We start from the raw sequence: 115,343 nt of genomic DNA, 5'->3' as shown, positions 1-115,343 counted from the left end.
CATGTAAAGCAAGCTCAAGCAAAACTGCTGTAATGTTGTCTTCCCCGCCATTCTGATTGGCTTTGTCCACAAGCAGGTTTACTTTTTCCTGAGGAGCTGAATCGCTTTGCAGGATGTCTTTTAACTCAGTGCCTTCCACTTTATTGGTCAGTCCGTCAGAACATAGAAGCAGTTTGTCCCCGGCTTCAATGTCAAAGGAACGTGTGTCAATGCTGACTGACTGGTCTGTTCCAAGTGCTTTCGTCAACACATTTTTACGCGGATGATGTTCAGCGTCTTCTCTGGAAATCTCCCCAGTGCGAACCAGTTCATTTACAAGCGAATGATCTTCTGTCACTTGGATAAAATCATCGTCCTGAAGCAAATAGCATCTGCTGTCACCTATATGAGCAACAGAAACCGTTTTCCCCGTATAAAGCGCACAGACAATCGTCGTCCCCATGCCTTGGCATTCCTCGTGGGCTTGGGCATGATCGTATATTTTGCTGTTTACCGCAAGAATCTGTTCAATGAGCCAGTTTTCACATTCCGAAGGCGCAACTGGAATCGCCTCTGCTTCATTCCATTTCTCCCCCATGGCTTTCACAGCCATCTTGCTTGCAACATCTCCAGCAAGATGGCCGCCCATGCCATCAGCGACAACCGCTAATACAAATTCATCTTTCCCCTTGAATATCCCCGCATCATCTTCATTATGCTGGCGGATTTTTCCTGTATCTGTTTTTAAGGCTGTTAACAACCCTCATCACCTCGTCTCGTCTTGACGCTCCTTCGCGCGAAGCTGACCGCAGGCTGCGTCAATGTCATGTCCTTGCTCTCTTCGGATTGTGACATTTACTCCGCGGGATTTCAGCGTTTTCTCAAAAGCAAAAATCTGATCACGCGGTGTGCGCACATAATCCCGTTCAGGCACATAGTTTACCGGAATCAAGTTCACGTGGCATTTGACTCCTTCCAGCAAGTCGGCAAGTTCTTCAGCGTGCTCGACCTGATCGTTTACACCCCCGAACAGCCCGTATTCAAAGCTGATACGGCGTCCCGTTTTATTAATATAATATTTAACGGCTTCCATTAAGTCAGGCAGCTTGTACGCTCTGTTAATCGGCATTAAACGGCTTCTGATTTCTGTGTTCGGCGCGTGCAGAGAAATCGCAAAGTTAATCTGCATTTGCTGATCAGCGAATTCGTAAATTTTCGGGATGATTCCGCTTGTAGAAACCGTAATATGGCGAGCACCAATATTCAGGCCCTTGTCATGGTTAATGATTTTCAAGAAGGCGAGCATTTCATTAAAGTTATCAAAAGGTTCACCGATTCCCATGATCACCACGGAGCTGACGCGTTCATCCGTTTCATCTAATGCTTTTTGAACTTTGAGTACTTGAGCGACAATTTCACCCGCTTCAAGGTTTCGTTTTAAACCTCCGAGCGTTGACGCGCAGAATGTACAGCCAATACGGCAGCCTACTTGAGTCGTTACACATACAGAATTGCCATACTCGTGTCTCATTAAAACGGTTTCGATTGTATAACCGTCATGAAGCTCGAACAAAAATTTCATCGTACCGTCTTGAGAGGTTTGCTTAACAGCCGTTTTCAGCGTTGTTAGCACAAAATGAGTGCTTAATTTCTCACGCAGATCCTTTGACAGGTTTGTCATTTCTTCAAAAGAAGATACGCGTTTTTCATATAGCCATTCAAAGATCTGTGCCGCTCGGAACGGCTTCTCTCCGTTGTCTGTCAGCCATTGTTTGATTTCATCTAATTCAAAAGAATAAATAGACGGACGCTCTGTCCGCAATTCTTTTCTAGCTTTTGTTTTTTTAAGTTCTGCCATTATTATCCCTTCTTTCTCATGCTGCAAATAAAGAAACCATCTGTTCCGAAATAATGAGGAAGGATTTGCACCCTTCCATCCCGAACAAAGGGTCTCGCCTTTTCGGGCAGCCGCTTTTCAAGAGACAAATCGGGTTCAAAATCAGGATGTTCTTGTATAAACGCATGTATTACTTCTTCATTTTCTGTCCGGTCCATTGTACACGTACTGTAGACAAGAGTGCCACCTTTTTTTACTAATGGTGCGATTTCCCTCAAGATCGACAGCTGGATTTCAGCAAGCCGTGCGCTGTCGTCAGGCTTTTTCGTGTATTTCATGTCCGGCTTTCTTCGGATCACGCCAAAACCTGAGCACGGCGCATCGACCAATATCCGGTCAAACTGTCCATTTTCAAACGTTTCTCCTGCTTTTCTCGCATCCATTGATTTCGCGTCAATGATTGTAAGGCCAAGCCGGTCTGCAGCTTCTTTGATCAGCTTCACTTTATGCTTGTGAAGGTCAAGCGACGTAATGCTTCCCTTGTTCTCCATCAATTCTCCGATATGAGCTGACTTTCCGCCAGGCGCAGCACACGCGTCAAGCACCGTTTCACCGGGCCTAGGATCAAGAGCGCGGGCAACGAGCATGGAGCTCTCATCCTGAATGGAAACTTCACCGTTTTGGAAGAAATGAGTTCCAGCGATTGATCCCTTTAAAAGCTTCACCGCGTCTTCTGCGAGGTCGCCTTTTTCAACTTCGATTCCCTCAGCAGCCATTTGATCAAGCAAATCCGCTCTATCTGCTTTCATTTGATTGATACGCAGTGTCTGCTTCGGCGGAATAAGGTGGATGCGGCAAATCTTTTCAGCCGCATCAAATCCATACGCATCCGCCCACTCTTTCACGAGCCATTCCGGATGGCTTGTTTCTGTCGCCAACCGGCGGACAGGATCTTCGATGCCGTCAAAGGATGGAACTCCTTCACGCTGTATGGAACGCAGCACACCGTTGACAAATGAAGCAATGCCCTTGTGTCCGCGGATTTTAGCAATCTCGACCGCTTCATGAATGGCGGCCCTGTCTGGAATCTTCTCCAGATACTCCATTTGATATAAAGAGAGGCGAAGAAGCTGAATCACCCACGGCTTTACTTTTTGAGGCTTATTAATAAACGGTTTGAGCATATAATCAAGCGCGATCTTATTTTGCAATGTCCCGTAGACAAGTTCAGTCAAAAGCCCTCTGTCCTGATCACTCAGTTCATTTGATTTAATGACCGATTTCAGGAGCAGGTTGCTGTATGCCTGGTTTTGTTCTAGTTTGATCAGCGCCTCAAGGGCGATATCACGAACACTATTTTTTTTCATTGTTTACTCCTAACTTTTCACCAGCTTCAACATGAGCGCCGCGCACAAAATCCTCGCCTTTCATGCGCTTTTTTCCGGCTGGCTGAAGTTCGGTTAATAACAGGGCCGTATCGTTACCTGTGGCAACAATAATCCCTTCCTTTTCAACCGCAACGACTGTGCCGGGCTCTGCTTTTGTTGGTGTGGATGTTTTTTTCGACGCCCACACTTTTAAGTTTTGTCCATTTAGAGTCGTATAGGCAACAGGCCAAGGGTTTAAGCCGCGGACCTGGTTGTAAAGCTCTTCACCCGTTCTTGACCAGTCGAGCAGCTCTTGCTCCCTTTTGATGTTAGGCGCATATGTCGCTTTCTCTTCATCCTGTTTTTCAGGTGATATGCTCCCTGCTATGACGTTTGGAACCGTTTCAGATAATAGCTTCGCGCCAGCTACGCTTAATTTATCGTGCAGTGTTCCGACATTGTCGGTTTCTTCAATGTCCACTTCCACTTTTGAGATCATATCGCCTGCATCCAATTTTTCTACCATATACATAATGGTAACACCGGTTTTTTTCTTCCCCTGCAGAATGGAGTAATGGATCGGAGCCCCTCCGCGCAATTCCGGCAAAAGAGACGCGTGAACGTTAATGCAGCCGTATTTCGGGCTGTCGAGAAGCTCCTTAGGCAAAATTTGCCCAAATGCTGCTGTTACAATAAGGTCAGGCTTTAATGCCAGCACTTTCTCAATTTCTTCTTTCAATCTGACTTTTTCCGGCTGAAGAACCGGGATGCCGTGACGCACTGCTTCTTCCTTTACCGGAGGCGGTGTCAATACTTTTTTTCTGCCCTTCGGACGGTCCGGCTGTGTGACGACCCCCACTACTTCATAACCATCCTCGATCAGGGTTCTTAAAACAGGAACTGAAAAATCCGGCGTCCCCATAAATACGATTCTCGTCATCCAATCATCCTTCCATATCCGCTAGTTCATCTTCTGTATAGTATTTACTAATTTTAGATGTAAACAGCACACCGTCTAAGTGGTCCATTTCGTGCTGCACGGCTCTTGCTAAAAAGCCTCGCGCTTCCAGAATGAATGGTTTTCCCTGACGGTTAAATGCACGCACTTTGACATAATCGGCACGTGTGACATCACCATAGATGCCAGGAAAGCTCAGGCATCCTTCAATTCCGGTTTGCTCACCGCTTTTTTCTACAATCTCGGGATTAACGAGATCGATTCTGCCGCTGTTATCCCCGGTATCTACGACAGCTACCCTTTTTAAAATGCCGATCTGCGGCGCTGCCAGTCCGACTCCATCCATTTCAAGCATGGTGTCGTACATATCATCAAGCAGTTTTTTTAGCTTCTTATCAAAAACAGTCACGCTTTCCGTCGGTGTTTCCAAAACCTCCGCTGGATGTGTGACGACCTTTTTTACTGCCAATTTGTTACCCTCCAAGACGTGAGATCTTACATCATCATATAAGGATTCATATCAATTGAAATCATTACATGCTTTTGTTCAATTTCTCGTTTATAATGTTCCAGTATTTTCTTCAATAAAGCGGATAACTGGTTTTCCTGTTTGTATTTTATCACGCATTGATAGCGATATCTATCTTTGATCCTGGCTATCGGCGACGCGCTCGGCCCAAGAATTTTCGTGTCAGCTCCGCAGTTCGCTTTCAAGAAATGAGCGATTTTTTCAGCCGTAACAGCTGCTTTCGCTACTTCCTCATGAGAAACAGTCACAAGAGCCAAATAGTAATAAGGCGGATAGGATTGCTCTCTCCTGTGCGCCATTTCATGCTGATAGAACGTTTCATAATCGTGCGTCTTCGTCAGCTGGATGCTGTAATGGGACGGTGTGTATGTTTGAATGATCACATGGCCGGGTTTTTCATGCCTTCCTGCCCGGCCGCTGACTTGTGTTAACAGTTGAAATGTTTTTTCGGCCGATCTGAAATCAGGAATATGGAGTGTTGTATCAGCGCTTAACACTCCGACAAGGGTGACATTCGGAAAATCAAGCCCTTTCGCGATCATTTGCGTTCCGAGAAGAATATCTGCTTTTCCTTCTCCGAAAGCTGACAATAATTTTTCATGGGCGCCTTTCCGCGAGGTCGTGTCAACATCCATCCGAATCACTCTCGCATTTGGCAGAACTTTCGTCAGCTCTTCCTCCACTCGTTGTGTACCCGTTCCGAAAAAGCGGATATGCTCACTTGCGCATTCGGGACAATTATGCGGGACAGGCTCTTCATGCCCGCAATAATGGCATTTAAGTCTCTGGCCATAACGATGATACGTCATGGAAATGTCACAATGCGGGCATTGTGGGACATATCCGCAATCCCTGCACATCACAAACGAAGAATAGCCTCTTTTATTTAAAAACAGCACTGCCTGCTCGCCCTTGGCAATCGTTTCTTCAAGCTTCTCCTTCAATTCAACTGAAAACATCGAGCGATTGCCGTTTCTGAGCTCCTCTCTCATATCGACAAGCGAAACCTCAGGCATTACCTGATGGTTAACGCGGTGCTTCAAGGAAAGAAGCTCGTACACACCCTTTTGAGCCCGTGCATATGACTCTAATGTCGGCGTAGCACTTCCCAGCACAACCGGACAGCTATGATGCTCAGCCCGTTTGATCGCCACCTCTTTTGCATGATAGCGCGGCATTTCTTCTTGTTTATAAGAGGATTCATGCTCTTCATCGATGATAATCATTCCGAGATTTTCAAACGGTGCAAAAATAGCCGATCTGGCGCCGACGACAAGCCGCACTTCCTTCCGGTGGATTTTACGCCACTCATCATATTTTTCCCCTGTGGATAATCCGCTGTGCATGACTGCTACCTGAGAGCCAAAACGCCCCTTGAAGCGATTGACCATCTGCGGTGTCAGCGATATTTCCGGTACGAGGACGATGGCTTCTTTTCCTTTCGCTAGTACTTTCTCAATCGATTGCAGATAAATTTCTGTTTTTCCGCTTCCTGTTACGCCGTGAAGAAGGAACACTTTATGCTCATCGTTGTCCAACGTCTGGCGTATTGGCTGAAAGGCAGCGCTCTGTTCGTCTGTCAGCGGGAGCGGCTCTGTTTTTTTGAACATTTTGTCCTGATAGGGATCTCTGTAAACCTCTTCATAGCTTTCCTGCAATAGCCCTTTTTGGATAAGGGTTTTGATGGTCGCAGAGCTCGCGTCCGTTTTTTTGCACAAATCCGCCGCAGGGATTTTCACCCCTTCCGGCTCAGTGATGAAAAAGTGAAGAAGCGCCTGCTGCTTGGCCGCTTGGCGGGATAATCCCTCAGCTTGCTTGCTAAGCTCTTCTTTACTGGCATTTGCCTGAATATGCCTGACCATTTTTTTATTGGTTTTTTGCGCAACTTTATACGTCACATCAATGCTGCCTTTTTGAACATGCTTTTGAATCAGTTTCAGCGTATCGTGATCGGGTATATCCGAATACAGAAGAGTCTTTGTTTCAGAAAACAGCCGTTCAACTTGAGGCGGAAGATCAGCGCCGTGTACGATTTTTAACTCTTTTTCATATTTCGCCTTTAATGCGGCAGGCAGCATCGCTTGTAGCGCCGTTATTTTAAAAGACAGTGTTTTGTCGGACAGCCATGATGACAGATTCATAAGCTCCTCTGTCAAAACAGGTGTAAGGTCTAATAAATCCTCTACTTCCTTGACAGATTTCCCCGAGAGATCGGATGCTTCTTTCACAGCTGTCACAAACCCTTGAATTTTACGGGGGCCAAACGGTACAATGACTCGCATGCCCGTTTTGATCATGCCTTTGAGATGGTCTGGGATTTTGTAATCAAAAGGCCTGTCTATATTTTTGGTGCTGACATCAACGATGACTTCGGCAAAATTCATGAGCGCTCTCCGGTTTGTTTTGAGAGCGCTGCGATTTCCTGAAGAATTTCAAAAGAAACATCAAGCTTAGACATGATCGGAAGCTCGCGTTTGCGCCCGTCTTTGAAGAAGATTGTTACGATATTCGTATCAGCACCAAAACCGGCCCCATTTGCTTTTACATCATTTGCCACAATCATATCAAGATTTTTGGCAGCGAGCTTTTTACGCGCATAGTGTTCAATGTCTTGTGTTTCAGCTGCAAATCCGACCAACAGCTGCTCCTGCTTTCTCTCGCCTAATTCTTTTAAAATATCGGCCGTTCTTTTCAGTTCAAGGGTCATACCGCCGTCTTGTTTTTTCATTTTATGGTCAAATACTGTTTTCGGCGTAAAATCGGCTACCGCAGCTGTTTTGATGACAATATCACTCGAGCCATACACAGAGAGGACTGCATCGCGCATATCCGCGGCAGATTGAACAGGGATAAACTGAGCAAGGCCTTTCGGCTGTTCCAACGAAACAGGGCCAGAGATTAAAGTTACCTGTGCGCCGAGCTGGACAGCCGCCTCCGCTAATGCGTATCCCATCTTGCCCGTTGATTTATTGGTGAAAAATCGGACAGGATCAATGGCTTCCCGTGTCGGGCCAGCTGTAATGACCACATGTTTGCCTTCTAAAGGAGCGATTTTTTCCTCAGCAAAATGCTTTTCGGCTAGCTTCACAATATTTTCAGGCTCTTCCAATCTGCCTTTTCCTACATAACCGCACGCTAAATAACCCTCGCTCGGCTCAATAAAACGATAGCCATCCTGATAAAGAACAGAAATATTTCGTTTGACTGCCGGGTGGTCATACATGTGAACGTTCATCGCCGGCGCGATCCATACGGGAGCCGTTGCTGCTAACAATGTTGTTGTCAGCATATCATCAGCGATACCGTTTGCCAGTTTTCCAATCACATTAGCCGTAGCAGGCGCAACGATAATCAAGTCAGCCCAGTCTGCGGCATCAATATGAGAAATGACGCTTGGATTTTGTTCTTTAAATGTATCTGTATATACTTCGTGGCGGCTCAATGCCTGAAATGTCAGCGGTGAGACGAAACGGCATGCTGATTCAGTCATAATCACTTTGACATTTGCTCCTGCCTGAACCAGCTTGCTCGTTAACGCACAGGCTTTATAAACAGCGATGCCTCCGCTCACGCAAAGTAACACATTTCGATTGTTAAGCAATGACTTCTCCCCCTCTGCACTTTACAAAAACCGCACGGAAAAAAATAACAACCTACATGATATAGGTTGCTACTTGTGCTACTATTCGCGGTCTTCCTTTTCAAACGAAAGCAGGCCTGCATCAATTTCTTCTAAAGCTTTGCCTACATATTTGTGTGAAATCGTATGTTCAATCATTTGGTCTTTTTTGATTTGCATTTCACGGGCACGTCTCGCAGAAACAGTCACGAGCGTGTATTTAGAATCTAATTTATTCATTAAAGAGTCAATTGACGGATCTAACATTTGTTATTCAACCTCCAGCATTTTCTTATATCTCGGTGCAACGCGCTCGCGCTTTAAGTGTTCAGCGAGAACGATTGCTTTGATTTTATCGCAAGCCTTTTCAACATTATCGTTTTCAACGACATAATCATAAGCATCCATCATTTCGATCTCAGCTTTTGCGGCTTTCATTCGATTTTCAATCAGAGCGTCTGTTTCTGTTCCTCGTGTCACGATTCTGTTCTTCAGTTCAGAAAGGCTTGGAGGCGCAAGGAAAATAAACAGGCCTTCCGGGAAAGCATTTCTGACTTGAAGAGCGCCTTGAACTTCAATTTCTAAAAAAACGTCTTTTCCATCTTGAAGCGTCTGTTCAACATAATCGACAGGCGTGCCGTAATAATTGCCGACATACTCTGCCCACTCAAGCAGCTTATTGTCTGCAATCATTTGCTCGAATTCTTCTCTCGTTTTGAAAAAATAATCGACTCCGTTCACTTCGCCCTCTCGCGGACTTCTTGTGGTTACTGAAATCGAATATTCAAATTTTGTGTCTTCCTGCGAAAAGATCGCTTGCCGAACCGTTCCTTTACCAACTCCTGAGGGACCTGAGAGAACGATTAATAACCCTCTTTCTTTCATGCGGCAATTATCCCTGCCCTTCATCCATAATTTCTTCTTTAACAGAAAGTCTGTGTGCAACTGTCTCAGGCTGGACGGCAGATAAGATAATGTGATCACTATCCATGACGACAACTGCACGGGTTCTTCGTCCGTATGTAGCGTCAATTAGCATTCCGCGGTCTCTTGCATCCTGAATCATCCGTTTGATTGGCGCAGACTCCGGGCTGACAATCGAAATCATCCGATTAGCGGAGATAATATTGCCAAATCCGATATTAATCAGTTTTATCGTCATCTTCTACGTTCCCCCTGTAAAATAGACGTCTCTAGTTTAGCCTAGTGAGACCGTCTGTAAACAATACGCACAGTCACTATTCTATATTTTGCACTTGTTCTTTTATTTTTTCAATAGAACTTTTCATTTCGACGACAAGCTTTGTGATCTGATGATCATTTGCTTTTGAGCCAATTGTATTTGCTTCCCGGTTCAGCTCCTGAACGAGAAAGTCGAGTTTGCGCCCGACAGCTCCACCATCAGCTAATATATCACGAAACTGGGCGAAGTGGCTCCTCAGCCTGGTAATCTCTTCAGTAATATCGGAGCGGTCTGCAAAAATGGCGCATTCTGTTACAAGCCGGCTCTCGTCTAATACATCTTCAGTCCATTCTTTTATTCTGGCGTAAAGCCGTTCCCGGTAACGAGATACGACGTCTGCTGCCAGCAATTCAGTTTCTTTCACCAGCTCTTCAAGCTGATCAATATGCGTCAGGCAGTCTTTCGCTAAAAGCAGCCCCTCTTTTTCACGCATTTCACAGAGACCTTTTACCGCTTCCTCTGCAGCAGCGGTGATTAACGCCTCCAGCTTGTCATTTTGCGTCTGTTCTTCATGAATCTGGACGACATGGTCAAGCTTGAAGAAATCCATTACATCAGGCTCTGCAGACAATTGATACCGCTTCTTCATATCTCCCGCAGCTGCGACAAATTCATCGAGCAGCGGCCAATCAATTTCAAGCCTTTTCTCTACAAGCATATCGCTGTCAACGGATACGAAAAGCTCAATTCGTCCGCGCTGGATATGCTGCAGAATGGTCTGTTTCAGCTTATCTTCAAAATATAGCAAAGGCCTTGGCAAACGAGCGTTCACTTCTTTAAACCTGTAGTTCACAGATTTAAGTTCAACGCTTACAGAGAGATCATCTTGTGTTTTGCTTGCACTGCCGAAGCCTGTCATACTTCGTATCATTTTAAAACACCCAATTCTTCCCTGTTCTCATATTAAAAGGGCAATAGACATGCTATTACCCCTAAGATTATATCATATGAATTTATTTTTTTCTTGTCAAAAGTGACCCAGCCAGCAAAAAAGTAGGAATGGCGGACATGCCGATGACGAGCATCCAGTCTCCTGGCGTGATGGCAACGGTATGGAAAATCGGCTGAAGCGGCGGATAGTAGATCACAACAAGCATCAGTAAAATTGATGACAATACTGCACCGATTAAGTACAGATTTTGAAACGGATTTCTGGAAAAAACAGAGGTCTCGCTGCGGCAGTCAAAAACGTGAATAAGCTGAGCCAGCACCAATGTGGCAAATGCGATTGTCTGGGCATAAGCCAAATTCTCCGGATTACGGTGATACACAATGATAAACGCTAAAATAGTGGCAGCTCCGATTAAAAACCCTCTGGAGACGACCTTCCATCCAAGCTTGCGGGCAAACACCCCTTCTTTCGGGTGACGAGGCTTCCGCTTCATCACATCACCTTCCGGCTGATCCATGCCGAGCGCCATTGCCGGCAATCCGTCCGTCACCAAGTTGACCCACAAAATCTGAATCGGCACGAGCGGCAAAGGAAGGGCAAGGAGCATCGCAAACAGCATGACAAGAATTTCTCCGACGTTAGAAGCCAACAGATATCTGATAAACTTTCTGATATTTTCATAGATGTTTCTGCCCTCTTTTATCGCAGATTTGATCGTCGCAAAATTATCATCCACGAGAACAAGGGATGACGCTTCTTTTGCCACATCTGTCCCGGTAACGCCCATAGCGACTCCGATGTCAGCTTGTTTAATAGCTGGGGCGTCATTGACGCCGTCTCCCGTCATCGCCACAATATGCCCGTTTTCCTGATAGGCTTTCACGATCTTCAGTTTATGCTCAGGAGAAACGCGGGCAAATACATACACGTTCTCCACCACATCAGAAAGCTCTTCTTGGGAAAGTTCATTCAGCATCTTGCCGTCCATGATTTTGCCGTTTTTCGGAAGGAGACGCAAGTCTTTCGCTATCGCTTTTGCGGTCTCCACATGATCGCCGGTAATCATGACGGTCTTAATTCCCGCTTCACGGCATTCTTTAATCGCCTGTCTGACTTCGGGCCGCGGCGGATCAATGATGCCCGAAAGACCGAGCATCGTCAGATCTTTTTCCGCCTGCTCCATAGACGGTGTTTCACCTGCTTTTATCTGCCTGTAGGCGACCGCTATCGTTCTGAACGCCTGTGATGCCAAATGTCTTAATACCGCCTCTGTTTCTGCTTTTCTCTCATTTGAGAAAAGAGCTGCTGAGCCGTCATAAAAAATACGGGAAGAGCGCTGCATCAGCACATCTGGTGCGCCTTTTGTAATGATATACCGCTTTCTGTCCTGATCCTCAACAATGACAGTCATCATTTTCCGTGCAGAATCAAAGGGAAATTCTTCAATTACCCGGTAATGAGATTCAACAAACTCCTTCGAAAAACCGCCTTTTCTTGCTGCGGTGAGCAGCGCTCCCTCAGTTGGATCTCCGTCAAGCACATATTCTCCGTCTCTTTTTTCAATATTAGAGTTGTTACAAAGCGCTCCAAACAGGAGCATTTGCTGAAGCGGCATATGCTCATTCACGCTGATCTCTTTTTCGTTCAGTGTGAAGCTTCCTTTCGGTTCATAGCCTGCCCCTGTCACTCTCCATGTTTTCCCTCCGGACCAGACATGTGTCACCGTCATTTTGTTTTGCGTCATTGTCCCTGTTTTATCAGAACAAATGATAGACGCACACCCAAGCGTTTCAACCGCAGGGAGCTTTCTTACGATTGATTTTTGCTTAATCATCCGCTGTACACCAAGCGACAGCGCCACTGTGACAATCGCCGGGAGCCCCTCCGGAATCGCGGCTACCGCTAACGACACACCCGCTAAAAACATGCTGTACAGATCGTGACCCTGGATGACACCGACAGCAACGACAAGTACGGTCAGAAGCAGTGCAACAACAATTAAAATCTTCCCGAGCTGCTCCAGTCTTCTTTGCAGCGGGGTTGACAGTGTCCCTGCCGATTCAAGCATATCAGCAATTTTCCCCATTGCCGTATTCATTCCTGTGCCAACCACGACCCCGACACCGCTGCCGCGGGTCACAATCGTTCCCATAAATGCCATATTCGTAATATCGCCGAGCGAAACATCCGGTTTTTTCAATTTATCGGCATGCTTCACAACCGGGATTGATTCCCCGGTCAGCGCTGATTCTTCTATTTCAAGGCTTCTCGCTTCGACAATTCGAACGTCCGCGCCAATCCTGTCTCCGCTCGTAAATTTTACAATATCACCCGGCACAAGTTCTTTAGAAGGAATCTTTATCCAACTACCTTCCCTGAGCGCCATGACATGCGGTGTTGAAAGCTCTTTTAAAGCCTGTAGAGATTGCTCAGCACGCCTTTCTTGAAAGAAACCGAGTATGCCATTCACAAACACAATCGCAATAATCGCAACCGCGTCTACGTATTCACCAAGAAATCCTGAGATTAACGTTGCTGCCAGAAGCACAAGCACCATAAAATCTTTGAACTGCGCGAAAAACAAGAGAAGCGCTGATGTTTTTTTCCCTTCTTGCAGCTCGTTTGGCCCATGCTTATCGAGGCGTTTTTTCACCTCTTTTTCTGTTAATCCTTGTTTCATGGACGTATTGGTTGCCTCTAGTAAATCTGTTTGTCCCATTTCATGAAACTTCATTCCGCTCGTCCACTCCCCTGCTCTCTTATAGAGATATCACTCTATAAGCATGCTTATTCTGACTCGTCCCATTTCATGCTATAATTATCGAATGCAGGAAGAATGAGAGGGTGTATTGCATATGTCGTTTGATGGCATGTTTACATACGGAATGACACACGAACTTAACGAGAAAATGACGGGCGGACGAATTACGAAAGTCCATCAGCCATATAAGTACGATGTGATTTTTCACATCCGCGCCAATGGAAAAAACCAAAAACTACTATTATCGGCACACCCGAGCTATTCACGGGTGCACATCACGACACAAGCTTATGAAAACCCAAGCGAACCGCCAATGTTTTGCATGCTGCTGAGAAAGCATATTGAAGGCGGATTTATTGAGAAAATTGAACAAGCGGGCTTAGACCGCATTATGATTTTTCATATCAAAAGCCGGAACGAAATTGGTGATGAAACCGTCCGAAAGCTTTATGTAGAAATTATGGGACGCCACAGCAATATCATTCTGACCGATGGAGCAGAAAATGTGATCATCGACGGGCTTAAGCATTTATCGCCGTCAATGAACAGCTACCGTACAGTACTGCCCGGCCAAGATTATAAACTTCCGCCGGCGCAGAACAAAATCTCGCCGCTTGAGGCGACAGAAGACGATATTTTACGTCATCTCAGTTTTCAAGAAGGACGGCTGGATAAACAAATTGTCGAGCACTTTTCAGGTGTGTCTCCGCTCTTTGCCAAAGAAGCGGTTCATAGAGCCGGTCTTGCCAACCAAGTCACACTGCCAAAAGCATTGCTGGAGCTTTTTGCCGAAGTGAAAGAGCACCGTTTCATTCCCAACATTACGACCGTAAACGGAAAAGAATATTTTTACCTGCTGGAGCTGACTCATCTAAAAGGAGAATCGCGCCGTTTTGATTCATTAAGCGAGCTGCTCGACCGTTTTTATTTCGGAAAAGCTGAACGAGACCGGGTCAAACAGCAGGCCCAGGATCTTGAACGGTTTGTTGTCAATGAACGGAAGAAGAATGCAAACAAAATCAAAAAATTAGAAAAAACACTGGAGTATTCGGAAAACGCGAAGGAATTTCAGCTATACGGGGAGCTTTTAACTGCTAACTTATATATGCTGAAAAAAGGCGATAAACAGGCTGAGGTCATCAACTATTACGATGAAGAAAGTCCGACAATCACGATTCCTTTAAACCCGAACAAAACGCCTTCTGAAAACGCGCAGGCCTACTTCACGAAGTATCAGAAAGCGAAAAATTCGGTCGCGGTTGTCGAAGAGCAAATCAGGCTGGCACAGGAAGAGATCGAATACTTTGATCAGTTGATTCAGCAACTCTCGTCCGCTTCTCCTCGAGATATCAGCGAAATCAGGGAGGAGCTTGTGGAGGGCAAATATTTACGGCCTAAGCAGCAAAAAGGACAGAAAAAGCAAAAACCGCACAACCCAGTATTACAAACTTATGAATCCTCTTCAGGCTTAACGATTTTAGTAGGTAAAAACAACCGCCAAAATGAATATTTAACGACAAGAGCGGCAGCCAGAGACGATATTTGGCTTCACACGAAGGATATTCCAGGCTCCCACGTTGTAATCAGAAGCAGCGAACCGGATGAGCAAACAATTATTGAAGCCGCAACAATTGCAGCTTATTTTTCAAAAGCTAAAGATTCAAGTTCAGTGCCTGTAGATTATACAAAAATCAGGCATGTCAAAAAACCGAACGGCGCGAAGCCCGGCTTCGTCACTTATGACAGCCAGCATACCGTCTTTGTCACACCTGATGCAGATACTGTCATCAAACTGAAAAAAAGCTGAGTCGCATAAAGAAATAAGCCAGAGCATTGTATGCTCTGGCTTATTTCTTTCTTCTAACCTGATAAAGCCTGTCAACTTCAGCGACAAAATCACTGTCAATCTGCTCATCCACTTTTTCAGCCAGCTCCTTTGTGTGCTTTGGACTGGCGCCGTTTGTAGAAACAGACACCGTGACATGCCCTTTTTTTACGATTTTCGGTATGTACACGTTGCCAAGCTCAGCTTCACTGACACAATTGACAAGCTGAAAAGGTGAAGCTGTTTGAGCAATTTCTTTGTTCACTGCAGCATGATCCGTCGCGGCAATAATCAAAAAAGCATCGAGATAATCTTCTTTTTCAATTGTGCGGCTGACCCATTTGATGCGGCGATTGTCTGCCAACTGCTTGATTTCCGGTTCAACATCCGGACTGACAAGTGTAATATCAGCTCCCTCAGAAAGCACCGTTTTCAGCCTTCTGAGAGCGATGCTGCCGCCGCCCGCAATGACAACCTTTTTCTTTTCCAGGCTAATGTGCAGCGGGAGCATATGAACCTCCGTCAAAATCAAATTGTCCCTCAGGATTTTCGGCAGTTTCTCTCACACGGTTCAAAAATGCGTTTTTCACATGAGGGTGGAAACCGATATAGGAAGAGAGGTAGACATTCGGATTATCAGCCTTTAATGTCTGAACTTCTCGTTCGATTTCATTCATCAGCATGCCGGTAAAGAGCAGATATGGAACGATAAAGGTTGTCACGCCGTCATCTTTTTTAAGTTCTGAAAAAACCTCTTTGTAATTCGGGCCGCATGCTGTCAAAAAGCACGGGATGACTTCCTTGACCGGAATCATATTTTGAAGAAGATTGGCAATACCGGTTACGTCTCTTTTTACATCAGGATCTGAACTTCCCCTTCCGATGAGCACGACTCTGGCATTTTCATACGGAACACCGATGTCCTTCATTCGGTGATATACAGCCTTGACAACTTCTTCGTCAATCCCGATCGGCTTTCCATATGAAACGCGGACCGAAGGATATAGGGATGCAGCACATGCAATTTCTTCGGGAATATCATGTTTTGCATGCGCAGCTGTTAAAAGAAGCAGAGGCACCACTGCGATATGAGTAGCGCCTTGCTTCACACATGCTTCAAACCCTGTCTCAATTGTCGGCTCCTGAAGCTCTAAAAAGCTGATTTCCTGTATAGGCGCAGAGACGTGCGCCTTGCATCCTTCCAAAAAGGCTGCGGCTTCTTGCTGCGCCTTTTTTACCCGGCTGCCGTGACCGACATATAAAATTGCTTGCTTCATTTTTACAACGCCTCGCTTAAATCTTGTTTTTTCAGCTCAGATTCAAACCATTCCAGCTTATAGTGATAATTTACAACATTTCCAATGACAATTAAACTCGGATTTTTAATGTCTTCTTTTATCACCGTTTCTGAAAGGGTGTCAACTGTACAAAAAACAGATTTTTGCTTGTCCGTTGTTCCCCAGTGAATAAAGGCTGCCGGCGTAGAACCGTCCCGGCCGTTTTCAAGGAGTTTTCTTTCAATCTGCTGCACGTTTTTGATACCCATATAGATGACAAGTGTATCAATTCCTGTAGCCAGCGCTTTCCACTTTTCATCAAAATCTTCGTCTTTTTTGTAATGACCCGTTACAAAAGCGACGTTAGAGCCCGCATCCCGGTGAGTAACAGGAATTCCGGCATAAGCAGCTGCCGCAATTCCTGACGTAATGCCAGGGATGATTTCAAACGGTATTCCGTTTTCAGAGAGGCATTCCGCTTCTTCCCCTCCTCTGCCGAACACAAAAGGGTCTCCGCCTTTCAGTCTGACAACGTTTTTCCCTTTTTGCGCATACTTCACAAGAAAGCGATTGATGGTTTCCTGCTTCATCGTATGAAAATCTGGAAGCTTCCCGCAGTAGATCAGGTCTGCTTGCTCTTTGGCATATTCTAAAATCTCTTTATTTACTAATCTGTCATATAGGATGACATCAGCTTTTTCAATGGCTTTCAGCGCTTTAATTGTCAGCAGATCAGGGTCACCGGGACCCGCTCCTACAATATATACTTTCCCCATCGTATTTCCCCCGATCTATTCGAGTTCTTCCAGAACATTCGCTGTGGTGTTGTTCTCGCTTGCATTCCGCCTTCTGAGAAGAACACAGCAGATCATATTCAGCTCAATTTTTGTTTGACAAACTCGATCAGCTGGCTCTTGCACGCTTCACGGTCATGCTGTCCTGAATCAAGAACGAGCTCTGGTGCTTCAGGCTCTTCATAAGGAGAATCAATTCCTGTAAAGAACGGAATTTCCCCGTTTCTTGCTTTTTTATAGAGCCCTTTCGGATCTCTTTGTTCACAAATATCGAGGTCGCATTTAATGTATACTTCATTGAATTCGCCTGCTTCCACAAGCTGGCGAACTTGCTCTCTGTCCTCGCGGAAAGGAGAGATAAAAGCAGTAATCACAATGGTGCCCTGCTGAACAAAAAGCTTTGCCACCTCTCCAATTCGGCGGATGTTTTCTTTTCGGTCTTCATCAGAAAAGCCAAGATCCTTATTTAAGCCGTGACGAATATTATCTCCATCCAGCACAATGACTTGGTAGCCCAGCTCAAACAATTCTCTCGCAGCGGCATTGGCAATCGTTGATTTGCCTGAACCGCTCAACCCTGTCAGCCAGAGAATGGAGCTTTTGTGCTTGTTTTTTTGCTGGTACTCTTCTTTTGTAATAGAGGCTTCATGCCATACGATATCGCGATTTGTCACTGCCAGTCCTCCTTAAGATACGCCTGCTTCTTCTTTTTTCTTCATCCCTCTGATTAACACTTCTACGACTTCTGCGCGGCTGAATTCTGCAGGTGGCAGTACACCGTCTCTCAGCATGCCTCTTACCTTAGTGCCTGATAAAATAACGTGATGCTCTCTGCCGTGAGGGCACGTTTTCGCTGTTCCCATATTTCCGCATTTTTCACAGAAGAAGCTGTGCTCGAATTTTAGCGGTGTAATCCCGAGCTCTTCAGGTTTAAATGTGTCAAACAGCTCTTGTGCCTCATATGTTCCGTAATAGTCACCTACACCTGCGTGATCGCGGCCGACAATGAAATGCGTGCAGCCATAGTTCTTTCTGACAAGCGCGTGGAAAATCGCTTCTCTCGGTCCTGCGTAACGCATCGCCGCTAAGAAAACGCCGAGGAACACGCGGTCTTTCGGATAGTAATTGTCTAGAAGCACTTGGTAGCTTTCCATCCGCACATCAGCTGGGATGTCATCAGATTTTGTTTCGCCTACCAGAGGGTTCAAGAACAAGCCGTCTACTGTTTCAAGAGCCGTTTTTTGAATGTATTCATGCGCTCTGTGAACAGGATTTCTTGTTTGGAAACCGACAATGGTTTCCCAGCCTTTTTCCCCAAACTGGCGTCTTGTTTCCGCTGGTTCAAACGTAAACTCTGGGAACTGTTTTGAAGCTTTTTTAATCAATGTGATTGGCCCGCCGACGTATGTATCGCCGCGGCTGAACAGCTTTTTAACACCCGGGTGCTCCTGCTCATCCGTTTTGTACACATTGACAGCTTCTTTTTGTTTGTCAGGAACATACAGGTCTTCAATTTGGATAACGCCGTATGTTTCTCCTTCATACGTTAATTTAACCGTTTCACCGATTGACAGTTCCTCTGCTTTTTGCGCATCAACCGGAAGCGTGATCGGAAGAGACCAGACAATACCAGAAGATAGACGCAGGTTTTCGACAACAGATACGTAATCTTTTTCATTGAAGAAGCCTTCGATCGGGCTGTATGCGCCGATTCCGATTAATTCCAAATCTGCAAAAGAAATTAAATCAAGTTCAATTTCTTTTTGAATGCTGCTCACATCATATGATTCATTTACTCTGTTTACTAATGTTCCTCCGTGTGGTGCTAAGCTCATAATATCGATTTCCTCCTAGTTAACATATAAAATAACTCAGATTAATAATCAGATTCCCCCGCCTTGTTCGTGGACAGAGCGTCTCTCTTTACGAATGGCCTTCGTCAGGCTGACGGCACCGCCCGTCGCTAAAAGCACACTTACCATGATAAAGATTGAATAATAATCCGCTTTTAAAAACAAGGATACAAGCAGATAAGAAATTGATAGAGATAAAAACGGCGATACGATCCATACCTTCAGCATCGTTTGCACAACTTGTTTATGAAACACGTTCGGACCGTTTTTCGCCATGCCTATTCCGATAATAGACGATGACGTGACTTGCGCCAAGGGCACCGGCATCCCAAATACAGAACTGATGATCACCAGTCCGGCTCCTGTACCGGATAAGAGAATGCCTTCTCCTTTTGAGAATCTCGTAATTTTCTTCCCGTTTGTTTCTAACACCCGCCGGCCTAATAACAGCGCGCCTAGAGCCACAAAAGCTCCCCCATACAAGGTTCCTTTCGCTACATCCAGCACACCGGCCGCTACTAACGGGCCAACGGCATTCGCCACGTTGTTCATGCCGGCAGAGAATGCTTCAAAAAATCCGGCACCTAACAAAACAATGCCAAGAATTTTTTGCTTTTTAGAAGATTTAATTTCAATCTTAAAATAACGAAACAGCTTAGATACGAAATATGTGAAACCGAAAGCGAACAGCGGTACAAAAACCCAAAACGACACAATGACCAGAAGGTTGTTCACAAACAATACTTTGTAAGCCACTCCCACGCCGACAACTGCGCCGACTGTTACTTCACTTGTCGACAAAGGAATGCCGAGGAGATTAGCCGTAAAAAGCGAAAGCGCCGCTGCTCCAATAATAATGCAAACAATCGTCAGTGTAATCGTCTGCTCGGGGATAATCCCGGAGCTGATGGTTTTTACAACCTCGCCCCCGCCAATGACCGCCCCGGCCAGCACACCGACTGCGCATAGGATCAAAGCGTAGGTTTTCTTTTTGATGGCTCCAGAGCCGTAAGCAACTCCCATCGAAGCTGCAGCGCCGCTAGCACCAATATTCATCGCGAAAAACAAGCTAAATAAAATAGCGGCTAGTTCCATTTTGCAGCTCCTTATTCATGCAGTCCGCATTCTGTTTTCGCCATACCATTCCATCTGCCTGAACGTAAATCCTCTGCAGTAAAAGCAGGAGCCGTACAAGGCGCGCAGCCAATACTAGGATATCCTTGGTCATGAAGCGGATTGTAGTCAAGCTCATTCCGGGATGTGTATCTCCAAATGTCTTTCCAAGTCCAATGGATAAGCGGGCATACTTTTACTGATTTGAATTTTTCATCTTTGTTTAAGAAATTCGTATTGGCACGGCTTGGCCCTTGATCGCGGCGCAGACCAGAAAGCCAGGCTGGATGTCCTGAAAGCGCCTCTCTTAAAGGAACGATCTTTCTAAGATAGCAGCACTGATTCGGCTCTCTTTCCCACAGTTTGTCACCATGTTCTGCGGCTTGCTCCTCAAGGGTAAGGTCTGGTTTTTTCAGGATGATATTTAGACCCGGATAACGTTCCTTCACTCGTTCAATCGTTTCATAGGTTTCTTTAAAATGAAGTCCTGTATCAAGAAACACAATCTCTGCGTCTTTTTTCACTTTATAAATTAAGTCAATCAGAACGATTCCCTCAATTCCGAAACTGCAGGCATAAACAAGCTGGTCGCCGTAATGACCGTATGCCCACTTTAAAACTGACAACGCTCCTTTATAAGGATCGTCTTCCGGAAATGTAATCGTTGGCTCTTCCCAATTATCGTACGTTAACATTTCTTCTTTCCTCCTTTCGGAGACAAACAAACAGTAGCTTTCTGCCGGTTGTCTTTTCCCAATTGTAATGTGATGCGCGGCTGCTGTTATCACAGACAGCCTTTTTTCCTCTTAAAATAAAAAACTTTCAATCCGGCGGAAAGAAAGACAGGAACAGCATGTAGCCCTTATCTTTCAAAATGGAATTCATTTTGCTGGAAGTAGCACCTTACAAACTATGCAGGTTGCCGGGCTTCATAGGTCCAGTCCCTCAGCCGCTCTTGATAAGTTTTTAGATTTGTAGTAAATTTTAGCACAATTCTAACATAAGTCAACCCGACTTTTTTTATAGGAATAATAAAAAAACAGGCCGCGAGGCCTGTTTTCAAGTACAGAAAGGCTTTGAAGCCTCTATACATCACCGAAATTTATTTTTTATTTTTTAAACCAATCTTTTGACTCGGGATTTTGTTTCCACGTTTTCAGTTTTTCTAGATCGTCTGAATGAATATTCCCGTTTTCAAGCGCGACCTCTGTGAGCGTATCATAATCAGTTAATGAGTAGTATGGCAGTTCTGCTTTCGTGAACGCTTCCTGCGCTTTAGGGAGCCCGTACGTAAAGATTGAGACGACACCGAGCACTTCGCAGCCAGCCGCTTGTAAAGCTGCCGCAGCTTCAAGTACGCTTCCTCCTGTTGAGATTAAGTCTTCAATGACGACAGTTTTTTGCCCCTTTTGCACAGCTCCCTCAATCTGATTGCCTTTTCCATGCGCTTTTGGTTTACTTCTCACATAACACATCGGAAGGTTCAAACGGTCAGCCGCCAGAGCAGCATGAGGAATACCGGCTGTTGCTGTGCCCGCAATCATTTCAGCATCAGGAAAATGCTCTTCGACAAGCTTACTGATGCCTGAGGCTACATCATTTCTGACCCCAGGGAAAGATAGCGTAAGGCGGTTGTCACAGTAGATTGGCGATAAAATGCCGCTTGCCCATGTAAATGGCTCGTTCGGGCGTAAAAATACAGCTTGGATGTCTAATAGATGTTTTGCAATGATTTGTTTCATGATTTGATTCCCTCCCATTCGAGTCTGACAGCTTCATAGGCTTTTACCGGGTCTTTCGCTTTTGTAATCGAGCGTCCTACTACAATTGCTGATGAACCTTTCTCTCTTGCAATCGCGGGTGTCGCTACGCGGATTTGGTCATTCGCAGCGTCCTCTGACAATCTGATCCCCGGAGTGACAGTGAGAAATGAAGGCGACACCGCTTGGTAAATGGCTTTTGCTTCATGAACAGAGCAGACCACTCCATCGAGCCCGCTTTCTTCTGCCAGTTTGCTGTAATGTACAACCGTGTCGATCAGAGGCTTTTCGATCAGCAGTTCATTATTCATAATTTGTTCAGATGTGCTTGTCAGCTGGGTTACCGCGATAAGTGACGGGCGTTTTTTTCCGGACGGCGTTCCTTCTTCTAAGCCTTCCAGAGCTGCTTGCATCATTTTTTTGCCTCCGGCCGCATGAACATTGACGAGATCCACTCCGAGACCGGCAAGGCGCTTCATCGCTTTGTTTACAGTGGTCGGGATGTCATGAAGCTTTAAATCTAAAAACAGCTCGCAATTTCTTTCTTTTAATTGTTTGACTATTGATGGCCCTTCTTGATAAAAAAGTTCCATTCCAACCTTTACAAATAACGGTTCTTGCTGAAAGAGCGCTAAGAACGCTAGCGTTTCTTCAGCTGATGCAAAATCAAGCGCGATGATGGGCAGGTTGTTTTTCATGGTTCCAGCTCCTTCCGATGCACTCTTCAATTGATTGATAGCCGTATTGACTCAAAACAGCTGGAAGCTGTTCAATAATGTCCGGGCATGCAAAAGGATTCACAAAGTTTGCTGTTCCGACAGCGACCGCGCTTGCTCCCGCGAGAAGAAATTCTAAGGCATCTTCGGCCGTCTGCACGCCTCCCATTCCAATAATCGGGATATTGACCGCTTGGCTGACTTCATACACCATGCGAATGGCAACCGGCTTTATGGCAGGACCGGAAAGTCCGCCTGTTTTATTAGCTAATATCGGCTTGCCTGATTTTAAATCGAGCCTCATGCCGATTAATGTGTTAATCATCGTAAGACCGTCCGCTCCCGCCTCTTCGATCGCTGACGCAATTTCTGTGATGTTTGCCACGTTCGGGGAAAGCTTTACATAAACAGGTACATCTGAAACCTCTTTAACCGCTTTCGTCAAATCAGCAGCCATTTCAGGGTTCGTGCCAAAAGCGATCCCGCCTGTCTTCACATTCGGACAGGAAATGTTCAATTCAAGTGCATGAACATTAGGCGCTTTACTGATATGCTCTGCGACTTCAACGTAATCCTCGACTTGAGAACCTGCGACATTGGCAATAATCGGCGTATCAAACTGTTCAAGCCACGGTAGCTCATTTTGCAAAACGCGTTCAAGGCCCGGATTTTGGAGACCGATCGCATTTAGCATTCCAGCGCCAGTCTCAGCTACCCTAGGCGTCGGGTTCCCGAAGCGGGGCTCCTTTGTCGTAGCTTTGATCATGATTGCTCCGAGACAAGATAAATCATAAAAACGTGCAAACTCTTTTCCAAAACCGAAGCAGCCTGATGCAGGGATGATCGGATTTTTCAATTCAAGTCCAGGCAGTTTGACCTCTAGCATTACAGTGCCACCTCCTGAGCTTTAAATACAGGTCCGTCGAGACATACTTTTACGTAGGATGTCTCACTTTCGTTTGTATGGCACACACACGCGAAGCATGCGCCGATTCCGCAACCCATTCGTTCCTCCATGGAAAGGTAAACTTCTTTATGGGCATATTCCTGTTTTAACGCCTTCAGCATCGGTGTCGGCCCGCAGCTGAGGAGAATGTCAAACTCTAGATTTTTCTGTTTTATTACATCTGTGACAAATCCGGTTTCCCCGTAGCTTCCGTCAGCTGTTGCCACATACGTGTCTCCATACTGCCGGCACTCTTCTTCGTAAAAAACATCCTTTGCCGATTGGAAGCCTAACACATGTATAACCTTTACCCCTTTTTCGTTCAAGCGTTTCGACAGCTCTTGGAGAGGCGGCACACCTACACCGCCTCCTACCAGCAAAGCCGTCTTTCCAGGTTGGATTTCATTAACAGGAAAGCCATTACCCAAGGGTCCGAGGACATCCACAAGCTCCCCCTGCTGCTTGAGCGACAAGAGTCTTGTGCCTTCCCCATCTACTCGATAAATGATAGTGACTTCATTTTTTTCAAAGTTGACGTCGGCAATGCTGATTGGCCTTCTTAAAAGAGGCGTAACCGCTTCGCTCACTTTAAGATGGAGGAACTGTCCCGGGGTTGTAAACCCTTGGACAAGCTCCCCTTTCAGAACCATTTGATACACCCGGTCTGCAATTTGCTGGTTAGAACATACTGTCAAATACGCTTTTTTCATATAGTGACTGCCGCCTCCTGATTTGTGTTGACTGCCGGCATTTGATCAGCACGGAATGTCATGCTTTCCAGTACTCGCAAGATTGCTTCAGCCGTATCTAAAGATGTTAAGCAGGCAACACCGTTTTCTACTGATTCACGTCTGATTCTAAATCCGTCTCTTGCCGGCTGCTTTCCTTTTGTCAGCGTATTGATAACAAACTGTGCTTCTCCGTTTCTGATCACATCAAGCAAGTTCGGGCCGTCCTGGCCGATTTTTCCGACGACCTTCGCCGGAATTGAAGCTTCTTTCAGGTAACCTGCCGTTCCTTCCGTGGCTAAAATGTTGTAGCCGATCGCATGGAACCGCTTAGCGATGGCAAGCCCTTCTTCTTTGTCCTTATCAGCCACTGTTAAAAGCACGGAACCGTAGTTAGGGATTTGAATGCCTGAAGCAATCAGAGCTTTGTAGAGTGCTTTTTCAAGGGTGGAATCTTTCCCCATGACCTCACCTGTTGATTTCATTTCAGGCCCTAACGTAATATCCACTCTTCTCAGCTTAGCGAAGGAGAAGACCGGCGCTTTTACAAATACACCCTGCTGTTCAGGCTGAAGGCCCTCTGTATAGCCAAACACAGCCAGCTTTTGACCGAGAATAACTTTTGTGGCGAGATTTGCCATTGGGATACCCGTAATTTTACTTAAGAACGGTACGGTTCTGCTTGATCTCGGATTTACTTCGAGCACGTACACTTCGCCTTGTGATAAGACGAATTGAATATTGAGCAAACCGACAATGTTCAGCCCTTTAGCAAGTGCGATCGTGTGTTGTTCAATTTTTTTCTTGATGTCCTCTGTAAGTGACTGAGGCGGATAAACAGCGATTGAGTCTCCGGAGTGAACCCCCGCACGTTCAATGTGCTCCATAATTCCCGGAATGACGACTGTTTCACCGTCAGATACTGCATCCACTTCGATTTCTTTTCCTGTTAAATATCTGTCAATTAATACAGGGTGCTGCGGATTGATTTTGACTGCGTTTTTCATGTAATGAAGCAGTTCTTCTTCATGATAAACAATCTCCATCGCCCGGCCGCCAAGTACATAGGAAGGGCGCACCAGTACCGGGTAGCCGATATCACTCGCGATGCTTATCGCCTGATCAACTGATGTCGCTGTTTTGCCAAGCGGCTGCGGAACACCAAGTTCTCCAAGCGCTTGTTCAAATTTATCCCGATCTTCCGCACGATCTAAATCTTCTAATGAAGTCCCAAGGATTTTCACTCCGCGTGCAGAAAGCTCGTCAGCAAGGTTAATGGCAGTTTGTCCGCCGAATTGTACGACAACGCCCATTGGCTGTTCGAGATCAATGATGTGCATGACATCTTCAATCGTAAGCGGTTCAAAGTACAGCTTATCTGAAATACTGAAATCAGTTGAAACGGTTTCCGGATTATTATTGACAATAATGGCTTCATAGCCTGCTTGTTTAATTGCCCACACAGAGTGAACAGTAGCGTAGTCAAACTCAACACCCTGACCGATTCGAATCGGACCGGAGCCAAGCACGATCACACTTTTCTTATCCGTAACGACAGACTCATTTTCTTCTTCGTATGTGCTGTAGAAGTATGGCGTTTCTGATTCAAATTCCGCCGCGCATGTATCTACCATTTTGAAAACCGGCGCAATTCCCGCTTGTTTTCTCAAGCTGTAAAGCTTCGATTCTTTCATTTTCCACTCACGGCTGATGTACTTATCAGAGAATCCTAGTTCTTTTGCCCGCCTCAGCACGTCAGTATCACCCGCATTTGCCTTCAGTTCTTTTTCAAACTGTACGATTCCGAACAGCTTATGCAGGAAGAAGACATCGATCGCGGAAAATTCATGTAGGTCTTCTACCGTGTAGCCTCTTCTGTACGCTTCAGCTAAGTAGAATAAGCGTTCATCACCGGCCTTTTTAATTCTTTTTTCAAGAAGCTCATCGGAAATGTCAGCAGCGTCTTTCAATTCAAGATGATACACATCCGCTTCCAGGGAACGAACAGCCTTCAGCAATGATTCTTCAAGCGTGCGGCCGATTGCCATGACCTCTCCTGTCGCTTTCATTTGCGTGCCGAGCTTTCTGTTCGCTGATTCAAACTTATCAAACGGCCAGCGCGGAATTTTGGATACGACATAGTCAAGAGCCGGTTCAAATGCTGCATATGTTTTTCCTGTCACCGGGTTCATCATTTCATCTAATGAAAGACCGACAGCGATTTTAGCAGCGAGCTTTGCAATCGGGTAACCCGTCGCTTTTGATGCAAGGGCAGATGAACGACTGACCCGTGGGTTTACTTCAATAATGTAGTATTGGAAGCTGTCTGGGTCTAAAGCGAGCTGTACGTTACATCCGCCTTCGATTCCAAGTGCGCGAATCAGTTTTAACGATACATTCCGCAACAGCTGATATTCACGGTCGCTAAGCGTTTGGCTTGGCGCAACAACAATACTGTCTCCAGTGTGGATTCCGACTGGATCAATGTTCTCCATATTACAAACGACAATGGCGTGGTCCTGGCTGTCTCTCATGACTTCATATTCAATTTCTTTATAGCCGGCGATGCTTTTTTCAAGCAGACATTGGTGCACTGGGCTTAATTTTAAGCCGTTCTCAACAATTTCTTTCAGTTCGGTTTCATTCGAGCAGATGCCTCCGCCTGTTCCGCCTAATGTATATGCTGGGCGGACAATGACAGGGAAACCAATTTGACTGACGAAGTTTTCAGCTTCTTCCAGAGAGTGGATGATCTCACTTTCAGGCACCGGTTCATTCAGCTCATTCATTAATGTTCTGAACAAGTCGCGGTCTTCAGCCTGCTGAATCGCAGTCAGCTTCGTGCCAAGCACTTCGACGCCACACTCTTCCAGCACGCCTCTTTCAGAAAGCTCAACCGCAAGATTCAAACCGGTTTGGCCTCCGAGAGTAGGAAGAATGGCATCCGGGCGTTCTTTTCTGATGATTCTCGTCAGGAATTCAGGAGTGAGCGGTTCGATGTAAACCCGGTCAGCCATTTCTGTATCTGTCATAATAGTGGCAGGGTTTGAGTTGACAAGGATGACTTCATAGCCTTCTTCTTTCAAAGCAAGGCAGGCTTGCGTTCCCGCATAGTCAAATTCTGCTGCTTGGCCGATGATGATCGGTCCAGATCCGATCACTAAAATTTTGTTAATGTCTACGCGTTTTGGCATACCGCTTCCCCTTCTTTCTCTGTTGTTTCGATCATTTCGATGAATCTGTCAAATAGATGGTTGGCATCCTCAGGACCAGGTGAGGCTTCAGGATGATATTGAACCGTAAATGCCGGCAGTGTTTTATGCTTCAGCCCTTCAATCGTATCATCGTTAATGGCGATATGTGTCACGTCCAATTCTGTTTCGCTGATGGATGACACTGTATAGCCATGGTTTTGAGATGTTAAGGCGACTTTTCCAGTAGCCAGCTCTTTTACCGGGTGGTTTGAGCCCCTGTGGCCGAATTTCATTTTTTCAGTATTCGCTCCGCATGCCAGCGCAAATAATTGGTGGCCGAGACATATTCCGAATAACGGCACTTTTCCGAGAACACCTTTAATCATTTCAATCGCTTCAGGCACATCTTTCGGGTCCCCAGGTCCGTTAGAAAGCATGATGCCGTCCGGTTTCAGCTGAAGCACTTCTTCCGCTGTAATGTTGTAAGGCACAACGATAACGTCACATTTCCGTTTGTTCAGCTCTCTAAGAATGCCGTGCTTCATGCCAAAGTCAACCAAGACAATGCGTTTGCCCCTTCCCGGGCTCGGATATGCTGTTTTGGCAGATACTTGGGATACTTGATTTCTCGGCAGTTCTGTTTCGTTCAGCCTTTTCAGCACCGCCTCGATATCTTCATCAGGTGAAGCGAATGTTCCTTTTAGGGCGCCTGCCGTGCGGATCATTCTTGTCAGCTTTCTTGTATCAATTCCCTGCAGGCCCGGAATGTTTTTCATTTTTAAATACTCGTCTAATGTGTATGCTGAACGCCAGTTGGAAGGCAGTTCACATAATTCTTTGATGATCAGCCCTTTCACAAAAGGGGTAATAGATTCAAAATCATCGCGGTTAATGCCGTAATTTCCGATAAGCGGGTACGTTAATGTTACGATCTGCCCGCAGTAAGAAGGATCAGATAAAATTTCCTGATAGCCTGTCATCCCAGTGTTAAAAACGACTTCTCCCATGCTGTGTTCTAAGCTTCCGAAGGCTTTCCCCTCGAATACCGCTCCGTTTTCCAGTACTAATCGTCTCTTCATTTGACAAGTCTCCCTTCTTCATAAGCAAGCTTCCCTGCCGCCATTGTAGCGACCGGCCAGCCGGTGCAGCTGATGCCGTTGAATGGCGTATTTTTTCCTTTTGATAAAAATGTTTCATTGTCTATAACTGCTTCTTTTTCCAAATCGATTAACGTAATGTCAGCAACTTGCCCCGTTTGTAATGCTCCGTATGGGAGACCGAATGCTTCGCATGGTTTGATTGTCATATAGTCAATGAGCTGTTTCAGCGACCAGCTGCCATTTTCGACAAAATGTGTGTATAGGAGCGGGAACGCCGTTTCTAAGCCGACAATTCCGAATGGCGCCAGCTTCATTTCTGTGTTTTTCTCTTCTTCTGTATGCGGGGCATGGTCTGTTGCGATAAAATCAATTGTTCCGTCTAAAAGACCTTCGATTAAAGCCGCTCTGTCTTCCGCACTGCGGAGAGGAGGGTTCATTTTATAATTTGTGTCAAGCCCCGGAATGTCCTCATCACAAAGCAGCAAATGGTGTGGCGACACTTCTGCTGTCACTCTGATTCCTGCTTTTTTCGCATCACGTACGACTCTGACAGATTCTTTCGTACTGATATGGCATACATGGTAATGGCAGTTTGTCGCCTCTGCCAGCAACACATCGCGGGCAATATGAACCGATTCACACACAGAAGGAATGCCATTGAGCCCATTCGCTTTAGAGAATGTTCCCTCATGAACGCTTCCTCCGTAAATTAAGGAGTTGTCTTCGCAATGTGCAACAATCGCTTTGTCGATCGCGGCTGCCCGTTTCATCGCTTCATACATCATTCCTGCTGTCTGTATACCGACGCCGTCATCTGTAAAAGCAAATGCCCCTGCTTCTTTTAAAGCTTCAAAATTTGTCATCTCATCACCGATTTGTCTGATCGTAATGGATGCATATGGAAGAACTCTGATGCATGATGTTTCTTTAATACGGTTTTGCACCCATTCCATCTGCTCCTTCGTATCAGGAACCGGCCGCGTATTCGGCATTGCAGCTACTGTTGTATAGCCGCCGCGTGCCGCGGCTTTTGCACCGGTTTCAATGGTTTCTTTTTTCTCTCCGCCCGGCTCTCTGAAGTGTACGTGGAGATCGACAAATCCAGGTGAAACAAGCAAGCCTTTTGCATCAATTACCGTTTCTTCACCCGCTGCATCAAGCTTGCCAATTTCGGAAATGATTTCTCCCGTCACTCGAATATCCGTTTCTGTTTTTTCACCATTTTCGTTAAGTATCCAGCCGTTTTTAATGAGATATGACATACGCTGCTTCTCCTCTTTTCACATTTGTTTGTAAGGCACGCTGTATCACTGCCATTCTGATAAATACGCCATTTTGCATTTGCTTGAAGATTCTTGATTTTTCGCTTTCGACTAAGCTGTCATCAATCTCCACTCCTCTGTTTACCGGAGCTGGATGCATAATGATCGCATGCTGCTTCATACGCTCAGCCCGTTCTACGGTCAGGCCGTATTTGTTTAAATAGCCGTCCTGACTGACAGCAGACTGATGTCTTTCATTTTGAATGCGCAGCAGCATAACGACATCGGAAGACTCAACTGCTTCATCCATTGTGACATACGTGCCGAATAGATTTTCTTCATCCTGCCATTCCGAAGGACCTGAAAACAGGACACGGGCACCCAATCTTGTCAAAACTTCCGCATTTGATCTAGCCACTCTGCTATGTTTGATATCGCCGTGAATGGAGACGGTGAGCCCTTTGAACGTATTGAACTCTTCATAAATCGTCATTACATCAAGCAGTGATTGTGTCGGATGCTGGCCGCATCCGTCTCCCGCGTTCAGAATCGGGATATTCACCTTGCTGACAAGCTCTTCATAGTACTCATCCTCACTGTGCCTGATGACGCACACGTCCACACCGATTGACTCGAGCGTCCGAATGGTGTCATATAAGGTTTCGCCTTTTTGCACGCTTGTGCTTGTTCCATCAAGATTCAGGACATTCATACCCAGCTTTTTTTCTGCGACCTCAAAGCTGAATCGCGTTCTCGTGCTTGGTTCAAAAAACAGGTTTGCTGCAAACTTTCCCGTAAGCTGATTGTCTATTTTTCCGCTTTTGAGGTCTTGTGCTGTTAGAAGCAAATCTTTGATTTCCTCAGTGCTGAGTTCACTCATCGTCGTTAAATGCTTCATGTTTTTTCCCCTCTCATTTCAACTTTAAGGCTGAAAAAACCCCGGTCTAAGATAGACTCGGGGTACGGTTAAATAGAGGGCAGCATTGAAGCTTCCTTCTCTTCATAACCCTTCCAAGCCTCTCTGGACTTTCTTTAAAAGGTTTTAAATATGATGTTGTTCAGATGTGTCCGCCTGCTCTTCCTTTGCCTGCGGAAGAATCAGGTTTAAGATGACACCGACAATTGCGGCAAGCGCCATTCCTGACACTTGGAATCCTCCTTGAGACACTTGGATAAACGCGCCGCCTACACCGATCACAAGGATAACTGACGTAATAATGAGGTTTCTGTTGTTTTCATAATCAATTTTGTTGTCAATCAGCATTCTGAGACCGCTCGATGCGATGATTCCGAACAGCAGGAAGGAGACGCCTCCCATGACCGCTGACGGCACTGAACTGATCAGCGCTGAGATTTTGCCGATAAAGCCGAAGCAAAGGGCAATCACCGCCGCGCCTCCGATGACAAAGACGCTGAATACTCTTGTAATGGCCAGCACGCCAATGTTTTCCCCATAAGTCGTTGTCGGCGGACCGCCGATCAGGGAAGCAAGGATTGTGGCCACGCTGTCACCCATGATGGAGCGATGCAGCCCCGGCTTTTTAATGAAATCTTGTCCAACAACTTTGCTTAGCACCATTTGGTGGCCGATATGCTCCGACATTGTCACAAACGCGACAGGAACCATTGCCGCTGCGATGCCGAGTGTTACTGACGGTGAATAGTCTTTGAACGGGATGATAAATTCAGGCACTGCAAACCATTTCGCGTCAAGCACCGGCTGGAAGTTGACGATCCCTTGAGTAAGGGCAAACAGGTATCCGCCGATGATTCCGATCAGAACCGGAATCAGGCTTAAAAATCCTCGTAAGAAAATCGCGCAAATAATCGTGATCGCCAGTGTAACTCCTGCGACACTGAAGTGCTTTAAGCTGTAGACCAATTCACTCGCGTTTGGATCAGCGTACATCGCCATGTTTACCGCAGTGCTTGCCAGCCCCAGTCCGATGACGATAATTACGGGGCCTACGACTACAGGCGGGAGAATCTTCATTAGCCACCCGGTTCCAAGCTGCCTGATCAATAAGGCAATCAGCCCGTACACTAGCCCTGCAAGAAACGCCCCGACCATTGCCGATCCCGGACCGCCGGTCGCTTTTACTAGTATGATCGGAGAAATAAAGGCAAAGGATGAACCAAGATACGCGGGAATTTGCCCTTTCGTAATCAGAAGGTAAGCAAGTGTCCCGATGCCACTTGTCACCAATGCCACAGCAGGACTCATTCCGACCAGCTTCGGAACCAAAATCGTTGAGCCAAACATGGCAAACAAATGCTGCAGGCTGAATGAAACCCAAGAGAAAGGTGTCGGGACATCCCTGACTCCTAAATTTACTTTTTTCTTACTCATGATGATTTTCCCCCTGATTGTTAACGTTCATTTTAGGATGACTCAATGACTGTATAAAAAAACCTCTTTGCTATTTTTACGCAAAGAGGCATACAAAGACCTGCCGAATACTTTCGGGACTTTGTTGTGCACCTCTTTGCAACCTCTCTGGATTGCCTTTAAAAAGGTAATCTATTATTCATTTTCATAAATGGCGACGAGATCGTTTTGATCTACTTCATCAAGCTGAACCATAACCTTTTCAGCTTTTGATGTCGGGATGTTTTTCCCGATATAATCCGCGCGGATCGGAAGCTCCCGGTGTCCTCTGTCAACTAGCACTGCCAGCTGAATGGAGGAAGGTCTGCCTACATCAACAAGCGCATCCATACCTGCTCTGACCGTTCTGCCTGTGTACAGGACATCGTCTACGAGGATCACTTTTTGATCTGTAATGTCAACCGGAATATCTGCACCTTTTACAAGCGGCTCTTCGTTGCTCGTTTTTTTGGAAAGATCGTCTCTGTAAAGAGTAATATCAATTTCACCGACTGTTACAGGACTCCCTTCAATCTGTTCGATTCGTTCCGCAAGACGTTTTGCCAAGTAAATCCCTCTTGTCTTAATGCCAACAAGGATGCAGTTATTCATTCCTTTATTACGTTCGATCATTTCGTGGGCAATCCTGGTCAGCGCCCGTCTGATTGCCTGTTCATCGAGAATGACAGCTTTTTGATTCAATGTATGACACCTCACAGTTCATATAGAAGAAAAAACCCCTCTTGCCAGAGCATAGAGGGGTTTCAGGACAAGGTGCGCACATATACACGCATCCCGTCTATCCGTTATCCTTCTCAGCCTCTCTGGACTGTTTTAAAGAATCTATTCAGCTTCGTTTATTATTTCAGAAAAGAAACAGTCTGTCAATCGTTTTTTCTGAGGTTTTCGATTAATTCTGCCATATCCTCCGGAAGCGGTGCTTCAAATTCGACATATTCACCTGTGCGAGGATGATCAAAACCTAAAATTCCGGCGTGAAGGGCTTGTCCGTTAAAATCAATCGTTTTTCTCGGTCCGTATTTTGGATCGCCCGCTAATGGAAATCCGATATATTTCATATGAACACGAATTTGATGCGTTCTTCCTGTTTCAAGCTGGCATTCCACCAACGTAAAATCCTGAAAACGCTCAAGCACATGAAAATGAGTGACCGCATTTTTGCCATCACGCGTCACAGTCATGCTTTGACGGTCTTTCTTGTCCCGTCCGATCGGCGCGTCAATTGTGCCATCATCGTGAGAGATAAGCCCGTGGACAACCGCCGTATATTTACGCGTGACCGTTTTGTTGACCAATTGGTTTACAAGTGACTCATGAGCCATATCATTTTTCGCCACCATTAATAAGCCGGACGTGTCCTTATCGATTCTGTGAACGATCCCCGGACGCATCACGCCATTTATCCCGGAAAGATCCGTGCAATGAGCCATAAGGCCGTTTACAAGTGTGCCCGTAAGATGCCCGGGAGCTGGGTGCACAACCATTCCGCGAGGTTTATTGACGACAAGCACATCCTGATCTTCATAGTAAATATCCAGATCCATAGGTTCTGCCAGCACGTCGAGCGCTTCTGGCTCAGGTACAGTGACTGTCACCTGATCACCTGGCTGAATTTTATAATTTGATTTTACAGGGCTTCCGTTCACGACAATTTGTCCATCTTTCACCCATTGCTGTACCTGGGTTCTCGACCAATCATTCTCAGTCGATGCCAGAAATTTATCAATCCGCTCACTTTTTTGTTCTTCTGAAGCGGTTATATCAAATTGATTCATGCTATTGCTCCTTTTTCTTTTTCCCGCTGTCCAACAGCATTTGTATAAATAAAAGCATTACGCCGACACATAGTGAAGAGTCAGCGATGTTAAAAATCGGGTAATTGTAATTCACAATAATGACATGGATAAAATCCACAACTTCCTGTCTGACAGCCCGATCGATGAAGTTGCCAATGGCACCGCCAAGCATCAGTCCGAGGGCCACTCCAAGAAGCCTTTGTCCTTTTGTATAACGCTGTATGTAATAAACAATGCCAATAATAACAGCGGTTGTAATGAGGTAGAAAAACCACATCTGACCGGCTAATATCCCCCATGCAGCACCCGTATTGCGATGGGAGGTGATATAGAATACCTGATCAATGATCGGAATGCTTTGGCCAAGCTCCATGTTCTTAACGACAAGCCATTTTGTCAATTGATCGGCTGCAATAATAAGTAGTGCAATTACATAATACAGCACAAACGTTCCTCCAGTTTACGGTTACTTTAATCCATTATGCATTTTATCAATAAAAAGCACTGGAGTAAAGAAATATCAGGCATATTAACCGGCCAGACAATGTTATTCATACAGTGCCTGACCATATTCGATATCCGTTGATTTCCACAGCGGGAGCGTTTTTTTTTCAAATTGGACAGAGTAAAGAAAATCGTTTGCTGTGCGGGCAGTCGGCAGCACAGCCAGCTTTGAAAGAGGAATGAGATCCCCGGTTTCTTCACAGTATCCAAATGTGCCGTTTTCGATTTTGGACAATGCGAGGAGAACGTCTTGTAGCTCTTCTTTAATGTGATAGATCAGAGTTGCTTTTTGTTTATGATTGATTGCTGCTTGTGGGCTTGTTGAAGCCTGAAAGCAAGAATACTCAAATAATCTCGACTGTAATTCTTCTTTCGTCAGAAGAAGTTCCGTATATATTGCGGTCAGTTGATCATTCATTCATCACAACTCCTGCTCTTAACGTAGTACCTATATTGTTGCCTGTGAACGATGATCTAAAGCACATAAGATTTTTCCTGCCGTTCTAAAGGATGTCACTCTTGGCACAAAAAAAGCCCGGCTTTTACGCCGGGCTCTTTTCCATTATTTTTGATAGTATTTTTCAACGATTTCAGCGTTTCGCAGTGAGAGTGTAGGATATTTCGGATTTGCACCTACATCTTTTGAAATTACACGGGATCTCTCACACATTTCGCCTTCGGCTTTCTCGACAGCGATTTTCCCTGTCGCAAAGCTTTGCGCATCGTTCGGCGCTTCATTTTCTTCGCTGATTGTCAGTTCAGAAACAATAAACAGCTGAGAAAGATTTTCTTTAATGGAAGCCAAGAGCTCTTGGTTTTCTTTGTTTGGATACAATTTCAGGTTCGCTTCCAATGATTTACCGATAATTTTTTCATTCCGCGCAGTTTCTAACGCTTTTAGCACATCGTCACGGAAAGCCATAAAGCGGTCAAATTTATCTTCTGTCGCTTCGCTGTTTGGAACCGTGATTGTTTCCGGCATATCTGTCAACTGAACGCTCTGCTCTTCAACAAATGTTAAATGAGACCATAATTCGTCAGCCGTATGAGGAAGGATAGGCGCTGAAAGCTTCACTAATGCAAGAAGCGTTTCATAGAATACTGTCTGCATACTGCGTCTATCCGGATGATCCGCATGCTCGATGTACACAATATCTTTTGCGAAATCAAGATAGAATGAGCTCAATTCGATCGTGCAGAAATTATGGATGCTGTGATATACAACTGCAAATTCATACTCATCATACGCTTTTTTCACTTTATCAATCAGTTTGTTCAGTTTAATCAGCATATATTGGTCCACTTCGCGAAGATCTTCGACAGCCACCGCATTCGTTTTCGGATCAAAATCGAATAGGTTACCATGAAGGAAACGGAACGTATTGCGGATTTTACGGTATACTTCAGCAACCTGCTTCAAAATGGCGTCAGACACGCGAACGTCCGCCTGATAATCAACTGAGGACACCCATAATCTCAAGATGTCGGCACCAAGCTGTTTCATCACTTTAGCTGGAACAACGACGTTACCGATTGATTTACTCATCTTGCGTCCTTCTCCATCCAGTGCAAATCCATGGCTGAGCACACCTTTATATGGCGCTTTTCCTGTTACGGCTACTGCTGTAGAAAGAGATGAGTTAAACCAGCCGCGGTATTGGTCTGATCCTTCTAGATATAAATCAGCCGGGCGAACGAGGTCTTCACGTTCTTCAAGCACCGCTTGATGGGAAGAGCCTGAATCAAACCAAACATCCATGATGTCCTGTTCTTTTGTAAATGTGCCGTTAGGGCTGCCAGGATGCGTAAAGCCTTCCGGAAGAAGATCCTTCGCTTCTTTTTCAAACCAAATGTTTGAGCCATGCTGTCTGAACAATTCAGAAACATGTTCAATGGTTTCATCTGTAATAATCGGTTCTCCGTTTTCAGCATAAAATACCGGGATCGGCACACCCCATGCACGCTGTCTGGAAATACACCAGTCTCCGCGGTCACGAACCATGTTGTGTAAACGCTGCTCGCCCCATTCAGGAACCCATTTGGTTTCTTTAATGGCATCAAGCAGGTCTGATCTGAAATCTTTAATAGACGCAAACCATTGCGCTGTCGCTCTGAAAATGGTTGGTTTCTTTGTTCTCCAATCATGCGGATAAGAGTGGGTAATGAATTCAAGCTTCACAAGCGCGCCTTTTTCATCAAGCTGCTCTGTGATCGCTTTGTTCGCATCATCATAGAACATGCCTTCAAAGCCTGGAGCTTCGCTTGTCATTACACCTTTTGCATCAACTGGGCATAACACATCTAAACCGTATTTTTGGCCGATGATAAAGTCATCTTCCCCGTGTCCCGGCGCTGTATGAACGCAGCCTGTCCCGGCATCAGTTGTTACGTGTTCACCAAGCATAACGAGAGAATCTCTTCCATATAGCGGGTGTTCCGCGACAATGTTCTCAAGGTCTTTCCCTTTGATCGTTCTTGTCACTTCATATTGATCAAATCCGCATGCAGATGCTACATTTTCGACTAAAGCACTAGCTACGACAAAGCGGTCTTCACCTACTGCAATCACGCTGTACTCAAGATCAGGGTGCACTGAAATTCCGAGGTTCGCCGGAATTGTCCATGGCGTTGTTGTCCAAATGATGATGCGCTCGCCGTTTTCAAGAACGCCTTTTCCGTCTTTTACACCGAAAGCAACATAAATAGATGCTGAACGTTTGTCTTGATATTCGATCTCAGCTTCCGCCAAAGCAGACTCACTTGAAGGTGACCAGTTAACCGGTTTAAGACCCTTATAGATGTAGCCTCGTTTTGCCATCTCACCAAATACGCGGATTTGTTGCGCTTCGTATTCCGGTTTTAATGTGACATAAGGGTTTTCCCAATCACCGCGGACACCAAGGCGTTTAAACTGCTCACGCTGTCCCTCGATTTGCTTCCAAGCGTACTCTTCGCACAGTTTGCGGAAATCCGCTACTGACATTTCTTTGCGGTTTACTTTTTTGTTTTTTGTGAGAGCCGTTTCAATCGGCAATCCGTGTGTATCCCAGCCCGGTACATATGGCGCATTGTAGCCGCTCATTGATTTGTAGCGGACAATGAAGTCCTTCAAAATCTTGTTAAGCGCGTGTCCCATATGGATATCGCCGTTTGCATACGGAGGTCCGTCATGTAAAACAAATTTCGGGCGGTCTTTCGTCCGTTCCTGCACAAGACGGTAGATATCCTCTTCCTCCCAAGTCTTCTGAATGTCAGGCTCACGGTTTGGCAAATTTCCACGCATCGGGAAATCTGTTTTCGGCATTAAGAGTGTATCTTTAAAATCCATTTTCATTCCTCCACTGCATTTTTTCAGAAAATAAAAAAAGCCCTCTCATCCCATAAGGGACGAGAAAGCTTATCTCGCGGTACCACCCTTTTAGAAAAAGCCTGCATATGCTTTTTCCTCTCGAGCATCGTAACGTGATGAACGTCCTAACCTACTGTGAGTTCAGAAAGGAAACTTAAGGGCTGATCTACATGATTCCGGCCATCCCGGACTCTCACCATCTCCGGGTCGCTATGAAGGCCTGAAGGAAACATGACTGTCCCTTTCAACCGTTTTTTCATCTGAATTTATGAACGTATTATATTCGACAAGCTAAGAAAATGTCAAGGTAATCAGAGAATTTATTCCTTTTCCTCAAATACTGCGTCGACTTCATACTCAAGCAGATGATCCCAATCGTCATTTTTCAGAAGATCGAGCTGGGCTTCAATCAGCATTTGGAAACGTGTTCTGAAAACTTTAGATTGTTTTTTCAGTTCTTCAATTTCCATGGCAATTTTTCTTGATTTTGATAAAGATTCGTTGATAATGCGATCAGCGTTTTTCTCCGCCTCCCGAACAATCAGCTTTGCTTCTTTTTGAGAATTGCGTTTTACGTCTTCAGCTGCTTCTTGAGCAACTAAAATCGATTTATTCAGCGTTTCTTCAATATTAGCAAAGTGTCCGATTCTTTCATCAAGTTCATTGACTTTCGCTTCAAGCTCAGTTTTCTTACGGAGAACAATTTCGTAATCTTTTCTGACTTGCGCTAAGAATTCATTTACTTCATCTTCATCATATCCGCGAAAACTTTTTGTAAACGTCTTGTTGTGAATATCATTTGGCGTTAATGGCATGATGCCACCTCCATTTTTACATTTCAGTACGGTTATCTAGTTCACATTATAAAACAAATTTCGCACAGATGGAGAAAAAAACTGAAAAACCGACTATTTTTGTCGTTCAAACGTGACTCTCCATTTGTCTTTCTTGGTTTTTCCTTCGATTTTTGTTAAGCTGCATCGGCCAAAGCCTCTGATAGACAGCATGTCCCCTTCTGCCACCATGTATGAAGGATCTTCAACTACCTTCCAGTTCACTTTCACGAGTCCGTTTTTCACAAGCGTCTGTGATTTCTGGCGGGATTGTCTGCTCATAGAGGCACAGACGGCGTCAAGCCTTAAAGAAGAAACCGTGTCATCTCTTATTTCGACATCAACTGCTGGAATGTTAAGGTCTGACAAGTCAATTTTCTCTAGGCTGACCGCAGCTTTGCCTGCTTGGGTAAGCTGTGCAGCCACAAAATCAGCGGTATCGGCTGAGACAATCAATTGCACTGATGTCTCAGAAAACACGATGTCACCAAACTTTTGCCGCTTTAAGCCTATGCCCATTAATGCACCAAGCAGAGAACGGTGATCTACTGAGACAAACTTTTCAGCATAACGGACGTTAAACGCCTGCAGTTCAAAATCCGATTCTTCCGGAGTGATGTACTCTGGATACAGAATCGCCCGTTTTCGTTCCGCTCTGTCATAGCCGCCGGAAAAAGCAAGCCCGACGTCTGCCTGTCCGGTAACAGCTGAGAGAATAACCTGCTCTCTGGGATCTAAAAAGTCAGTCAGCTTCATCCGGTACTGCTCCTGGACAATACTTTTCCATTCGAGCGCCTGGTCAATAAAGGCCCGCTCGTCTTTTCTGAAGTGCTGATATATATCGCTCATCGTCTTTCCCTTCTATGTAAAGAGGCTTGGCTGCTGCCAAGCCCCTATCAAACTGTCACATTAAAACGCAATCATGCGATAAAGCCCCCACAAGCCGGTTGTCGCAAACCGAAGCACAAGAATGGCTACGATCGGTGAAATATCCAGCATTGCGATCGGAGGGATGATTTTTCTGAATGGTTCGAGATATGGTTCACAAATCGAAGCTAAAAAACGCCCGACTGCCGTTTCCCTTGTACTCGGCACCCATGACATAAAAATATATATGATCAGGGCAAATGAGTATATTGTGATTAATAAGCTTAAAACCGAAAAAACTTGATAAAGGATCATCTCGCTTTACCACCTCTGATGTTCGTCTTCAGATATGAGCTCAGAAATTGTGCCTGATACATCTACGTTGTCAGGCGTGCAGAGGAAAATATCCGAGCCGATTCTTTGAATATCGCCGCCGATGGCATAAACAGTTCCGCTTAAAAAGTCAACAATCCTCTTGGCCTGGTCATGCTGTATACGCTGAAGATTGACGACAACTGCCCGCCGGTTCTTCAAATGGTCGGCTATTTCCTGCGCCTCCGCATAAACGCGCGGCTCACTCAACACCACTTTAGAGGATTTCTGAACACTTTGCAAGCTCACTACATTCTGTTTGCCCGCCGGTTTGTTTGCGGCATAAGCAGGTTTTTCTTTTTGCTCATGCTCTTCATGAGATTCTTGCTCTGTCTCAATATATTCATATTCGTATTCTTCATCTTCCATTGAGAAAAAGTTTTTCAGTTTATTTTTCATACTCATTGCTGTACACCCCCTGTTTCATTTCCGACTAACGATGAGCCGATTCTAATATAAGTAGCCCCTTCTTCAATTGCAATTTCAAAATCATTTGACATGCCCATCGACAGTTCAGTACACGGAGCGTTCGGCTGTTTCAGCTCCTGAACCTGATCACGGAGTTCTCTCAGCGCCCTGAAACAGCCTCTGATCTGATCTTGATCATCAGTCAGCGGAGCCATTGTCATCAATCCGGCCACAACGATGTGTTCGAAACCGGAAAGCTCCTGTATGAATGGAATGACTTCTTCTTTTTTCATGCCGTGTTTAGAAGGCTCAAGAGAGGTATTGACCTGCACAAAGCATTGGACAGTACCTTCAGCCCGTTTTTCGATTTCTTTCGCTAATGAGAGCCGGTCTAAGGAATGGATATAGGAAACAGAATTGACGACAGTTTTTGCTTTTCTTGATTGCAGACTGCCGATAAAATGCCATTCCGGATTCCCTTTCATCACTTCCTGTTTGCGGAGCAGTTCCGCATCCCGATTCTCTCCGAGGCAGGTAATGCCCGCATCCACTGCCTCTTGTGCTCTTTCAGGCGATACATATTTTGTGACTGCAATAACCGTAACTTCATCGGAGCTTCGGCCCGATCTGTTACATGCTTCGTTTATTCGTTCGTTTATATGTCGTAAATTATCAACAACACGCAAGATCTTTTATGCCTCCTTCATTCCGATAAAGGACATCATCCGTCCAGTTTTCCCCTGATCGCGGCGGTGAGAATAGAAAAGAGACGGCTCACTTTCCGTGCATAAACCGCTGACAGAAATCTGTTCATTTGCCAAACCGCTGTCGATCAATATAAGGCGGTTCAGCTCTTTCAGGTCAAGCTGATATTGCGCCTGTGCCGTTTGATTTACGGCACGTTCTCCCGACACCGGCAATGCCCGGACAGCATCCATGACACGATCGTCTACCGTATAGCATGTTCCGCTGATAGATGGTCCAATAACAGCATAAATATCTGAGAGATTAGAACCTTCCTGCTCGGTCCATTGCTTCACCATTTCTCTGCCAATCTGTTTGACAGTGCCTTTCCACCCGGCATGGGCGACCCCGACAAGCGATTTAACCGGATCATAAAAGTAAAGAGGCACACAATCAGCAAAGCATAATGCCAAAAACACATTCTTTTCATTTGTATAGAGCCCGTCCGTTGCTTTTAAAGCCGTATGATACTCTCGGGCGCCTTTTCCCCTATCCCTCTGCGTCACTTTTTGAACGCGATTATCATGTGTCTGATCAGCAAATACCCAAGACTGCAAATCAATATTAAACATATCGGCAATATATTCACGATTTTTAACTACATCTGCATCTTTGTCATGAACGTGCAATCCTGTATTTAACGATTCAAAAGGCTTTTGGCTGACACCGCCGTTTTTCGTAGTAAATCCGGCAATGACTTCTCTGTTGTTTTGATTCGTTTGTGTCCAGTCTTGTATCATGAGTGTCGAGGGTGTGGTAAGACTGAATGGGTGATATGTATTCATGATGATCCAACCTTTCGACAAACATTTAAAAAAGCGGAATTTCCCACTTATTTTACCACATCTTTCTGCATTCGTTGAGCGCCGATTTGCATATTTCTAAATGAAATGTGCCGGAAGAATCGAGACTTCCGGCATTTGCCAATCCGCGGCAGACAAAGCAGGTTATGCATGCGGTTCACTTAATCGGACCAAGATTACATCTTCTCCGATTTTTACTATATTTCGCCATGGAATGACCAATTCCTCTTCTTTTCCAAAAAATCCGAGAACTTTCCCATTCCCCCCCAGTATGATCGCCTGAATTTTTCCAGTGGTCACATTGATATCTATATCACCAATGCTCCCCAGCTTTTTTCCATTTGAGACATTGACGACATCCTTCACCTGAAATTCTGAAATGCTGATCATTCCATCACGTCCTTTTTCCGTCCTTTTTTCAAGTATATGAACGGGCGGGCTGAACCTTGTCAGCAAGAAGAAATTTTCATGGTCACTGTTCTTTTTTACGGCTGCACCAGCCGATGATAAAATTGAGCATAATTTTCGTATAATCTACCAGTTGCTCAATCGATACCTCCTCGTTCACAGAGTGTGCATTATGCAGATCACCAGGACCGTAAATCACGCTTGGTATGCCGGCATTATACAGCCAGCCTCCGTCTGTAACGGATTGAGAAACGTCAACAACCGGACACTCCCGTTTCACTTTCTCGTGAGAAGCTGTAAGCACTGAGACGCCTGGGTGGCAAGGGTCAACTTCCAGAGCCGGAAAAATTTCTCCTCTGTCTTCAATCATAGATGAGCCTCCCCACTTGAAAACAGGGCGGTTTTCCCTAAGCCAAATATCACTGTCACTCAGCCGGTTAATGTAATCTTCTATTTCCGCTGCCACTTGTTCATGAGTTTCATTCGGGTAAAAATGGACTGTGATCCACAGCCGGCACTCGTCCGCTATAAAAGCCGCATGTCTGCCGCCTTCTATGACAGCCGGGTTAATCGTATTTGTGCCTGGTTTAAAACCGGGATAACTTTTCATAATGGACCAGTGGCGTTCAAGTTCACCGAGGCCTGCAATGATTTTTGCCATCTTTTCAATTGCGCTTGCTCCAAATGTTCCTCCGCCTGCGTGAATCATATTCCGCCTCGTCCCATCATGAAACGTTTGACTGCTTTTGATTTCGATCCAGCCTGTAATGACACCGCCTTGGCCTTGAATATGCATATCGCTCGTATCCGCAACAACTGCAAAATCAGCATGATAGCCCCTCTTGCAGCATTCAAGCGTACCGGCTTCTCCGACTTCCTCCCCGATAACCGATTGCAGAATCAAATCACCGGGAAGTTCAATGCCGGCTTCACGAATCAATTTGACAGCAAACAGCACACACGCCATTCCGCCTTTCATATCAGAAGCGCCTCGCCCGATTAAGAGACCGTTTTTTTCGATTGGATGAAACGGATCATGCTCCCAATCCTCATCCTCTTTTACCTCTGCCACATCTACATGACCATTGATGATCAAGCTATGATAATCTGCTGAATCTGTTCCCTTTAGCAGGCCTACAACATTGGGATCTCCCGGGTACACATTCCATTTGTCAATCGTGAATCCCATTTCATTTAAAAATCCGGCAATCCATGATTGAATGCCGTCTGTATTTCTTGCAGGCGGAGCAGGTGTTTGATAAGAAATCAGCGTTTTTGCAAGCTGAATAAGCTCCTCCTTTTGGTCTTCCACTTTTTTTATCAGAGAGTCTATTTGTTGATTCAATGTGATCCGCTCCTTTACTTAAAATCAAAAAGCCGTTTCATATGTTATGAAACGGCTCAATAAAAACAAACAGAGTCCTACGTACTCTGAATTTTTCACCGCTTCCCTCCGCTGGCATGATCCAGATCAGGTCAAAAGGGTTGAGACAAATATCTCTCTCAGCTTCGAAAAGCACCCCTAGGATGAATCGATATGTGTTTGTCAGGCATTCGTTATCGGCTCTGCTCTTGTTAAAAACGGCCGATCCTGATTCCATAATACATGGATTGGCGTATCAAAAAAAGCAGAAAGTATTTGATCAGTCAGCATTTCCTTTATTTCCCCCGATTTAAAGACCTCTCCCTTTTTTAACAAAAGGGCTTTGTCAAACACCGGCAAAATTTCTTCCGCATGATGCGTCACATAAAGGATCGATGGCGCGTTTTCTTTATTTGCAATGTATGTAATCGTATCTAACAGCTTTTCCCGGGCAATAAAATCCAGCCCTGTGACTGGTTCGTCCAATATCAGCAGCTCTGGATCGGCCATTAGCGCTCTTGCAATCAAAGCTCTTTGTTTTTCTCCTTGAGAAAGGGTTTCATAGCGACGGTCGGCATATTCAATTGCTCCCAAGTCCTCTAACAAGCCAATTGCTTTTTCCCTGATTTCTGCACTTGGTGTTTCATATAAGCCAATCGAAGCGTAAGCTCCGCTTAAAGCAATTTCAAATGCTGAATCTGCAGGATAAAACTTTTGCTGAAGAGCCGCTGAGACGAGGCCAATTTTCCTTCTGAGCTTCTCCCCAAGCTCCGTTTTACCAAATTCATGGCCAAGCACCTGCATCTCGCCCGATGTTGGAAAATAATATGAGCAAAGCATATTTAACAGCGCTGTCTTTCCGGCGCCATTCAGTCCGTAAAGCACCCAATTTTCCTTTTCTTCTACTTTCCAATGAATATCTCTCAGTATCCATTTTCCATTCCGTTTTAGTGAGACATTGTCAAGCTGCAAAATCATTGTGGTCCTCCTCTTTACTGCTCTTTATAATTATTTAAATTTTCATAAAACTTTGCACGGACTAGGATACCTTATTTTTTCCAAAACGTAAACCGCCCGCAATTAATAGAAAAGCCTTTAAAACAAAAATTGTTTTAAAGGCTTTCCATTTCATTATTGATGAATATTCTTATTCATTTGTTTGATAGCCGCTTTTTCAAGCCTGGACACCTGCGCTTGGGAAATCCCGATTTCTTCGGCTACTTCCATTTGTGTTTTTCCTTGGAAGAATCGCTTTCTTAAAATCATTTTTTCCCTATCATTCAGTCTTCTCATGCCCTCTTTTAAAGCCAGCTCTTCAATCCATTGTGAATCTTTATTGCGCTCATCACTGATTTGGTCCATCACATAAATCGGGTCTCCGCCGTCGTTATAGATCGGTTCAAATAGAGAAACCGGATCCTGGATGGCATCAAGCGCAAATACAATTTCCTCATGCGGTACTTCAAGAACTTTTGCGATGTCTTCTGCAGTCGGCTCCTTGCTTGTCTCACTGATTAACCGCTCTCTGACCTGAAGTGCCTTGTATGCGATATCCCGGAGTGATCTTGAGACACGGATCGGGTTATTATCGCGTAAGTACCTGCGGATCTCTCCGATAATCATAGGTACAGCGTATGTTGAAAACTTAACATTGTGGCTTAGGTCAAAATTATCAATGGATTTCATTAGTCCGATGCAGCCGACTTGAAATAAGTCATCAACATACTCTCCTCTGTTATTAAATCTTTGAATGACACTTAAGACAAGACGCAAGTTCCCGTTTACAAGCTTTTCTCTTGCTGAATCATCGCCTTCATCCTGCAGCTGTCTAAACAGCTTTCTCATCTCTTCATTCTTGAGTACTGGTAATTTGGAGGTATCCACCCCGCAGATTTCGACTTTATTTCTCGACACTTTTTTCCCTCCCTACAGGAGCTGCTGTACAACGTTAAGTATCTCCTTGGGTGGGAAAAATATGCACTGCACTCAGACCGAAAAATAGTCATAATTGGGAAATCCTTGTAGAATCAAGGGATTACCCGCAAAAAATTTTTTACACCATTTTGTTGAATTCCTTTCGCAATCTTTTAATGATTCGTTTCTCCAGACGAGAAATATAGGACTGGGAAATCCCCATCATATCCGCTACATCCTTTTGGGTCTTTTCTTCTTCGCCGACAAGACCAAAACGGAGTTCCATGATTTGTTTTTCTCTTTCATTGAGCTGTTCAAGGGCTTTTTTCAAAAGCTTTTTATCTACGTTAGCTTCTATGTCCTTTGTGATGATGTCATCGTCAGTGCCGAGCACATCAGAAAGCAAAAGCTCATTGCCGTCCCAATCAATATTAAGCGGCTCATCAAAGGAAACCTCTGAACGGATTTTGTTGTTTCTCCTTAAATACATCAGGATTTCGTTTTCTATACAGCGGGAGGCATAGGTCGCCAGCTTGATTTTCTTTTCTGGATTGAACGTATTCACAGCTTTGATTAATCCGATGGTGCCGATGCTGATTAAATCCTCTATATTAATTCCCGTATTTTCAAATTTACGGGCGATATAGACGACCAGTCGCAAATTTCGTTCGATCAAAATGGCGCGAGCCGCCTGATCGCCGTTTGGGAGCTTCATTAATAGAACCTGCTCCTCATCTTTAGATAATGGAGGCGGCAGGGCTTCACTCCCGCCTATGTAATAGACTTCATCACTTTTCAGCCCAAGTTTCATCAGCAGCTTATACCAGAGGTGCGTCAATCGCAATTTCAGTTTTTTCATCTTCCTCTCCCTTCTAAATGTCACGTCGTTTGAGTATGATAAGTAACGGACATTTGCGAACATTATGAAACGTGTTTGATGGCCTTGCCCGAAAGCATTTTCGGATGAATAATTGCGTCAAACTCTCCATCTGCCGATAGCTTTGTTGTGCTGATGCCGATGAAGCATTTATCCGCAGAAATCATTTCTTCTTTTGTTATAATCGTTACATGATCCGGTTTAACGCATAGTAAAAATTGATTTTGCTGACCTACTCCTCTGTATGGAATCAGCCTCATTTTATCCAAAAAGCGAAATGAATCATCGAGCCGCTGGGTGGCTTCCAATGGATCTGTGTTTCGAATGATCATCGTTTCGGCTGCTCCGAATATCGGTTCCAGTTTATCAATGTACATAATCATGACCGGCGTTTTAGTAAGCGGATCATACAGCTGATTACCGGAATCAACCAGCCCTCTGACATGAAGCGTTTGCCCGCCCAAATCCGCCTGTACGCTGACTCGTTCCTCATACTGAATGTTTTTTGTTTCAATATCTTCAATTCTTCTCTTAGAAAAAAACCATAATGCTGGAAAGCCAGCAACAATAAACAACCAGCTGATTGGGTCTCCAAACCCAGTTTGATTGGTGATCATAACCCCGTTTCGAACAACAGAGTTTGACTGCAGCAAGGAATGGGCCCCGATAATTCCTCCCCCCATTAAAAAAGTGGCAAAATAAAAGGAAAACAAATTTTGAAAGAAATAGCGGAATCTCTTAAAGCCAAATGTCACCATCACAATAACAACTGAAAAAGCAAGCTTGCCTGCCGGATGTTCAACGATCGGCGAAAAAGGTGTAAACATCAATAGGACAATACTGGAACCGATGAACGCTCCGCCTATCAGTCTTCTTTTTTTCACATGCCGTTTTAAAATAAATGCCGTGAGCAAAAGCAAAAGTGCATCAAAACAAAAGTTTAACAGCCAAATGACATCTAAATAGATTTTCACATCTGACTCCTTTCTATCTTGCATCACGCTGTTTCCCTTCTTGTTACATAAGTATAAAGCAAGCTCCGTGGGAAAGTCTGTCAATTAATGTTGAGAGGAAAATACAATTTTTCAGGGATATCTGCTTAATTTGTCGAGGAAATGAATGAGAGGATATATAAAAAAAGCTGCCTGTAGAGGCAGCTTTTTTACACTTAATTTTCAGTATTGATATAAAGTTTTCCGTTCGCTGTTTTTCTTGTTTCATTTCCATAAGCATCTCGTACAATCACTTCTACTTTTGCTCCGTTTGCTTTAATAGAAGAAGTGGCTGTCCAATAGCCTTCATATCTCCCCGGAGAAATTTCTCTCAGCGGGAGCTCTGTGGCGTTTTGCACACTCGCTCTTGCATTTGTCAGCGGCAGCCGAATGACAAACGTTGCATCCAAATCTTCAGCGCTTGAGAAAGCAATTTTCACAGATTCACCGGCTTTTAAAACTTTGTCCTCTCCCGGAATCAAACCGGAAATGACAGGCTGGTCAAAGTTGACATCAATGACAGCCTTTTTCGTCGTTTTGTTGCCTGCTAAGTCTGTAGCAGTTACCTTGATTTCATTGCTTCCGTTCTCCAACAGAATACGGGCTGAGTATGAACCATCAGTTACGGTTGCTTTTTTGCCATTCACCTTGACTTCTTTCAGATTGTCATCAGATACAGATCCTTTGACAGTCAGGGTTTCTTTATTTGTTTTCTCGCCATCCTTTGGATTGTCCAGCGTCAGTTCAGGCTTGTCTTGATCAAGCGTGACTGTGACCGGGCTGGAGGCATCCGTAGTTCCGTTTTCTGTTGATGCAGTGGCCGTCAGCTTATTTTCACCCTCGCTGAGTGTGATTCCCGCCTGGAACGTGCCATCCGCAGCAGCTTTCGTTTCTCCTGCTTCTTTCTCGCCATTATAAATGTGTACCGTTGTACCAGGAGAGGCTTTTCCTTTTACGGTGACGTTCTCCTTATTTGTGTATGATTTGTCTGTCGGTGAAGTAATAACAGGTACAGCAGCTTCATAATCAACTAATGCGCGGATCATATAGTTGCCGTCTGCTTTGTCACCTGGCTGCCATTCTCCGTCTATATACTGCCAGTTGCGGCCGGAATTCGGACCGGTTTCATCCATTGCAAGTCCAGGTGTATACGGGTCAGGTTTCGACTGGATATACACAAGATAAAAGTCTTTATCGACCATAATCCCTTTTGAACTGAGATCTACCTTGGTCCACTCGCCATTGCGAAGGGCTTCAGCGTTAAATGGCCCGGCAATTTTCTTGCCCGGTGCTCCGTCTTCTCCTGTAGCATCGTATACCTCAACCTTAAACTCTGTGCCGCCAGGGTCAGGGAACTCTGTATCCCAAAATCTGAACAGCCCTCCTGTAAGCATGCCTTTGTCCTTGCCGTCAGCCAGCGTCATTTTGACCGCCCATCCGTTACCGGCCGCAAAATAGGAATTGGCATTCTCCGCCGTTCCGTCATCATATGCAATCTCACCCGGATAGCCGACGAAAGGCTTCAGTACAATTTCTTTTGTCATATCACCTTTTAAATCAACGGAAAATTCATCGCTGTAATAACCCGGTGCAGCGACTTTAATCGTATAAGCGCCCTCATAGGCCTCAAGCGAATATTCGCCTTTGTTGTTTGTCGTAGCCGGTTCAACCGCAGCATCCTCTACAACATAAACGGAGGCGCCTTTTACCGGATCTCCTGTCGTTTTATTGATGACTGTTCCTTTTAATGTGCCCTTCTTCATTTCCTCTAACGAAAAATTAGCTTGTGTCGTCTGATCTGCCTGCAGAGAAACTTTCTGTGTTTTCGATTGATAGCCGTATGCTTCTGCCATAAGCGTATAGTCTCCCGCTTTGTGCGTAAGCGTGTACTGCCCTGTGGATTGATCTGAATATGTTGATTTTCCTGTTTCTACCACGCTGACTTGTGCCCTGAGCGGCAAAACTTGAGGCTGTATATCTTTACTCTGATGTTTTACCGTTATGTTTGCAGATGGCTTAGCTTTTTTCGGATTTACTGGCTTTTTCTTTTGCTTTCCAGACGGCTTTTCGACACCCAGCTTATTCTTTTTGGCTGTTTTTCCGGCTGATTTGTCAGAAAGCACTACATCATCAATGTACCAGCCCTCTTTTGAAATACTTTCATCAGATTGGAGATTAAACATCACTTGAATGTTTTGACCTTGATAAGCGGATAAATCAATTTCTTCGTCCGTCCACCTTGATGTCTTTCCATTATAGACACCAGCCTGCTGCCAATTCTTTTCACCTTCAGGCAAAACAAAAACGTAGCCGTAGTCAAAATCATCCTCTAAATTGTGCCAGCTTTTAAATTGAAGAAACAAGTTTCCTGAATCCGGCACTTTAACAGGAGGCATCACGAGATTCATGTTGGCTGAGCTGGCATAGTTTCCTGCCAGATTTGTTCCGTATACTTTTTCTCCGGATGCTGCAGTATTTGGGCCTGACGATGGAACGCCCCATTCCCAGCTATTATTTGTTCCGCTCGCAATCCAGCCGCCGGGTACAGTTTCAAAGTCCTGCTTATATCCCGCTGTGATGCTTGGCTTCACTGGTACATCGTATGTGTCAGACTCAACGACATGGCCTCCAAAATCCTGAATAATCCACTTATAGCTTAGTGCAGTTCCTTTTATGTTTGGGATCTCTGCCTGATAGGTCCCTTTCAAATGATCGCCGCTGATTCGCTTAGCCGTTACTTCTGTCCAATCACCTTGGTCCAGCTTATAGGACAGTTTTACAGATGTCACACTTACATTGTCTTCAGCTGTCAAAGTAAGCGGCAGGCTCGCGCCCTCATAAGCTTCTGTTACTTTCTCATGCTGATAGACAGGAGGCTCTTGATCATCTCCCTCTACAGAAACTTGTCCTTCTGCTTTTCCTAAACCATCTGTAACAGCTGATACAGCATCAAAAGCGTTCACCAAACCATGACCGTATCCGTTATTCGGAGAATCAGGGAATGTTGAATCCGTCAGCGGTTCAGCCGTGCTGGTTAATATATTTTCCATCTCATCGACAGAAAGTGAGGCATCCGCCTGTTTCAGCAGTGCGGCAACAGCGGACACATGCGGCCCTGCCATTGATGTGCCGTCCCATCCGTCCTCATATGTCTGACCCGGAACAGAAGAACGAATATTTACGCCAGGTGCAGATATTTCCGGCTTTATTTCATCATATGGAGATGGTCCTTGAAGAGAAAAGTCAGCAAGCTTTTTGTTTATATCAGTCGCTCCAGTTGCAAACGATTCGGGATAGTTTGCCGGGTTTGCAATAGAACCAGGGCCGCCTGGAATAAAAAGATCCGTATTCCCCGCTGAAAACTCAGGGAAAATATCGGCCGCACGCCAGGCATTAACCATGTCTCTGTACCACTCATCGAGTCCTGAGCCCCCGCCCCATGAATTATTGACAACATCAGGAGCCATTTCCGGGTGAGGATTGCCCTCTGCGTCCTTTGGAGCTAAAACCCATTCACCGGCATCTAAAATGTCAGCATCAGTGCCGCCATCTTCGGAGAACGCTTTAACAGCAATCCATTTAGCGCCTGGCGCTACACCGATTTGATTTTTCCCATCGGGTTCAGATCCCACCATCGTACCTGTCACGTGGGTTCCATGAGCCAAATCATCATAAGGACTTGCTTCGCCTGCGACGGCATCATACCAGTTCATTTCATTATCCGGCTCATCAGGACTTTCCGGATTATATCCGCGATATTTCTCTTTTAAAGCCGGGTGGTTCCATTCCACACCGGTATCAATGGACGCGACAACCGTACCAGTTCCGTCATATCCAAGTGCCCAAGCTTTCGGGGCGTCGATTTGGTCTACATTCCATTCCACACCGTCAGTTGCTTTGATAGCTTTTTGCGCTTTTTTCATGTTAAATGGAGAGGATGATTTAAACAGCTGCCGTTTCTCATTTGGAAGCACTTTTTCCACTTCAGGGAACTGCGCCACTTTTTCCATCACCTCTTTTGAGGCATGGACAGCGATCCCATTCACCACATAATAAGAGTGAATCTGGTCTGCATTTCCCTTATTTTTCTGGCTGTTCAAGTATGTTAAGACATCTCTTTGGGATTCATCGGCTGTGACTTTTAAAGATGACACAACGGCAGAGCGCTTTTGATATTCCGTCTTAGCAGCAGTCAGCTTCTTCGATTTCGCTTTTTTAACAGCCGCTTTTGCCGCTTTTTCTGTGTCAGCTTGATCTTTAAATTTAATCAGGAAGGTCATTTTTTCTTTCTTTTTAAAGCTTTTCTTTAATGAACTCGAGATCTTGTTCTGAATGGATTCAGCAGATTGAAGCTCCTGTTTCACAGATGTTGAGGCACCTTTGCTGCTTGCCCCGGCTGTACCCGGAAACAGCAGTGAACCGATGACAACCGTACTTAAAACAGAACTGATGAGTCTGTTTTTCGTTCTTTTCCTCATTTTTATCCCCCTTTTTCAAAATGCTTTGTAAAAAAATGTCGTCCCTCCTTTTAAAAATGAATTGTTTGTCAGAACATCGCTGTACGTTAACTGTAGACAATCCGCATTACAGATATTGTCGTTTCATGTCAGTTAATTTCCATATATATGAAAATGATAAAATCGTCATGAAATAAGAATAGGTCTAATAGTCCGATTTGCTGCTATGTGAAGGAAGACATAGGGAAAAAGACTTTACAAGAAGAAAAGTTATGGAGGAAAAACAAAAAGGACAAAATCGAAAACGATTTTGTCCTTTACATTAGCCGCGTTTATTACGGTTTCTTAAGAATGTCGGGATGTCAAGCGTATCATCAGCCGGCTGTGAGGTATGACGGCTTACTGTATTTTGTTGCTGCTGCTGAGGCTCCTCACGTTTTGGCTCACGCTTTGGAACACTTTGATTATGTGTTTTGATGCTTTGGTTTAAGCTTGGACGCTGAGGTTTCGTCACGTCCTTCTCTTGTTCGATAAAACCAGTCGCAATCACTGTCACCACAATTTCGTCTTTTAGATTTTCATTTATAACAGAACCGAAAATCATGTTTACGTCTTGGTCTGATGCAGAAGCGACAATGTCTGCTGCTTCCTGAACTTCATATAGGCTGAGGTTTGTTCCCCCAGTGATGTTCATGAGGACGCCTTGCGCACCGTCAATGGCCGCTTCAAGAAGCGGACTGGAAATTGCTTTTTTCGCTGCTTCTGCCGCGCGGTTTTCTCCAGTCGCAATACCGATACCCATCAAAGCAGATCCTTTGTTTGACATGATTGTTTTCACATCAGCGAAGTCAAGGTTGATAAGACCAGGTGTAGCAATCAAATCTGAAATACCTTGAACCCCTTGGCGGAGTACGTTATCCGCTTCACGGAATGCTTCAAGCATCGGCGTGTTTTTATCAACAATTTCAAGGATTCGGTCGTTCGGGATCACGATCAGTGTATCCACCGCTTCTTTCATAGCTGAGATTCCGCCTGCAGCCTGCAGTTGTCTTTTACGTCCTTCGAATGTAAACGGTCTTGTGACGACTCCGACTGTTAATGCGCCTAAGTCTTTCGCAATTTGTGCGATAACCGGTGCGGCACCTGTTCCTGTTCCGCCTCCCATACCAGCTGTCACGAATACCATGTCAGCGCCTTTTAACGCTTCTTCAATCTGCTCTTTGCTTTCTTCAGCGGCTTTTTTTCCGACTTCCGGATTCGCACCTGCTCCCAATCCTCTAGTCAGTTTTGCGCCGATTTGCATTTTTACTTCTGCTTTTGACAGGTTAAGAGCTTGAGCGTCCGTATTTACCGCGATGTACTCTACTCCTTGCACTTCATTTTCAATCATTCGGTTAACGGCGTTGTTACCGCCGCCTCCTACTCCGATTACTTTAATTGATGCTAAGCCGTCTATGTTTGTTTCGAACTCCAACATGCTAAATCCTCCTAATCTGCCGAATGACTATCTATCTATTCCCAAAACATGCTTAATAGTTTTTTCATTTTGCTCTGTTTATTATGTTCGGCTTGTGTTTTTTGTTTTCCTTTTGGCCGCTGCTGCACCTCATTTTGGTGATGATGCTGCTCTTGTTCCTCTGATGATGAGACTGCAATTTCCTGTATCGCTTCTTCAGGCATCTTGAAGCCTATTTTTCTGCCTTGGATTCTTGCATTTCGGCAGGCGAATTGGATCAAGCCTACTCCCGTCATATATTGAGGATCTCTTACACCGATATAATTCGGGCTTGCCACTCTGACATTGTTTTGCAGCACATCCTGCGCCAATGACATGACACCCGGCATTGCTGCTTGTCCTCCTGTCAGCACGAAGCCTCCCGGCAGATCGGTAATTCCCATACTGCTAATCTCTTCTGAAACAATTTCAAGAATTTCTTCTACTCTTGCTTCAATGATATTCGCTACTTCCTGCTGTGTAAATGTTTGTTTTTGATTGGTGCCTATAACGGTTACCTCAAATACTTCATCTTCCGAGGCTTCGTCATAGTAGGCATGTCCAAATTGCTTTTTCACGCGTTCTGCTTCTTCTGTTGACGTTCTCAATCCGATGGAGATATCTTTGGTGATATTTTCGCCTCCGAGAGGAATGACACGGGTAGAAGTGAGATGTCCGTTCTGGAATACGGCAATGGTTGTTGACCCTCCCCCTATATCAATGAGAGCCACACCAAGGTTTTTCTCGTCCTTTGATAATGCAGCAGAACCGGCTGCCAGCGGCTGAAGACAAATATCAGTTATTTCAATACCGGCTCTTTCAACACAGCGGAGTAAGTTATGTAAGATTGTTTTTGAACCGGTGATCAAGGTGCCCTCTACTTCTAAACGCACACCCAACATTTTTTTTGGATCGGTGATTTCATCTCTTCCATCAACGATAAACTGTTTAGGAATGACGTCCACAATCAGCTGTTCGTGGGGTATTGAAACAACCTGTGCCGCCTCCATGACACGGCGTACATCTTCAACTTGAATTTCTTTATTTTCACTGGAAACTGCTACAACACCGTTTGTATCTTGAATATTGATATAATTTCCATTAACGCCGACAATAGCTTTTCTAAGCGGAAAACCTACCATTCTTTCAGCTTGGTCAAACGCTTTTCTTATAGAATGAACGGTCTCATCTATATCAACGATTGAGCCTTTTTTCAACCCTTCAGACGGTACATTTCCCACACCGATAATATTAAGGGAATCATCTGTCATTTCTCCGACGATCACTTTTGTATTGGACGTACCGATGTCAAGACTGACGTAAAGTTCATTGTTGTTCATTCTATGGCACCTCCTCACATTTCGATCATTTCTATTCTATTATTTGCGGAACAACAATACAATGAATGTGGCTTTACAAGTGTGTAACAAAAAATAACAACGGAATATTCCTTATGTGCTCTTCACATTTTATGTTTATTGAAAATATTCGTTATATCCTATGTATATCCTCTTTTATATCACATTTTTTTTATTTTTTTTAGAAAGAGTCCACTTTGTTAGTAGATTTCTTCTGATAACGGCTATATTCTGAAATAATCTGACTCCAAATGCGAATATACCCGCTAAATACAAGTCTACACCAAGATGGACTCCCAGAAAAGCTAAACTTATCGCCAATATAATATTAAAAAAGAAACCGGAAACAAATACCATTTCATCATATGTACCTTGTAAATGCGCCCTGATTCCGCCGATTAATGTATCAAGTGCGGCAAGCACCGCAAGCGATAAATAGTTTGAGTATTCACTCGGTATCGTTAAGTTTGTCATCAGTCCAATCGCTATTCCGAGCACCAGTCCCAGCACGGGCAGCCACATGACAATTCTCCTCCTTTTCAGTCTTTAAGCGGTTTCAGCTGTTGTACGTCCAATGGTCTGTCATATGCTTTTAATGTCAGTTTGCTTTCCGATTTACCGGCTCTTAATGCTAAATTTTCAGATGCAAAAAGGTCCTCAAGTCCTGACCCCTTCACTCTGCTGTACAGCATGTCCGGATCTTTGGCAAGCACTTTTACTGTTAAAGGATAATCGTCAAGGCCGTATCCGTCTATTTTCGTTGTGCCGTTTATATCCCTTATGACTGTATGATTCACAACTCTTCGCCCGTTAATCGAGATATGCTCTGCACCGAAGGAGTTAAGTTCATTGATCAGCTTCTTCAGCAAATCCGGAGGCGGATTTCCGATCGGCTCTCCTGTTAAGCTTTCAGAAAAAAGCGGGGAAATGGTGATGACAATTCCGCTACCTGTTATATCGGTCATGCCGGCTGTTTTTTTTAAGGTTTGCAAGGTATTATTGAGCGCAGTTTCTTTTGTCATTTCTTTCGTTTGCGAATAGCTATTCAGCAGTTTGTCATATTTGTTTATTTCAGCCAGCAGCTTTTCCTGTTTCTTCTGCTCTGCTGTCAGCTCTTCCCTTATATCCCACATATCTCTTGTGTCTCGGACTTGAGGGTGCTTTAATGAGTTAAACTGAACAGCTATCATGAGGCCGAAGATGACCATAAGCACACTGATGCTTATGAAGGAACGCTTTATTTTCAATCTGTTTCACCCGCTTTTTCAGTCATTCCTTCGTTTTCAGAATCGGTTTCATTTGTATGTTTTTCTCTTTTTCTGCGGAAACAGAAATATGATCCATTGACAGCTGATCGATCAGGCCTCCTGCTATATTTAACGAAGGCAGCAGGACATCTGGATCTCCAATAGCGGATATCGTAAACGGGGCAGGATGCTGCACCCCGTCTACCGTTACAACAGGACCGTTGCACTTGATATAGGAATCATGTGTCAATCGCTGGCCATTAACGGCGACGGCTGCCGCACCCGAGATATACAGTTCGTTTACCACTTGAAAGATATGGCTTTCGTGAACGATGTAACTATTCACATTTTCCCCTTCCGGTATGTACGACGCATCTTCCAAGGTCACCTCAACGCCCTCTCCCTGCACACCGACTTCCCCAATATACATTCTGTATTTTTCAGTATCCTCGAGGACGTTATAGTATTCCGTCTTTTCTTTCTTCAGTTTATTTTCTGCCTGACGGACTGTGTTTTGCTTTTGATATAATTCTTTTTCAAGTTTCTTATTTTCTTTCTCCTGTTTCAGGAGTTCATCTCTCAGCGCATATTCTTTTTTCCACTCTTCCGTCTCAGCCGCGCTTTTGTTGTTTTCTTTTGTCATTTGAAAAGAAAATGAAATCAAAAAGCCTGCGATAAGCATGATCAAAGAAAGAAGGACTGCTGATTTGCCCCTCAATTTTCTTCTTCCTTTTTAGCAACTTTATCGTTTTTTCCAAACTCTTCAAAATAGGTAGCAACTTCTAAATGAATAATTCCTTTTTTATTGCTGCTAAGCTGCGAAATGATAGAAGGATACGTTTTCATTCGGTCTGCAAAGGTTTTAATAGACGCAGTGACAACATAACCGTCGTTCATATACAATTTAATACGGTTTTCATCCATTTTTACAGGCGTATAATAAACTTCTGAAATCGACTGTTTTAACGAATTTGACAAAGCATCGAGCTGCTTGGCCATTTGAGACCGTTTCTTCGCGTTTGTCCAATTTACCAAAATCGGTCCGGCATCATCCGGCGTTACTTCGTTTGGCAGAACTGAACCGTTTTCAAGCACTTCGTAGTACACATCGTTTTTTTCTAAATAAGCAATTGCTTTATATTCTTCGATCGCAATGTTGATTTTATTAGGAAGCGATTTGCTGATCTCAGCTTTTTTTACTAATTTATTTTGCTGTATCTGCTTTTCTGTTTTTTTCTTGTCCAAACTCCAAAACTCAGTATCTCCGCTGTTAATATCGGAAAGTTCGATAATTTCCTTTTTGGATACATTCTCATTCCCTGTAACAGAGATTGTTGATACTTTACTGATTGGCGTCTGCAGATACACGATGATCAGCACCATAATAAAAAACAGCATAATAAATGAAATGAGACGACGGTTTGCCTTCTGTTTCCGCTGCTCTTTAATTTTAGGAATCCGTTCTTCAATGTTTACGATTTTTTCTCTGTCATGACCCGGGTTCATTGCCTGTTCACCTCATTCAAATGAAACAGCTGTTAAAGTCTGTCTATTCCAAAACAAACGGCATACTATAGATGCCGTTTGCGTTTGCTTACAGTATATCATATGAACAGCTTCAGTCAGAACTTGAATCAGCGATTTTCGCCGATGATTTCAACCTCTGTGTGCATATCAATCTCGTATTTTTCACGGATGGTCTTTTTCACATGATCAATGAGATCAAGCACATCTTTTGCTGATGCTCCGCCTGCATTGACGATGAAGTTTCCGTGCAACTCCGATATCTTTGCACCGCCGATTTGATATCCTTTCAAGCCTGCTTTTTCTACAAGATTTCCGGCATGATTCGGAAGCGGATTTCTGAATATGCTTCCCGCACAAGGGCTTGAATACGGCTGTGTATTTTTTCTGTAGTCTTTATTGCTTTGCATTTGCTGAACGATTGATTCCTTATCCTTCTGTTCCAGCTGCAGAACAGCTTCAAGACAAACGCCCGGGCGTTTCTTTTGCAATACAGATGTTCTGTAGCTGAAATCCAGCTGTTCATTTGTCAGCCACTCAATCGTGCCGTCTTCAAATAAAATATGTGCTTTGACGAGGATTTCGCTCATATCAGAACCGTGAGCGCCGGCATTCATATAAACCGCTCCACCGACTGATCCTGGTATACCCGCAGCAAATTCCAAACCGGACAGGCCTTTTTTACTCAATGATGTAGCAAGACGGACCACTGAATAACCGCCTCCGACCGTCACTTTTTCCCCTTCAAGCTCCAAATGGTCAAGGCCTGCGCCCAGCTTAATCACTACGCCTCTGATTCCCTCATCTAAAACAAGAAGATTTGATCCGCGGCCGATGACTGTCCACTTTACATCATATTTTTTAATCACGTCCATGATATCTTTGACAGCATCTACACTGCTTGGAATGACCAATACATCCGCAGGTCCGCCGATTTTCATCGTTGTATGATTCGCGAGCGGTTCATTTGCAAGAACCTTGCCGACTTCGCGTTCTTTTAATTCCTGTATCACTTTCTCCATCGTAAACCTCCGCATTCCATTTGCTTTTCTATTATTTTTTCAATTCTTCGAGTACGCTGTATAAACGGGCAGCCGCGTCAGGAACACCGAGTGACTTTGTCCGTTCGCTCATTTCCTTTAACGTTTGCTCATTCAATACAATCCGGTCAAGCGCATCAATCAGCTTTTCACCGCTGAGCTCTGTTTCTTTCAGAACAATCGCCGCATCATGCTGGCCGAGAGATCTCGCATTAACCTCCTGGTGATTCGCTGTTACATATGGGCTTGGGATCAAAACACTTGGGATTCCGAGAGCAGTAATTTCGGCAATCGTCGTCGCACCGGCTCTGGCCACAATGACATCAATGACCTTTAAATACTCTGGCATTTGATGAAGAAACGGCTTTGTGACCATATTATCAGCGGCACCCTTGCTTTTCAGCTCATTCATCACTTTTTCATAGTGAACTTCACCGGTGATATACAGCACTTGATAGTCTCTTGTTTTCAGCGCATCCTGCATGTCAATGACAGCACGGTTAATCGGTGCAGCGCCTCGGCTTCCGCCAAAGATTAAGACCGTTTTTTTCTCTTCAGAAAGCCCAAATTCGGCCATTGATCTGCCCGTCTTTATTGAGACGACTTCAGAAGCTCTCGGGTTTCCCGTAAATACAACTTTCTCGCTAGGAAAATGTGATTTTGCTTCTTCAAAACAAATCGCTACTTTATTAACATATTTTGAAAGAAACTTATTCGTGATGCCCGGCAGGCTGTTTTGTTCATGGACAATAGTCGGAATTCCCATTTTCGCAGCGGCATAGACAACCGGTCCGCATACGTAACCGCCCGTTCCAATCACGGCATCGGGCTTAAATTCCGCTAAATACGATTTGCTCTTTTTTACGCCTTTCAGAAAACGCATCACAGTTTTGACGTTTTCAAATGATAGCTTTCGTTTAAATCCTGTAATTTCAATTGAACGAAATGGTATATTCTCCCGCTCAACAATTTTTTTCTCCAGTCCGTTTTCTGTTCCGATATATAAAAATTCCACATCAGGATGACGGCGCTGCACTTCTTTAATAAAAGCAAGCGCAGGGTAAATATGTCCCCCTGTACCGCCTCCGCTTATTGCAATTCGCATATCTCTTCCCCCAGTCTAAGTTTCTTTATAACATAACGATAACCCTGTTTTGTTGGACAGGGTTATCGCATCAATTGTTTGCAGCTTCCTGTTTATAGGACGCCTGGCAATACATTCATTAATACCTCGAGTAGCGGCTCACGTTCAGCAGCACGCCGACAGCCATCAGCATCAGGGTCAATGAAGAGCCTCCGTAGCTCAGAAATGGGAGCGTGATGCCTGTTACCGGAATAAGTCCCGTTACTACACCGATATTAATCATGACTTGAATGGCAATCATTGAAATAATGCCGACTGCAACAAAGCTTCCGTACAGATCAGGCGCACCAAGCGCAATTCTGATCCCTCTCCACAGCAAAACGCTGAAGAGAAGCAAAATAAGCGTTCCCCCGATAAAACCAAGCTCCTCTGACAAGATGGCGAAAATAAAGTCTGTTTGAGGCTCAGGCAGATAAAAGAACTTCTGTCTGCTTTGTCCAAGTCCCATTCCGAACAATCCGCCGGGCCCTACTGCATAAAGCGATTGAATGATTTGAAAACCGCTTCCGAGCGGGTCTTCCCACGGATTTAAATAGGAGGTAATCCGCTTAATCCGATAAGGAGCCGATAGTACAAGTCCAACAAACCCGCTGAGGCCGATTAGTCCGAGAAAGACAAAATGGGCGATTCGCGCGCCGGCTACAAAAATCATGACAATGCAAGTTCCGACCATTACTGTCCCCGTTCCGAGATCAGGCTGGCACATGATAATCAAAAATGCTGAAAACACGATGCCAAGTGCCGGGACGAACCCCCGTCTGAACGATGTTATGTTTTTTTGTTTTTCAGAGAGAAATTTAGCTAGGAATGCAATCATCGCAAGCTTCATAAACTCTGAAGGCTGTATGCTGAATGCCCCGACTCCGATCCAGCTTCTTGAACCGTTCCGCACCATGCCGACGCCTGGTATCAAAACAAGCACCAGAAGAAAAAAACAGATAACCATCAGCAACTTGGACCATGTTCTCCAAGTCCAATAATCAACATTCATGATAAAAAACATGGCAATGACGCCGATTCCCGCAAACAGCAGCTGCCGTTTCGCGAAAAAGAATGAGTCGTCAAATTTATAATCCGCCCAAACAGCACTCGCACTGTACACCATAATTAATCCGATTGTTAATAATAATAACGTAATGATGACCAATAACAAATCAGGCGATGTTTTTTTAGTAGTCAAAGCAATCGACACCCCAAGCTTAAAATCATTAGGGCTGTCGATTTACTTCAAGACAAGCCCTTACTTAAGCATATGCACGGCATCTATAAACATGTCACCGCGTTCTTCAAATGTTTTGAATTGATCCCAGCTCGCACACGCAGGTGACAGCAGGATGACATCTCCTTCATTTGAGAGCGCAAACGCCGCAGATACTGCTTGTTCAACATTATCGACACGTTTGACATGTTGTATTCCCATCTCATTGCCGAGCTTCTCGAGTTTCGGCGCTGTCTGGCCAAATGTAAGCACTGCTTTGACATGCTTCATATACGGTTTTAAGTCGTCGAAACCATTTCCGCGATCCAGTCCGCCCGCAAGCAGAATGACCGGTTTGTCAAAAGCTGAAAGCGCCTTGCTTGTCGCCAAAATGTTTGTTGCTTTACTGTCATTATAAAACTTGCGGTTTTTCACTGTTGTGACATATTGGAGACGGTGCTTCACGCCAGTAAAGCTTGTCAGCACCTTTTTGACTGCTTCGTTGGATACTCCTGCCGTTTTCACAACTGCAACGGCAGCTAGAATGTTTTCCAGGTTATGAGCGCCGGGCAGCACAACCTCTTCCAGAGGAAGAATGGCTTCGCCGTTGAACATAATCATACCGTCTTTTACATAAGCGCCCTTTTCAAGCGTTTTGCTGACTGAAAAAGGGACGATACCGGCTTTTCCAGCTTCAGCCAGACGCAAGACGGTTTCATCATCCTGGTTGACAATGGCTTTATCTGAGGCAGTCTGATGAAGGTACACTTTCTGTTTCGCTTTTTCATAGTTTTCTCGTGTATGGTGATAATCCAAATGAGCGTCGAACACGTTTAAAATCAGGCTGATTTCCGGTCTGAAAGCGTGTGTTCCCATCAGCTGAAACGATGACAGTTCAGTAACGATCCATTCATCCCCATCAGCATGATAGGCAACCTCACTTGCGACTGTGCCGATGTTTCCGGCAATCAGTGCTTTTTGCGAGTCAGCTTTGAGCATTTCATAAATCAGCGTTGTCGTGGTCGTTTTTCCGTTCGATCCGGTAATCCCGATAAACTTGGCGTTTGTCAGGTAGTAAGCGAGCTCAATTTCCGTCCAAACCGGGATGCCTCTTTTTTCCGCTTCCTGAACCATAATATTTTCATAAGGAATTCCCGGGTTTTTGATCAAAACCGTGATTTGATGCTGATCAAACAGAGAAACTGGATGCTCTCCGCAAACAACCTCGATTCCTTTTTCAGCAAGCTTTTGCGCTGGCTCGTTTTCTTCAAAAGGCTTTTGGTCGTTGACTGCAACATAAATGCCTTTGTCATGAAGAATGGATGCAGCCGCATACCCGCTTTTCGCGAGCCCAAGAATTAAAAAATGCTGATTCTGTAAAAATTGATCGTTTTCCACTTATAACCACACCTCGATGTAAATTCCTAAAACGGCAAGCAAAAGTCCTGCAGCCCAAAACGTCACGACTACTCTCCATTCAGACCAGCCGACAAGCTCATAATGGTGGTGAAGCGGACTCATTTTAAAGATTCGTTTACCTGTCGTTTTAAAGCTGATAACCTGCAGAATAACGGATAATGTCTCGATAACGAATACACCGCCGATGATAACCAGCAGGATCTCTAATTTCGTTAAAATGGCAATGGTAACGATAGCTCCTCCCAATGCAAGCGATCCCGTATCTCCCATAAAGACTTTGGCCGGATGAGCATTAAATACGAGGAAGCCCAGCACTGCACCGACAACGGCAACTGAGAAAATCGCTACGTCATATTGAGACTGATTCCATGCCAGGATGGCAAAAGCGCCAAAAGCAATCGCAGCTGTGCCGGATAACAAACCGTCAAGACCGTCAGTCAGGTTAACCGCATTTGATCCGCCGACAAGCATAAAGAGCACTAGGATAAAGTAAGCCCAGCCAAGATCAAATGATAAGTCAGTTCCAGGCACGCGAATGTCCGTCGCAAAATTGTAGTAATGGTACACGGCATAAAATACAACCGCAATGATAATTTGTCCGATCAGCTTTTGCTTTGATGTCAATCCAAGGTTGCGCTTCATGACGACCTTTATGTAATCATCTAAAAAGCCAAGCAAACCGTAACCGAGCGTAACAAACAGAAGCAACACCATTTCCGGGCTTATTTCCGAAAATTTCTGTGTCATAACAATTGTTGTCACAATAATAGAAAGTATGATCATGACCCCGCCCATTGTCGGCGTCCCTGATTTTTTCTGATGTGATTTCGGTCCTTCTTCTCTAATACTCTGGCCGAATTTTAATCTTCTTAAAAACGGTATAAGAATCGGAGAGAGCAGAACACTAATTAAAAACCCCATTAAAATTGTAAACAGAATGACTTGCTCAAGCATTGTCCTTTTCTCCTCCTGTTTCTTTCAAACGACATACGTAGTTATCATATTCATGATTTTTTTCCATATGAAAAATCTTTTCATGCTCCATTATTCAATAACATCTCTTTCCTATGAATTCGTCTTATTTTTATTGAGTTCGACAATGGCTCTCGCCGCCACTTCAGCATCATCAAAATCGAAAGTTTCGCTTCCAATCTGCTGATAGGTTTCATGCCCTTTTCCGGCAATGAGAACAACGTCGCCTTTTTTGGCATTGGCTATCGCGAAAAAGATGGCCTGCTCGCGGTTTGCAATGCTGTGGTAGTATTCGTTCTCTACTCCAGCTTCCATATCTCTTAAAATCGCTCGGGGATCTTCGCTTCTCGGATTATCTGAAGTGAAAATCGGTTCGTCAGCCAGCTCCACAGCGATTTTAGCCATTTTCGGGCGTTTCGTCTTATCTCTGTCTCCCCCGCAGCCGACAACAACAAAAAGCTTTCCTTCCGTCATGTCTCTGCAAGTCTTCAGCACATTTTCAAGGCTGTCCGGCGTGTGCGCGTAATCTACAATGACCGGAAACTCCTGCTGCTGATTAACCAATTCAAATCGGCCTCTTACGCCATGCAATTCTTCAACAGCTGCAGTGATCGTTTCAAACGGTATGCCTGCTGCGATACATGTTGCAACAGCTGCCAGCACGTTATACACGTTAAATTGTCCGACGAGCGACATCGTGATATGTTTAGTGCCTTTGCCTGTCACAAGATCAAAGCTTGTGCCCTGTGCAGTAATCGTGATGTTCTTCGCCATCACATCAGCGTTGTTTTTAATGCCGTATGTAGAGATATGCGCTGCAGTCACCTTTTCAAAATAAGCGCTCGCCTCATCGTCAGCATTCAGTACGGCACACTTTGGATGTTCATGATTGAAAGCCCCGCCAAGCTGAGAAAAGAGCAGGCTTTTTGCCTGTCGGTACTCATCCATCGTTTTATGATAGTCCAGATGGTCCTGCGTTAAATTTGTAAACACGGCAATATCATAATCACAGCCATGAACACGACCTAAAGACAAAGCATGAGAAGAAACTTCCATGATGGCAGTGTCAACTTGCTTGTCATTCATTTTCTTAAACGTTTTCTGCAGCGTGACGCTTTCCGGAGTCGTGTTTTTAACGGGGAGTGTTTCGTCACCGATTTTCATGTACATGGTGCCGATCAAGCCTGTGCGTTTTCCCGCTTTTTTCATAATCTCATCGACCATATGGGTCGTTGATGTTTTGCCGTTTGTGCCTGTAATCCCGATCAGCTGAAGCTTCTTTGTCGGCTGTCCGTAAAACGCATCAGACAAAACGCTTAGCGCACGCAGTGACCGCCGGACAATAATGACAGGCACATCCACATCGAGCTCTCTTTCTGCCACAATAGCCACTGCGCCGCTTTCTACTGCTTTTTGCGCAAAGTCATGACCATCCACCGTATACCCTTTTACACATACAAAAAGACTCCCTTTCTTTACTTCTCTGGAGTCCATCTCAATTGAAGTTATTTCAGGGTCTTGTGAGTCGTTTACAGAAGGTTCGGTTGTTAAGTATGTAAGCAGCTTTGTAAGTTTCATCGTATCAAACCTCTCAACATTCTAATTCGTTCTTTTATCATTGAAGTCACATCAAATAATGTGATAATGATTTTAAGCATACAGTTCATATTTTAGCGTAAATAAAAGGATACATCCAGCTAATCTTGAAAGATATCAGCATTTTTTCTGCAATAAAAGAATAGGCAGCCCGAATTAATCGGCTGCCTCCTTTTCATCTTCTTCAGTCAAATAAACGCGTATCTTTGAGCCCTCTTTTACTTTCGTTCCGGCAGCTGGCGATTGTTTAACGATTTTGCTTCCTTTTCCGGAAGCATCTACATTGAGATTCACCAAAAGTGACTCAAGATCTGAGACAGACATCCCTACAACATTCGGAACTTCTACTGTTTTTGTGTCGTTCCATTGGTATTTTTTCTCGATTTGATTTTTCCGAGGCTTCACACCAAGCTCCGGCAGGCTGTCTCTCATAATATTACCGACAATTGGCGCTGCAACCGTTCCGCCAAACTGAATCGTACCTTTCGGGTTATCCACCGCGACATAGACGACAAGACTCGGATCGTCAGCCGGCGCGAAACCGATAAATGATACAATATGGTTGTTTTCAAGGTATTTTCCATCTTTAACCTTTTGTGCAGTTCCCGTTTTTCCGCCGACACGATATCCTTCAACAAATGCGTTGCGGCCCGTGCCTTCTGCGACGACGCTCTCTAGTGCATAGCGGATTTGTTTTGATGTTCCCTCAGAGATAACTTGTTTCTTTGCGATTGGTGATTGTTTTTTAACCGTTTTTTTCGTTACAGGGTCGATCCATTCCTTTGCGATATAAGGCGTGTAGAGCGTTCCTCCGTTTACAGCGGCAGATACGGCTGCAACCTGCTGAATCGGCGTGACAGATACCCCCTGTCCGAAAGCCGTAGTCGCTTGTTCTACCGGACCTACTCTATCAAGCGGGAATAAGATTCCTGTTCCCTCGCCTTGAAGATCAATTCCCGTTTTTTGGCCGAAACCAAAGTCTTTGATATATTTGAAAAGCTTCTTCTTTCCTAGACGCTCGCCTAATTCAACAAACCCCGGGTTGCAGGAGTTCTGTACAACTTCTAGATACGTCTGCAGCCCGTGCCCGCCTCTTTTCCAGCACCGCAGTCTCGCTCCGTCCACTTCAGCATGCCCTTTATCAAAAAATTGATCACGTTTTAAATTCACTTTTTGCTCCTCTAGTGCTGCTGCAAGTGTAATAATTTTAAAGGTAGATCCCGGCTCATACGTGCTCCATACCGGCAGATTCCGATTGTAGACGGATGGATCGACAGATTGATAATCAGCCGGGTCAAAGTCAGGCCTGCTAGCCATTCCCAATATTTCTCCGTTTTTCGGATTCATAGCCACGGCAATCATACCGTCCGGATGATATTTGGCCTCAGCGTTATCAAGCTCTCTTTCCATTATCGTCTGAACCTTTGAATCAACTGTCAGCTTCATATCAAGCCCATCCTTAGGCGGCGTGTAGTCATCCGCTTCATCAGGCATTTTTTTCCCCTTGGCATCTGTATAAAACTTAACAGAACCTTTTTCCCCTTTTAGATCATCGTCGTAATAGGCTTCAAGTCCAAGGAGCCCTTGGTTGTCGATGCCTGCAAATCCAAGCACATGAGATAAAAAGCTGCCGAACGGGTAATGGCGGATACTGTCCTCCGCAACATACACTCCCTTTAAATCAAGCGCTTTGATTTCTTTCGCCTTTTCATTTGAAATCTTTCTCCCTTCAGGAGTGATCTTTTCGATTGACGCTTTTTTTGTCACATGCTTATATACTTTTTCCTCTGACATGTTTAAAACCGCCGCAAGCTGCTTGCTCGTTTTCATCGGATTCTGAACTTGGCGCGGCACGACGAATACGGTCGGCGCACTTTTGTTTGTTGCGAGTTTCACACCGTTCCGATCCAGAATCTCGCCTCTCTCCGGTTCAAACGGCAAGTTCCTGCTCCAGGAATCTTTCGCCAGCGAAGTCAGTTTCTCGCCCATCACAAACTGAACATACCCCAGCCTTGTATCAATGATCAGAAACACGATCACGCCAAAAAGCAAAACAAATAATAAACGTTTTCTAACCGTTACATTCGAGACGCGCAAGAGACCGTTCACTCCTTATTTAGGCTTGTTTCATTTTATGTCTGTAATTGGACAGGTAGAACGATGCTCCTCTGAAGGTATAAAAAAAGAAAGCCTGCATAAAGGGGAGAATCCCCGGCAAGCTTTCTTTCTTTTTAATCAGGGTTTTTAAACTTAACCTTGATTACGGTTTTGTCTTTTATTTCTTTGTCCTTCTTGACACTTTGGCTGACAGCGTAGCCTTGGCCGCTTACTTCAATATGAATTCCCGCCAGCTCGCCGTACTGAAGAACCTCTCTTCTCGACCAGCCTGTCATATCTGGCATTTTGATTTTGCCGCCCGTTTTCAGAAAGACCTTCTGATTGGTGAGAACTTCCTCATCAGCTATCGGATATTGTTCTTTTACAGCGACATCACTGCCGATGACAATCGGTGTGAGATTCTCTTCTTTTGCTTTCTTTTGAGCAGCAGTTACCGTATGATCTGTTAAATCAGGCATGGTCTGCGCTTTTGTTTCTTCCTTATCTGAATTAGATTTCACAGTTGGTTCGATGTTCAGGTAGTGCAAGCTGTTTTTCATTGTTGGGTTGAAGATTTCTGATACTGGATTTGAGCCCGTTTCATCATTCTCTAATTGCGGCTGCTGTACTGCAACATAGATCAACAGCTCAGGGTCATCTTTAGGCGCCATCCCCATTACAGAAAATACGTAATTATCGCGGCCAGACAGATAACCGTTTTGTCCGGCAATTTGTGCTGTTCCAGTTTTAACAGCCACATCAAAACCTTCAATTTTATAAGGCCGTCCAGTACCGATATCAGATGTTACAACATCACCTAAAATATTACGAACCTCTTTAGCGGTGTCTGCAGAGATTGGCGTACCAGCTGACTGAGGTTTATTTTGGTAAATGGTTTTCTTCGTATCAGGATCAACAATATGGTCTATGACGTAAGGTTGCATCATTTTACCGTCATTTGCTATTGCAGTCGCAGCCTGCAGCTGTTGAATTGGTGTAACAGCAGAGGCTTGACCATATGCAGTCGACGCTTTATCAAATTCATATTTAAAGTTAATTTTACTTGATACTTCATTCGGCAAGTCAATACCCGTTTTTTGATAGAAATTGAATTTATGAAGATATTCATTTAGACGGGTATAGCCTAGCTTTTCATTAGCCAGTTTGGCAAAAGCCACATTAGAAGACCTCACTACACCATCATGGTATGTTGTTGGCCCCCAGCCTACCCCTTCATTATGGTCTCTTACTATTCCTCCGCCTACTTTGTATGTTCCGGACTTGTACTTTTCATTGCCGTTATACACATTCTCCTGTATCGCAGCAGCAAGTGTAAAAATCTTCATCGTTGATCCAGGTTCATACGCATATGAAATTAAATCATTATAGTAGTTCGTCACATCGCGTGTGTTCGGGTCAAAGCTTGGACGCTGTCCCATGGCAAGCACTTTGCCCGTTTTCGGATCGACGACTGCGGCCATGATTTTTTTCGGATTATACTTTTTTGCCACTTTTGTCATGCTGTCTTCCAAAAAGGTTTGAATTTTCTGGTCAATGGTTAAATAAACATTGTCCCCATTTTTTGGTGCTGTAATTTTATTTTTGCTGTTCGGGAGCTCCCAGCCGGATTTGTCACTTTCATATGTCACATATCCGTCCCGCTCCTTCAAATACTTATCCAGCACTTTTTCTAATCCCATCGCGCCGGAAATTTCATTTGTTTTTTGATCAACCTCGGCATAGCCGATTAAATTGGATGCAAAAACGCCGTTTGGATAATAGCGTTTTGTATCCCGTAAGAATGAAATGCCCGGGAGGTTCAGCTTTTCGATTTTTTGCTTTTGCGAATACGTAATATCACGGCCCGCTGAGCCAAATTCAACTTGTTTCGCACCCTCCTTATTTAAGATATCAAGGATATCAGCCTTATCCATTTTTATCACTTTAGATAGCGCTTCTGCCGTTTTTTCTTTGTTTTGGACATGCTGAGGATGCTTAACATCAGTCGTCATTTTTTTATCGAGGATGGCAATCAGCTTATACGTCGCTGTGTCCTCTGCAATCACTTTTCCGTTTCGGTCTAAAATCGAGCCGCGGCTTGCTTCGATGGTCCGTTTCTTTTCATGCTGCTCTGTCGCTTTTGTCGCAAGCACTTCACCGTCCGCTTTTCCGGTTATTTGAATATATGCCATTCTACCCAGGATGACAAAGAAAAAGAGAGCGAAACAAATACTTAGAATCGCTGCTCCCCTATTCATAAATTTATTCTTTTTTGGCATTTGAATCATTCCTGTATGTTTTTCACTTTTTTATCTTTTAAATCCAAGCCGTTCTTTTTCGCAATGTCCATAATGCGCTGCGGTTTGCTTAAGTCAGCAACATTTTTTTCGAGGTCACCAATTTGCTTGTTTTCGGCTGAAATTTGCTCCTCAAGTTTTTGCACCTCAATATTGGTTTGATATGCCGCATACGCTTTCGATACAATCAAAAGCGATACGCTAAGCACCGCCGCAGCAAAGAGGACAAGGAGCACTTTTTCTCCGAGAGTAATGGAAGCCCTTTTTTTAACAATCACTTTTTTCTCAGGACTGACCGCATGCCGCTGCTGTTTCTCTGGTTGGTAAGCTAAATTGCCCATAGGCTGATGACCTCCTTTTAATTTTGCTTTCGCGTTTCGTTATTTTCTTTTTTCGGCAATCCGAAGCTTCGCAGAACGGGCCCGGTTGTTTTCTTCAAGCTCTTCTTGAGATGCCGTAATCGGTTTTCGTGTGATGAGCTTCAGCTCCGGTTCAAACTCTTCCGGTATGACAGGAAGACCCGGAGGAAGTTCCGGAAGTGACGACTTTTCTTTAAAAGTGGATTTGCAAATTCTGTCTTCAAGCGAGTGGAAGGTAATGACTGATACCCTTCCCCCTGGCTTCAGAACCTCAATTGCCTGCTCCAAAGCCTCTTCAAACACCTTAAGTTCATCGTTCACAGCAATTCTGATTGCCTGAAACACGCGTTTAGCAGGATGTCCTCCGCTCCTTCTCGCTGGAGCGGGAATCGCGTCTTTTATTAGATCGACCAGTTGGCCCGTAGTTTGAATAGGAGATTTGATTCTTGCCTCCTCAATTTTTCTGGCGATCTGTTTACTGAACTTCTCTTCGCCGTATTTAAAGAAGATACGGACAAGATCCTCATAGCGCCACTCATTAACGACTTCTTTCGCCGTAAGTGTGGCCGACTGGTCCATCCTCATGTCCAACGGTGCGTCATGATGATAACTGAATCCGCGTTCCGGTGTATCCAGCTGCGGAGAAGACACCCCTAAATCAAATAAAATACCGTCTACTTCTGTAATGCCACGTTCATTCAAACATTCTTTTAAATACCTGAAATTGCTTTTAATCAGAATGAGCTGCCCTTTATAATCGGACAACGCTTCTTTCGCATGCTGTAATGCCGTATCGTCTTGGTCAAAAGCGATTAAACGCCCCTTCTCGGATAACTGCTGCAATAAATATGTACTGTGCCCAGCTCCGCCGAGTGTGCAGTCTACATATGTACCGTCCGGTTTAATATTGAGCCCGTCTACGGTTTCACGAAGAAGTACTGTCTTGTGTTGAAACATAATGTGTTGGTCCCACCTTTTATCAGGATGAATTGTAATTGTTTTTAGAGTGTTATACACGAAGAATCATTATATATCAAACCCAATCATGTTTTCAGCAATTTCAGCAAATGAATCTTCTTGCTCTTCTGTGTATTGTTCCCAAATTACTTTACTCCACAATTCAATTCGATTAGAAACCCCGATAACAACACATTCTTTTTCCAGTTTGGCGTAATTCAATAGAGAAGATGCGATATTTACCCTGCCTTGCTTGTCCAGTTCGCATTCGGTCGCCCCTGAAAAGAAGAAACGGGTAAATGCACGGGCATCTTTTTTTGTGAGAGGAAGGGCTTTTAGTTTTTCTTCAATTTGTTTCCACTCGTGCATAGGGTAGCCGAAGAGACATTGATCAAGCCCTCTTGTCAGCACAAACTGCTCACCGAGACCTTCTCTGAATTTAGCGGGTACGATCATGCGGCCTTTTGCATCGATTGTATGCTGATATTCACCCATAAACATGATCTCTTGCCCCACTTTCTCTCCTTAACTCACCACTATCCACCACTTCTCTCCACAACTTCATTTTACACTGTTTACCCATAAAAAAAAACCCTGAACTATTCAGGGTTCTTTAAAACTTTATTTCAAAGTTTGACAACTTGATGTTGATTTTGAAAAGAAAATGGCAGATTCTTGAATGATGTGAAGAATTTTGGACCGTACCTATTTAAATAATACATAATATTCCAAATTCGTTCTTGGGGTGCAAGCAGCGGTTTAATGCTATTTTGGATTCTCTCATAATCCTTCAGGACGTAGCCTTCTTTTTCTTCAATTCGCTTCGTCACAGTACGCTCTAAGAATTGAAGCTGATCCTGAATAAAAGCGGCATTCTTCATGAGTAAAGGTTCCATGCTTTGATCAACCTTTAACGCCTCCTGCCGGACTGTTTTATGAATCGCTTCAATTTGGGTTTTCGCCTGATCCATCACTGCGGTAAACTCATCCGGAATCTGGCGCTCAAAGTATGTCTCTCTTTGATTCTCAGTTCCGCGTTCAATCGCGTCTTGTAATGAGATATTCCGTTCAACCAGTTTTTTCTCAATATGCCGTTCAAGTATCGTAATGTTCAGCCTCGGCATAACAGGAGGCATTTTAAAGCCCATCACCGCAAAGGCCCGTTTGAGCTCACCCCAATAGTTGATTTCTCCAGGCCCTGCAATAAATGCTAATGTCGGAATGAGGTATTCCTGCATTAAGGGCCTCGTCACAACATTATTGCTGAAGCGCTCGGGATGTTCTTCCATATGTGTATAAAGTTCATCCATCGTCCATCCGAGATCAAGCTCTTTGATGACAAAACGGCCGTTATCTTTTTCAATTAAAAAACGTTCTTCTTCATATTCATAAAACAGATTCGCCTGCTCTTTTCCGGACTCGATAATCGGTTTGTAGCCTGCTTTACGCATGAAGGCCTGCTGATCTGAAACCGCGCGGGCGAGTTCATCATTTTCCCGAAGAATCTTTTGGAACATGGCCGTTTCCAGCTTTTTAATCCCCGGATCTCCAGAATTCAATAAAACTAAACCTTCCTCTTGGAACAGATCCGCGATTAACAGTTCAAAGAAGTCAGTGAACGTACCAGATTCCCTTAAACATCGTTTTACATTGTCGAGAAGTGCATTCGTGTGGTCAGTTTCCTCAAAAGCGGCAAATACATCATCTATCCACGCGGCACATTTTTCTTGATCAAGCGATGTGCTCGCTGCCGAAGACTTCTTCCAGTAAGACTGAGGCAGCTTTTTTTTCACAGGCCCACTCTCTTCTGACGTATGGACAAAATTAATCTCATCCAAATCATGGTCTTCTCCAGCCACCCAGAAGATCGGTATGACAGGCACCTGCAGTTGCTTTTCTTGTTCCTTTGCTAACACAATGATTGAAATGATTTTATGTATCGTGTAAAGCGGTCCTGTTAAAAGTCCGGCCTGCTGTCCGCCGACAACAGCGGCACTTGTCGGGTCCTTCAGCTTCTCAATAGCAGACTGCATGGCATTTGAACCGAATTTGTTATGGTAAGAGGATAAGTACGCCGCCAATTCCTCTCTTGCGAAAAAACGGGAGGATAAGTCTTTCAGTCTTTCGCGCCACATGTCAGTATTATGAATGCTGTAATCAAAAAAAGAAGACATTTCTTCTTTGCCATCTATATAGTGCTGTACAAACACATTCTGATTTTTGATGGAAAGTTCAGTTAGCTGCATCTTCTAGAACTTCCTTTCTCCAATAAATAGTTAGTTATCCGAAATGAGTATAGCATGTTATAGAAAAAGCTCAAAAGACTTTGTTTGTATTTCGCTCCAAAGCTTTTATGCCACCGTATAAAAACTCCAGGTGGACGGCATCAAGGCTGTGAAGGCTTGCTTCCTTCAATAAATATCCGATAATGGCGTCAGCTTCTGTCTGTCTGCCTTCGATGACGTCAACAAGCATTGAAGAGCGATTTTCTTTCGTTTGCCCGCACACGGCCCGCACCCGCTCCCAAGCCTCTGCTTCGTCCTCAAGCCTTAAAATAAGGCAAGCCTCTTGAAAAACCAGCTTCATAAAAGCCAGATAAGCTGGCGTTGCCAGCAGTTCTCCATTTTTCACCCGCAATAAAGCGGTTAACGGATTGATACAAGCATTTACAATCAGCTTGCCCGTCAGCAGACGGTACCAATCCGTCTCATAACGAATTGGAAAGTCCGAGTGATTATGCTGAAGCAAGGTGTTCAACCGCTCTGGTTCTGCATCGTCGAACGCGCTCCATTTTATCGCACCTAAGCCTGTATGATCAACAGCTGTATCTGATTTTCTTACAGCTCCGTGTTCAACGATTCCAACATAAATGGAATGGCCTACGCGCCAGTCTTTTAGGTCGTGGATATGCCCCATGCCGTTTTGCAAAAATAATATGTTCGTTCTCCCGATCCGTTCAAGCAACGGATAAACAGACTGAAGCTGATGCTGCTTCACTGTCACGACAAGAAGATCAAAATCCGACTTGATACTCGTGTCCGCACTGCAATCAGCGCTGAATTCTTCTCCGCCTTTATAAAGCCGGATCCCTTCAGACTGAATGGCCGCAGCCTGTTCTTTCCGCCTTGTCACAACAGTCACCTCGTGATGAAGTGACAAATAATAGGCGCATAAAAGACCGACGGAACCTCCGCCGATAATTCCAATTTTCATGATGTCACACCCAATTTAGCATTTACGTATTATCATAGCAGAAGTATGAAGAAATTACTTCTCAAAGATTCCGTGTGCTTAAAATTAAAGTTTAAATATTTGGATTTTTTAAATAAAGCGTTTACAATATATGTAGAAACAACAAAGGGGGAGATTGGTTTGGTAAAGGTAGAACGTCTGCTAATCAACTATAAAACACTTGAAGAATTCAAGAAATTCAAAGAATACGGCATTCAGGAGCTTTCAATGCTTGAAGATCTTCAGGATAATATTATTGAAAATGACAGCACCTCACCTTTTTACGGTATTTATTTTGGGGATAAACTTGTAGCGCGAATGAGTCTATATCAAGTTAACGGCAAATCGAATCCTTATTTTGACAACCGCCAGGATTATTTAGAGCTGTGGAAGCTTGAGGTTCTTCCAGGCTACCAGAACAGGGGATACGGGACAGCGTTGGTTGAATTCGCTAAATCATTCAAAATGCCGATTCGGACAAATCCGCGAATGAAATCAGCAGAGTTTTGGAATAAAATGAATTTTGAAACTGTTAAATACGATATGGCGCGGGACAAAGGGGAAAACCCGCTCATCTGGCACCCTGATATGGATCATGAGATGACACCGGGAGAGTCTGCATAGAAATAAAACAACCGGCCTATTTTTACTCTAGGGCCGGTTCATTTCAAGCGTTTCATTACGTTTCTTGAGCCTTTTTCATTCTTCCATCTTCTTTTGAAACAACCATTTTTCTGGCCCGATCCATGATATCGATCAGTGCCTTGTAATCCTCTTCTGTCATCTCTAGCTGGTTCCTCAATGTTTGATTTTCACTCCGTAAATCCTCAAGCTCGTTTTGCAGCGATTGGATTTGCTCCTTCAATTTTTCCCTTTCGAGCTGAAATTCTTGTGCAGACGGCGCTTCTTTGAATTGTTCAAGAAATTGAATGACATCCTGTATGGACAAATCTCGTTTTCCTTCTGACGCTGCCGCGGCAGTCTGCTTAACGGAATTCGGCATATTAACCGAATGTACGCCGATTTGTTTTCTCAGTTCTTTCCTCTGCTTTTTCGCAAGCTCTATACCTGACTGGTATTGTTTTCTCACATACGAGTTCCACCTGAAACCACAGGCTGCCGCGGTTCTGGTCAGCGCCCTTCCAACCTCCTCAAAGGCGGAAAGCTGTGTTCCTCCCTCTCGAATATGACGAAGCACCACTTCTGCCAGCAGCAAATCCTCATCCTGAGTCCAAGCATCTTGTCTTGTAATGGTCAAATTCAATCTCCCTCCATGTCAGCTTATTTATCTCATACATATGCCGGTAATAGATTAGATAGACTATTTGCACTCACAAATTTTCCGCAAGCTGACAGGAAGAGAAAAAGAAAAAGCGCAGGGCTTTCACCCTGCGCTTTTCTTATTAGTTACTTTTTACATTTATGTCTTTGCCGTTGTATGATCCGCATGCTTTGCATACACGGTGAGACAATTTCATCTCTCCGCATGACGGACATTCTGTCATACCAGGTACATTAAGTTTGAAATGTGTACGGCGCAATCTTTTCTTCATTTTAGAAGTTCTTCTAAAAGGTACAGCCATTATTCCCACCTCCTTAAAGAGTTAAGATTCATCATCTTGTTTTAAGAGCTTTTCAAGGGCTGCGAGTCTCGGATCAACTTGCTTCTTCTTGTCTTCCTCCGAAATGACTTGCCAGTCCTTTCCTTCTTGAGGAGCAGCTCCTTTTTCTTGTTCAGATTCACAAAAGATTTGCATAGGGATTTCTAAAAGAATTTCTTCTTTCACGATCGGAGTTAAGTCGACAGTATCGTCCTCAACAATGTGAACGTCATCATCTTCTATATCATCCGTCTGATGAAATATAAACAGTTCTTTTGTTGAAATTTCAAATGGATACGGAACATCAACGAGTGTTCTTGAGCATGGCAAAATCATTTCGCCTGAAATTGCAAAATCAAACGAAACCTGTTTGGATTTGATATCCGCTCTGCCCTTCACCCGAACGGGAGAAATGCGGCGAATGTCAGAATTCAGCTTTGTCAGCTCATTTAACTCAACTGTTTCATCAAACTCAAAACTTTGTTTTGGCATTTGATGCAGCTGATAAATCGTCCATTTCATTTGTATCACCTCATGAAAGCAACAAACATGATTATAGCTTTTAAGATTGTTTTTGTCAATATTTTTTCTTTACAGCATAATGCTGCCATTCAAGTATCATTGACAGCGGAATAGGCGATGCATACACTTAAAATAAAAATAAGACGTAAAAGTTTTCATTTGCAAATGTACCATACGTTTTTAAACATAGCAAGAAAGGCGGAAAAAATATGAAAGCTGTCGGATTGGTGGTTGAATATAATCCCTTTCATAACGGTCACCTTTATCATGCCCAAACAGCAAAGCGGCAAACCGGTTGCGACACGGCTGTCGCGGTAATGAGCGGACATTTTTTACAGCGCGGAGAACCGGCTGTAGTATCAAAATGGGCCCGAACAAAAATGGCGCTGCAAAGCGGAGTCGATCTTGTCATTGAGCTGCCATATCTTTATGCGGTGCAAAAAGCGGAGATTTTTGCACGCGGCAGTGTTTCCATCCTGAACAAACTTGGATGCGAGGCGCTGTTTTTCGGTAGTGAAAATGGCGATATTGGGCCTTTTTTAGAAACAGCAAAGCTTATTGATGAGCATAAACATACATTTGATCAGCGTATTAAAGAAGAACTTAAAAAGGGTGTCAGTTATCCAGCCGCGGCAGCTATCGCCTACAGCTCCATTTTACATACCGAAAGTACACTTGATTTATCAAAACCAAATAACATTCTGGGATACCATTATGTGACTTCCATTCTTTCCGGGGGATATCCGATGAAACCTTGTACCACAGCGCGCATCTCCTCGGACTATCATGATGCCGACCTTCCTGGAGGCGAAAACCATATCGCAAGCGCCACGAGCATCAGAAAAGCAATGGTTGAACAGAATCTTGAAGCCTGCCTTCGTTTTCTCCCTGCTGTATCTGCACGTGAATTAGCATATTACCGCAAATCTTTTGGACTGTGGCATACACCTGAAAGCTATTTTTCTTACTTAAAATACAGCCTATCAACTGTAACAGCACAGGAATTACAGCAAGTATACGAGGTGGAGGAGGGCTTAGAGCACAGAATTCTCCGTTCGATCAGAAAAGCCTGCTCCTACCAGGAATTTATGGAGCTGCTGAAAACAAAACGTTATACGTGGACAAGGCTCCAGCGGATGAACACGCACATTCTAACCAGAACGAATAAACAAGATATGCACAAGCTGCTTAACGACGAAAAGGTGCCTTATATCAGGCTTCTCGGCATGACGAAAAAAGGACAGGCTTATTTATCGGAAAATAAAAAAGTGCTGTCTGTTCCGCTTGTAAGCAAATTGTCCTCTTTCTCCCATCCAGCTCTCGATCTGGATATAAAAGCAAGCAGAATCTACAGCCTGCCGATAGAAGAACCGCTGAGAACTGAGTTTGACCTGCAGGAATACGGACATGCACCAATTCGATATGACGAGGATGAACAACGTTTTTTAAATATATAGAAAAAGCACCTGAATATCAGGTGCTTTTTGCTTTCAGCTTATTCAAATAATCAATCGCATCCTGCATCGTATCAACAGGCACAATCTTCATATCTGAATCAATATCTTTTGCTGTTTTTACAGCATTTTTATAATCGGAATTATTGGCGCCGTTTTGATTTGGCGCAAAGAAAATGTCTTTTCCGGCTTTGTCTGCGGCAACGACTTTTTGATCTATGCCGCCGATCGGGCCTACTGTTCCGTCAACATCAATTGTACCTGTTCCCGCAATATCGTAGCCTTTTGTTTCGTCTGGTTTTGTCAGCTGATTATAGATTTCAAGAGACATCATTAACCCTGCTGACGGGCCGCCGATATTTTCAATTTCAAAATCAATATCAGGCTCCACTTTGACGTTTCTGTCTGTATAGAGCGAAACTCCGATTCCTGCCCGATCCGGCTCATCAGGGAATTGTTTTAACGTAAGAGTGACACGCTTTTCTTTTTCTTCTCTTTCGATTTTTAACGTGACTCTATCTCCCGCTTTTTTGCTGCTGATATAATCAATCAGCTTTTCAGCAGACTGATAGTTTTTTCCGTCTGCACTGATGATTTTATCACCGACTTCTATTTTCCCTTTTGCAGGCATGTTTTCTACAACTGAGCTAGCGTATATGCCGTTAAACGAATAGCTGACTTTTTTTCCTGCCTTTTGATAGGCGGCTATAACCGCGTTTTCTTGCGAGCTTTGCATCATTTGGAGCTGCCTTTTCATATACTCCTTATCTGATTCACCTTCTTCCTTGATGCTCTCATCAGGAACAATTTCATAATAAGGGTGCATCTTTGCCCACACATATGTAAACGGATTAGCCGGCCCCACTTTGACAGTCATTAAGGACAGGCTCCCTGTTTCCGGGTAGCCTCCCTCCACTTTTATCAGTGAAGCAAGCTCTGTCGCTTCTCCCGGTTTTGTAATATAGTATGGAAGTTTTATAAATGATAAAACGGCAATCAGAATGAGGATGACAAGCATCCAGCTAAAATGTTTTTTACGCAGCAAATTATGAGCCCTCCCAATTCTCTATTTCTTTTCTTATCTTGCTGATCATGCGGTTTGTCGCCTCCTCGCCTGCCGATATCATTGCTTCAATATTGGCAAACGAGCTTGAGCTGTATGTTTCAAGAGAAGGGCGAATCATGATATCTGCGGCGATCGTTTGATGTCGCACCAATTCATTTTGCAGTATATCCATACTTTGCATAATCACATCAAAAATATGCGCCGCCGTTTCAGTTTTTCGAACCCTGGAGACATCCGATGCGATGATGATATCAGCCCCCATGTCTTTTACAACCGAAACCGGAATTCGATCGACAACCGCGCCGTCTACAAGAAGCCGTCCGTCCAGCTTCTGCGGAATAAAAATACCCGGTATGCTGATGCTGGCCCGCACCGCATCTGACACTGAGCCTTTGCGAAACACAATCTTTTCTCCCGTCTGTAAATCACACGCCACAATGCCCAGCGGGATTTGAAGCTCTTCGATCGGTTTTCCGAATGTATAAGCATGCACAAGCTGCCTGACGCGGTCACCTTTTAAAAAACCAAGCCTGGGCACCGTATAATCAGCATAAAGCCGCCGTTTAAAGGCTTTGGCGACTTTTTTCATGGTTGCCACATCATGGCCGGCTGCATAGAAACTGCCCACCAAAGCGCCCATGCTGCTCCCCGCAATCATATCTACTTCAATTTGGTGCTTATGTAAACTGGAAAGTACACCGAGATGAGCAATCCCTCTGGCCCCTCCCGATCCTAACGCTAACCCGATTTTAGGTTTGGCCAACGCGTTAACCTCCTGCCTGAATTCCCTGTATACCGAATTCTATGGTCTAAACTGAACCCCTATGCTCGTATATTAGTACAAAGAATCAAGAGGACAGGTACTGCTTGGCCGTTTCGTGTCATACATTATTTTATCATGATATATATGTCATTGGGCATTTTTAGCATCGGGGAGGTAAGAATGAACTTGTCGAAGATTAACACACTTTTGATTGCTTCGTTTTTTCTTTTTTTAACAGCGACTGTCATCTCACATCCGCAGGCCTCATTCGAAGCCTCTAAAACCGGGCTTTCTATGTGGTGGGAGGTTGTGTTTCCGTCATTGCTGCCATTTTTTATTCTGTCAGAACTTCTAATCGGTTTTGGCATTGTGCGGTTTGTCGGTGTTTTGCTTGAGCCTTTTATGCGGCCGATCTTTCGCGTGCCCGGTGTCGGCGGCTTCGTTCTTGCTATGGGAATGGCATCAGGAAACCCAGCGGGAGCAAAACTCACTGCCCGTCTGCGGCAGGAAAAACAAATTTCAAGAGTAGAAGCAGAACGGCTTGCGTCGTTTACCAATTCTTCAAACCCGCTCTTTATCTTCGGCGCTGTTGCCGTCGGTTTCTTCCAAAACGCGTCATTGGGCATTTTATTGGCTTCTGCACACTATTTGGGGAATCTGGCTGTCGGTTTAACGATGCGTTCCTACGGCCGCAAGGAAGAGCAGCATCTTAGAGGGAAGAAAACAATACCTTTTCCTTCGATTAAAGATGCTCTACACGCTCTGCATACCGCCAGACTTGCGGAAAAACGGCCCCTGGGTAAAATTTTAGGCGACGCCGTGACCTCTTCTGTTCAAACGCTTCTTATGGTCGGCGGATTTATTATTTTATTTTCTGTCTTTAACCGGCTGTTGTCCGTCGTGCAGCTGACTGATGTTCTGTCTATTTTCACAAAAGGTGTACTGGCCTTGTTTCAGCTGCCGGCTCAATTGGACATTCCCCTTTTATCAGGGATGTTTGAAATCACGTTAGGAAGCAAGCTTGTCAGTGAGACAGATGTTTCTCTTCTGCAAAAAGCCATTGTCGTCAGCTTTATTCTCGGGTTTAGCGGCTTTTCCGTTCAAGCTCAGGTGGCAGGTATTTTATCGGAAACCGATATCAGATTTAAACCATTCTTTATCGCACGTTTACTGCAGGGCGTTTATGCCGCCGTTTTCGTCATGCTTTTATGGAAACCGCTTTACACGGCATGGCATGATCCGTATCAGTATGTATTCAAATCTCTTAATATCAGCGAGATGCCAACTGCATTTATAAACGGCTGGAATCTGCTTGTGCAGATTGGACCTGCTGTCACATTATGCGCACTGTTTACGTACATTATCATTTTTTCTTACAGACTGACAAACGGAACAAAAAAAGGATGAGTCAAAACCCTCATCCTTGTCTGAATTTTTGCTGAAGCGCCAGCTCTACTTCCGGCGGCACAAACTCTGATACCGATCCATTGTATCTTGCCACTTCTTTTACGATGCTTGAACTTAAAAACGAATATTGGTTATTTGTCATCATAAAAAACGTCTCAATGGATTCATCAAGCACACGGTTTACGGATGTCCCCTGCATCTCGTATTCAAAATCAGATACCGCTCTCAAGCCTCTTAAAATCGCTTTCGCATTTTTTCTTTTTGCATAATCAATTAACAGTCCTTGCGACGTTTCAACTGTTATGTTCGGAATGTCTTTTGTCACTTCTCTCAGAAGCTCACACCGTTCTTCCACACTAAACAAAGGCTTTTTTGAAGAATTATTCAGCACACATACATACACTTGTTCAAAAATATGCGCCCCGCGTCTGATGATGTCCAGGTGCCCGTAGGTCACCGGATCAAAACTGCCGGGACAGACAGCTATACTCGCCACATCACTACCCCCTCTTTTTATAAATCGCCACACCTGTAAGTCCATAGGTTTCTTTTCTTGTCATCACAAGGTCTCCTACGGTTTCGGGAAGCTCGACCTCTCTGTCATGCTCAGCAACGATAAAGCCATCTTCTTCCAGCATTTGATATTCATCAATCATAGTTAAAAGCGCTTTTAGTTTTTGTTCCTTATACGGCGGATCAAGAAAAATGCCGCGAAAGCCTGTTTCTCTTTTTGCAGCAGCATGCAAAGCCCGTTCCGCATCATTCCGGTATACCTGGGCATTTTTTGTAAGCTCCAGCGTTTTCAAATTTGATTTTACCGTTTGAATCGCTTTAAAATCACGGTCAACGAATATACAATGCTCAAACCCGCGTGAAAGCGCTTCGATTCCAAGGCCCCCGCTCCCCGCGAATAAGTCAAGTCCCCTGCCCCCGTCAAAATAAGGGCCGATCATATTGAAAATGGATTCCTTCACTTTGTCGGTTGTCGGTCTTGTTGATGTTCCCGGCACAGCCTTCAGTGAACGGCCTTTTTTTGATCCAGAAATTACTCTCATGTTCCACACCACTTTTTCTAAAAGCTATTTTGTTTCTTTGTTCGGCCGGACGCCGCTATGTACATCGAAAAAAATCAATCCTATCTTAACATAAAGCATTCTTTCAAACAATGAACGCTAATCTTAATAAACAGGTGTATAGGCAGAATGATCCTTGTCCATACTATTAGCAACAGCATCTAGAGGATGTTGTTGCCAACCGCGGAGAAGACTTACGTTTCCCCATAAGTTCTTCCTCCGGTTTCTCCTCTCCCTTTGCCTTCTCCTTAACATGTTAAGGAATAGAAGGACCCCGCAGAAGCCTGCGGGGATTTTTTTATACAGCTATATGCCGATTTTATAATCGTATTCTTTTGCTTTATCAAGCTTTGACTCGAATTCCAATTTTAAAAACGGTTTATAAGAAGGCTCCACTTTTTTCACAAAAGAGTAAGACGCAATCTTGTCCATCGTTTTTTCAATATGGTCCATATCGCAATACAGCACGACATATTTCAAACGTTTTGATACATAGTGCACATTTCCGAACTTCCTCAGCATTTTGCTTTGCTTTAGGGAATGCAGATACACTATCATGCCCTGGCGCCTATTCTCCAATACAATCACCTGCCTGATTTCTCTTATATGTAAAAGACGAGACGGCCAGTCTCGTCAGGACACTTTGCATCCGCAGCTTCCGCCTGAACCGCAGCCGCCTCCGCATGAAGACAAACCGTCAAAATAAGGGTTCCCAGTCGGAACTTTCACATGCTCAGAAACAGCTGTCCCAATCTCGACGCTAACCTCATCAAGAATAGACTGGAGCTCATTTTCAGCTCTCTTGAAGTCAGCCACCTTATCGTTCAGGTCCAGCTCCCGCTTGATCTCCCTCATTTTCCGGGATATTTCTCTATAGTCAGGATGATATTTGCCAAAACGCTGTACATCCTCATACTGCTCTTTTATTTTGATAAAAGAACGAATAATCCGCCCTGCCTCTTCATCTTCTTGGAGACGCTTGTAACAATTGCGGTAGTTCTCAGCCGTCTCCGACTGCAGAATCATCTCGGCAAGCTGCTGAGCTTCACTTTGAAGCCGCACGGATTCCATCGTCGCATACATAACATGCACCTCCAGTTGTTAGTTTACCATGAAACCAGCCAATTGGAAAATGCTTAGCCGAAGCCTGAAAAACAATCTCCCTATAACAGCATGAAAAAAGACCCTCTATCGGGCCTTTTAATCTTTTGTCCGCATCGCTTGAAACATTTGCATCATCATTTGCGCCATTTGGATCCCGTTCGTAAATTGGTTCACCCGGTGCGGTATGGTTTTTTCATAAAAGTTCATCATCTCAAGCTGAAAGGCGGACAGATCATCCGGTTTTCTCGAAAGCCTGCGATACCATATCGGCTGTTCTCTGATGAATCGTTTCCGTTCTTCGTTTGCTGAAATAAATTCCTGAACCTCTTTGCGCATATGAGCTCCCCTTTTTTAATCCTTTCGAAAAGAAAAAGGATGCTGTCCAGAGCCTGGCTGAGATTGCTTATGGCCGCTCCCGGAAAATGTATTAAGAAGATTTTGCAACGATGAGATCGACTGGCTCATTTTATTGATTTGTTCGTTCATTTGATTGACATCCATCTTTTTCACCGCTGTCACCATTTTAGAGACAAAATCGTTTTTTTGCTCTGTTTCAGGCACAGCTTCCGCAGCCTCTTCCGGTTCCCGATACGGATCCCAAATCGGGTCGTTCTCCCCGAAGAGGACCCAATTTTCATATACGTCCTGCCAGCTTCTTTGTTCTTTGCGCACTTCTTTTATCAGCTTGGGATGCTTTTTGACGAATTGTTTAAAGTCATTGATTGAATGATTGGCATGTTGATTCGCCACAATCCTCACCCCCTCCGAAAATCGTACCTACTACAATGTATCGTTTTGTGAGGCATTGTGTTCGCCTATATTCATTCACGAATGAGAATTTTTAGCTTTTTCCGTCACTCGTGAAAAGCCTTATTGAAGGAATGGGAATCGGCCTCCCCTATTACTATCAGCACATGTATTCAAACCATCAAGCTTTTGCAAAATTAGAAAAGCCGCGGAACCATTCGCCCGCGGCTTTTCATTACCATCGCTTAATAAAATTTTGGGTGTAATATTTTCGGTCTACTCCGACCCCGAGATGCGTATAATCTGAGTTCAGGAGGGCTTTTCGATGCCCTTCGCTATTTAGCCAGCCTTCTACAGCAGCCGGACCGTCTACATAATTGTATGCAATATTTTCTCCCGCTTGCTGAAAGTCAACATCCCCTTCTTCTAAGCGGTCTTTCAGCGTGCCGTATTTTTTAGAGACATGGGAGAAATAATTATTTTCCTTCATATCCTGGCTATGCCCAAAGGCAACTTCCGCCGTCGGCTGATCCCACTCAAGCTTCGCAAGCCCATGTTTGACGCGTATGACGTTCGTCAAATCAAGTATTTGCTTTTCGCTCGTCGTTTGGATCTTTTTCCACTTATCATCTGAAACAGCTTCCGGTTTCATTAACTCACCACGGTACACAACCTCATAAGGTCTTTGCTTTACAAAGGTTTGTGCATCAAACGCCCTGATGCTGGATAGTTTCCCCTCAAATTTGTCCATATACAGCTGGACATACATCTTTCCTACCTTAACAGTCGGCCTGGTATTGATATCCTCTTCAGAAAACTCAAACCGATAGGAATTTCCTTTATAATCTACATTCACAAACGGTGCCACCTGGGTCGTCTTGAATACTTCTCCGGTTGATTCACCAATTTTGAAAGGCTTTGCGTTAATATCATTCCCAGTAGCAAATAATGTGACCACTTTATGGTTTAATACCCCGATTTGGACATACTGGTCCTTTCCTTGATTGTATACCCACCAGTCGTAATCATAAGCTGAAGGGTCAATGCGTTCTGGTTCCCCAAGCTTTTTCGTTACTTTATCGGAGGACTTGCCCATAAAGGACAATAATCCAGAAGTCGGCATATGTATTCGTTTGCCGCTTTGCGCTTCCTCGTTAGACACTTGAGGCTCGCTATCATTTGATTTTTGTTCAGGAACAGATCCATATTGAATAAACAGAACATAAGTTCCGCAGATAATCAAGAGGATAACAATTGCTCTCAATATATTTTTCAATCTATCACCCCCGTGGCGAATTACATTGTCTTACCTTACATCTCATTACAATACAGCCTATTTAACATGTCAAAGATTTATGTGTTAATGAAAAAAGCCTTCTTCTCTATTATCACCTTCGGAAATATCCGATAAGGCGCTGCCGGCACGTTCATTCGTTTGTTCAGATAAAGAAAGGTCACCAAGCGTGACAATTCCAGTCAACTTTTTGTTTTTTGTAACAGGTATCCTTCTGAGCTGATGGGATGCCATCAAATGAAGAACCTCATCGACTGAAGCATCTTCCTCTACACTGACAGGTTTTTCGGTCATCGCGTCAGTGATTTTTTGCGAGTTTGGTTTTTTTATGGCGATTCCTCTTAACACGAGATCACGGTCGGTCACGATGCCGACCAGTGTTTCTCCATCCTCATCAACTACCGGAATTGCACCTACATTCGCGTCTTTCATCTTTACCGCAGCTTCATATACATTATCTAATACCGTGCAATATTGCAAGTCGGCTGTCATCAGATCTTTTATTTTTGTCATCCGTATAACCTCCTTTAGTCTAGTGCTATTGTCGTCAAAATTTAATTTTTGCATACTTGCAAAAGAAGAAGATTCATTGAAAGTTTAACGCTTTCATACTATGATTGTCAGGAAAGGTAATTTTTATAAGGAGGGGTCAGTGTTGAAGTTTACTGAAAGCGGACTTGAAGGGGTAAAGGCTGAGCTCAGCTGGCTAGACGACTTGATGGAAAGCAAAGGTCTCGTCAGAGCGGGGCAATGGGATTACGAAAGAGTCACCTATGACAAGAAGTTTTCGACGATTGAGGGTACGTTTTACCTGCGGATACAAGGCATTGCGACAGAGGGCGATGTTGGAAGCGGCCGCGCCGTGATTCAATTAATGTCCCCTCTCTTAGGCAAGCATTACTACCCGCACGGAGTAGAATATGGAGAAACTGAAGAGTTTCCCGTACAGGTTGTGACAAAAAGCAAGGCACTGATTCAGGACATATCCGACATGCTAAAAACAGTTCAAATGTAATGAAAAGGTACAGCATTTTTCGCTGTACCTTTTATGATATCGTTTGCTGAATATACGGCGGCTCCTCCTGCCCGTCCTTTTCCCTTTCTTTCTTCACCCATTGGAAAAAGACAATCGCTAAAAAAGTGCCGTACACAATTTCCTGAATGATTTTCATCATAACTGCTCCGAGCTGCTGATCCTCTAACAAAGGCAGTGTATTTAACATCTCCGGTCCTGTTAATGGGACCTGCCCCATCATATCCGCGGGCACACATAGCTTCATCGCCTCAGCCCACGCAGACGGATCTGTATAGGTGGCATATAACGGCGCGCCACTGAACATGATCAGCGCACAAGCAGGTGTGAGCAGCATACCGTCCGCCATAATATATCCCAGCTTCATCAAGCCGCTGAGCTGCCGAAGACGCTTGACCTTATGAACAAGCGGCCACCACATCAAAAACGCAAGTACAAAGATAAGCCAAGTCGTTAATGTATGGTAAAACGGATCCGTTTTGACAGTATCAAATATAAATGGAACGTGATATAAAGAAAAAATGCCGTTAAACAAAAGCAAAGCAATTAAAGGTGTCGTAAAAAATGAAAAAACCGGTTTAATAGCAGGCCTGAAAATGATTTTCTCCCAGAGCCATGCAGGAATTCCCGCGATCAATAACGGCGGGACGACCAAATACAGGACAGCCATTTGCACCATATGCGCGCTGAACATAATATGTCCAAGTAAATCTACCGGACTCCCCTCGGCTGCATACAAAAACAGCATCGCCGATAGAAAGCACACCATTTCTTTACCCGTTATTCGATTTGGTTTTGAAGACATTCGCCTGTAAAAATAGAGATAAAGCACTGTAATGCCCAACAGGATACAAAAAAGATAAGGGCTCCACATCGCGCGAAACCCAAACACGTCTAACTGATTCATCTTTTCACCTCCGGCAGCTGTTCAAATTACCACCATATAATTGTGACAAACGCAAGCACAGTGATGAAAGCGACAAACATGCCTGAATACAAAAACATTGCCGGTGCCTCATGCCCTTTTTGGTTCATATGCATAAAATAATACAGCTGGAAAATGACTTGAATTGCTGCAAGCAAAATAATGAAAGGAATCGTAAACCAGCTGCCTACACCGTCCGTTGCCACTGTCAGGAATGCAACAATCGTAAGACCGATCATTAAACCAAATGACAGAACCTGATATTTCATCTCCTGAGCGTGCTTCTTTTTCTTAAATTCAAGGTCGCTGTTGATATGCCCTTTGTTTTTTTTACCGACCATGTTTATCCCACCATCCCCATTAAATATACAACGGTAAAGATGAAGACCCACACTACATCAATAAAGTGCCAATAAAGACTGGCAACATAAAACTTAGGCGCCGTATACAGGTTCAGCCCTCTCTTGGCATTGCGAATCATCAGCGTGCTGATCCACATAAGCCCAAATGCCACGTGGGCGCCATGTGTACCGACAAGCGTGTAAAACGCGGAACCGAGCGCAGAGCTTGTGATCGTAAAGCCAAACTCATGGGTATAATGCTTAAACTCATAGATTTCCAGCCCTAAAAAGCCAGCTCCCAACAAGATCGTAATTCCCAGCCAAAGCTGCATTTTGCCGAAAGAAAAGTTCTTCATATGGTACATCGCGTATACACTCGTTAAACTGCTCGTTAGTAGCAGCATTGTGGCGATAAACACAAGTGTTACATCGAACATTTCCGTCGTAGGCGGGTCACCTGCGTTTGAATTCCGGAGTGCAAGAAACGTTGCGAAGAGAGACGCGAACAAAACTGTCTCTCCCCCAAGAAAAAGCCAAAAGCCTAAAAATTTATTTTTCCCTTCCAGTGTTACTTTTTCGGGAGAAGCTGGAAAGGTTTCTGCGGTGAATTTTTCTTCAATTTGCATTATGCCTTCACCCCTTTATCATCGTTCGGCAGTTCCTCTTTATGAATATGATAGCCGTGGTCATCAATTACTGAGCGAAGCAGCATCGTAATAAATGTGATGCCGAGTCCGATAAAGATCACCGGCAGCCCCCAAGCGTGATCGCTTCTGTACAGCAGCCCGAACGCTGCGACAAAGAGGCCGAAGGAAATGATAAACGGTAGGATTGAGCCGTTTGGCATATGAATATCATCAACCGGTTCAGCCGGTGTCATTGATTTGTGTCCTGCCTGCTTCTCGATCCAAAACGGATCAAGCCCTCTGACAAAAGGAAGCTGTTTAAAGTTATACTCAGGCGGCGGTGAAGAAACGGTCCATTCAAGGGTACGTCCGTCCTGCCATGGATCAGCTCCGACATATTCGCCTTTTACTGACGTCCAAATGACATTGACCAGCAGAAGAATAACAGCTGCCGCCATAAAAAACGCCCCGATTGTACTGATCAGATTGCCGGTTTCAAGACCCTGGCCTGGCAAAAACGTATAAACCCGGCGCGGCATCCCCATTAAACCGACAAAATGCTGAATGAAAAACGTGAGGTGAAAGCCGATAAAAAACAATACAAATGAAATTTTCCCCATCGTCTCATGCAGAATTTTACCGAACATTTTCGGCCACCAGAAATGAACACCGGCTAAAAGGCCGAATACCACGCCGCCAATAATGACATAGTGGAAGTGTGCCACCACAAAATACGTATCATGGAACTGATAATCAGCTGCTGCTGCTGCCAGCATGACTCCCGTCACACCGCCGAGCACGAAGGACGGAATAAATGAGACGGCATACAGCATTGCTGTCGTATACTTTACATTTCCTCCCCAGATCGTCAAAAGCCAGTTAAAAATCTTAATCCCGGTCGGTATCGCGATAGCCATTGTGGCAACCGCAAAAATCGCATTTGCAATCGGGCCGAGTCCTGTCGTAAACATGTGATGCACCCAAACCATAAAGCCCAGAAAGCCAATGAGCACGATGGCAAAAACCATTGATGAGTACCCAAACAAACGCTTTCTGGCAAACACAGGGATGACCTCTGAAAAAATACCGAATGCAGGCAAAATTAAGATATAAACCTCCGGATGGCCAAAGATCCAAAATAAATGCTCCCAAATGACCGTATTCCCGCCAAGCTCCGGATTAAAGAAATTGGTGCCGAACAGCCGATCCAGCATCATCAGTGCCAATCCGACCGTAAGCGGCGGAAATGCAAACAAAATCAATGCCGAAGCCACAAATGTCGTCCATGTAAACAAAGGCAGCCTCATGTATGTCATGCCCGGAGCCCTCATGTTGATAATCGTGGCCAAAAAGTTAATCCCGGCTATCAGCGTCCCGAGCCCCGATATTTGCAGTCCGAGGACGAAAAAGTCTATGCCGTGCCCTTCAGAATGAAGCGAAAGTGAGGCGTATGACGTCCAGCCCGCGTCTGGCGCCCCTCCCAAAAACCAGCTTAGATTTAAGAAAATGCCCCCGAAAAAGAAGAGCCAAAAACCGAGCGAGTTTAAAAATGGAAACGAAACGTCGCGAGCCCCAATCTGCAAAGGCACGACCGCATTCATCAAGGCAAATAAGAGCGGCATCGCAGCCAGAAAGATCATTGTCGTCCCATGCATTGTCATTACTTCATTGTACGCTTGGGCACTGAGAAAAGCATTTTCAGGTTTTGCAAGCTGAATTCTGATAAACATCGCTTCAATTCCCCCGACAAGAAAGAAGAATCCCCCGGCGATTAAGTAAAGAATTGCGATTTTTTTATGGTCCACCGTCGTCAAATAATCCCAAAGTATAGATCCGCGCGTCCGTTTTTCTGTAAGCGCATTCAACATATGTGACCTCCCCCAATATCTCCCTTTCTTCCCTACTTGCTTTCCGTTTTTAAGCCTTTTAAGTATTCATAAAGCGCATCTGTTTCACTGTCTGAGAGCTTCGGATATGTTCCTGTCATTTTGTTACCCGGTTTTATGCTCTCAGGATCCTTCAGCCAAGCCTTCACATTTTCTTCATTGGCGTCTTTCACCCCTGCCACTTTCGCCCTTTCACCGAAGGTCGCTAAGTTAGGTGCCGTTCTTGCTGCTTCTGCACGTTTATCATTCGGCTCTACCGCATGGCAGCTCAGACAGTTCTTCTCTTTAAACAGTTCTTCGCCCTGCTTAGCCAAATCACTCTCTGTTGTAGACTTATAGTTTTTCATTTCTTTTGTCCAGCCCTGGAATTCTTTTGCAGACATCGTCTTTACCTTAAAATCCATCAGCGCGTGTGAAGGGCCGCAAAGCTCTGCACACTTCCCAAAAAACATATCTCCTGCCTCTTTGCTTCGTTTTGAATCAAATGTCAGGAAAAACTTATTTTCATTATCCGTATTCGTATCTAGTTTTCCTCCAACCGAAGGAATCCAGAAGGAATGTTTTACATCTGAAGCTTTTAAATTAAAATATACCCGCTGGTCTGTCGGCACAATCAGCTCCTGGCTTGTGATAATGCCGTAATCAGGATATTCAAACTCCCACCAATATAAATTTGCCCGGACATTGACTACAAGCGTATCCTCAGCTTTGCGGCTTTTCTTATCCATTGGTGATGTATCTGCTAGCTCAAGCGTATATAATACGACAGGGATCACAAGAATAATGAGCAGCAAAATCGGGATCACGGTCCATGTGATTTCTAAAAATTTGTTCCCCTCTACCTGTTTCGGTATCGTGTTCTCACCGACCCGTGATCTTCTGAATCTCACAATCACATAAAAGAAGATAACAGATACTACTGCAACAACAACCACCATAATCAATGTGCTGAGCACTGTCAGGTCATACTGTTTATCAGCCACCTCGCCAGCAGGCTTGAGCGTGGATAAAAAAGGTTTTCCACATCCGCTTAATAGAAGCGGCACTAAGGCTAATAATAAAATAAGACGCCAATGCTTTACCATTTCACCCAACCCCTTTTCTGGTCAATACAAAGGCGGAAAGCAGATTCGAAATCCATCGCAATCCAGCCTATCGACAATAAAGCACTTACATTTCCTCTTCTCTTAAATTATGAGTATTTTTACTCAAAATGCCATCTATGTATAAAAGTAAAGCCGCCTGATTAAACAAGAGGTCAAGGCGGCATTTACTAGTTGTCATCGTTTATTTTGAAGTAATAAAACAAGCAACGTATCTATTTTTTAGAAAAGAGTTAAGACAACCATGGCAACGAAATAGATTGTCATGTAGTTAAGCGAGTAAACGAACATCTGCGTTGCCCACTTCATGATATTCTTGGAGCGGAAACCCATCAAGCCGAGAATCAGCCAGCCAATATTTAACAGCAAGCCGAGGATGACAATCGGAAGGCCAAGGCTTCCAAGGAAAAACGGAAGCGGCATCAGGCACGCAACCCACACAATAATTTGTCTTTTTGTCACTTCAAACCCGTATACAACAGGAAGCATCGGAATATTTGCAGCTCTGTAATCCTCCGTTTTCTTAATAGCCAATGCTAAGAAATGAGGAATCTGCCAAATAAATAAAATCATGAATAATACCCATGCTACGACACCGATATTTCCTTCCACTGCCGTCCATCCAATAAGCGGCGGCACTGCACCGGAAACACTTCCTACTACTGTGTTAATCGTATAGCGGCGTTTCGTCCACATCGTGTACAGTACAACATACGTAAAGACTCCGATAAAACCGATAACAGCAGCCATTACAGTTGTCATTAGCAGCATGATCAATCCTAAAGCAACCAGCAAAATTCCAGACCATAACGCCTGATTCGGCTGAATTTTACCTGTAACCGTCGGTCTTACTTTCGTGCGCTCCATAAGATGGTCAATGTCCCGGTCATACCAGTTATTGATCGCGCAGGAGCCCGCAATAATCAGAGAAGACCCGATTAATGTAAGAAGAACGGTGTTTATATTGCCTAAAAAACTCAAACCGGAAATATGCAGTGCAAGCCACATTCCAGTAAAAGTCGTGATGAGATTAGAATTGACGATCCCTATTTTAATAAGGGACAGAAAATCTTTCCATGCCGTTGTTTCTTCAATTTGTCCGTCTATAGCTGTATCATTTAAGATTCTGGAGTTAGCCATAACGTAAACCTCCCTTACAAACCTAACGCAGGAGAATAAAAAAACCTGCAACTCTATCATACAAGATAACATCTTGTAAAAAAACATCCTATTAAATATTAAACGACAAACCGGAATTTATTTGTGAACTTTTTATGAATTTTACCAAAGATGAAGGCAATCACCAAATCGGCAGTGCGTTTACCTTATTTCTATCAGACCCGGCATGAATAATCAAGTGTACATTTTACGGAAGCCGTCATTCTATTATATTTTTGTGAACAAAAGGCTCTAAGAATTGCCACAAAACACATATTCGCTTACACTTGGAACGTATATAAAATCGCAGCAGTATGTTAAGAAGGTGAATATTGTATGAATAAAGCATTAAAAGCTCTCGGTGTTCTGACAACATTTGTCATGCTTATTGTTTTAATCGGGGGAGCTCTCGTTACAAAAACAGGTTCCGGCCAAGGGTGCGGAAGACAATGGCCTTTGTGTCACGGCCGTTTTTTCCCTGAAATGAATCCGGCTTCAATTATTGAATGGAGCCACCGATTCGCAAGCGGGATCTCTATTATCCTAGTGTTAAGCCTTGCGTTTTGGTCATGGAGAAAAATCACGCCGATTTTCCGTGAAACAACGTTTCTCGCGATCATGTCTATTATCTTTTTATTTTTACAGGCACTGCTTGGCGCATTGGCTGTCGTATTCGGTTCAAACGCGCTGATTATGGCGCTTCACTTTGGCATCTCACTGATTTCTTTTGCTTCAGTGCTCATTTTGACATTGCTCATATTTGAAGCGGATAAATCAGTTAGAAAACTGGTTAAACCGCTTCAAATCGGCAAAAAAATGCAGTTTCACATGATAGGAATTTTAATATATTCCTATATCGTTGTGTATACAGGCGCATATGTAAGACATACTGAATCAAGTCTGGCATGTCCTGATGTGCCGCTATGCAGTCCGCTGAACAATGGACTTCCGACTCAATTCCATGAATGGGTGCAAATGGGCCACAGAACAGCAGCATTGCTCTTGTTTGTATGGGTTATTGTGGCCGCTGTTCACGCTATTACTTCCTATAAAGATCAAAAGCAGATCTTTTGGGGATGGATCTCATGTCTTATTTTTATCACATTACAGGCGCTTTCCGGTATTATGATCGTTTACTCTGAACTGGCTCTGGGCTTTGCACTTGCCCACTCGTTCTTTATTGCTTGCCTGTTTGGCGTTCTGTGCTACTTCTTGTTATTAATTGCACGCTTCCGTTATGAATCAAGACAATCATAATAACTTTAGACCAAAGCTACCTGCGCTTTGGTCTTTTTTTATGTCATGTTTTTTGCAGTTTCATACGTTTCAAAGGCCACCCTTCGCTGAACTTAATGATCAATGAGCGGCTCGCTGCGCTCCGTATTTTTGGTCATCATGATTAAATTCATATGAATCCATCACAGCCTGCGAAACATAAGTATTGCTTCATGATAAAAAGGTACAGATAGAGCCTTTTGCCATGCTTCATACAAAAAACAGATAGGCCTTAAAAAAATATTTATGGCTCATATCATACTACAAAACATCTGAAAGATCGGCAGCAGATCAGCCTGTTTTTGTTTTGAATACGAAATGGTTGTTATAGTGCTGTATTGTCTTAAAGCCTTAGATCTCTTCTAGACCATACAATCACAAATTTCATTTACCTTCCTTTCGCATAAAAAACAAGAGTGTATATCAAATGATATACACTCCGGTTTATTATGCTTTTTCAATTTCGAGAAGCAGATCACCCGTTTGGATCGGCTCGCCATTTTTCACATGAACCTGCTTGATTGTTCCTGAGAAAGGCGCCTGAACCGTTGTTTCCATTTTCATCGCTTCATTGATCATCAAATGATCACCTTTATTGACTTTTGTACCTGCTTCAGTCAATACCTTAATAACCGTTCCCGGCATGGAGGCTGCAATGTGGCTTGGATTTGTCCGATCCGCTTTTAGCCTTTCCTGAACAGAAGACTTAATGCTTTCATCTTTGATGACGACCTCACGTGGCTGCCCGTTCAGTTCGAAATAAATGACGCGAGTGGCATCAGGCTGAGGCTCACCGATTGAAATCAGCTTAACGATCAGCGTTTTTCCGCGCTCAATTTCCATTTCTATTTCTTCACCTAATGTCATGCCATAGAAGAATGTCGGCGTATCTAATACCGAAATGTCTCCATAGCTTTCTGCCGTTTTCACATAATCAGAGAAGACTTTAGGATAAAGGGCATACGCCACAGCATCTTGATCTGAAATCTCCAAGTTATGCTGCTCTTTAAATTCCTGTTTGATCGCTTCAAAGGATACTGGCTCAAGCAGTTCTCCCGGTCTGACCGTAATCGGCTCCTGTCCTTTTAAGATCAGCTTTTGTAATTTTTCCGGGAATCCGCCATGAGCCTGGCCGATGTTTCCTTTGAAAAGCTCGACGACAGAATCAGGGAAATCTAATTGTTCGCCTTTTTCGTAAACGTCCTTTTCAGTCAGATTGTTTTGCACCATGTAGAGCGCCATATCTCCGACTACTTTAGAGGAAGGCGTGACCTTCACGATGTCGCCGAACATATCGTTGACGCGTCTGTACATTTCTTTGACTTCATTCCAGCGGTCGCCTAGGCCTACTCCCTTCGCCTGCTGCTGCAGGTTGCTGTATTGGCCTCCAGGCATTTCATGCTCATAAATTTCAGTATGCGGAGACTTCATTCCGCTTTCAAATTCGTTATAGTATTTACGAACTGACTCCCAATATTGGGACAGCATTTCAACGTTTTGGACATTCATTTCCGGACGGCGGGCGTTCCCTTCCATCGCATGATAAAAACCGCTCGCGCTTGGCTGAGACGTTAATCCCGCCATTGAGCTGACCGCCACGTCTATGATATCAACGCCAGCTTCAACTGCCTTCGCATACATATAAATACCGTTGCCGCTCGTATCATGCGTATGAAGGTGAACCGGAATGTCGATCGTCTCTTTCAAAGCAGAAACGAGTTCATATGCAGCCTGCGGTTTTAACAGCCCTGCCATATCTTTAATTCCAAGAATATGGGCTCCGGCAGCCTCAAGCTCCTTCGCCATCGACGTATAATAAGCAAGATCATATTTCGTGCGGTTCTTGTCAAGGATATCTCCTGTATAACAAATCGCAGCTTCAGCCACTTTGCCGGTATCCCGAACGGCATCAATGGCTAATGTCATCCCTTTTACCCAGTTTAAGCTGTCGAAAATACGGAACACATCAATACCGGATTGAGCAGATTGCTTCACAAATTCTTTAATCACATTATCCGGATAATTCGTATAGCCGACCGCGTTTGATGAGCGAAGCAGCATTTGGAATAAGGTATTCGGCACTTCTTTGCGAAGGTCCTCCAAACGCTTCCACGGATCTTCTTTCAGGAATCGGTAGGCTACATCGAAGGTCGCGCCTCCCCACATTTCCATACTGAATAGCTCAGGCCATAACACAGCCGTCGGATTCGCGATTTTTTTCAAATCATGTGATCTGAATCTCGTCGCCAATAGTGATTGGTGAGCGTCTCTGAATGTTGTATCAGTTAAAAGGACAGATTTCTGCTCCTTAACCCAATTTGCAAGCCCTTCAGCACCTTTTTCATCGAGAATTTGCTTTGTTCCTATGGCAGGCTGCTGATCTATGTCTACTTTTACGTTTAACGGTTTGTCAAACGCCGGTTTTTCTTTTTTTCCGATCCCTGGGAAACCGTTCACTGTCACATTGCCGATGTATGTGAGCATTTTTGTTCCGCGGTCTTTCTGTTTAGGAAAAATAAATAATTCAGGTGTTGTATCAATAAAAGACGTATCATATTGCCCTGTCAGGAACTTCTCATGCTTTGCAACGTTCTCAAGGAACGGAATGTTTGTTTTAATGCCTCTGATTCTAAACTCCTGAAGGTTTCGGACCATTTTGGCCGCCGCCTGTTCAAACGTTAAAGCCCAAGTTGAAAGCTTAACGAGAAGTGAATCATAATATGGCGTAATCACGGCGCCTTGAAAGCTGTTTCCGGTATCAAGACGAACTCCAAAACCGCCGCCTGAGCGATATGCCATGATTTTTCCTGTATCAGGCATGAAATCATTTTGCGGATCCTCAGTCGTAACCCGTGACTGAATAGCATAGCCGATTGTAGAGATGTCCTTTTGCTCAGGAATATTTACTTTTTTGCTGTGAAGGCTGTGCCCCTGAGCAACAAGGATCTGTGTTTGAACGATATCGACACCTGTAATCATTTCTGTAATCGTGTGTTCAACTTGTACGCGAGGGTTTACTTCAATAAAGTAGAATTCGTTGTTTGCAACAAGGAATTCTACCGTACCCGCGTTTATATAGTTTACATTTTTTGCAAGCGCAACTGCCGCTTCACAAATTTGGTCTCTTAATTCAGGTGACAGCGAGACACTCGGCGCCACTTCGATGACTTTTTGGTGGCGCCTTTGAACAGAACAGTCCCTCTCAAAAAGGTGGACGACATTGCCCTGCTTGTCCCCAATCACCTGAACCTCAATATGTTTCGGATTTTCAATCAATTTTTCTACATAAACTTCATCATTGCCAAAGGCTGCTTTCGCCTCTGATTTTGCACGCTCATATGCTTCTTTGACTTCGTTTTCAGATCTGACAATCCGCATACCGCGGCCGCCGCCGCCCAGTGAAGCTTTAATGATAATCGGATAACCGTTAGTCTGTCCAAATTGTTCGACTGCTTCAAGCGTTTCTGCAGGTCCGTCGCTTCCTGGAATCACAGGGATTCCAGCTTTTTCTGCCTGCTCACGCGCTTTTACTTTGTCACCAAACATATCTAGATGTTCGGACTTCGGGCCAATGAACACGATACCTTCTTCTTCACATCTTTTCGCGAAATGGATATTTTCAGATAAGAAACCATATCCCGGATGAATCGCATCGACTTTGTTTCTTTTCGCAATATCAATGATACCCTCAATATCCAGGTAAGCATCAATCGGTTTTTTCCCTTCACCGACCAGATATGCTTCATCCGCTTTGTACCGATGGTAGGAACCGGAATCTTCTTTTGAATAGACCGCAACTGTACGAATATTCAACTCGGTGCACGCCCGGAATATTCGGATTGCAATTTCTCCCCTGTTTGCTACTAATACTTTCTGTATCGATTGCTGTGACAAACTTTTCTCCCCCTTACCCGAATGGAATATAATCTATCATAGCGGAATATCCTTCCCCTGTACACACTTGTTTTTTACTGATAAACAGTTTTTTTGAGCTGTTTCTTTTTCATACCCTTCGGCGCCAAGGGCTCTCTCTTTTTCTTATTCTCTGAATATTTCACAAACATGCTGATATTTGCTAATATCCCCATACTCGCCAAGAGCAGCACTAAAGAAGAGCCCCCGTAACTGATAAATGGCAGCGTAACCCCTGTAATCGGAATTAATCCGCTGACACCGCCAAGATTAATAAACGATTGTATGGCAATCATGCTCGAAATGCCGATTGCTAGTAGACTTCCAAACGGGTCCTCGCATTTTCTGGCTATATAAAACCCTTTTATTACGACAAAGCCCAGTAGGAAAATCACAAACAATACCCCAAATATACCAAGTTCTTCGGCTATAACAGCCATAATAAAGTCAGTGTGTGATTCAGGCAGATATCCGTATTTTTGGATACTTTCACCTAGCCCTAGGCCGAAAATACCACCTGAGCCGATCGCATAATAAGAATTGATCACTTGCAAACCTGATGAATTTGCATACTTAAATGGGTCTTCAAGACTCTCAAAACGCGCTAAACGGCCTTCAGTTAAAATCTTGTCCTGATTTAAATAGATAATCGGGCTGACTAAAATGAAAACAATTCCGCCCAGCAAAACAAGCCTCGCCAGCGTCTTTCCGCTGAAGCCTGAGCACAAGATCATGCACGTCGCAATTAGGCCGATAATCATGGCTGTACCGAAATCTGGCTGCATCGCAATTAACCCGCAAATCACAAGCGTCATGACTACCGGAGGTGCTACTCCAGTTAACAGATGGTCGATATAGCTTTGTTTCTTGGCATATACAGCTGCAAGATATAAAATCACTACCAGTTTAACAAATTCCCCCGGCTGGATACTCATTCCGCCGATTTTAAACCAGCTTTGCGCGTTTCCGGCTACATGCCCGAATATAAACAGCGAGATAAGCGCAAGAACAGAAACTAGCAGTATCGCCTTCTGAAACTTTTGGTGGGCCAGTGCTTTATAAGGAAACAAAGCCATGAGAATAAAAAGAGCGCCACCTGCAATTAAAGCAAACAGCTGCCGCATGAAGAAAAAATTACTGCTTACTCCGTATCGAGAGACAGCGGTAATCATGCTTGAGCTGTATACCATCACTAAACCGAATCCGCATAGTAAAACAATTGCGAATATCAGTGAGTAATCATAAGATTTTAGCATTTTTTTTAACATAACATCCTCTTCCCTGCTTCTAACTTCCATTACCTATGGTTTTTATGTATTTATCTTTTTTATTTTACTACAATTTATCAAATGAGACGAAGAATCTCTATACGATTCGGAAGGAATGTGTAAAAAAAGACCGTCTTTAATATGAGAAAATTAGCGGTTATAAAAAAACCCAAACTGTTAATAAGTTTGAGTTTTATCATTTATTTACCTGTAAACGCGTCATGCAAAGCAGACAATTCGCGCTCCAATGTGTATAAAAGGTCTTTACCGTCTTTTTCATCAACCAATCCCAGGCGGACAGCGAAATCGATTTCCCTCGAAAGCCCGAACATTTGAGTATCTAAAACCTCTTCATATAGAGGACATTGAGGCATCGTTAAGTTATCCATTTGTACTCGGATCAGCTTCAAAATCTTCTCAGCGTCTACTTTTAAAAGTTCAAAAGCTTTTTGCCGATGGTCAACTATCATCTCTGAAGCCAAAAGTATCCCTCCGTTCCCCAGGCGAGTACCTAATTCTTCTATTTATCATAAAGGGTATCAGCAGAAAATGCAAGAGGATTTAAGCAGATGACATAAATTAAAAAATACTCAGCCTGTACATCTCAGACATTATTTCCAAAAGCTTTACACCTGCAATGCTGTTCCCTTTTTCGTCCAATGCCGGGCCAAAAATGCCGATTCCGAAATCATAGGGTGAAATGCCCATAATCCCTCCGGATACGCCGCTTTTTGCAGGAATTCCGACCTTAATTGCAAATTCCCCGCTTGCATTGTACATTCCGCACGTCACCATAAATGTTTTGCAAATTCTCGCGACATCTTTTGAGATGACTTGCTCCCCAGTCTCAGGGTGCCTGCCATTCAGCGCAAATACAGATCCGATTTTCGCCAAGTCCAGACTGTTCATCTCAATCGCGCATTGCTTCGTGTATAAATCCATTACCGCTTCTACATCATCCTCAAAAATGCCGTACTGCTTCATATAATAACACATTGCCCGATTAATCATTGATGTGCTGTATTCGGATTCAGCCACTTCCCGGCAGTAAGACATCTCTTGGTTGTTTGTCAGCCTTCTGATAAAAGAAAGTAAATAATCAAGTCTCTCTTTCACCGTTTTCCCTCTAATCAAGCTTGTCACTACCAAAGCCCCTGCATTGATCATTGGGTTTAACGGCTTGCTAGGATTCACTGTTTCCAGCTTGATTATTGAATTAAACGGATCACCGGTCGGCTCCTGTCCGACATAGCTGAAGACCTTATCTTTGCCGTAATCCATTAACACCAAAGCAAGCGACAGGACTTTCGATATACTTTGGAGCGTAAATGTTTTTTCTACGTCACCTGCTGACAGACAAATATTATTGGAATAATAAATTGCCACTGACAGATCGTGTTTATCGGCTTTTGCCAATGCGGGAATATAGCTGGCTACCTCCCCCTTGTCCGTCACCTTTTTCGCTTCTCTCACTAAGGTTTCAAGCTCGTCATTATGCCGGCATACCATACAACCACCCTCGCTCCCTGAGCATTTCAATACACATAATTTGTACACAAAGTGACAATTCATGCGAAAACTTTTATAATTTTGAGAGAAGGGGGTTATATCATGAGCGTTATACAAGTAAAAGGCAATGTTACATATCCGATCACCATTGATCCAAGCGTATGGATTTTTGATGATCGCAAATTTTCGTTTGACCGCAAAGGGGACAGTCAAGACACACATTTACAGTCAGCCGGGGATGAATCCGATCTTGATCCTGAACGTGTCATCAGAGAGGGCCAAATTGCGCCGCCGACATTAAAGACAGAAAAACAATACGAGAAGCAAAAACTGATGAACGGCAGTTTTGCAATGAAACTTGGGAATGTGCTGAAAAATGCCGAGCCGCTCAGCTCTGCGACACAATGCGTATTTGTCACAAGTTCGGGAAAGGCCGCCGTTCCTCTTGAAACCGCTCTGAACGGTATTGTCCATTTCAGTGAGGCAGGCAAGCCGATTCAAGAAGGCGGCCCCGTTCATATTTACTTTGAAGATCCAGTTGATTACGAACAGCCGATCACCGATATAAAAGAAATCGAAATCATTTAGTTTTACAGCAAGTCAGCGGCAAGCTGGGCGAGACCTGATCTCTCACCTTTTAACAGCTTCACGCTGCCTGAGATGGGTTGTCCTTTAAACCGCTCAACCACATAGGCCAAACCATTGTTCAGACTGTCTAAATATGGGTGATCAATTTGTTCAGGATCGCCCATTAAGACAATTTTACTCCCCTCACCGACTCTCGTCAGCAGTGTTTTCACCTCATGCCTGGTCAAATTTTGCGCTTCATCAATAATAATAAATTGATCTGGAATGCTTCTCCCCCTGATATAAGTCAGCGCCTCTACCTGAATTGAGCCAATACCCGCCAGAATGGCCTCAAGCTCCCCCGGTTTTTTCGCATTAAACAGAAACTCCAAGTTGTCAAAAATCGGCTGCATCCAAGGCTTTAGCTTTTCCTCTTTTTCGCCCGGCAAGTACCCGATGTCTTTGCCAACAGGAACAATCGGTCTCGCCACGACCAGTTTTTTGTATATTCCTAAGTCTTCTGTCTGTAAAAGTCCCGCCGCCAATGCTAAAAGCGTCTTGCCGGTTCCCGCTTTTCCGATCAGGGTAACAAGCGGAATATCTTCACGCAGCAAAAGCTCTAATGCCATTGTCTGCTGTACATTTTTCGGTCTGATTCCCCATATATGTTCATCATCAAATACGAGTCTTTTTAATACCGTTCCGGTTTTATCTGCAATTCCGACTGCCGAGGAGGATCCTCCCAGCTCATCCTTCATTAATGCGAATTGATTGGGATAAAACGCATGCTGTTTTATATCATTTACTGAAATTTGTTTTTTCCCATAAAAAGAGCTGAACAGCTGCTGGCTGATATATAAATCCTTATAGCCGCTGTACATTTCATCATTGTCCACAACCCGGTCATTTAAGAAATCTTCGGCAAGCAGTCCGATTGCGTCCGCTTTAACTCTGACAAGCACGTCCTTGCTGACGAGGATAACCGGCCTGCCATTTTCCTTTGTTTCTTCCTCGAGGCTTAAGTTTTTTGCAACGGCTAATATGCGATTATCGTTCGTCTTCTCAATAAAGATCTCTTGCAGCTGGTGAAACGAACGGTGATTCAGTTCAATTCTCAGTGTGCCGCCAGTGTGGAGCGGTACATGCTCATGCAGCCTGCCCTTTTGCCTTAGCGCATCGATCAGCTTAGATACGTGCCTTGCATTCCTCCCAACTTCGTCCATATACCGTTTTTTTGAGTCAACCTCTTCTAATACGACAGCAGGGATGACAACCTCATTTTCTTCAAAAGAAAATATCGCGTTAGGATCCTGTAATAACACATTCGTATCTAACACATAAATTTTACTCAAGTCTCAGCCTCCTGATATAAGGGTCAAAGTTCTTCCTGCTTCTCTTACGATGAAAAAGGTGAATGCCTGCTAAAATATATGTTTTTGTGCATAAAGATAGAAGGTTAATTCAACAATAAAATTAATGACTGCATTTCAAGGAGGGAACCCGCAAGTGCGAATTCTTTTCATTCTTATACAGCTGACGCTTATCCTGTCCGCATGTGCCTACCAACAAGGAAAACAGGATCAGAATGTTGAAAAAGAATCAACAAGACAGCAGGAAAGCAAACCGATTCACGTAAAGGACACAACTCAGGAAACAAAAGACAATGGAACAAGAACGGATATTGCCAAGCATCTAGTCAGCGTTGCTGAAAAAATTCCTGAGGTCAAGGATGCAACAGCCGTTGTGCTTGGAGGTTATGCCGTTGTTGGGATTGACGTCGATGATACTTTGGACAGAAGCAAAGTGGAAACGATTAAATATTCGGTGGCACAGGCTCTAAAAAATGACCGATATGGTGCCAACGCAGTTGTCATTGCTGACCCAGATACGGTCAGCCGCCTGAATGAAATGGGCAGAGAAATCAGTGAAGGCCGTCCGGTAACAGGCATACTAGATGAATTAGCTGCGATTGTCGGCCGGGTGCTTCCAGAAGTGCCTAACGATGTGATTGACAATGAAGACGAGCCGCAAACAAAGCAGCAAAATGACCAACTAAACAGAAAGCAGCAGCAGGAAATGGAACAGGAGCAAAACGATCAATCTGACAATCATATGAAAAAGAATACCAAAGAATAAGCTATAGCCTCGTGCTTTAGCTTTTTCTTATTTTGGACAGCTTCTGATCCGTGCTATAATACATGTTAGTGAAAGAGGTGATAAGATGAGGGTCCAATGTTCTATTTGCGATAAAATTGAAACAATTGATGATGATACCCTGATCGCGAAACGGCTTCGAAACCGCCCAATCCATACATATATGTGCCAGGAATGCCACGACCGGATTGCCCAAAAAACAGAAGAACGGCTGAAAACGGGAAAATTCACTTTTCACCCTGGGCAGCAGAAGAAAGAAAAAGTCAAAAAATAAAGCGGCCGCTTTACCATACACAACACAAAAAAAGACTCAGCTTCTCAGCTGAGTCTTTTTATGATTTTGCAGACTGTCCCTTTTTCGACTGATACAGCCGAATTTTGTAAATAATTAAAATCAGCGCAGCCACGATCAATCCCTCTGCAACGGGCAAAAACACTCCTAAAAAGGTCAAAACAGTGCAGCCCAAAGCCAGAAATACATACACCACTGCTGATTTTAATACCGGGAGCCTTTTTGCAAATCCAAGCTTAAATACAATAACGGCCAACACAAAAATGGTGCCGTACAGCAGCCACATGCCTGCCGCAGGCTGCCGGTCTACTTGATACAGAGCGGCGAAGAACGACAGGCGTTCGCTTACGTCATTCAAAAAGATTCCCTCCCCTGCAAAGTGCGGGTTCTATCTTTTCAAATTCTGCAAGAGATTAAGACAATCCTGCTGTTTTTTTCTTTTTAGCCGCTTTTTCACGTTCATTTTTATTGAGGATTTTCTTTCTTAAACGGATGGATTCAGGCGTTACTTCACAGTATTCATCTTCGTTTAAGTACTCTAGAGATTCCTCAAGAGACATGATGCGCGCTTTTTTAATTGTAGTTGTCTGATCCTTTGTTGCAGAGCGGACGTTCGTCTGCTGTTTCATTTTGCTGACGTTAACAACAAGGTCGTTGTCACGGTTATGCTCTCCAACGATCATTCCTTCATATACTTCAGTACCAGGCTCAACGAAGATGACACCGCGGTCTTCAATTCCTTGAATACCGTAAGATGTCGCTTTTCCGTTTTCCATTGATACAAGCACACCTTGGCGGCGTCCGCCGACTTGGCCCGCCTGCATTGGCTGGTAGCTGTCAAACGTATGGTTCAGAATACCGAATCCGCGTGTTAATGATAGGAACTCTGTAGAGTACCCGATCAATCCGCGGGAAGGAACTGTAAAGATGAGACGGACTTGGCCGTTTCCATTGTTGATCATATCGATCATTTCGCCTTTGCGGGCACCCATTGATTCCATAACTGAGCCTGTATGCTCTTCCGGAACATCGATTTGTACACGCTCAACAGGCTCACAGCGTACGCCGTCGATTTCTTTGATGATAACTTCAGGTTTTGAAACTTGAAGCTCATAGCCTTCACGGCGCATATTTTCAATTAAAATTGACAAGTGCAGCTCACCGCGTCCGGAAACAACCCAAGCATCAGGAGAAGCTGTTGGCTCAACACGCAAACTCACATCCGTCTGAAGCTGAGCCTGAAGACGCTCTTCGATTTTGCGGGCCGTTACATATTTGCCTTCACGTCCTGCAAACGGACTGTTATTCACGACAAATGTCATTTGAAGTGTCGGTTCATCAATGCGAAGCACTGGAAGCGGATCTTGATGGTCTACAGGACATACCGTTTCACCAACGTTAATATCTTCCATGCCGGAAACCGCTACGAGGTCTCCTGCTTTTGCTTCTTCAATTTCCACACGCTTTAAGCCTTGGAAACCGAAAATCTTTGTTACACGGAATGACTTAGCCGTTCCGTCAAGCTTCATAAGAGAAACCTGCTGACCGACTTTCATCGTGCCGCGGAATACGCGTCCGATTCCGATACGGCCTACATAGTCGTTGTAGTCAAGGAGGGCAACTTGGAATTGAAGCGGCTCCTCTTCATTATCAACAGGTGCCGGAACATGCTTAATAATGGTTTCATATAAAGCTTCCATGTTTTCATCCTGCTGTTTCGGATCAAGACTCGCTGTTCCATTAATCGCGGAAGCATATACCACTGGGAACTCGAGCTGCTCTTCATTGGCATCAAGCTCAATGAACAGATCAAGAACTTCATCGATAACTTCCTCAGGACGAGCAAAGTCACGGTCAATTTTGTTCACAACAACAACCGGGTTCAGGTTTTGCTCAAGAGCTTTTTTCAGAACGAAACGAGTTTGAGGCATACAGCCTTCATATGCGTCAACGACAAGCAGTACGCCGTCAACCATTTTCATAATCCGTTCTACTTCTCCCCCAAAGTCTGCGTGTCCAGGGGTATCCAAAATATTGATGCGTGTATCTTTATAGTTAATCGCAGTATTTTTCGCCAAAATTGTAATGCCGCGTTCGCGTTCAAGATCATTAGAGTCCATTGCGCGTTCAGCAACCTGTTCGTTGGCACGGAACGTACCAGCCTGGTGTAAAAGCTGATCGACTAGAGTCGTTTTCCCATGGTCAACGTGGGCAATAATCGCGATGTTGCGAAGATCATTTCGAAGTTTCACTTTTTCATCTCCTAATAAAATTAGATAACTTTCATATTATACCACACATCCTCTTTAAAAGCGTCACGTTTTTCTGTAAACTTAATATAAGACGTAAAAGGGGATGGAAAATATGAAAAAAATGAATTGGCTTTTACTATTATTTGCATTTGCAGCAGTTTTCAGTATTATGCTGATCGGCGTCTTTATCGCTGAAAAAAGTGCTGCAGGCATTATCGCCAGCATTGTGCTTGTTTGCGCTGTTATGGGCGGCGGATTCACATTAAAAAAGAAAATGCGCGAGCAAGGCTTGCTTGATTAAAAGCATTGCCCCGCCGGCGACATTGTAATCAAAAAACACCGCAAAGAAAGCGGTGTTTTTCATTTCATTAAGTCTTATCTCCCCTGTTTCTTAGTCGGGAAGATGCAAAACAGCATTTGTACATAGACAATCGTTCTAACTATGACACATGCGACCGGCAAAAAGTAGTTCGGCAACGATATACATAAAATACTATTTAACCCATTCTTCCGACTCCAATCTATCCCTATAATGGAATTTGTAGCACAATTCATAAAAGGGAGAGAAGAAACATGAAGAAAACATTTGTAAAAAAAGCGATGCTAACGACTGCCGCAATGACCTCAGCTGCTCTATTCACGTTCAGCCCTGATGCAGCCAGCGCAAAAACAATGGTTGATAACAACACTGTTCATGTGCAGCATCAGACAATCACAAACGAAGATCTCAATACATTCATTGATATATTAAATCAATGTATATACGAACAAGACGGTGTGTATTATTTTGACAGCGAAAAAGCTGTCGAGTTAGGAATGACAAAGGAAGAGGCTCAAGTAATCGCAACACTCTGGGAGTCGACATCAGAATTTTTCAGCATTGTTTCACAATGTGTGTATCTCGAGGATGGAAATTACAAATTTGATACAGAAAAAGCAGTTGAACTTGGCTTCACAGAAAAAGAAGCACTTGCACTTGAACAATTTTTCTCCGCTGCTTCCTTAAAGATACACATTCTTCAAGCAGCCATTGTATTACAAGACGGTGTGTACAGCTATGATAAAGATGCAGCGGTACAAGCAGGTGCGACACCTTTGCAAGCTGATGTTTATGAAAAACTATTCAGTGCTCTATCACAAGAACAGCTTGCCGCCATCTACGACATGATTCATCCTCAAGCTTAATTTAAAAAAGCGCTTGTCCGAATCGGACAAGCGCTTTTCTTTATATCAGAAGTTTGATGATCAGCATCACGGCAACCGCCGCTCCAAACCAGCAGGCAGCTTTCATGATCAGTAATCCATAGTACCTCTGTTTAAAACGCAGTTCTTCTTCCGGCAGAAAAGCCTCCTCAACGGCCTGTTCGCTTTCCAATTCAAATGGCTCAGCCATCGTGTTATACATGTCTCTGCAGCTGCTACACATTTTTAAATGCTCTTCTATAACGTGTTCCGTTTCTCTTTTACAATCACCTTCAAGATACAGAGGAAGCAGGTCTCTTACTAGAAAGCAGGTCATATCCGCTCCTCCTCTCTACTTTTCGTCATGTTTTTCTTTAGCTCTAATCTAGCCCGGTGCAATGTGGTTTTCACCTTAGAAAGACTCCATCCTAATATCTCAGCGATTTCTTCATAAGAAAGCTCTTGGAATTCTCTTAAAATCAAAACAGATTGATGCTGATCCTTTAACTGCAGAAGCTCCTGCCTTAGGGTTTCGCTTTTCACCGTCCGTGACAAATACTGTTCAGGCTGCTCATAAGTTGTTTGCGTTAACCCTTCATTTTTGCTGATATCAGTAAATTGGTATTTGACATCTCTGCGGTACCAATTGATAAAGGTATGATGCGCAATGGTGTAGAGCCATGTTCTGATAGAAGAATGCCCCCTAAACGAAGCCAGACCGTTAAGAGCTTTCACAAACGTGTCCTGTGCTAAGTCCTTGGCTGTTTCAAGGTGATGAGTCCTTCTGAATAAATAATTTGTAATTTCTTGATAATACTGCCGATACAAGTCCTCAATGGAATCCCTATGCTTCATTAAAAGTAAAACCACACCGTCATCCAAATGGCCAATAAAATGAAACAGATATACATGGAAGACAGGTATACTTTCATATATCTTATTTGGCTTTCTTCTTCAGCACCGAGGCTTCTCTTTAAACAAGTTTTACTCTTTAAGTCTTCCGCATTCTTTTGAAATAGGGACTCATGCTGTTTCATCCATTCCATTGATTCATCCTCTAGCTCTCCATCTTTATACAGGTCGTATAAGTCTAAAAAAACAGACTCTTTTTCCTTATGATTCATAAAGACTTTTCACCTCTTGTGTTTCTCCATCCACTACATAGGCATCATGGCGATTTGAACCAAACGGCTGAATAATGATCAGCCATGCATAATGCCGTTCATCCCCTCTTTGAACGATAATCGGACGCATACGCTTTTTGTAAATAACATCCTGATATGCAGAAGCTACTTTTTCGTAAGCCAATGTACCATTACGATACGTATAGGGGAATGACTGATCAGGTGTATCGCTGTATACATAAACGTTTAGCTGACCTTGATCTTCAAAAAACTCATATGTTTTAGAAGAATCAGTATACATTACCAAGTCACTCTTCCTGCTTTTTTTCTTCATTTCTGATACATCGGCATCGAAGACCGTTAATACCTGCCGCTGAAGCTGGCTGTTAGTCAGTGAAATTTCCTTTTTGATTGGAATCGAGAGACTGTGTAAACTACCGGATTCCCCCTTAAATTCCAAAACAACTCCTTCCTTTGTTTCAACTCTCACCATGCTTCCGAGCAGGCTGTCGCTTTCAATATCAGTGATCTGATAAGGCTGTTTTGATATGTTCAGCGCTGTAAACATTTGTTCCATTTTGTCTTGAATGTCTTGTTCTGTTATATGAACATGCAGAAGAGAGTCAAGCTGATAAATCGAAGGATCTTCACTAAAACCCATTAAGGTTTCCTTTTCCCAATAAAATACCGCGCCATTATCAGCATTATTTTTTTTATGAAGTTGATTTTTCAGGTATATACGTACGACTGTCTGGCCGTCCTCATTAGAGACCTTTGTTTCGATATGCTCCTTATGTAACACACGTCCATGTCGCTCAAGGAAAGCGATGGACTTTCGCTTGTACTCCTGATTCGTTAGCTTTTTCCCATGCGCTTTTTGTAAGTATTCATAATTACGAATCAGCTGCGATACTTCATCTACCTCAGCTTTATAACCTTTGCTTTCAAATGAGTAGAAATAATGCACATCCATGTTTGTATCGTGCAAATACAATGTCTCATCCGTAGGAAAAAATGACTTCAGTATCTGTTCCGCTTTTTCTGATGAAATGTGCTCCCCGACAAAATTGAATGAATCATGGACATTTATCGGTTTTGATACAGCGAAAGCAGCCGTTCCTATGTTATATATCGGATTTAAGAGAGGGACAAAAAACACCATGACAGCCATCGGCAGCCACTTATTCACACGCACATAAACCTTTCCTGACTTTTGGAACAGATGATAGCTCATCAAAAATCCCGCCATTGTTAAATAAATCGTGTATGGCATTACTGCACCATAATCTTTTGAGATTTGATTGGGATATGGCGCAAGCAGCAAGACAAGCAGTCCGATAATCAACGTATAAAATAAACCTAGTAATATCTTATTCGTTCTCCAATACAGCTTGAAAAACACTACATTCAACACAATGGGAAGAGTAATGATGAAAAACAGAAACACAAATGCAATCGGTTCCATCCCATCCCGATATTCCTTCCAATACGAAAAGAAACTGAATATCATTTGTACGATCGGCAAACTGACAACGGCAAGATCGAACGTATAAAACATACCTTTTCCGCCATGATCACGAAGCACCAGCATATAGTGAAAAGCAGTCAGCAGCACATATCCGTATAACAAAAAATGCAGCAGCGGCAACAGTTCATTTCCGTCCTCTCTTAAGTAAGCGCTGGTGAAGTTTGTTGATTGCACCTGGTGAATAAGTTCAACAGACACTCCCGCCAGCAGCACAATCCGCAATATAACACCCGCCAAGAACATTGTGCGCTGCCGGTTTATTTTGGGATGATGCACCAAAAGATATAAGACTGCAATAACAACAATTGACCATTGAATCAGCAAGGTGCCTTGTCTGCTTAATATAAAATAACGTTCAAAATGCAATACATAATGACTGAATAACTCCAACACGAACAACAATCCTTTACTTCTTATTAAGGCCTCATTTGGGTAGACAGCCGGCTTCTCAAAAAGTTTCAATAAGAAACAAACATTTCTCTCTTCCCCTTGATATGTAAAAAGGCACAACACTTACAATAAGCCATCACATGACACTTGACTCATGTTGATATTATTCAGCAAAAATAAACACAGGACAATTCTATCAATTTTGTCTAGTTATGTTAGTTTTTGTTGAGTATTCCAGAGTGCTAGTTTAATATAACAATATAAAGATTTTTCAGTATTTTCAAAAAGGGGGATTTATTGTGGGTTTAGGTAAGAAATTGTCTGTTGCTGTCGCTGCTTCGTTTATGAGTTTGTCAATCAGCCTTCCTGGTGTTCAGGCTGCTGAAAGTCATCAGCTTAAAGAGAATCAAACAAATTTCCTCTCCAAAAACGCGATTGCACAATCAGAACTTTCTGCACCAAATGACAAAGCTGTCAAACAGTTTTTGAAAAAGAACAGCAACATTTTCAAAGGTGACCCTGCCAAAAGGCTGAAGCTTGTTGAAAGCACGACTGACGCCCTTGGGTACAAGCACTTTCGATATGCACCTGTGGTTAACGGAGTGCCTATTAAAGATTCACAAGTGATCGTTCACGTTGATAAATCCGATAATGTTTATGCGGTGAATGGTGAATTACACAATCAATCTGCTGCAAAAACAGAAAACAGCCAAAAAGTCTCTTCTGAAAAAGCGCTGACACTTGCTTTCAAAGCCATCGGCAAATCACCAGACGCTGTTTCTAACGGAACGGCCAAAAACAGCAATAAAGCCGAGTTAAAAGCGGTAGAAACAAAGGACGGCAGCTATCGTCTTGCTTACGACGTGACGATTCGCTATATCGAACCTGAACCTGCAAACTGGGAAGTCTTAGTTGATGCTGAAACAGGCAGCATATTAAAACAGCAAAACAAAGTAGAACATGCTGCTGCCACTGGAAGCGGAACAACGCTAAAGGGCGCAACCGTTCCTTTGAACATCTCTTATGAAAGCGGAAAATACGTTCTAAAAGATCTTTCAAAACCAACAGGCACTCAAATCATCACATATGACTTGCAAAACAGACAAAGCCGCCTACCGGGAACACTTGTCTCAAGCACAACAAATACATTCACATCTTCATCACAGCGGGCAGCCGTTGACGCTCACTATAATCTCGGTAAAGTGTACGATTATTTTTATTCGACATTTAAACGGAATAGCTATGATAACAAAGGCAGTAAAATCGTTTCTTCCGTCCACTACGGCACTCGGTACAATAATGCTGCATGGACAGGAGACCAAATGATTTACGGTGACGGCGACGGTTCATTTTTCTCTCCGCTTTCCGGCTCATTAGATGTGACAGCACATGAAATGACACATGGCGTCACTCAAGAAACAGCCAACCTGATTTATGAAAATCAGCCGGGGGCATTAAACGAATCTTTCTCTGACGTATTCGGGTATTTTAACGATACAGAAGACTGGGACATCGGTGAAGACATTACAGTCAGCCAGCCTGCTCTCCGCAGCTTGTCCAATCCGACAAAATACGATCAGCCTGACAATTACGCCAATTACAGAAACCTTCCAAATACAGATGAAGGCGATTATGGCGGCGTACACACAAACAGCGGAATTCCAAATAAAGCCGCTTATAATACCATTACAAAGCTTGGTGTCTCTAAATCACAGCAGATCTATTATCGTGCGTTAACAACGTACCTCACGCCTTCTTCGACGTTCAAAGATGCAAAGGCAGCTCTTATTCAGTCTGCTCGTGATCTTTACGGCTCAACTGATGCCGCTAAAGTTGAAGCAGCCTGGAATGCTGTTGGATTATAATATTAGTAAAAGCCTGAGATCCCTCAGGCTTTTTTTCGTTACATGTCTTGGTTTCTCTCTTCAGCATAATCATTCCAGCGAAAGATGTGAACACAGTCGCAAGCGTGCAGTACAGAGGAAGCGGCAATACAGCCTTCCCCACTCAGCGTATAGACGCAAAAACAGCCGCAAGCCAACACTGCAGCATACAATAGTGATCCGCGAATTTGTCAGGATAAGGGGAGATGCTTCCGGCAGACACTTGACTCATGGGAAAATATATGAAGATTCCACGAACGATTAAAGAACAAAAGAATTGACAAAAATTTTTATTTGTGCTATAATTTACTATTAATCTATTTGTATGTATAATAAGATTCTCCTGGCCAGGGGAATCTTTTTTTATTGGAGGATCATTTCATGAGGAAAAATGAGTCCAGCTTAACGTCTTTGATTTCAGCTTTTGCCCGTGCATATCACAGCCGATATGACACGCCTCTCATTTTTGATGATTTTATTGCAAAAGATCTCATTAACGAAAAAGAGTTTACCGGCATCAGTGAGAATATGATCCAAGGAATATCATTTTTCAACAAAGAGATCGCCGAACGCCTGCACAATGATCCTAAAGACATATTAAAATGGGTTACACAAATCCAGCTGTCGCCCACACCTTTAGCACGTGCTGCGTATTGCGAAAAAGTCTTACATCATGAATTGATGCTGGGAACAAAACAGTATGTCATTCTTGGGGCCGGACTGGATACTTTCTGTTTTCGGCATCCTGAATTGGAAAACAGTTTACAAGTTTTCGAGGTTGATCATCCGGCTACACAGCAATTCAAAAAAGATAAGCTGAAAAATGCAAATTTGACAATTCCGGGACATCTTCACTTTGTTCCTATGGATTTCACCAAAACATTTTCGTATCAGCCTCTTATAGATGAAGGATTTGAAAACACAAAAACATTCTTCAGCCTTCTGGGAGTGTCTTATTATTTAACGAGAGAAGAAAATGCAAGCTTGATCAGAAATTTATTTTCTCATGTCCCATCAGGAAGCTCTATCGTTTTTGATTATGCGGACGAAACACTATTTACAGCAAAAGGAACGTCAAATAGAGTTGAACATATGGTGAAAATGGCTGCCGCAAGCGGAGAACCGATGAAATCGTGTTTCACTTATCAAGAAATTGAAAATCAGTTAGAGTCATCAGGTTTACTGATCTATGAACATCTATCACCAGACGATATTAATGACCAATTCTTCAACAATCGAACAGACGACTTGTCAGCGTTTGAAACGATTCATTATATTCATGCGGTGAAAAAATAATTTTTTATTATCAGAGCCTCTCAATTTTTCGGGAGGCTTTTTACGCTACTGGCATATTAAAATAAGCTGCCGTCATCATACGGCAGCTTTTGCTAAAGGCTTCACCAGGATCATAAATAGTTTGCCTTTCTCATCTTTTTCCGTTTTCAGCTGTTCAAAGCCGCATTGGCTCAAAAACAGTATCCATTCACTGCGGTCAATTGGAACTGCCGCAAACATCGCTTTATGTTTGGCACTGAGCATTTTGCTAATCTGTTCAATGATCATTCTCGCATGTCCCTTTTTTTCTTCAGCCGGGGCAATCAGCACTGTTCCAAGCCACGGCTTTCCGTTGGAGGGCGCCCACTCGAGATGATAGCTGACGGCAACAGGCTGACCGTCTTTTTCCCATATAAGCCATGACCCGTTGTACATGGAGTAGGAGATCATATAGCTTTCTGCATCTTTCTCCCCAAACTCCTCCTCTTTCCATACAGGATGAGCTTCCGCGAGCTTCTCTAACAAGCAGAGATCGTCCTGTTCAAATGGCCTACTTTCGAGCATGAAGATACTCTTCAAATATCGTTTTATGTATGGATGGATTTCCGGCCAGCACACTGTGATTTTCTAAAAAGGTAAACGGCTCTCCCTCTACGGTCGTATAGATGCCCCCAACTTCATTTAACAGCACACAGCCAGCTGCATAATCCCATGGCGCAAGCCGCATCGTGATGTAAGCATCTATTCTTCCCGCCGCGACATTTGCCAGCTCTAAAGCAGCAGAACCGTAGGAGCGTGTGCCTCTTACTCTTTTTACAAGGGGCGCTAACACACTTGGATCAATTCTTCTGTTTTCCGTTATCCATGTCGCATTAATGGCAAGAATCGCTTCTTCAATGGCGGTTTCTTTTAAAGGAGCCAGCTTCGTTTCATTCATATAAGCTCCTCTGCCGCTAAATGCGTGATACAGCTCATCATGCACCACATCATAAATTAAACCGATTCTTCCTTCTCCGTTTTCAAAAATTCCAATTGAAATTGCAAAATTTCTTTGCTGATGCACAAAATTCATTGTTCCGTCAATCGGGTCGATAATCCAGACGACTCCCTCCAGTGAGTGGAGTTTGTCTCCTTGTCCTTCTTCGCCGAGTATGCGGTGTCCCGGAAACGTTTCTTGAATGCGTTCAATGAAAAACTTTTCCGTTTCTTTGTCAATATTGGTGACTAAATCATTCGGATTTGATTTCGTTTCAATTGTCAGGCTTTCGTTCATAGATTGTTTTATTCTCGTGCCTGCTTCTCTAACCCATTTCTTTGCAATCTCATCAATTTCCGTCCAATTTGTCATACGTGCGTACCTCTCTTCTATGTAGACCTTTATTTTATAGGATACTGATAACGGCGGTGAAAAAGCAAGGAAAATGAAAAATATCCCTTCTCATGTAAAAACGAACCATTCATGCGGTTCGTTTTCACTATCGCTTTTTTACCCGTTAAGACGAATCCATTCTTTTCTGAGTCGCTCAAGTTTGTTTTTGCTTTGTTCCATCTGTTCTTCGTTTTCTGTTTGCATTGCTTCATACAGGGTTGCCAGCTCATAATCAACCTCTAGTCTCCAGACAGCTACACGATTGTTTTTCTCTTCCTTAAATCCCTCTTTTACTACTTGCCTCATTGTCTTTCGCCCCTTCCAGAGATCATTTGTTTGTAAAAAGCATCCCATTTTGCCATTCAACAATGATTACTTCTTATATCGTATGATTGTTCTATTTACGCGTAACATGATTCTGAAAATTGTGTGTTTACCTATTCGTTTATTACCACATTTCCCCTTTCTTCAAACGCGCTCAATCTTTTTGACGCTCGTATGAACTGTGATAAAATATGTTTACTTAGCATGAAGGAGGAAGGTCATGACACAAATGCGTTTTACGGAAGAAGACTTTAACACATTTACAATAGAAGGCTTAGACGCGCGCATGGAGGTATTAAAAGAGACGGTTCGTCCAAAGCTTACAGCTCTAGGCGAACATTTTGCCCCAACTTTATCAGCTTTAACCGGAGATGAAATGTTTCCTCATGTGGCAAAGCACGCAAGAAGATCCGTCAATCCCCCTGCTGACAGCTGGGTGGCATTCGCAAACAGCAAAAGAGGCTATAAAAAACTGCCGCATTTTCAGATAGGTTTATGGGAAAGCCACGTATTTGTGTGGTTCGCGATTATTTATGAATCCCCTATCAAAGAAGAATACGGAAAGTTGCTTGAAGCGAATCAGGAAACCATTACTAAGAATATCCCTGACAGCTTCGTTTGGTCCGCAGATCATACAAAACCGGGAGTACATAAGCAGTCTGAAATGGACAAGGAACAGCTGAAGACGCTGTTTGAGCGTTTGCAGACTGTAAAAAAAGCTGAGCTGTTATGTGGCATCCAACTTCAAAAAGAAGAGGTGCTGGATATGAATAACCAGGAATTCCTTCAGCGTATTGATGATGCCTTTAAGCAGCTTGCTTTTCTGTACCGTTTCACCCAAAAAGTATCACAAGTATGAAAAAGAGCCGGGGTACCCCCCGGCTCTTTTTCTTACATCTTAATCTTCGCCTGCTCAGATTCTCTCGCCTGTTTGACCGTGCGATAAGGAGAGTATGTACTTTGTTCTTCAAACTCGCCGCATATCTTTTTTTCCTCGGCCTTTCCAGGTACAATTTCCTTAAAACGGCGGTAAGCTTTAAGCAGTTCTTCACGATCTGCACCTTTTTCATATGCAAGCTCAACCTGCTGGAAAAACGCGATCACATCCACTGCTTCTTCGGTTGTCCAATCTTCATTCATCGGATATTGGTATTCCATTTTCTTCACTCCTTA

General features: G+C 43.9%; 113 protein-coding genes, 1 pseudogene, 2 riboswitches and 1 other annotated feature (1 of these 117 only partly in view). Of the genes and pseudogenes, 15 read left to right on the top strand and 99 right to left on the bottom strand.

The features are described from left to right. The 12 genes from prpC to AC4CV5_RS08985 form a co-directional block, all read right to left on the bottom strand. Positions 1–739 carry the 5' portion of a protein-serine/threonine phosphatase PrpC gene (gene prpC, locus AC4CV5_RS09040; protein ID WP_222142811.1) on the bottom strand. The gene continues 26 nt to the left of window position 1, outside the view, so the window shows 739 of its 765 coding nt (coding positions 1–739); its start codon is at positions 737–739; its stop codon lies off the left edge, out of view. A gap of 6 nt (positions 740–745) precedes the next feature. Next, positions 746–1,837 carry a dual-specificity RNA methyltransferase RlmN gene (rlmN, locus tag AC4CV5_RS09035; RefSeq protein WP_166853064.1) on the bottom strand — a complete coding sequence of 364 codons (1,092 nt, stop codon included), beginning with the start codon at positions 1,835–1,837 and terminating at the stop codon, positions 746–748. A gap of 2 nt (positions 1,838–1,839) precedes the next feature. Continuing rightward, positions 1,840–3,183: a 16S rRNA (cytosine(967)-C(5))-methyltransferase RsmB gene (gene rsmB / locus AC4CV5_RS09030; RefSeq protein ID WP_373923566.1), complete on the bottom strand. Its 1,344-nt coding sequence runs from the start codon at positions 3,181–3,183 to the stop codon at positions 1,840–1,842. Then, the gene (gene fmt / locus AC4CV5_RS09025; RefSeq protein ID WP_490922543.1) at positions 3,170–4,123 is read right to left on the bottom strand and encodes a methionyl-tRNA formyltransferase; all 954 of its coding nucleotides are present in this window, start codon (positions 4,121–4,123) and stop codon (positions 3,170–3,172) included. The genes rsmB and fmt overlap by 14 nt, the downstream gene beginning before the upstream one ends. A 4-nt stretch (positions 4,124–4,127) precedes the next feature. After that, the gene (gene def, locus AC4CV5_RS09020; RefSeq protein ID WP_217501529.1) at positions 4,128–4,610 is read right to left on the bottom strand and encodes a peptide deformylase; all 483 of its coding nucleotides are present in this window, start codon (positions 4,608–4,610) and stop codon (positions 4,128–4,130) included. A 26-nt stretch (positions 4,611–4,636) separates the two neighbouring features. After that, a complete protein-coding gene (gene priA, locus AC4CV5_RS09015) occupies positions 4,637–7,054 on the bottom strand; it encodes a primosomal protein N' (protein WP_490922540.1) in 2,418 nt (805 codons plus the stop codon). Then, on the bottom strand, positions 7,051–8,271 hold the full coding sequence (gene coaBC / locus AC4CV5_RS09010; protein WP_222142806.1) for a bifunctional phosphopantothenoylcysteine decarboxylase/phosphopantothenate--cysteine ligase CoaBC: 1,221 nt from the start codon (positions 8,269–8,271) through the stop codon (positions 7,051–7,053). Before coaBC ends, priA begins: the two co-directional genes overlap by 4 nt. 81 nt (positions 8,272–8,352) lie before the next feature. Next, positions 8,353–8,556, bottom strand: coding sequence for a DNA-directed RNA polymerase subunit omega (gene rpoZ, locus AC4CV5_RS09005; protein ID WP_003221520.1), 204 nt, complete (start codon positions 8,554–8,556; stop codon positions 8,353–8,355). Positions 8,557–8,559: 3 nt separating this feature from the next. Continuing rightward, positions 8,560–9,174, bottom strand: a complete 615-nt coding sequence (gene gmk, locus AC4CV5_RS09000) for a guanylate kinase (protein WP_010327898.1) — start codon at positions 9,172–9,174, stop codon at positions 8,560–8,562. A 7-nt stretch (positions 9,175–9,181) separates the two neighbouring features. Continuing rightward, entirely contained in the window at positions 9,182–9,451 is a 270-nt protein-coding gene (remA, locus tag AC4CV5_RS08995) for an extracellular matrix/biofilm regulator RemA (protein WP_003154355.1), read from the bottom strand. A 76-nt stretch (positions 9,452–9,527) separates the two neighbouring features. Beyond that, the gene (locus AC4CV5_RS08990; protein ID WP_166853076.1) at positions 9,528–10,403 is read right to left on the bottom strand and encodes a YicC/YloC family endoribonuclease; all 876 of its coding nucleotides are present in this window, start codon (positions 10,401–10,403) and stop codon (positions 9,528–9,530) included. A gap of 82 nt (positions 10,404–10,485) precedes the next feature. Then, the gene (locus AC4CV5_RS08985) at positions 10,486–13,158 is read right to left on the bottom strand and encodes a calcium-translocating P-type ATPase, SERCA-type (RefSeq protein WP_490922535.1); all 2,673 of its coding nucleotides are present in this window, start codon (positions 13,156–13,158) and stop codon (positions 10,486–10,488) included. A gap of 121 nt (positions 13,159–13,279) precedes the next feature. Here AC4CV5_RS08985 and rqcH point away from each other — a divergent pair, with 121 nt between their 5' ends. Continuing rightward, a complete protein-coding gene (gene rqcH / locus AC4CV5_RS08980) occupies positions 13,280–14,992 on the top strand; it encodes a tRNA modification protein RqcH (RefSeq protein WP_490922533.1) in 1,713 nt (570 codons plus the stop codon). A gap of 40 nt (positions 14,993–15,032) precedes the next feature. Here the strand turns inward: rqcH and sirC are convergent, their stop codons facing one another. The 53 genes from sirC to AC4CV5_RS08715 form a co-directional block, all read right to left on the bottom strand. Next, on the bottom strand, positions 15,033–15,521 hold the full coding sequence (gene sirC, locus AC4CV5_RS08975) for a precorrin-2 dehydrogenase (RefSeq protein WP_490922531.1): 489 nt from the start codon (positions 15,519–15,521) through the stop codon (positions 15,033–15,035). Next, positions 15,502–16,287 (bottom strand): sirohydrochlorin chelatase, encoded by a 786-nt coding sequence (gene sirB, locus AC4CV5_RS08970; protein WP_166853088.1) that lies wholly within the window; start codon positions 16,285–16,287, stop codon positions 15,502–15,504. The genes sirC and sirB overlap by 20 nt, the downstream gene beginning before the upstream one ends. A 2-nt stretch (positions 16,288–16,289) precedes the next feature. Then, entirely contained in the window at positions 16,290–17,063 is a 774-nt protein-coding gene (gene cobA, locus AC4CV5_RS08965; protein WP_490922528.1) for a uroporphyrinogen-III C-methyltransferase, read from the bottom strand. Between the two features lie 98 nt (positions 17,064–17,161). Beyond that, positions 17,162–17,755 (bottom strand): adenylyl-sulfate kinase, encoded by a 594-nt coding sequence (gene cysC, locus AC4CV5_RS08960; RefSeq protein ID WP_166853094.1) that lies wholly within the window; start codon positions 17,753–17,755, stop codon positions 17,162–17,164. Between the two features lie 12 nt (positions 17,756–17,767). Beyond that, the gene (sat, locus tag AC4CV5_RS08955) at positions 17,768–18,916 is read right to left on the bottom strand and encodes a sulfate adenylyltransferase (RefSeq protein ID WP_490922526.1); all 1,149 of its coding nucleotides are present in this window, start codon (positions 18,914–18,916) and stop codon (positions 17,768–17,770) included. Positions 18,917–18,964: 48 nt separating this feature from the next. Then, positions 18,965–20,029 carry a sulfate permease gene (gene cysP, locus AC4CV5_RS08950; RefSeq protein WP_222142801.1) on the bottom strand — a complete coding sequence of 355 codons (1,065 nt, stop codon included), beginning with the start codon at positions 20,027–20,029 and terminating at the stop codon, positions 18,965–18,967. Positions 20,030–20,040: 11 nt separating this feature from the next. Then, positions 20,041–20,742 carry a phosphoadenylyl-sulfate reductase gene (locus tag AC4CV5_RS08945; protein ID WP_166853103.1) on the bottom strand — a complete coding sequence of 234 codons (702 nt, stop codon included), beginning with the start codon at positions 20,740–20,742 and terminating at the stop codon, positions 20,041–20,043. 164 nt (positions 20,743–20,906) lie between these two features. Continuing rightward, a riboswitch (SAM riboswitch) is annotated at positions 20,907–21,012 on the bottom strand. Between the two features lie 144 nt (positions 21,013–21,156). Next, positions 21,157–21,789 carry an orotate phosphoribosyltransferase gene (gene pyrE, locus AC4CV5_RS08940; RefSeq protein WP_282707829.1) on the bottom strand — a complete coding sequence of 211 codons (633 nt, stop codon included), beginning with the start codon at positions 21,787–21,789 and terminating at the stop codon, positions 21,157–21,159. Next, complete coding sequence (gene pyrF / locus AC4CV5_RS08935) at positions 21,786–22,505, bottom strand: orotidine-5'-phosphate decarboxylase (RefSeq protein ID WP_222142800.1); 720 nt, start codon at positions 22,503–22,505, stop codon at positions 21,786–21,788. The genes pyrE and pyrF overlap by 4 nt, the downstream gene beginning before the upstream one ends. Then, the gene (locus AC4CV5_RS08930; RefSeq protein WP_222142799.1) at positions 22,474–23,409 is read right to left on the bottom strand and encodes a dihydroorotate dehydrogenase; all 936 of its coding nucleotides are present in this window, start codon (positions 23,407–23,409) and stop codon (positions 22,474–22,476) included. The genes pyrF and AC4CV5_RS08930 overlap by 32 nt, the downstream gene beginning before the upstream one ends. Next, the gene (pyrK, locus tag AC4CV5_RS08925; RefSeq protein ID WP_222142798.1) at positions 23,409–24,179 is read right to left on the bottom strand and encodes a dihydroorotate oxidase B electron transfer subunit; all 771 of its coding nucleotides are present in this window, start codon (positions 24,177–24,179) and stop codon (positions 23,409–23,411) included. Before pyrK ends, AC4CV5_RS08930 begins: the two co-directional genes overlap by 1 nt. After that, complete coding sequence (carB, locus tag AC4CV5_RS08920) at positions 24,176–27,391, bottom strand: carbamoyl-phosphate synthase (glutamine-hydrolyzing) large subunit (RefSeq protein ID WP_490922521.1); 3,216 nt, start codon at positions 27,389–27,391, stop codon at positions 24,176–24,178. Before carB ends, pyrK begins: the two co-directional genes overlap by 4 nt. Beyond that, positions 27,376–28,470: a carbamoyl phosphate synthase small subunit gene (locus AC4CV5_RS08915; protein WP_166853122.1), complete on the bottom strand. Its 1,095-nt coding sequence runs from the start codon at positions 28,468–28,470 to the stop codon at positions 27,376–27,378. The genes carB and AC4CV5_RS08915 overlap by 16 nt, the downstream gene beginning before the upstream one ends. After that, on the bottom strand, positions 28,467–29,753 hold the full coding sequence (pyrC, locus tag AC4CV5_RS08910) for a dihydroorotase (protein ID WP_490922519.1): 1,287 nt from the start codon (positions 29,751–29,753) through the stop codon (positions 28,467–28,469). Before pyrC ends, AC4CV5_RS08915 begins: the two co-directional genes overlap by 4 nt. Next, the gene (locus AC4CV5_RS08905; RefSeq protein WP_166853127.1) at positions 29,737–30,651 is read right to left on the bottom strand and encodes an aspartate carbamoyltransferase catalytic subunit; all 915 of its coding nucleotides are present in this window, start codon (positions 30,649–30,651) and stop codon (positions 29,737–29,739) included. Before AC4CV5_RS08905 ends, pyrC begins: the two co-directional genes overlap by 17 nt. 144 nt (positions 30,652–30,795) lie before the next feature. Beyond that, positions 30,796–32,103 carry a uracil permease PyrP gene (pyrP, locus tag AC4CV5_RS08900; RefSeq protein WP_044445174.1) on the bottom strand — a complete coding sequence of 436 codons (1,308 nt, stop codon included), beginning with the start codon at positions 32,101–32,103 and terminating at the stop codon, positions 30,796–30,798. Between the two features lie 174 nt (positions 32,104–32,277). Continuing rightward, positions 32,278–32,823: a bifunctional pyrimidine operon transcriptional regulator/uracil phosphoribosyltransferase gene (gene pyrR / locus AC4CV5_RS08895; protein WP_166853130.1), complete on the bottom strand. Its 546-nt coding sequence runs from the start codon at positions 32,821–32,823 to the stop codon at positions 32,278–32,280. Between the two features lie 182 nt (positions 32,824–33,005). Further along, the gene (locus tag AC4CV5_RS08890; protein WP_166853132.1) at positions 33,006–33,917 is read right to left on the bottom strand and encodes an RluA family pseudouridine synthase; all 912 of its coding nucleotides are present in this window, start codon (positions 33,915–33,917) and stop codon (positions 33,006–33,008) included. A gap of 1 nt (position 33,918) precedes the next feature. After that, positions 33,919–34,383, bottom strand: coding sequence for a signal peptidase II (gene lspA, locus AC4CV5_RS08885; protein WP_166853134.1), 465 nt, complete (start codon positions 34,381–34,383; stop codon positions 33,919–33,921). 102 nt (positions 34,384–34,485) lie between these two features. After that, positions 34,486–34,860, bottom strand: a complete 375-nt coding sequence (gene ylyA / locus AC4CV5_RS08880) for a sporulation-related RNA polymerase-binding protein YlyA (RefSeq protein ID WP_166853137.1) — start codon at positions 34,858–34,860, stop codon at positions 34,486–34,488. 144 nt (positions 34,861–35,004) lie between these two features. Next, positions 35,005–37,770 carry an isoleucine--tRNA ligase gene (gene ileS / locus AC4CV5_RS08875; RefSeq protein WP_490922514.1) on the bottom strand — a complete coding sequence of 922 codons (2,766 nt, stop codon included), beginning with the start codon at positions 37,768–37,770 and terminating at the stop codon, positions 35,005–35,007. A gap of 52 nt (positions 37,771–37,822) precedes the next feature. Next, positions 37,823–38,049, bottom strand: a binding site (T-box leader). Between the two features lie 62 nt (positions 38,050–38,111). Next, positions 38,112–38,606 carry a septum site-determining protein DivIVA gene (gene divIVA, locus AC4CV5_RS08870; RefSeq protein WP_003221468.1) on the bottom strand — a complete coding sequence of 165 codons (495 nt, stop codon included), beginning with the start codon at positions 38,604–38,606 and terminating at the stop codon, positions 38,112–38,114. Positions 38,607–38,699: 93 nt separating this feature from the next. After that, positions 38,700–39,473 (bottom strand): YlmH family RNA-binding protein, encoded by a 774-nt coding sequence (locus tag AC4CV5_RS08865; RefSeq protein ID WP_166853141.1) that lies wholly within the window; start codon positions 39,471–39,473, stop codon positions 38,700–38,702. 60 nt (positions 39,474–39,533) lie between these two features. Further along, on the bottom strand, positions 39,534–39,806 hold the full coding sequence (locus AC4CV5_RS08860) for a YggT family protein (protein ID WP_003221463.1): 273 nt from the start codon (positions 39,804–39,806) through the stop codon (positions 39,534–39,536). 6 nt (positions 39,807–39,812) lie between these two features. Beyond that, the gene (gene sepF / locus AC4CV5_RS08855) at positions 39,813–40,268 is read right to left on the bottom strand and encodes a cell division protein SepF (RefSeq protein ID WP_166853143.1); all 456 of its coding nucleotides are present in this window, start codon (positions 40,266–40,268) and stop codon (positions 39,813–39,815) included. Further along, positions 40,265–40,957, bottom strand: a complete 693-nt coding sequence (locus AC4CV5_RS08850) for a YggS family pyridoxal phosphate-dependent enzyme (RefSeq protein ID WP_166853145.1) — start codon at positions 40,955–40,957, stop codon at positions 40,265–40,267. Before AC4CV5_RS08850 ends, sepF begins: the two co-directional genes overlap by 4 nt. 6 nt (positions 40,958–40,963) lie before the next feature. Then, complete coding sequence (gene pgeF / locus AC4CV5_RS08845) at positions 40,964–41,800, bottom strand: peptidoglycan editing factor PgeF (RefSeq protein ID WP_166853147.1); 837 nt, start codon at positions 41,798–41,800, stop codon at positions 40,964–40,966. Positions 41,801–41,962: 162 nt separating this feature from the next. Beyond that, entirely contained in the window at positions 41,963–42,208 is a 246-nt protein-coding gene (locus AC4CV5_RS08840; RefSeq protein WP_003232153.1) for a YlmC/YmxH family sporulation protein, read from the bottom strand. An 82-nt stretch (positions 42,209–42,290) separates the two neighbouring features. Next, positions 42,291–43,571, bottom strand: coding sequence for an acetylornithine deacetylase (locus AC4CV5_RS08835; protein ID WP_490922510.1), 1,281 nt, complete (start codon positions 43,569–43,571; stop codon positions 42,291–42,293). An 86-nt stretch (positions 43,572–43,657) separates the two neighbouring features. After that, a riboswitch (TPP riboswitch) is annotated at positions 43,658–43,760 on the bottom strand. A gap of 12 nt (positions 43,761–43,772) precedes the next feature. After that, entirely contained in the window at positions 43,773–44,567 is a 795-nt protein-coding gene (locus AC4CV5_RS08830) for an ABC transporter ATP-binding protein (protein WP_166853151.1), read from the bottom strand. Positions 44,568–44,720: 153 nt separating this feature from the next. After that, positions 44,721–45,503, bottom strand: a complete 783-nt coding sequence (gene sigG, locus AC4CV5_RS08825) for an RNA polymerase sporulation sigma factor SigG (protein ID WP_003221449.1) — start codon at positions 45,501–45,503, stop codon at positions 44,721–44,723. Between the two features lie 139 nt (positions 45,504–45,642). After that, entirely contained in the window at positions 45,643–46,362 is a 720-nt protein-coding gene (gene sigE, locus AC4CV5_RS08820) for an RNA polymerase sporulation sigma factor SigE (protein ID WP_003221446.1), read from the bottom strand. 62 nt (positions 46,363–46,424) lie between these two features. Then, positions 46,425–47,354 carry a sigma-E processing peptidase SpoIIGA gene (gene spoIIGA / locus AC4CV5_RS08815; RefSeq protein ID WP_166854676.1) on the bottom strand — a complete coding sequence of 310 codons (930 nt, stop codon included), beginning with the start codon at positions 47,352–47,354 and terminating at the stop codon, positions 46,425–46,427. A 194-nt stretch (positions 47,355–47,548) separates the two neighbouring features. Continuing rightward, the gene (locus AC4CV5_RS08810; protein ID WP_490922506.1) at positions 47,549–51,850 is read right to left on the bottom strand and encodes a S8 family serine peptidase; all 4,302 of its coding nucleotides are present in this window, start codon (positions 51,848–51,850) and stop codon (positions 47,549–47,551) included. 301 nt (positions 51,851–52,151) lie between these two features. Further along, entirely contained in the window at positions 52,152–53,306 is a 1,155-nt protein-coding gene (gene ftsZ, locus AC4CV5_RS08805) for a cell division protein FtsZ (protein ID WP_222142787.1), read from the bottom strand. Between the two features lie 35 nt (positions 53,307–53,341). Next, a complete protein-coding gene (ftsA, locus tag AC4CV5_RS08800; RefSeq protein ID WP_222142786.1) occupies positions 53,342–54,664 on the bottom strand; it encodes a cell division protein FtsA in 1,323 nt (440 codons plus the stop codon). Between the two features lie 174 nt (positions 54,665–54,838). Next, positions 54,839–55,204, bottom strand: a complete 366-nt coding sequence (locus AC4CV5_RS08795; protein WP_003238683.1) for a small basic family protein — start codon at positions 55,202–55,204, stop codon at positions 54,839–54,841. Between the two features lie 17 nt (positions 55,205–55,221). Continuing rightward, a complete protein-coding gene (locus AC4CV5_RS08790; RefSeq protein ID WP_490922503.1) occupies positions 55,222–55,929 on the bottom strand; it encodes a DUF881 domain-containing protein in 708 nt (235 codons plus the stop codon). Positions 55,930–55,951: 22 nt separating this feature from the next. Next, positions 55,952–56,647, bottom strand: a complete 696-nt coding sequence (locus AC4CV5_RS08785) for a DUF881 domain-containing protein (protein WP_326220581.1) — start codon at positions 56,645–56,647, stop codon at positions 55,952–55,954. Beyond that, entirely contained in the window at positions 56,644–57,435 is a 792-nt protein-coding gene (gene divIB / locus AC4CV5_RS08780; protein WP_490922501.1) for a cell division protein DivIB, read from the bottom strand. Before divIB ends, AC4CV5_RS08785 begins: the two co-directional genes overlap by 4 nt. A 128-nt stretch (positions 57,436–57,563) precedes the next feature. After that, positions 57,564–58,475: a UDP-N-acetylmuramate dehydrogenase gene (gene murB, locus AC4CV5_RS08775; RefSeq protein WP_490922499.1), complete on the bottom strand. Its 912-nt coding sequence runs from the start codon at positions 58,473–58,475 to the stop codon at positions 57,564–57,566. A gap of 31 nt (positions 58,476–58,506) precedes the next feature. Next, complete coding sequence (murG, locus tag AC4CV5_RS08770; protein ID WP_490922498.1) at positions 58,507–59,598, bottom strand: undecaprenyldiphospho-muramoylpentapeptide beta-N-acetylglucosaminyltransferase; 1,092 nt, start codon at positions 59,596–59,598, stop codon at positions 58,507–58,509. 118 nt (positions 59,599–59,716) lie between these two features. Then, positions 59,717–60,817 (bottom strand): stage V sporulation protein E, encoded by a 1,101-nt coding sequence (spoVE, locus tag AC4CV5_RS08765; RefSeq protein WP_003244810.1) that lies wholly within the window; start codon positions 60,815–60,817, stop codon positions 59,717–59,719. Between the two features lie 60 nt (positions 60,818–60,877). After that, positions 60,878–62,233 (bottom strand): UDP-N-acetylmuramoyl-L-alanine--D-glutamate ligase, encoded by a 1,356-nt coding sequence (gene murD / locus AC4CV5_RS08760; protein ID WP_222142782.1) that lies wholly within the window; start codon positions 62,231–62,233, stop codon positions 60,878–60,880. Further along, positions 62,234–63,208: a phospho-N-acetylmuramoyl-pentapeptide-transferase gene (gene mraY / locus AC4CV5_RS08755; RefSeq protein ID WP_003238695.1), complete on the bottom strand. Its 975-nt coding sequence runs from the start codon at positions 63,206–63,208 to the stop codon at positions 62,234–62,236. 111 nt (positions 63,209–63,319) lie between these two features. After that, positions 63,320–64,804, bottom strand: coding sequence for a UDP-N-acetylmuramoyl-L-alanyl-D-glutamate--2,6-diaminopimelate ligase (locus AC4CV5_RS08750; protein ID WP_248602683.1), 1,485 nt, complete (start codon positions 64,802–64,804; stop codon positions 63,320–63,322). Between the two features lie 174 nt (positions 64,805–64,978). Further along, on the bottom strand, positions 64,979–66,919 hold the full coding sequence (locus AC4CV5_RS08745; protein ID WP_490922493.1) for a stage V sporulation protein D: 1,941 nt from the start codon (positions 66,917–66,919) through the stop codon (positions 64,979–64,981). Between the two features lie 134 nt (positions 66,920–67,053). Continuing rightward, positions 67,054–69,198: a penicillin-binding protein 2B gene (gene pbpB, locus AC4CV5_RS08740; protein ID WP_456520938.1), complete on the bottom strand. Its 2,145-nt coding sequence runs from the start codon at positions 69,196–69,198 to the stop codon at positions 67,054–67,056. A 5-nt stretch (positions 69,199–69,203) separates the two neighbouring features. Beyond that, on the bottom strand, positions 69,204–69,557 hold the full coding sequence (gene ftsL, locus AC4CV5_RS08735; RefSeq protein ID WP_490922491.1) for a cell division protein FtsL: 354 nt from the start codon (positions 69,555–69,557) through the stop codon (positions 69,204–69,206). A gap of 39 nt (positions 69,558–69,596) precedes the next feature. Then, a complete protein-coding gene (gene rsmH / locus AC4CV5_RS08730; RefSeq protein ID WP_166853180.1) occupies positions 69,597–70,532 on the bottom strand; it encodes a 16S rRNA (cytosine(1402)-N(4))-methyltransferase RsmH in 936 nt (311 codons plus the stop codon). Positions 70,533–70,601: 69 nt separating this feature from the next. Next, complete coding sequence (gene mraZ / locus AC4CV5_RS08725) at positions 70,602–71,033, bottom strand: division/cell wall cluster transcriptional repressor MraZ (RefSeq protein WP_003221402.1); 432 nt, start codon at positions 71,031–71,033, stop codon at positions 70,602–70,604. 125 nt (positions 71,034–71,158) lie between these two features. Beyond that, entirely contained in the window at positions 71,159–72,778 is a 1,620-nt protein-coding gene (bshC, locus tag AC4CV5_RS08720) for a bacillithiol biosynthesis cysteine-adding enzyme BshC (protein ID WP_166853183.1), read from the bottom strand. Positions 72,779–72,848: 70 nt separating this feature from the next. Then, positions 72,849–73,745, bottom strand: coding sequence for a 2-dehydropantoate 2-reductase (locus AC4CV5_RS08715; RefSeq protein WP_166853184.1), 897 nt, complete (start codon positions 73,743–73,745; stop codon positions 72,849–72,851). Between the two features lie 159 nt (positions 73,746–73,904). Here AC4CV5_RS08715 and AC4CV5_RS08710 point away from each other — a divergent pair, with 159 nt between their 5' ends. Next, positions 73,905–74,387 (top strand): N-acetyltransferase, encoded by a 483-nt coding sequence (locus tag AC4CV5_RS08710; RefSeq protein WP_014113703.1) that lies wholly within the window; start codon positions 73,905–73,907, stop codon positions 74,385–74,387. Between the two features lie 55 nt (positions 74,388–74,442). Here the strand turns inward: AC4CV5_RS08710 and gerR are convergent, their stop codons facing one another. The 3 genes from gerR to AC4CV5_RS08695 all read right to left on the bottom strand — a co-directional run bounded on the left by gerR (position 74,443) and on the right by AC4CV5_RS08695 (position 75,886). Next, entirely contained in the window at positions 74,443–75,021 is a 579-nt protein-coding gene (gerR, locus tag AC4CV5_RS08705; protein WP_166853186.1) for a sporulation-specific transcriptional regulator GerR, read from the bottom strand. Positions 75,022–75,166: 145 nt separating this feature from the next. Beyond that, positions 75,167–75,346, bottom strand: coding sequence for a 50S ribosomal protein L32 (rpmF, locus tag AC4CV5_RS08700; RefSeq protein WP_003154457.1), 180 nt, complete (start codon positions 75,344–75,346; stop codon positions 75,167–75,169). 21 nt (positions 75,347–75,367) lie between these two features. Beyond that, positions 75,368–75,886, bottom strand: coding sequence for a YceD family protein (locus tag AC4CV5_RS08695; RefSeq protein ID WP_166853188.1), 519 nt, complete (start codon positions 75,884–75,886; stop codon positions 75,368–75,370). Positions 75,887–75,913: 27 nt separating this feature from the next. Between AC4CV5_RS08695 and AC4CV5_RS08690 the strand changes: the two are divergent. Then, a pseudogene (locus AC4CV5_RS08690) lies at positions 75,914–76,099 on the top strand (hypothetical protein). Then, on the top strand, positions 76,096–77,343 hold the full coding sequence (locus tag AC4CV5_RS08685) for a nucleotidyltransferase (RefSeq protein WP_326220592.1): 1,248 nt from the start codon (positions 76,096–76,098) through the stop codon (positions 77,341–77,343). The pseudogene AC4CV5_RS08690 and the gene AC4CV5_RS08685 overlap by 4 nt, the downstream one beginning before the upstream one ends. Before the next feature lie 16 nt (positions 77,344–77,359). Here AC4CV5_RS08685 and ddcP read toward each other — a convergent pair whose 3' ends face one another. Both ddcP and AC4CV5_RS08675 read right to left on the bottom strand, forming a co-directional pair. Next, complete coding sequence (ddcP, locus tag AC4CV5_RS08680; protein WP_490922486.1) at positions 77,360–78,385, bottom strand: protease DdcP; 1,026 nt, start codon at positions 78,383–78,385, stop codon at positions 77,360–77,362. 1 nt (position 78,386) lies between these two features. Further along, complete coding sequence (locus AC4CV5_RS08675; protein WP_166853190.1) at positions 78,387–79,169, bottom strand: patatin family protein; 783 nt, start codon at positions 79,167–79,169, stop codon at positions 78,387–78,389. 180 nt (positions 79,170–79,349) lie between these two features. Here AC4CV5_RS08675 and spoVV point away from each other — a divergent pair, with 180 nt between their 5' ends. Continuing rightward, entirely contained in the window at positions 79,350–80,576 is a 1,227-nt protein-coding gene (gene spoVV, locus AC4CV5_RS08670; protein WP_490922485.1) for a dipicolinic acid transporter SpoVV, read from the top strand. 10 nt (positions 80,577–80,586) lie between these two features. On the opposite strand, the gene coaD is transcribed toward spoVV, so the two are convergent. From coaD to AC4CV5_RS08630, 8 genes are all read right to left on the bottom strand, one after another. After that, positions 80,587–81,072 carry a pantetheine-phosphate adenylyltransferase gene (gene coaD, locus AC4CV5_RS08665; RefSeq protein ID WP_003238727.1) on the bottom strand — a complete coding sequence of 162 codons (486 nt, stop codon included), beginning with the start codon at positions 81,070–81,072 and terminating at the stop codon, positions 80,587–80,589. A gap of 4 nt (positions 81,073–81,076) precedes the next feature. Next, positions 81,077–81,631, bottom strand: a complete 555-nt coding sequence (rsmD, locus tag AC4CV5_RS08660; RefSeq protein WP_326220594.1) for a 16S rRNA (guanine(966)-N(2))-methyltransferase RsmD — start codon at positions 81,629–81,631, stop codon at positions 81,077–81,079. 324 nt (positions 81,632–81,955) lie between these two features. After that, positions 81,956–82,228 carry a YlbG family protein gene (locus AC4CV5_RS08655; protein ID WP_166853196.1) on the bottom strand — a complete coding sequence of 91 codons (273 nt, stop codon included), beginning with the start codon at positions 82,226–82,228 and terminating at the stop codon, positions 81,956–81,958. Positions 82,229–82,282: 54 nt separating this feature from the next. Beyond that, complete coding sequence (ricF, locus tag AC4CV5_RS08650) at positions 82,283–82,732, bottom strand: regulatory iron-sulfur-containing complex subunit RicF (RefSeq protein ID WP_003221370.1); 450 nt, start codon at positions 82,730–82,732, stop codon at positions 82,283–82,285. A 117-nt stretch (positions 82,733–82,849) separates the two neighbouring features. Next, entirely contained in the window at positions 82,850–83,089 is a 240-nt protein-coding gene (locus AC4CV5_RS08645) for a YlbE-like family protein (RefSeq protein WP_166853198.1), read from the bottom strand. A gap of 15 nt (positions 83,090–83,104) precedes the next feature. Then, the gene (locus AC4CV5_RS08640; protein ID WP_222142776.1) at positions 83,105–83,503 is read right to left on the bottom strand and encodes a YlbD family protein; all 399 of its coding nucleotides are present in this window, start codon (positions 83,501–83,503) and stop codon (positions 83,105–83,107) included. Positions 83,504–83,735: 232 nt separating this feature from the next. Next, entirely contained in the window at positions 83,736–84,776 is a 1,041-nt protein-coding gene (locus AC4CV5_RS08635; RefSeq protein ID WP_490922481.1) for a CAP domain-containing protein, read from the bottom strand. An 84-nt stretch (positions 84,777–84,860) separates the two neighbouring features. Continuing rightward, positions 84,861–85,307, bottom strand: coding sequence for a CBS domain-containing protein (locus AC4CV5_RS08630; protein WP_003221362.1), 447 nt, complete (start codon positions 85,305–85,307; stop codon positions 84,861–84,863). A gap of 139 nt (positions 85,308–85,446) precedes the next feature. Here AC4CV5_RS08630 and AC4CV5_RS08625 point away from each other — a divergent pair, with 139 nt between their 5' ends. Next, positions 85,447–85,809: a YugN family protein gene (locus AC4CV5_RS08625; protein ID WP_166853204.1), complete on the top strand. Its 363-nt coding sequence runs from the start codon at positions 85,447–85,449 to the stop codon at positions 85,807–85,809. A 31-nt stretch (positions 85,810–85,840) separates the two neighbouring features. Here AC4CV5_RS08625 and ctaG read toward each other — a convergent pair whose 3' ends face one another. From ctaG to cyoE, 6 genes are all read right to left on the bottom strand, one after another. Further along, positions 85,841–86,734 carry a cytochrome c oxidase assembly factor CtaG gene (ctaG, locus tag AC4CV5_RS08620; protein ID WP_222142775.1) on the bottom strand — a complete coding sequence of 298 codons (894 nt, stop codon included), beginning with the start codon at positions 86,732–86,734 and terminating at the stop codon, positions 85,841–85,843. Positions 86,735–86,760: 26 nt separating this feature from the next. Next, positions 86,761–87,093 carry a cytochrome c oxidase subunit IVB gene (gene ctaF / locus AC4CV5_RS08615; RefSeq protein WP_166853208.1) on the bottom strand — a complete coding sequence of 111 codons (333 nt, stop codon included), beginning with the start codon at positions 87,091–87,093 and terminating at the stop codon, positions 86,761–86,763. A gap of 2 nt (positions 87,094–87,095) precedes the next feature. After that, positions 87,096–87,719, bottom strand: coding sequence for a cytochrome c oxidase subunit III (ctaE, locus tag AC4CV5_RS08610; protein ID WP_003221354.1), 624 nt, complete (start codon positions 87,717–87,719; stop codon positions 87,096–87,098). Further along, a complete protein-coding gene (gene ctaD, locus AC4CV5_RS08605; RefSeq protein WP_222142774.1) occupies positions 87,719–89,587 on the bottom strand; it encodes a cytochrome c oxidase subunit I in 1,869 nt (622 codons plus the stop codon). The genes ctaE and ctaD overlap by 1 nt, the downstream gene beginning before the upstream one ends. Positions 89,588–89,619: 32 nt before the next feature. Beyond that, a complete protein-coding gene (gene coxB, locus AC4CV5_RS08600) occupies positions 89,620–90,690 on the bottom strand; it encodes a cytochrome c oxidase subunit II (RefSeq protein ID WP_166853212.1) in 1,071 nt (356 codons plus the stop codon). A 240-nt stretch (positions 90,691–90,930) separates the two neighbouring features. Continuing rightward, positions 90,931–91,848, bottom strand: coding sequence for a heme o synthase (cyoE, locus tag AC4CV5_RS08595; protein ID WP_003238752.1), 918 nt, complete (start codon positions 91,846–91,848; stop codon positions 90,931–90,933). A gap of 354 nt (positions 91,849–92,202) precedes the next feature. Between cyoE and ctaA the strand changes: the two genes are divergently transcribed. Further along, positions 92,203–93,123, top strand: a complete 921-nt coding sequence (ctaA, locus tag AC4CV5_RS08590; protein WP_166853214.1) for a heme A synthase CtaA — start codon at positions 92,203–92,205, stop codon at positions 93,121–93,123. A 465-nt stretch (positions 93,124–93,588) separates the two neighbouring features. Here the strand turns inward: ctaA and pyc are convergent, their stop codons facing one another. From pyc to glsA, 4 genes are all read right to left on the bottom strand, one after another. Then, a complete protein-coding gene (pyc, locus tag AC4CV5_RS08585) occupies positions 93,589–97,035 on the bottom strand; it encodes a pyruvate carboxylase (RefSeq protein ID WP_490922480.1) in 3,447 nt (1,148 codons plus the stop codon). Between the two features lie 74 nt (positions 97,036–97,109). After that, positions 97,110–98,321 (bottom strand): cell division protein FtsW, encoded by a 1,212-nt coding sequence (gene ftsW / locus AC4CV5_RS08580; protein WP_490922479.1) that lies wholly within the window; start codon positions 98,319–98,321, stop codon positions 97,110–97,112. Between the two features lie 200 nt (positions 98,322–98,521). Next, positions 98,522–98,803, bottom strand: a complete 282-nt coding sequence (locus tag AC4CV5_RS08575; protein ID WP_003221339.1) for an Fpa/YlaN family protein — start codon at positions 98,801–98,803, stop codon at positions 98,522–98,524. Between the two features lie 97 nt (positions 98,804–98,900). After that, positions 98,901–99,830 carry a glutaminase A gene (gene glsA, locus AC4CV5_RS08570; RefSeq protein WP_166853219.1) on the bottom strand — a complete coding sequence of 310 codons (930 nt, stop codon included), beginning with the start codon at positions 99,828–99,830 and terminating at the stop codon, positions 98,901–98,903. A gap of 102 nt (positions 99,831–99,932) precedes the next feature. Here glsA and AC4CV5_RS08565 point away from each other — a divergent pair, with 102 nt between their 5' ends. After that, entirely contained in the window at positions 99,933–100,418 is a 486-nt protein-coding gene (locus tag AC4CV5_RS08565; RefSeq protein ID WP_490922476.1) for a peptidyl-prolyl cis-trans isomerase, read from the top strand. A gap of 2 nt (positions 100,419–100,420) precedes the next feature. Here the strand turns inward: AC4CV5_RS08565 and AC4CV5_RS08560 are convergent, their stop codons facing one another. Further along, on the bottom strand, positions 100,421–101,749 hold the full coding sequence (locus AC4CV5_RS08560) for a PhoH family protein (protein ID WP_326220600.1): 1,329 nt from the start codon (positions 101,747–101,749) through the stop codon (positions 100,421–100,423). Positions 101,750–101,903: 154 nt separating this feature from the next. Here AC4CV5_RS08560 and AC4CV5_RS08555 point away from each other — a divergent pair, with 154 nt between their 5' ends. Together AC4CV5_RS08555 and AC4CV5_RS08550 are read left to right on the top strand one after the other, a co-directional pair. Continuing rightward, positions 101,904–102,533: a YhcN/YlaJ family sporulation lipoprotein gene (locus AC4CV5_RS08555; protein WP_166853223.1), complete on the top strand. Its 630-nt coding sequence runs from the start codon at positions 101,904–101,906 to the stop codon at positions 102,531–102,533. Between the two features lie 85 nt (positions 102,534–102,618). Further along, positions 102,619–102,825 carry a YlaI family protein gene (locus AC4CV5_RS08550; RefSeq protein WP_003221329.1) on the top strand — a complete coding sequence of 69 codons (207 nt, stop codon included), beginning with the start codon at positions 102,619–102,621 and terminating at the stop codon, positions 102,823–102,825. A 58-nt stretch (positions 102,826–102,883) separates the two neighbouring features. Here the strand turns inward: AC4CV5_RS08550 and AC4CV5_RS08545 are convergent, their stop codons facing one another. Further along, the gene (locus tag AC4CV5_RS08545; RefSeq protein ID WP_003221327.1) at positions 102,884–103,201 is read right to left on the bottom strand and encodes a YlaH-like family protein; all 318 of its coding nucleotides are present in this window, start codon (positions 103,199–103,201) and stop codon (positions 102,884–102,886) included. A 55-nt stretch (positions 103,202–103,256) separates the two neighbouring features. Beyond that, a complete protein-coding gene (gene typA / locus AC4CV5_RS08540; protein ID WP_166853225.1) occupies positions 103,257–105,095 on the bottom strand; it encodes a translational GTPase TypA in 1,839 nt (612 codons plus the stop codon). Positions 105,096–105,207: 112 nt separating this feature from the next. Between typA and AC4CV5_RS08535 the strand changes: the two genes are divergently transcribed. Together AC4CV5_RS08535 and AC4CV5_RS08530 are read left to right on the top strand one after the other, a co-directional pair. Further along, positions 105,208–105,396 (top strand): YlaF family protein, encoded by a 189-nt coding sequence (locus AC4CV5_RS08535; protein WP_003221324.1) that lies wholly within the window; start codon positions 105,208–105,210, stop codon positions 105,394–105,396. A 272-nt stretch (positions 105,397–105,668) separates the two neighbouring features. Continuing rightward, positions 105,669–106,280, top strand: a complete 612-nt coding sequence (locus AC4CV5_RS08530) for a hypothetical protein (protein WP_490922472.1) — start codon at positions 105,669–105,671, stop codon at positions 106,278–106,280. A 40-nt stretch (positions 106,281–106,320) separates the two neighbouring features. On the opposite strand, the gene ylaD is transcribed toward AC4CV5_RS08530, so the two are convergent. From ylaD to AC4CV5_RS08510, 4 genes are read right to left on the bottom strand one after another with little or no spacing between them, the layout of a single operon-like run. Then, on the bottom strand, positions 106,321–106,614 hold the full coding sequence (gene ylaD / locus AC4CV5_RS08525; protein ID WP_166853229.1) for an anti-YlaC sigma factor ylaD: 294 nt from the start codon (positions 106,612–106,614) through the stop codon (positions 106,321–106,323). Next, positions 106,611–107,132, bottom strand: a complete 522-nt coding sequence (gene ylaC / locus AC4CV5_RS08520) for an RNA polymerase sigma factor YlaC (RefSeq protein ID WP_248602764.1) — start codon at positions 107,130–107,132, stop codon at positions 106,611–106,613. Before ylaC ends, ylaD begins: the two co-directional genes overlap by 4 nt. Further along, the gene (locus tag AC4CV5_RS08515) at positions 107,132–107,401 is read right to left on the bottom strand and encodes a hypothetical protein (RefSeq protein ID WP_166853231.1); all 270 of its coding nucleotides are present in this window, start codon (positions 107,399–107,401) and stop codon (positions 107,132–107,134) included. Before AC4CV5_RS08515 ends, ylaC begins: the two co-directional genes overlap by 1 nt. Next, entirely contained in the window at positions 107,391–109,331 is a 1,941-nt protein-coding gene (locus AC4CV5_RS08510) for a hypothetical protein (protein WP_490922469.1), read from the bottom strand. The genes AC4CV5_RS08515 and AC4CV5_RS08510 overlap by 11 nt, the downstream gene beginning before the upstream one ends. Before the next feature lie 287 nt (positions 109,332–109,618). Here AC4CV5_RS08510 and nprE point away from each other — a divergent pair, with 287 nt between their 5' ends. Next, the gene (nprE, locus tag AC4CV5_RS08505; protein ID WP_166853236.1) at positions 109,619–111,184 is read left to right on the top strand and encodes a neutral metalloprotease NprE; all 1,566 of its coding nucleotides are present in this window, start codon (positions 109,619–109,621) and stop codon (positions 111,182–111,184) included. Positions 111,185–111,583: 399 nt separating this feature from the next. Further along, on the top strand, positions 111,584–112,498 hold the full coding sequence (locus tag AC4CV5_RS08500) for a class I SAM-dependent methyltransferase (RefSeq protein ID WP_456520935.1): 915 nt from the start codon (positions 111,584–111,586) through the stop codon (positions 112,496–112,498). A 75-nt stretch (positions 112,499–112,573) separates the two neighbouring features. Here the strand turns inward: AC4CV5_RS08500 and AC4CV5_RS08495 are convergent, their stop codons facing one another. The 3 genes from AC4CV5_RS08495 to AC4CV5_RS08485 form a co-directional block, all read right to left on the bottom strand. Then, complete coding sequence (locus AC4CV5_RS08495; RefSeq protein ID WP_326221106.1) at positions 112,574–113,002, bottom strand: GNAT family N-acetyltransferase; 429 nt, start codon at positions 113,000–113,002, stop codon at positions 112,574–112,576. 25 nt (positions 113,003–113,027) lie between these two features. Further along, positions 113,028–113,825, bottom strand: coding sequence for an inositol-1-monophosphatase (suhB, locus tag AC4CV5_RS08490; protein WP_166853240.1), 798 nt, complete (start codon positions 113,823–113,825; stop codon positions 113,028–113,030). A gap of 138 nt (positions 113,826–113,963) precedes the next feature. After that, positions 113,964–114,152, bottom strand: a complete 189-nt coding sequence (locus AC4CV5_RS08485; protein ID WP_166853242.1) for a YkzI domain-containing protein — start codon at positions 114,150–114,152, stop codon at positions 113,964–113,966. A 238-nt stretch (positions 114,153–114,390) separates the two neighbouring features. Between AC4CV5_RS08485 and AC4CV5_RS08480 the strand changes: the two genes are divergently transcribed. Then, a complete protein-coding gene (locus AC4CV5_RS08480) occupies positions 114,391–115,029 on the top strand; it encodes a YktB family protein (protein ID WP_222142764.1) in 639 nt (212 codons plus the stop codon). 32 nt (positions 115,030–115,061) lie between these two features. Here AC4CV5_RS08480 and AC4CV5_RS08475 read toward each other — a convergent pair whose 3' ends face one another. Further along, a complete protein-coding gene (locus AC4CV5_RS08475) occupies positions 115,062–115,328 on the bottom strand; it encodes a UPF0223 family protein (protein ID WP_166853246.1) in 267 nt (88 codons plus the stop codon). Positions 115,329–115,343: the final 15 nt, after the last annotated feature.

The sequence above is a fragment of the Bacillus sp. NS1 genome (assembly GCF_058248265.1).
Note: the sequence above shows the minus strand (reverse complement) of the source record. Positions and strands in the feature narration are given on the sequence as shown.

What these genes read in the sequence shown, in the direction of transcription:
- rlmN (WP_166853064.1), bottom strand. Translation starts at nt 1,837, where the DNA reads ATGGCAGAACTTAAAAAAACAAAAGCTAGAAAAGAATTGCGGACAGAG.
- rsmB (WP_373923566.1), bottom strand. Translation starts at nt 3,183, where the DNA reads ATGAAAAAAAATAGTGTTCGTGATATCGCCCTTGAGGCGCTGATCAAA.
- fmt (WP_490922543.1), bottom strand. Translation starts at nt 4,123, where the DNA reads ATGACGAGAATCGTATTTATGGGGACGCCGGATTTTTCAGTTCCTGTT.
- priA (WP_490922540.1), bottom strand. Translation starts at nt 7,054, where the DNA reads ATGAATTTTGCCGAAGTCATCGTTGATGTCAGCACCAAAAATATAGAC.
- rpoZ (WP_003221520.1), bottom strand. Translation starts at nt 8,556, where the DNA reads ATGTTAGATCCGTCAATTGACTCTTTAATGAATAAATTAGATTCTAAA.
- gmk (WP_010327898.1), bottom strand. Translation starts at nt 9,174, where the DNA reads ATGAAAGAAAGAGGGTTATTAATCGTTCTCTCAGGTCCCTCAGGAGTT.
- remA (WP_003154355.1), bottom strand. Translation starts at nt 9,451, where the DNA reads ATGACGATAAAACTGATTAATATCGGATTTGGCAATATTATCTCCGCT.
- AC4CV5_RS08990 (WP_166853076.1), bottom strand. Translation starts at nt 10,403, where the DNA reads ATGATACGAAGTATGACAGGCTTCGGCAGTGCAAGCAAAACACAAGAT.
- AC4CV5_RS08985 (WP_490922535.1), bottom strand. Translation starts at nt 13,158, where the DNA reads ATGAAGTTTCATGAAATGGGACAAACAGATTTACTAGAGGCAACCAAT.
- rqcH (WP_490922533.1), top strand. Translation starts at nt 13,280, where the DNA reads ATGTCGTTTGATGGCATGTTTACATACGGAATGACACACGAACTTAAC.
- sirC (WP_490922531.1), bottom strand. Translation starts at nt 15,521, where the DNA reads ATGCTCCCGCTGCACATTAGCCTGGAAAAGAAAAAGGTTGTCATTGCG.
- sirB (WP_166853088.1), bottom strand. Translation starts at nt 16,287, where the DNA reads ATGAAGCAAGCAATTTTATATGTCGGTCACGGCAGCCGGGTAAAAAAG.
- cobA (WP_490922528.1), bottom strand. Translation starts at nt 17,063, where the DNA reads ATGGGGAAAGTATATATTGTAGGAGCGGGTCCCGGTGACCCTGATCTG.
- sat (WP_490922526.1), bottom strand. Translation starts at nt 18,916, where the DNA reads ATGAGCTTAGCACCACACGGAGGAACATTAGTAAACAGAGTAAATGAA.
- cysP (WP_222142801.1), bottom strand. Translation starts at nt 20,029, where the DNA reads ATGGAACTAGCCGCTATTTTATTTAGCTTGTTTTTCGCGATGAATATT.
- AC4CV5_RS08945 (WP_166853103.1), bottom strand. Translation starts at nt 20,742, where the DNA reads ATGTTAACGTACGATAATTGGGAAGAGCCAACGATTACATTTCCGGAA.
- pyrE (WP_282707829.1), bottom strand. Translation starts at nt 21,789, where the DNA reads ATGAAACAAATCATTGCAAAACATCTATTAGACATCCAAGCTGTATTT.
- pyrF (WP_222142800.1), bottom strand. Translation starts at nt 22,505, where the DNA reads ATGAAAAACAACCTGCCCATCATCGCGCTTGATTTTGCATCAGCTGAA.
- AC4CV5_RS08930 (WP_222142799.1), bottom strand. Translation starts at nt 23,409, where the DNA reads ATGCTAGAGGTCAAACTGCCTGGACTTGAATTGAAAAATCCGATCATC.
- pyrK (WP_222142798.1), bottom strand. Translation starts at nt 24,179, where the DNA reads ATGAAAAAAGCGTATTTGACAGTATGTTCTAACCAGCAAATTGCAGAC.
- carB (WP_490922521.1), bottom strand. Translation starts at nt 27,391, where the DNA reads ATGCCAAAACGCGTAGACATTAACAAAATTTTAGTGATCGGATCTGGA.
- AC4CV5_RS08915 (WP_166853122.1), bottom strand. Translation starts at nt 28,470, where the DNA reads ATGAAGAGACGATTAGTACTGGAAAACGGAGCGGTATTCGAGGGGAAA.
- pyrC (WP_490922519.1), bottom strand. Translation starts at nt 29,753, where the DNA reads ATGTCATATCTCATTAAAAACGGCTGGATACTTAACGAAAATGGTGAA.
- AC4CV5_RS08905 (WP_166853127.1), bottom strand. Translation starts at nt 30,651, where the DNA reads ATGAAGCATTTAACGACGATGAGTGAACTCAGCACTGAGGAAATCAAA.
- pyrP (WP_044445174.1), bottom strand. Translation starts at nt 32,103, where the DNA reads ATGAGTAAGAAAAAAGTAAATTTAGGAGTCAGGGATGTCCCGACACCT.
- AC4CV5_RS08890 (WP_166853132.1), bottom strand. Translation starts at nt 33,917, where the DNA reads ATGAATCAATTTGATATAACCGCTTCAGAAGAACAAAAAAGTGAGCGG.
- ylyA (WP_166853137.1), bottom strand. Translation starts at nt 34,860, where the DNA reads ATGAATGATCAACTGACCGCAATATATACGGAACTTCTTCTGACGAAA.
- ileS (WP_490922514.1), bottom strand. Translation starts at nt 37,770, where the DNA reads ATGGATTTTAAAGATACACTCTTAATGCCGAAAACAGATTTCCCGATG.
- divIVA (WP_003221468.1), bottom strand. Translation starts at nt 38,606, where the DNA reads ATGCCATTAACGCCAAATGATATTCACAACAAGACGTTTACAAAAAGT.
- AC4CV5_RS08865 (WP_166853141.1), bottom strand. Translation starts at nt 39,473, where the DNA reads ATGAGCGATATATATCAGCACTTCAGAAAAGACGAGCGGGCCTTTATT.
- AC4CV5_RS08860 (WP_003221463.1), bottom strand. Translation starts at nt 39,806, where the DNA reads ATGATCCTTTATCAAGTTTTTTCGGTTTTAAGCTTATTAATCACAATA.
- sepF (WP_166853143.1), bottom strand. Translation starts at nt 40,268, where the DNA reads ATGAGTATGAAAAATAAACTGAAAAACTTTTTCTCAATGGAAGATGAA.
- pgeF (WP_166853147.1), bottom strand. Translation starts at nt 41,800, where the DNA reads ATGAATACATATCACCCATTCAGTCTTACCACACCCTCGACACTCATG.
- AC4CV5_RS08840 (WP_003232153.1), bottom strand. Translation starts at nt 42,208, where the DNA reads ATGATCAGCATTTCAGAATTTCAGGTGAAGGATGTCGTCAATGTCTCA.
- AC4CV5_RS08830 (WP_166853151.1), bottom strand. Translation starts at nt 44,567, where the DNA reads ATGATTTTGCAGCTTGACAATGTCTCACTAAAACGGAATGGAAAATGG.
- sigE (WP_003221446.1), bottom strand. Translation starts at nt 46,362, where the DNA reads ATGAAAAAACTGAAATTGCGATTGACGCACCTCTGGTATAAGCTGCTG.
- AC4CV5_RS08810 (WP_490922506.1), bottom strand. Translation starts at nt 51,850, where the DNA reads ATGAGGAAAAGAACGAAAAACAGACTCATCAGTTCTGTTTTAAGTACG.
- ftsZ (WP_222142787.1), bottom strand. Translation starts at nt 53,306, where the DNA reads ATGTTGGAGTTCGAAACAAACATAGACGGCTTAGCATCAATTAAAGTA.
- ftsA (WP_222142786.1), bottom strand. Translation starts at nt 54,664, where the DNA reads ATGAACAACAATGAACTTTACGTCAGTCTTGACATCGGTACGTCCAAT.
- AC4CV5_RS08795 (WP_003238683.1), bottom strand. Translation starts at nt 55,204, where the DNA reads ATGTGGCTGCCCGTGCTGGGACTGGTGCTCGGAATAGCGATTGGACTG.
- divIB (WP_490922501.1), bottom strand. Translation starts at nt 57,435, where the DNA reads ATGAACCCGGGTCATGACAGAGAAAAAATCGTAAACATTGAAGAACGG.
- murB (WP_490922499.1), bottom strand. Translation starts at nt 58,475, where the DNA reads ATGGAGAAAGTGATACAGGAATTAAAAGAACGCGAAGTCGGCAAGGTT.
- murG (WP_490922498.1), bottom strand. Translation starts at nt 59,598, where the DNA reads ATGCGAATTGCAATAAGCGGAGGCGGTACAGGGGGACATATTTACCCT.
- mraY (WP_003238695.1), bottom strand. Translation starts at nt 63,208, where the DNA reads ATGCTTGAGCAAGTCATTCTGTTTACAATTTTAATGGGGTTTTTAATT.
- AC4CV5_RS08750 (WP_248602683.1), bottom strand. Translation starts at nt 64,804, where the DNA reads ATGAAACTTACAAAGCTGCTTACATACTTAACAACCGAACCTTCTGTA.
- pbpB (WP_456520938.1), bottom strand. Translation starts at nt 69,198, where the DNA reads ATGCCAAAAAAGAATAAATTTATGAATAGGGGAGCAGCGATTCTAAGT.
- ftsL (WP_490922491.1), bottom strand. Translation starts at nt 69,557, where the DNA reads ATGGGCAATTTAGCTTACCAACCAGAGAAACAGCAGCGGCATGCGGTC.
- rsmH (WP_166853180.1), bottom strand. Translation starts at nt 70,532, where the DNA reads ATGTTTCAACACAAGACAGTACTTCTTCGTGAAACCGTAGACGGGCTC.
- mraZ (WP_003221402.1), bottom strand. Translation starts at nt 71,033, where the DNA reads ATGTTTATGGGTGAATATCAGCATACAATCGATGCAAAAGGCCGCATG.
- bshC (WP_166853183.1), bottom strand. Translation starts at nt 72,778, where the DNA reads ATGCAGCTAACTGAACTTTCCATCAAAAATCAGAATGTGTTTGTACAG.
- AC4CV5_RS08715 (WP_166853184.1), bottom strand. Translation starts at nt 73,745, where the DNA reads ATGAAAATTGGAATTATCGGCGGAGGTTCCGTCGGTCTTTTATGCGCC.
- rpmF (WP_003154457.1), bottom strand. Translation starts at nt 75,346, where the DNA reads ATGGCTGTACCTTTTAGAAGAACTTCTAAAATGAAGAAAAGATTGCGC.
- AC4CV5_RS08695 (WP_166853188.1), bottom strand. Translation starts at nt 75,886, where the DNA reads ATGAAATGGACGATTTATCAGCTGCATCAAATGCCAAAACAAAGTTTT.
- AC4CV5_RS08685 (WP_326220592.1), top strand. Translation starts at nt 76,096, where the DNA reads ATGAAAGCTGTCGGATTGGTGGTTGAATATAATCCCTTTCATAACGGT.
- spoVV (WP_490922485.1), top strand. Translation starts at nt 79,350, where the DNA reads ATGAACTTGTCGAAGATTAACACACTTTTGATTGCTTCGTTTTTTCTT.
- rsmD (WP_326220594.1), bottom strand. Translation starts at nt 81,631, where the DNA reads ATGAGAGTAATTTCTGGATCAAAAAAAGGCCGTTCACTGAAGGCTGTG.
- ricF (WP_003221370.1), bottom strand. Translation starts at nt 82,732, where the DNA reads ATGTATGCGACGATGGAATCCGTGCGGCTTCAAAGTGAAGCTCAGCAG.
- AC4CV5_RS08645 (WP_166853198.1), bottom strand. Translation starts at nt 83,089, where the DNA reads ATGCGCAAAGAGGTTCAGGAATTTATTTCAGCAAACGAAGAACGGAAA.
- AC4CV5_RS08630 (WP_003221362.1), bottom strand. Translation starts at nt 85,307, where the DNA reads ATGACAAAAATAAAAGATCTGATGACAGCCGACTTGCAATATTGCACG.
- ctaG (WP_222142775.1), bottom strand. Translation starts at nt 86,734, where the DNA reads ATGAATCAGTTAGACGTGTTTGGGTTTCGCGCGATGTGGAGCCCTTAT.
- ctaF (WP_166853208.1), bottom strand. Translation starts at nt 87,093, where the DNA reads ATGGTCGGTAAAAAAAACAAAGGGCATATCAACAGCGACCTTGAATTT.
- ctaE (WP_003221354.1), bottom strand. Translation starts at nt 87,719, where the DNA reads ATGCAAATTGAAGAAAAATTCACCGCAGAAACCTTTCCAGCTTCTCCC.
- ctaD (WP_222142774.1), bottom strand. Translation starts at nt 89,587, where the DNA reads ATGTTGAATGCGCTTACAGAAAAACGGACGCGCGGATCTATACTTTGG.
- coxB (WP_166853212.1), bottom strand. Translation starts at nt 90,690, where the DNA reads ATGGTAAAGCATTGGCGTCTTATTTTATTATTAGCCTTAGTGCCGCTT.
- cyoE (WP_003238752.1), bottom strand. Translation starts at nt 91,848, where the DNA reads ATGGCTAACTCCAGAATCTTAAATGATACAGCTATAGACGGACAAATT.
- ctaA (WP_166853214.1), top strand. Translation starts at nt 92,203, where the DNA reads ATGAATAAAGCATTAAAAGCTCTCGGTGTTCTGACAACATTTGTCATG.
- ftsW (WP_490922479.1), bottom strand. Translation starts at nt 98,321, where the DNA reads ATGTTAAAAAAAATGCTAAAATCTTATGATTACTCACTGATATTCGCA.
- glsA (WP_166853219.1), bottom strand. Translation starts at nt 99,830, where the DNA reads ATGGTATGCCGGCATAATGACGAGCTTGAAACCTTAGTGAGAGAAGCG.
- AC4CV5_RS08565 (WP_490922476.1), top strand. Translation starts at nt 99,933, where the DNA reads ATGAGCGTTATACAAGTAAAAGGCAATGTTACATATCCGATCACCATT.
- AC4CV5_RS08550 (WP_003221329.1), top strand. Translation starts at nt 102,619, where the DNA reads ATGAGGGTCCAATGTTCTATTTGCGATAAAATTGAAACAATTGATGAT.
- AC4CV5_RS08535 (WP_003221324.1), top strand. Translation starts at nt 105,208, where the DNA reads ATGAAAAAAATGAATTGGCTTTTACTATTATTTGCATTTGCAGCAGTT.
- AC4CV5_RS08530 (WP_490922472.1), top strand. Translation starts at nt 105,669, where the DNA reads ATGAAGAAAACATTTGTAAAAAAAGCGATGCTAACGACTGCCGCAATG.
- ylaD (WP_166853229.1), bottom strand. Translation starts at nt 106,614, where the DNA reads ATGACCTGCTTTCTAGTAAGAGACCTGCTTCCTCTGTATCTTGAAGGT.
- ylaC (WP_248602764.1), bottom strand. Translation starts at nt 107,132, where the DNA reads ATGAAGCATAGGGATTCCATTGAGGACTTGTATCGGCAGTATTATCAA.
- AC4CV5_RS08515 (WP_166853231.1), bottom strand. Translation starts at nt 107,401, where the DNA reads ATGAATCATAAGGAAAAAGAGTCTGTTTTTTTAGACTTATACGACCTG.
- AC4CV5_RS08500 (WP_456520935.1), top strand. Translation starts at nt 111,584, where the DNA reads ATGAGGAAAAATGAGTCCAGCTTAACGTCTTTGATTTCAGCTTTTGCC.
- suhB (WP_166853240.1), bottom strand. Translation starts at nt 113,825, where the DNA reads ATGACAAATTGGACGGAAATTGATGAGATTGCAAAGAAATGGGTTAGA.
- AC4CV5_RS08485 (WP_166853242.1), bottom strand. Translation starts at nt 114,152, where the DNA reads ATGAGGCAAGTAGTAAAAGAGGGATTTAAGGAAGAGAAAAACAATCGT.
- AC4CV5_RS08480 (WP_222142764.1), top strand. Translation starts at nt 114,391, where the DNA reads ATGACACAAATGCGTTTTACGGAAGAAGACTTTAACACATTTACAATA.
- AC4CV5_RS08475 (WP_166853246.1), bottom strand. Translation starts at nt 115,328, where the DNA reads ATGGAATACCAATATCCGATGAATGAAGATTGGACAACCGAAGAAGCA.